At 69.6% G+C, this 96359-nt stretch carries 93 protein-coding genes and 2 riboswitches; of the genes, 49 read left to right on the top strand and 44 right to left on the bottom strand.

The genetic code is table 11. The features are described from left to right. From E4P42_RS18020 to E4P42_RS18010, 3 genes are all read left to right on the top strand, one after another. Positions 1–526: hypothetical protein (locus E4P42_RS18020; protein ID WP_135127438.1), on the top strand; the 526-nt coding region annotated here is incomplete at its 5' end. Between the two features lie 89 nt (positions 527–615). Further along, positions 616–1194 (top strand): sigma-70 family RNA polymerase sigma factor, encoded by a 579-nt coding sequence (locus tag E4P42_RS18015; protein ID WP_135127437.1) that lies wholly within the window; start codon positions 616–618, stop codon positions 1192–1194. Next, positions 1187–2425 carry an anti-sigma-D factor RsdA gene (locus E4P42_RS18010; RefSeq protein WP_135127436.1) on the top strand — a complete coding sequence of 413 codons (1239 nt, stop codon included), beginning with the start codon at positions 1187–1189 and terminating at the stop codon, positions 2423–2425. Before E4P42_RS18015 ends, E4P42_RS18010 begins: the two co-directional genes overlap by 8 nt. Positions 2426–2433: 8 nt before the next feature. Here E4P42_RS18010 and E4P42_RS18005 read toward each other — a convergent pair whose 3' ends face one another. Then, on the bottom strand, positions 2434–2838 hold the full coding sequence (locus tag E4P42_RS18005; RefSeq protein ID WP_011768106.1) for a DUF5319 domain-containing protein: 405 nt from the start codon (positions 2836–2838) through the stop codon (positions 2434–2436). Between the two features lie 148 nt (positions 2839–2986). Between E4P42_RS18005 and guaB the strand changes: the two genes are divergently transcribed. From guaB to E4P42_RS17990, 3 genes are all read left to right on the top strand, one after another. Beyond that, positions 2987–4558, top strand: coding sequence for an IMP dehydrogenase (gene guaB / locus E4P42_RS18000; RefSeq protein ID WP_135127435.1), 1572 nt, complete (start codon positions 2987–2989; stop codon positions 4556–4558). Between the two features lie 13 nt (positions 4559–4571). Further along, entirely contained in the window at positions 4572–5699 is a 1128-nt protein-coding gene (locus E4P42_RS17995; protein ID WP_209305809.1) for a GuaB3 family IMP dehydrogenase-related protein, read from the top strand. A gap of 210 nt (positions 5700–5909) precedes the next feature. Continuing rightward, entirely contained in the window at positions 5910–7676 is a 1767-nt protein-coding gene (locus E4P42_RS17990) for a GMC family oxidoreductase (RefSeq protein WP_135127433.1), read from the top strand. 6 nt (positions 7677–7682) lie between these two features. On the opposite strand, the gene E4P42_RS17985 is transcribed toward E4P42_RS17990, so the two are convergent. Both E4P42_RS17985 and E4P42_RS17980 read right to left on the bottom strand, forming a co-directional pair. Next, the gene (locus E4P42_RS17985) at positions 7683–10049 is read right to left on the bottom strand and encodes a glycoside hydrolase family 65 protein (RefSeq protein ID WP_135127432.1); all 2367 of its coding nucleotides are present in this window, start codon (positions 10047–10049) and stop codon (positions 7683–7685) included. A gap of 5 nt (positions 10050–10054) precedes the next feature. Beyond that, complete coding sequence (locus E4P42_RS17980) at positions 10055–10834, bottom strand: beta-phosphoglucomutase family hydrolase (RefSeq protein WP_209305807.1); 780 nt, start codon at positions 10832–10834, stop codon at positions 10055–10057. Positions 10835–10910: 76 nt separating this feature from the next. Here E4P42_RS17980 and guaA point away from each other — a divergent pair, with 76 nt between their 5' ends. Continuing rightward, positions 10911–12482: a glutamine-hydrolyzing GMP synthase gene (guaA, locus tag E4P42_RS17975; protein WP_209305806.1), complete on the top strand. Its 1572-nt coding sequence runs from the start codon at positions 10911–10913 to the stop codon at positions 12480–12482. Here the strand turns inward: guaA and E4P42_RS17970 are convergent, their stop codons facing one another. The 5 genes from E4P42_RS17970 to E4P42_RS17950 are packed head-to-tail and all read right to left on the bottom strand — an operon-like array spanning position 12483 to position 17618. Further along, positions 12483–13397 (bottom strand): MerR family transcriptional regulator, encoded by a 915-nt coding sequence (locus tag E4P42_RS17970; protein WP_135127430.1) that lies wholly within the window; start codon positions 13395–13397, stop codon positions 12483–12485. Next, on the bottom strand, positions 13394–14884 hold the full coding sequence (locus tag E4P42_RS17965; RefSeq protein ID WP_135127429.1) for an NAD(P)/FAD-dependent oxidoreductase: 1491 nt from the start codon (positions 14882–14884) through the stop codon (positions 13394–13396). Before E4P42_RS17965 ends, E4P42_RS17970 begins: the two co-directional genes overlap by 4 nt. Position 14885: 1 nt before the next feature. Then, positions 14886–15818, bottom strand: coding sequence for a ferritin-like domain-containing protein (locus E4P42_RS17960; protein ID WP_135127428.1), 933 nt, complete (start codon positions 15816–15818; stop codon positions 14886–14888). Next, on the bottom strand, positions 15818–16648 hold the full coding sequence (locus E4P42_RS17955; RefSeq protein WP_135127427.1) for an SDR family NAD(P)-dependent oxidoreductase: 831 nt from the start codon (positions 16646–16648) through the stop codon (positions 15818–15820). The genes E4P42_RS17960 and E4P42_RS17955 overlap by 1 nt, the downstream gene beginning before the upstream one ends. Before the next feature lies 1 nt (position 16649). Continuing rightward, positions 16650–17618 carry an alpha/beta hydrolase gene (locus E4P42_RS17950; RefSeq protein WP_135127450.1) on the bottom strand — a complete coding sequence of 323 codons (969 nt, stop codon included), beginning with the start codon at positions 17616–17618 and terminating at the stop codon, positions 16650–16652. Positions 17619–17829: 211 nt separating this feature from the next. On the opposite strand from E4P42_RS17950, the gene E4P42_RS17945 reads away from it, so the two are divergent. After that, positions 17830–18528: a hypothetical protein gene (locus tag E4P42_RS17945; protein WP_135127426.1), complete on the top strand. Its 699-nt coding sequence runs from the start codon at positions 17830–17832 to the stop codon at positions 18526–18528. 49 nt (positions 18529–18577) lie between these two features. Next, positions 18578–20116, top strand: a complete 1539-nt coding sequence (locus E4P42_RS17940; RefSeq protein ID WP_135127448.1) for a DNA polymerase Y family protein — start codon at positions 18578–18580, stop codon at positions 20114–20116. Between the two features lie 13 nt (positions 20117–20129). Here the strand turns inward: E4P42_RS17940 and E4P42_RS17935 are convergent, their stop codons facing one another. Both E4P42_RS17935 and E4P42_RS17930 read right to left on the bottom strand, forming a co-directional pair. Continuing rightward, on the bottom strand, positions 20130–21179 hold the full coding sequence (locus E4P42_RS17935) for a nucleoside hydrolase (RefSeq protein ID WP_167759531.1): 1050 nt from the start codon (positions 21177–21179) through the stop codon (positions 20130–20132). A gap of 34 nt (positions 21180–21213) precedes the next feature. After that, positions 21214–21645: a MarR family winged helix-turn-helix transcriptional regulator gene (locus E4P42_RS17930; protein WP_135127425.1), complete on the bottom strand. Its 432-nt coding sequence runs from the start codon at positions 21643–21645 to the stop codon at positions 21214–21216. A gap of 73 nt (positions 21646–21718) precedes the next feature. On the opposite strand from E4P42_RS17930, the gene E4P42_RS17925 reads away from it, so the two are divergent. The 3 genes from E4P42_RS17925 (at position 21719) to E4P42_RS17915 (ending at position 25106) form a co-directional block, all read left to right on the top strand. Beyond that, on the top strand, positions 21719–22588 hold the full coding sequence (locus E4P42_RS17925; protein WP_135127424.1) for a MaoC family dehydratase: 870 nt from the start codon (positions 21719–21721) through the stop codon (positions 22586–22588). Positions 22589–22677: 89 nt separating this feature from the next. After that, positions 22678–23565 (top strand): universal stress protein, encoded by an 888-nt coding sequence (locus E4P42_RS17920; RefSeq protein WP_135127423.1) that lies wholly within the window; start codon positions 22678–22680, stop codon positions 23563–23565. After that, positions 23562–25106: an APC family permease gene (locus tag E4P42_RS17915; protein ID WP_135127422.1), complete on the top strand. Its 1545-nt coding sequence runs from the start codon at positions 23562–23564 to the stop codon at positions 25104–25106. Before E4P42_RS17920 ends, E4P42_RS17915 begins: the two co-directional genes overlap by 4 nt. A 6-nt stretch (positions 25107–25112) precedes the next feature. On the opposite strand, the gene E4P42_RS17910 is transcribed toward E4P42_RS17915, so the two are convergent. Further along, a complete protein-coding gene (locus tag E4P42_RS17910) occupies positions 25113–26048 on the bottom strand; it encodes a hypothetical protein (RefSeq protein WP_135127421.1) in 936 nt (311 codons plus the stop codon). A gap of 178 nt (positions 26049–26226) precedes the next feature. Here E4P42_RS17910 and E4P42_RS17905 point away from each other — a divergent pair, with 178 nt between their 5' ends. Further along, the gene (locus tag E4P42_RS17905) at positions 26227–29517 is read left to right on the top strand and encodes an error-prone DNA polymerase (protein ID WP_135127420.1); all 3291 of its coding nucleotides are present in this window, start codon (positions 26227–26229) and stop codon (positions 29515–29517) included. A 10-nt stretch (positions 29518–29527) separates the two neighbouring features. On the opposite strand, the gene E4P42_RS17900 is transcribed toward E4P42_RS17905, so the two are convergent. Further along, positions 29528–29941, bottom strand: a complete 414-nt coding sequence (locus E4P42_RS17900) for a TIGR03667 family PPOX class F420-dependent oxidoreductase (protein WP_135127419.1) — start codon at positions 29939–29941, stop codon at positions 29528–29530. A 23-nt stretch (positions 29942–29964) separates the two neighbouring features. Between E4P42_RS17900 and E4P42_RS17895 the strand changes: the two genes are divergently transcribed. Beyond that, positions 29965–30606, top strand: coding sequence for a nitroreductase family protein (locus tag E4P42_RS17895; RefSeq protein ID WP_135127418.1), 642 nt, complete (start codon positions 29965–29967; stop codon positions 30604–30606). 29 nt (positions 30607–30635) lie between these two features. Here the strand turns inward: E4P42_RS17895 and E4P42_RS17890 are convergent, their stop codons facing one another. Then, entirely contained in the window at positions 30636–31100 is a 465-nt protein-coding gene (locus tag E4P42_RS17890) for a tRNA (cytidine(34)-2'-O)-methyltransferase (protein WP_135127417.1), read from the bottom strand. 60 nt (positions 31101–31160) lie between these two features. Between E4P42_RS17890 and E4P42_RS17885 the strand changes: the two genes are divergently transcribed. The 4 genes from E4P42_RS17885 (at position 31161) to E4P42_RS17870 (ending at position 35483) form a co-directional block, all read left to right on the top strand. Then, entirely contained in the window at positions 31161–31766 is a 606-nt protein-coding gene (locus E4P42_RS17885) for a bifunctional 2-polyprenyl-6-hydroxyphenol methylase/3-demethylubiquinol 3-O-methyltransferase UbiG (RefSeq protein ID WP_135127416.1), read from the top strand. Positions 31767–32003: 237 nt separating this feature from the next. Then, the gene (locus E4P42_RS17880) at positions 32004–34706 is read left to right on the top strand and encodes a sensor histidine kinase KdpD (RefSeq protein WP_135127415.1); all 2703 of its coding nucleotides are present in this window, start codon (positions 32004–32006) and stop codon (positions 34704–34706) included. Beyond that, positions 34703–35113: a roadblock/LC7 domain-containing protein gene (locus E4P42_RS17875; RefSeq protein WP_135127414.1), complete on the top strand. Its 411-nt coding sequence runs from the start codon at positions 34703–34705 to the stop codon at positions 35111–35113. The genes E4P42_RS17880 and E4P42_RS17875 overlap by 4 nt, the downstream gene beginning before the upstream one ends. Positions 35114–35120: 7 nt before the next feature. Continuing rightward, a complete protein-coding gene (locus E4P42_RS17870) occupies positions 35121–35483 on the top strand; it encodes a DUF742 domain-containing protein (RefSeq protein ID WP_135127413.1) in 363 nt (120 codons plus the stop codon). On the opposite strand, the gene E4P42_RS27205 is transcribed toward E4P42_RS17870, so the two are convergent. Beyond that, on the bottom strand, positions 35469–35630 hold the full coding sequence (locus E4P42_RS27205; protein WP_209305810.1) for a hypothetical protein: 162 nt from the start codon (positions 35628–35630) through the stop codon (positions 35469–35471). The two genes, E4P42_RS17870 and E4P42_RS27205, sit on opposite strands and share 15 nt — an antisense overlap. Here E4P42_RS27205 and E4P42_RS17865 point away from each other — a divergent pair. Genes E4P42_RS17865 through E4P42_RS17855 form a run of 3 tightly spaced genes read left to right on the top strand, consistent with a single transcriptional unit; the run spans position 35566 to position 37015 of the window. Then, positions 35566–36102, top strand: a complete 537-nt coding sequence (locus E4P42_RS17865; RefSeq protein WP_135127447.1) for an ATP/GTP-binding protein — start codon at positions 35566–35568, stop codon at positions 36100–36102. The two genes, E4P42_RS27205 and E4P42_RS17865, sit on opposite strands and share 65 nt — an antisense overlap. Positions 36103–36105: 3 nt before the next feature. Beyond that, positions 36106–36657: a pentapeptide repeat-containing protein gene (locus E4P42_RS17860; RefSeq protein WP_135127412.1), complete on the top strand. Its 552-nt coding sequence runs from the start codon at positions 36106–36108 to the stop codon at positions 36655–36657. Between the two features lie 10 nt (positions 36658–36667). Next, the gene (locus E4P42_RS17855) at positions 36668–37015 is read left to right on the top strand and encodes a nuclear transport factor 2 family protein (protein ID WP_135127411.1); all 348 of its coding nucleotides are present in this window, start codon (positions 36668–36670) and stop codon (positions 37013–37015) included. A gap of 36 nt (positions 37016–37051) precedes the next feature. Here E4P42_RS17855 and E4P42_RS17850 read toward each other — a convergent pair whose 3' ends face one another. Then, entirely contained in the window at positions 37052–37411 is a 360-nt protein-coding gene (locus E4P42_RS17850; RefSeq protein ID WP_135127410.1) for a hypothetical protein, read from the bottom strand. A gap of 224 nt (positions 37412–37635) precedes the next feature. Here E4P42_RS17850 and E4P42_RS17845 point away from each other — a divergent pair, with 224 nt between their 5' ends. The 4 genes from E4P42_RS17845 to E4P42_RS17830 are packed head-to-tail and all read left to right on the top strand — an operon-like array spanning position 37636 to position 40976. Continuing rightward, positions 37636–38196: a hypothetical protein gene (locus E4P42_RS17845; protein ID WP_209305805.1), complete on the top strand. Its 561-nt coding sequence runs from the start codon at positions 37636–37638 to the stop codon at positions 38194–38196. Beyond that, complete coding sequence (locus E4P42_RS17840) at positions 38193–38603, top strand: nuclear transport factor 2 family protein (RefSeq protein WP_135127409.1); 411 nt, start codon at positions 38193–38195, stop codon at positions 38601–38603. The genes E4P42_RS17845 and E4P42_RS17840 overlap by 4 nt, the downstream gene beginning before the upstream one ends. Continuing rightward, the gene (locus tag E4P42_RS17835) at positions 38582–39958 is read left to right on the top strand and encodes a peroxidase (RefSeq protein ID WP_209305808.1); all 1377 of its coding nucleotides are present in this window, start codon (positions 38582–38584) and stop codon (positions 39956–39958) included. The genes E4P42_RS17840 and E4P42_RS17835 overlap by 22 nt, the downstream gene beginning before the upstream one ends. A 10-nt stretch (positions 39959–39968) precedes the next feature. Beyond that, positions 39969–40976: a hypothetical protein gene (locus E4P42_RS17830; protein ID WP_135127408.1), complete on the top strand. Its 1008-nt coding sequence runs from the start codon at positions 39969–39971 to the stop codon at positions 40974–40976. Between the two features lie 12 nt (positions 40977–40988). Here E4P42_RS17830 and E4P42_RS17825 read toward each other — a convergent pair whose 3' ends face one another. The 3 genes from E4P42_RS17825 to E4P42_RS17815 form a co-directional block, all read right to left on the bottom strand. Continuing rightward, entirely contained in the window at positions 40989–41354 is a 366-nt protein-coding gene (locus E4P42_RS17825) for a heme-binding protein (protein WP_135127407.1), read from the bottom strand. A 55-nt stretch (positions 41355–41409) separates the two neighbouring features. Next, positions 41410–41652: a hypothetical protein gene (locus E4P42_RS17820; RefSeq protein WP_245234081.1), complete on the bottom strand. Its 243-nt coding sequence runs from the start codon at positions 41650–41652 to the stop codon at positions 41410–41412. 203 nt (positions 41653–41855) lie between these two features. After that, entirely contained in the window at positions 41856–42872 is a 1017-nt protein-coding gene (locus E4P42_RS17815; RefSeq protein WP_135127406.1) for a TIGR03617 family F420-dependent LLM class oxidoreductase, read from the bottom strand. 102 nt (positions 42873–42974) lie between these two features. Between E4P42_RS17815 and E4P42_RS17810 the strand changes: the two genes are divergently transcribed. The 3 genes from E4P42_RS17810 (at position 42975) to E4P42_RS17800 (ending at position 45848) form a co-directional block, all read left to right on the top strand. Continuing rightward, positions 42975–44435: an FAD-dependent oxidoreductase gene (locus tag E4P42_RS17810; RefSeq protein WP_135127405.1), complete on the top strand. Its 1461-nt coding sequence runs from the start codon at positions 42975–42977 to the stop codon at positions 44433–44435. A gap of 47 nt (positions 44436–44482) precedes the next feature. After that, positions 44483–44923, top strand: coding sequence for an ester cyclase (locus tag E4P42_RS17805; RefSeq protein ID WP_167759530.1), 441 nt, complete (start codon positions 44483–44485; stop codon positions 44921–44923). 121 nt (positions 44924–45044) lie between these two features. Continuing rightward, positions 45045–45848 (top strand): transglutaminase family protein, encoded by an 804-nt coding sequence (locus E4P42_RS17800; RefSeq protein ID WP_167759532.1) that lies wholly within the window; start codon positions 45045–45047, stop codon positions 45846–45848. Here E4P42_RS17800 and E4P42_RS17795 read toward each other — a convergent pair. The 5 genes from E4P42_RS17795 to E4P42_RS17775 are packed head-to-tail and all read right to left on the bottom strand — an operon-like array spanning position 45835 to position 52551. Then, positions 45835–47067 (bottom strand): triacylglycerol lipase, encoded by a 1233-nt coding sequence (locus E4P42_RS17795; protein ID WP_135127402.1) that lies wholly within the window; start codon positions 47065–47067, stop codon positions 45835–45837. The genes E4P42_RS17800 and E4P42_RS17795 overlap by 14 nt on opposite strands. Then, positions 47054–47695 (bottom strand): rhomboid-like protein, encoded by a 642-nt coding sequence (locus E4P42_RS17790; RefSeq protein WP_135127401.1) that lies wholly within the window; start codon positions 47693–47695, stop codon positions 47054–47056. Before E4P42_RS17790 ends, E4P42_RS17795 begins: the two co-directional genes overlap by 14 nt. A gap of 50 nt (positions 47696–47745) precedes the next feature. Then, entirely contained in the window at positions 47746–50367 is a 2622-nt protein-coding gene (locus E4P42_RS17785) for an FHA domain-containing protein (RefSeq protein ID WP_135127400.1), read from the bottom strand. Between the two features lie 54 nt (positions 50368–50421). After that, entirely contained in the window at positions 50422–51342 is a 921-nt protein-coding gene (locus E4P42_RS17780) for a diphosphate--fructose-6-phosphate 1-phosphotransferase (RefSeq protein ID WP_135127399.1), read from the bottom strand. 9 nt (positions 51343–51351) lie between these two features. Further along, positions 51352–52551: an NADH:flavin oxidoreductase gene (locus E4P42_RS17775; RefSeq protein WP_135127398.1), complete on the bottom strand. Its 1200-nt coding sequence runs from the start codon at positions 52549–52551 to the stop codon at positions 51352–51354. A gap of 41 nt (positions 52552–52592) precedes the next feature. On the opposite strand from E4P42_RS17775, the gene E4P42_RS17770 reads away from it, so the two are divergent. Both E4P42_RS17770 and E4P42_RS17765 read left to right on the top strand, forming a co-directional pair. Continuing rightward, positions 52593–53450, top strand: a complete 858-nt coding sequence (locus E4P42_RS17770) for a bifunctional methylenetetrahydrofolate dehydrogenase/methenyltetrahydrofolate cyclohydrolase (RefSeq protein ID WP_167759529.1) — start codon at positions 52593–52595, stop codon at positions 53448–53450. Continuing rightward, entirely contained in the window at positions 53447–53740 is a 294-nt protein-coding gene (locus tag E4P42_RS17765; protein ID WP_135127397.1) for a DUF3017 domain-containing protein, read from the top strand. Before E4P42_RS17770 ends, E4P42_RS17765 begins: the two co-directional genes overlap by 4 nt. Here E4P42_RS17765 and E4P42_RS17760 read toward each other — a convergent pair. From E4P42_RS17760 to E4P42_RS17745, 4 genes are read right to left on the bottom strand one after another with little or no spacing between them, the layout of a single operon-like run. Further along, on the bottom strand, positions 53737–54489 hold the full coding sequence (locus E4P42_RS17760; protein WP_135127396.1) for a ZIP family metal transporter: 753 nt from the start codon (positions 54487–54489) through the stop codon (positions 53737–53739). The two genes, E4P42_RS17765 and E4P42_RS17760, sit on opposite strands and share 4 nt — an antisense overlap. 28 nt (positions 54490–54517) lie before the next feature. After that, positions 54518–55249, bottom strand: coding sequence for a class I SAM-dependent methyltransferase (locus E4P42_RS17755; protein ID WP_135127395.1), 732 nt, complete (start codon positions 55247–55249; stop codon positions 54518–54520). Continuing rightward, positions 55246–56367 (bottom strand): homoserine O-acetyltransferase, encoded by a 1122-nt coding sequence (locus tag E4P42_RS17750; protein WP_135127394.1) that lies wholly within the window; start codon positions 56365–56367, stop codon positions 55246–55248. Before E4P42_RS17750 ends, E4P42_RS17755 begins: the two co-directional genes overlap by 4 nt. A gap of 25 nt (positions 56368–56392) precedes the next feature. Further along, positions 56393–57733, bottom strand: coding sequence for a bifunctional o-acetylhomoserine/o-acetylserine sulfhydrylase (locus tag E4P42_RS17745; RefSeq protein ID WP_135127393.1), 1341 nt, complete (start codon positions 57731–57733; stop codon positions 56393–56395). 39 nt (positions 57734–57772) lie between these two features. After that, positions 57773–57892, bottom strand: a riboswitch (SAM riboswitch). Positions 57893–58085: 193 nt separating this feature from the next. On the opposite strand from E4P42_RS17745, the gene E4P42_RS17740 reads away from it, so the two are divergent. Further along, positions 58086–60326, top strand: coding sequence for an NADP-dependent isocitrate dehydrogenase (locus E4P42_RS17740; RefSeq protein ID WP_135127392.1), 2241 nt, complete (start codon positions 58086–58088; stop codon positions 60324–60326). On the opposite strand, the gene E4P42_RS17735 is transcribed toward E4P42_RS17740, so the two are convergent. Next, the gene (locus tag E4P42_RS17735; RefSeq protein ID WP_135127391.1) at positions 60323–61165 is read right to left on the bottom strand and encodes an alpha/beta fold hydrolase; all 843 of its coding nucleotides are present in this window, start codon (positions 61163–61165) and stop codon (positions 60323–60325) included. The two genes, E4P42_RS17740 and E4P42_RS17735, sit on opposite strands and share 4 nt — an antisense overlap. Before the next feature lie 75 nt (positions 61166–61240). On the opposite strand from E4P42_RS17735, the gene E4P42_RS17730 reads away from it, so the two are divergent. From E4P42_RS17730 to yhjD, 3 genes are read left to right on the top strand one after another with little or no spacing between them, the layout of a single operon-like run. After that, a complete protein-coding gene (locus E4P42_RS17730; protein WP_135127390.1) occupies positions 61241–62062 on the top strand; it encodes an exodeoxyribonuclease III in 822 nt (273 codons plus the stop codon). Then, positions 62059–63093: a tryptophan--tRNA ligase gene (trpS, locus tag E4P42_RS17725; protein ID WP_135127389.1), complete on the top strand. Its 1035-nt coding sequence runs from the start codon at positions 62059–62061 to the stop codon at positions 63091–63093. The genes E4P42_RS17730 and trpS overlap by 4 nt, the downstream gene beginning before the upstream one ends. A gap of 15 nt (positions 63094–63108) precedes the next feature. Beyond that, positions 63109–64131, top strand: coding sequence for an inner membrane protein YhjD (yhjD, locus tag E4P42_RS17720; protein WP_135127388.1), 1023 nt, complete (start codon positions 63109–63111; stop codon positions 64129–64131). On the opposite strand, the gene E4P42_RS17715 is transcribed toward yhjD, so the two are convergent. From E4P42_RS17715 to E4P42_RS17705, 3 genes are all read right to left on the bottom strand, one after another. Further along, entirely contained in the window at positions 64125–64448 is a 324-nt protein-coding gene (locus tag E4P42_RS17715; protein WP_135127387.1) for a multidrug efflux SMR transporter, read from the bottom strand. The genes yhjD and E4P42_RS17715 overlap by 7 nt on opposite strands. A gap of 10 nt (positions 64449–64458) precedes the next feature. Then, a riboswitch (guanidine-III (ykkC-III) riboswitch) is annotated at positions 64459–64522 on the bottom strand. A 51-nt stretch (positions 64523–64573) separates the two neighbouring features. Further along, positions 64574–65215 carry a flavodoxin family protein gene (locus E4P42_RS17710; RefSeq protein WP_135127386.1) on the bottom strand — a complete coding sequence of 214 codons (642 nt, stop codon included), beginning with the start codon at positions 65213–65215 and terminating at the stop codon, positions 64574–64576. A 4-nt stretch (positions 65216–65219) separates the two neighbouring features. After that, the gene (locus E4P42_RS17705) at positions 65220–66323 is read right to left on the bottom strand and encodes a LacI family DNA-binding transcriptional regulator (protein WP_135127385.1); all 1104 of its coding nucleotides are present in this window, start codon (positions 66321–66323) and stop codon (positions 65220–65222) included. A 196-nt stretch (positions 66324–66519) separates the two neighbouring features. Here E4P42_RS17705 and E4P42_RS17700 point away from each other — a divergent pair, with 196 nt between their 5' ends. The 5 genes from E4P42_RS17700 (at position 66520) to E4P42_RS17680 (ending at position 72360) form a co-directional block, all read left to right on the top strand. After that, the gene (locus E4P42_RS17700; RefSeq protein ID WP_245234080.1) at positions 66520–67773 is read left to right on the top strand and encodes a DUF1116 domain-containing protein; all 1254 of its coding nucleotides are present in this window, start codon (positions 66520–66522) and stop codon (positions 67771–67773) included. Between the two features lie 64 nt (positions 67774–67837). Beyond that, positions 67838–69217 (top strand): glutamine synthetase family protein, encoded by a 1380-nt coding sequence (locus E4P42_RS17695; RefSeq protein WP_135127384.1) that lies wholly within the window; start codon positions 67838–67840, stop codon positions 69215–69217. Continuing rightward, entirely contained in the window at positions 69214–69891 is a 678-nt protein-coding gene (locus E4P42_RS17690; RefSeq protein ID WP_135127383.1) for a gamma-glutamyl-gamma-aminobutyrate hydrolase family protein, read from the top strand. The genes E4P42_RS17695 and E4P42_RS17690 overlap by 4 nt, the downstream gene beginning before the upstream one ends. Positions 69892–69899: 8 nt before the next feature. Continuing rightward, a complete protein-coding gene (locus E4P42_RS17685) occupies positions 69900–71429 on the top strand; it encodes a cytosine permease (protein ID WP_135127382.1) in 1530 nt (509 codons plus the stop codon). 61 nt (positions 71430–71490) lie between these two features. Then, complete coding sequence (locus tag E4P42_RS17680; RefSeq protein ID WP_135127381.1) at positions 71491–72360, top strand: nitronate monooxygenase family protein; 870 nt, start codon at positions 71491–71493, stop codon at positions 72358–72360. Between the two features lie 4 nt (positions 72361–72364). Here E4P42_RS17680 and E4P42_RS17675 read toward each other — a convergent pair whose 3' ends face one another. The 4 genes from E4P42_RS17675 to E4P42_RS17660 form a co-directional block, all read right to left on the bottom strand. Further along, positions 72365–73597: a D-alanyl-D-alanine carboxypeptidase family protein gene (locus tag E4P42_RS17675; protein WP_135127380.1), complete on the bottom strand. Its 1233-nt coding sequence runs from the start codon at positions 73595–73597 to the stop codon at positions 72365–72367. A gap of 165 nt (positions 73598–73762) precedes the next feature. Continuing rightward, complete coding sequence (locus E4P42_RS17670; RefSeq protein ID WP_135127441.1) at positions 73763–74773, bottom strand: SMP-30/gluconolactonase/LRE family protein; 1011 nt, start codon at positions 74771–74773, stop codon at positions 73763–73765. Between the two features lie 50 nt (positions 74774–74823). Continuing rightward, positions 74824–76212, bottom strand: coding sequence for an aspartate aminotransferase family protein (locus E4P42_RS17665; RefSeq protein WP_135127379.1), 1389 nt, complete (start codon positions 76210–76212; stop codon positions 74824–74826). After that, on the bottom strand, positions 76209–76730 hold the full coding sequence (locus E4P42_RS17660; protein WP_209305804.1) for an Lrp/AsnC family transcriptional regulator: 522 nt from the start codon (positions 76728–76730) through the stop codon (positions 76209–76211). Before E4P42_RS17660 ends, E4P42_RS17665 begins: the two co-directional genes overlap by 4 nt. Positions 76731–76852: 122 nt before the next feature. Between E4P42_RS17660 and E4P42_RS17655 the strand changes: the two genes are divergently transcribed. Next, positions 76853–78343, top strand: a complete 1491-nt coding sequence (locus E4P42_RS17655; protein ID WP_135127377.1) for a gamma-aminobutyraldehyde dehydrogenase — start codon at positions 76853–76855, stop codon at positions 78341–78343. Positions 78344–78413: 70 nt separating this feature from the next. On the opposite strand, the gene E4P42_RS17650 is transcribed toward E4P42_RS17655, so the two are convergent. Beyond that, positions 78414–78701 carry a DUF732 domain-containing protein gene (locus tag E4P42_RS17650; RefSeq protein ID WP_135127376.1) on the bottom strand — a complete coding sequence of 96 codons (288 nt, stop codon included), beginning with the start codon at positions 78699–78701 and terminating at the stop codon, positions 78414–78416. A 214-nt stretch (positions 78702–78915) separates the two neighbouring features. Here E4P42_RS17650 and E4P42_RS17645 point away from each other — a divergent pair, with 214 nt between their 5' ends. Together E4P42_RS17645 and E4P42_RS17640 are read left to right on the top strand one after the other, a co-directional pair. Continuing rightward, positions 78916–79560 (top strand): NADPH-dependent F420 reductase, encoded by a 645-nt coding sequence (locus E4P42_RS17645; protein ID WP_209305803.1) that lies wholly within the window; start codon positions 78916–78918, stop codon positions 79558–79560. A gap of 48 nt (positions 79561–79608) precedes the next feature. Next, complete coding sequence (locus E4P42_RS17640; RefSeq protein ID WP_135127374.1) at positions 79609–80556, top strand: sigma-70 family RNA polymerase sigma factor; 948 nt, start codon at positions 79609–79611, stop codon at positions 80554–80556. Here the strand turns inward: E4P42_RS17640 and E4P42_RS17635 are convergent. Beyond that, the gene (locus tag E4P42_RS17635; RefSeq protein ID WP_135127373.1) at positions 80495–81094 is read right to left on the bottom strand and encodes a carboxymuconolactone decarboxylase family protein; all 600 of its coding nucleotides are present in this window, start codon (positions 81092–81094) and stop codon (positions 80495–80497) included. The two genes, E4P42_RS17640 and E4P42_RS17635, sit on opposite strands and share 62 nt — an antisense overlap. 137 nt (positions 81095–81231) lie before the next feature. Here E4P42_RS17635 and E4P42_RS17630 point away from each other — a divergent pair, with 137 nt between their 5' ends. Both E4P42_RS17630 and E4P42_RS17625 read left to right on the top strand, forming a co-directional pair. Beyond that, a complete protein-coding gene (locus E4P42_RS17630) occupies positions 81232–81597 on the top strand; it encodes a hypothetical protein (protein WP_135127372.1) in 366 nt (121 codons plus the stop codon). 104 nt (positions 81598–81701) lie between these two features. Further along, positions 81702–82853, top strand: coding sequence for an AI-2E family transporter (locus tag E4P42_RS17625; protein ID WP_135127371.1), 1152 nt, complete (start codon positions 81702–81704; stop codon positions 82851–82853). Between the two features lie 61 nt (positions 82854–82914). Here the strand turns inward: E4P42_RS17625 and E4P42_RS17620 are convergent, their stop codons facing one another. From E4P42_RS17620 to sdhC, 4 genes are read right to left on the bottom strand one after another with little or no spacing between them, the layout of a single operon-like run. Continuing rightward, entirely contained in the window at positions 82915–83691 is a 777-nt protein-coding gene (locus tag E4P42_RS17620; RefSeq protein ID WP_135127370.1) for a succinate dehydrogenase iron-sulfur subunit, read from the bottom strand. Further along, positions 83691–85445: a succinate dehydrogenase flavoprotein subunit gene (gene sdhA, locus E4P42_RS17615; RefSeq protein WP_135127369.1), complete on the bottom strand. Its 1755-nt coding sequence runs from the start codon at positions 85443–85445 to the stop codon at positions 83691–83693. Before sdhA ends, E4P42_RS17620 begins: the two co-directional genes overlap by 1 nt. Before the next feature lie 42 nt (positions 85446–85487). Continuing rightward, positions 85488–85961, bottom strand: a complete 474-nt coding sequence (locus E4P42_RS17610; RefSeq protein WP_135127368.1) for a succinate dehydrogenase hydrophobic membrane anchor subunit — start codon at positions 85959–85961, stop codon at positions 85488–85490. Between the two features lie 2 nt (positions 85962–85963). Continuing rightward, positions 85964–86404 carry a succinate dehydrogenase, cytochrome b556 subunit gene (gene sdhC, locus E4P42_RS17605; protein ID WP_135127367.1) on the bottom strand — a complete coding sequence of 147 codons (441 nt, stop codon included), beginning with the start codon at positions 86402–86404 and terminating at the stop codon, positions 85964–85966. 232 nt (positions 86405–86636) lie between these two features. Here sdhC and E4P42_RS17600 point away from each other — a divergent pair, with 232 nt between their 5' ends. Genes E4P42_RS17600 through E4P42_RS17585 form a run of 4 tightly spaced genes read left to right on the top strand, consistent with a single transcriptional unit; the run spans position 86637 to position 89975 of the window. Beyond that, on the top strand, positions 86637–87062 hold the full coding sequence (locus E4P42_RS17600; protein WP_135127366.1) for a cytidine deaminase: 426 nt from the start codon (positions 86637–86639) through the stop codon (positions 87060–87062). 5 nt (positions 87063–87067) lie between these two features. Continuing rightward, entirely contained in the window at positions 87068–88381 is a 1314-nt protein-coding gene (locus E4P42_RS17595) for a thymidine phosphorylase (RefSeq protein ID WP_167759527.1), read from the top strand. Continuing rightward, the gene (locus E4P42_RS17590) at positions 88381–89466 is read left to right on the top strand and encodes an adenosine deaminase (RefSeq protein WP_209305802.1); all 1086 of its coding nucleotides are present in this window, start codon (positions 88381–88383) and stop codon (positions 89464–89466) included. The genes E4P42_RS17595 and E4P42_RS17590 overlap by 1 nt, the downstream gene beginning before the upstream one ends. After that, on the top strand, positions 89463–89975 hold the full coding sequence (locus E4P42_RS17585; RefSeq protein WP_245234079.1) for a MarR family winged helix-turn-helix transcriptional regulator: 513 nt from the start codon (positions 89463–89465) through the stop codon (positions 89973–89975). The genes E4P42_RS17590 and E4P42_RS17585 overlap by 4 nt, the downstream gene beginning before the upstream one ends. Position 89976: 1 nt before the next feature. Here the strand turns inward: E4P42_RS17585 and E4P42_RS17580 are convergent, their stop codons facing one another. Both E4P42_RS17580 and E4P42_RS17575 read right to left on the bottom strand, forming a co-directional pair. Further along, a complete protein-coding gene (locus E4P42_RS17580) occupies positions 89977–90723 on the bottom strand; it encodes an SDR family NAD(P)-dependent oxidoreductase (protein WP_135127364.1) in 747 nt (248 codons plus the stop codon). Between the two features lie 70 nt (positions 90724–90793). Next, on the bottom strand, positions 90794–92062 hold the full coding sequence (locus E4P42_RS17575) for a primosomal protein (protein WP_135127363.1): 1269 nt from the start codon (positions 92060–92062) through the stop codon (positions 90794–90796). A gap of 127 nt (positions 92063–92189) precedes the next feature. On the opposite strand from E4P42_RS17575, the gene E4P42_RS17570 reads away from it, so the two are divergent. Further along, positions 92190–95390 carry an adenylate/guanylate cyclase domain-containing protein gene (locus E4P42_RS17570; RefSeq protein WP_245234078.1) on the top strand — a complete coding sequence of 1067 codons (3201 nt, stop codon included), beginning with the start codon at positions 92190–92192 and terminating at the stop codon, positions 95388–95390. Position 95391: 1 nt separating this feature from the next. Here the strand turns inward: E4P42_RS17570 and E4P42_RS17565 are convergent. Further along, positions 95392–96359: NlpC/P60 family protein (locus E4P42_RS17565; RefSeq protein ID WP_135127361.1), on the bottom strand; the 968-nt coding region annotated here is incomplete at its 5' end.

Genomic DNA, 96359 nt, shown 5'->3' with positions numbered 1-96359 from the left:
GCGGGCGCTGGCCGCGGCGGGCCCGGACGCCGCCGCATCGGCCGACGCGTTGACCGGGCTGGACGCCGATGCGCTCGGCGTGGGCCGCTTCAACGCCTCGCAGCGGCTGCTGAACCGTGCGGCCGCCGCGACCGACGTCGCGGGAGGCCGACGGCTCGGCGTGCGGCTGGCCTGGGTGCGCGCCGAGCTCGCGATGATGCGGGGCGACGGGGCGGGCGCCGTCGAGCACGCCGAACGCGCGGTCGCGGCGGCCGCGGACCATCCGTCGGCACGGCATCGGGTGAAGTCCGACGTGGTGCTGGCCGCCGCGCTGTGCAGCCGCGGCGACCTCGCTCACAGTCGCGCGGTGGCCGACGCCGCGCTCGCCGCCGCCGACCCGCTCGGCCTCGTCCCGCTGAGGTGGGCGCTGGCCAGCCTGCTGGCCGGAATCGGAAGCGAGACGTACACGCCGACGCAGGTCACGGCGATTCGGGACGTGAGCGCAGATACTGTCCGTCACAGGGGCGGCGTGTGGTCTGATCACTAGTCCGGTGGCCCCCGTCGCGATCGTTATTGTTTAGCTGAGCCAAACCGCCGGGATACGCCCCGTTCGTAACGTTGGAGATATCGCCCACGATGACAATTTCGGGAGACCGTCTCGATGCTGTCGTCGCTGAGGCAGTGGCAGGCAACCGAGACGCCCTCCGGGAAGTGCTGGAGACCATCCGGCCGATCGTGGTGCGGTACTGCCGGGCCAGGATCGGCGCAACGGAACGAAGTGGTCTGTCAGCAGACGACGTTGCGCAGGAGGTGTGCTTGGCCGCCATCACGGCGCTGCCGCGCTACAAGGATCAGGGACGACCGTTCCTGGCCTTCGTGTATGGCATCGCTGCGCACAAGATCGCCGACGCCCACCGAGCGGCGTCGCGCAACAAGTCCGACCCCACCGACGTGGTGCCCGAGCGGTACTCGTCGGAGGCCGGGCCCGAGCAGATGGCCATCGACGCCGAATCGTCGGCGCGGATGCAGGAACTGCTCCGCGTACTGCCCGAGAAGCAGCGCGAGATCCTGATCCTGCGCGTCGTCGTCGGTATGAGCGCCGAGGAGACCGCCGAGGCGGTCGGCAGCACCGCCGGCGCCGTCCGGGTCGCTCAGCACCGGGCCCTGGCGCGACTCAAGGCCGAAATCATCTCGACGGGGCACGACCATGCCTGACTTCAATCGCAGACGCTTCAACGGGGGCGATCCGTCGCTTCCCGAGATCAACCGCACCGACCGGCTGATCGACGCCCTGGCGGGCGAGCAACCGGTCTACTCCCACGATCCCGGCGAGGCCGAACTGGCCTACCTGCTGGCCGGCTGGCGGGACGAGGTGCGTCACACCCCGCCGACCACGGTGCTCACACCGCACGACGCGGCCCTCGCGCTCGACCGTGCCACCTCCTCGGGCCGGCGTCGCCGGCTGTCGCTGGCCGTCGTCGGCTCGGTGGCCGCCGCGGTGCTGTGCCTGGGCGGCTTCGGCTCGGTGATCTACGGCGCCGGCCCCGGCGACGCCCTGTACGGGCTGCGCACGATGTTCTTCGGCGACCAGCAGGCCACCCGTGACGATCAGGTCGCGCTGGCCGCGCAGACCCAGATGCAGCAGGTGCAGCAGCTCATCGACCAAGGTGACTGGGCCGCCGCGCAGGACAAGTTGCAGACGCTGACCACCACGGTGGCCGCGGTCGACGACACTGCGCGTCAGCAGGAACTCGTCGACCAGTGGCAGCAGCTGTCGGTGAAGGTGGAGACGCGCGACCCGGCCGCGACGGTGCCGCCGAACGCGCCGCCCGTCGTCCTGCCCGAGGTGCCGTCTGACATCCCGTTGCCGGCGCTGCTCTCACCCGACGCCACGCCGCCGTCGACTTCGGCGCCGTCGGATCCGGCGACACCGTCCACCTCGCCGACATCACCGACGTCACCGACATCGCCGACCGCGCCCACGTCGCCGCTGCCGACTCCGTCGACCTCCGCACCACCGACGTCGCCGTCGCCACCGGGCACGCAGACCTCGACGACGGCGGCGCCCACCTCGGCGCCGTCGTCCGTGCCCCCGACGACCGACGAGGTGCCGGTCGAGGCGCCGCCGCCGTCGTCCGCTCCGGTGCCCACCACCGCCGTTCCCGGCGTCACCACCACCGTGGTGACGTCGGCGCCGATCGTCGAGGAGAGTCAGCAGGCCCCGGCGGTCGAGGCGCCGACGGTTCAGGCGCCTCCGGTCGAGGCGCCCGTGACGCGAGTGCCGAGCCCACGTATCGAGGTCCCCGACGTGAGTGTCCCGGTGACGACGACGCTGGCCGATCTACCGGTTCAGGTGCCGATCGAGATTCCCGGTAGTCCCGGCCGCGGCGGAAATGGCAACGGCAATGCAGGCGGTAACGGGAGCAGCGGCGGTAATCAGGAGTGAGATGTGACTCAGCGGTAGCCGTCTGAGTCCGACGTCGCCTCGTTGAGCGAGGCATCGGCGTAACCGCGGCAGTAATCCCACGTGACGTATGCGTCGGGTTCCGGATCGTAAGCCGGTTCGTGGGGACGGACCGTGCCGTCGACCAGCAACTGCAGCAGGTTCGCCCGCAGCATGTCCCAGTCGTGGTAGTGGTCCTGCTGGCATTCGTCGCAGCACACGACGAGTCCGCGAATTCCCTTGTGCGCGAGCAGTGCTTCGTACACCGCGAGGTCGGCGAGGTCGGCCTCGACGGCCGTCCGCTCCTGCGGGTCCAGCGGCTGGCCGGGTTCGAGCGCGTCGAGCGCCGCCGAGGGATCGCAGGGATCGTCGGCGAACGGATCAGGCGGCAAACCAGGCGGCAGGTGGTCTCGCACGTGTCCCACATTACGCAGCCCCACAGTCTTCGCGCCAGCGGTGACCGGCGTGGCGACCTGCCGGTGGAGGGCACCCGTGGAGAAATCAGGCAGTGGGCGGCAGCGGATAGGATTGGGTATCCGTTTGAGCCCCCTTGGAGGCCCGCCCATGTCGATCGCTGAAAGCAGCGTTCCCATCGCCGTACCGGTCCCGACCGGCGGCGACGACCCGACGAAGGTCGCCATGCTCGGGCTGACCTTCGACGACGTCCTGTTGTTGCCCGCCGCCTCCGACGTGGTGCCGGCGACCGCCGACACCTCGAGTCAGCTCACCCGCCGCATCCGGCTGCGGGTGCCGCTCGTCAGCTCCGCGATGGACACCGTGACCGAGGCGCGGATGGCCATCGCGATGGCCCGTGCCGGCGGCATGGGGGTGCTGCACCGCAACCTGCCGTTGACCGAACAGGCCGGTCAGGTGGAGACCGTCAAGCGCTCCGAGGCGGGGATGGTCACCGATCCGGTGACGTGCTCGCCGAACAACACGCTCGCCGAGGTGGACGCGATGTGCGCGCGGTTCCGCATCTCGGGTCTGCCGGTGGTCGACGACGCCGGCGCGTTGGTCGGCATCATCACCAACCGCGACATGCGCTTCGAGGTCGACCAGTCCAAGCCGGTGTCCGAGGTGATGACCAAGGCGCCGCTGATCACCGCGCAGGAGGGTGTCTCGGCGGAGGCGGCGCTGGGGCTGCTGCGGCGCCACAAGATCGAGAAACTGCCGATCGTCGACGGCCACGGCAAGCTCACCGGGCTGATCACGGTCAAGGACTTCGTCAAGACCGAACAGTTCCCGCTCGCCACCAAGGACTCCGACGGCAGGCTGCTGGTCGGCGCCGCCGTCGGCGTCGGCGACGACGCGTGGACCCGTGCGATGACGCTGGCCGACGCCGGTGCCGACGTGCTGATCGTCGACACCGCCCACGCCCACAACCGGTCGGTGCTGGAGATGGTGCACCGGGTGAAGACCGTGCTCGGCGACCGGGTCGAGGTCATCGGCGGCAACGTCGCCACCCGCGCGGGCGCGGCGGCCCTGGTGGAGGCCGGTGCCGACGCGGTCAAGGTGGGCGTCGGGCCCGGCTCGATCTGCACCACCCGCGTGGTGGCCGGTGTCGGCGCCCCGCAGATCACCGCGATCCTCGAGGCGGTCGCGGCATGCGCGCCGGCCGGGGTGCCGGTGATCGCCGACGGTGGGCTGCAGTACTCCGGGGACATCGCCAAGGCGCTGGCCGCCGGCGCGTCGACCGCAATGCTCGGGTCGCTGCTCGCCGGGACCGCCGAGTCGCCGGGTGAGCTGATCTTCGTCAACGGCAAGCAGTTCAAGAGCTACCGGGGAATGGGATCGCTCGGCGCCATGCAGGGTCGCGGCGCGGCGGGTTCGACGGGCGGCTCCTCCCGGGGCTCTTTTTCCAAGGACCGTTACTTCCAGGACGACGTGCTCAGCGAGGACAAGCTGGTGCCCGAGGGCATCGAGGGCCGGGTGCCGTTCCGCGGGCCGCTGTCGACGGTCATCCATCAGCTCACCGGCGGCCTGCGGGCGGCGATGGGCTACACCGGGTCGGCCACCATCGAACAGTTGCAGCAGGCGCAGTTCGTCCAGATCACCGCGGCCGGCCTCAAGGAGAGCCACCCGCACGACATCACGATGACGGTCGAAGCGCCGAACTACTACGCCCGCGGGGTTTGAACGCATGCGCGACATGGTCGAGATCGGCATGGGCAGAACCGCCCGCCGCACTTACGAACTCAGTGACATCAACATCGTGCCGTCGCGGCGCACCCGGTCGTCGAAGGACGTCTCGACCGCGTGGCAGCTGGACGCCTACCGGTTCGAGATCCCGGTGCTCTCCCATCCCACCGATGCCCTGGTGTCGCCGGAGTTCGCGATCCAGCTCGGCAAGCTCGGCGGGCTGGGGGTGCTCAACGGTGAGGGCCTGATCGGCAGGCACGCCGACGTGGAGGAGAAGATCCGCGAGGTCGTCGCGGCCGCCGAGAAGGAACCCGAGGGGTCGGCGGCGATCCGGCTGCTGCAGCAGCTGCACGCCGCGCCGTTGGATCCGGACCTGCTCGGCGCCGCGGTGGCGCGCATCCGCGATGCGGGTGTGACCACGGCGGTGCGGGTGAGCCCGCAGAACGCGCAGTCGCTGACCCCGGCGCTGGTGCAGGCCGGGATCGACCTGCTGGTCATCCAGGGCACGATCATCTCGGCCGAACGGGTCGCGTCGGACGGTGAGCCGCTCAACCTCAAGACCTTCATCTCCGAACTCGACGTGCCGGTCGTCGCCGGCGGCGTGCTCGACCACCGCACCGCGCTGCACCTGATGCGCACCGGTGCGGCCGGCGTGATCGTCGGCTACGGCTCGACGTCCGGGGTGACCACGTCGGACGAGGTGCTCGGTATCAGCGTGCCGATGGCGACCGCGATCGCCGACGCCGCCGCCGCCCGTCGCGAGTACCTCGACGAGACCGGCGGGCGCTACGTGCACGTGCTGGCCGACGGCGACATCCACACCTCCGGCGATCTGGCCAAGGCCATCGCCTGTGGCGCCGACGCGGTGGTGCTGGGCACGCCGCTGGCCTCGGCCGAGGAGGCGCTGGCCGGGGGCTGGTTCTGGCCCGCCGCCGCCGCGCATCCGTCGCTGCCTCGCGGTGCGCTGCTGCAGATCGCGCTGGGGGAGCGGCCGCCGCTCGAGCAGGTGCTCAACGGTCCGTCGGACGACCCGTTCGGGTCGCTGAACCTGGTCGGCGGGCTGCGCCGGTCGATGGCCAAGGCGGGCTACTGCGACCTCAAGGAATTCCAGAAGGTCGGTCTGACGGTCGGTGCCTGACGCGCTCGGGACGCGCCCTCACCTCTCTCTGGAGGGGCGCCTACTCGCCTCTCTGGCGCGGGGCGCGCTCACCTCTCGGGCGCGAGCAGTCGCAGAGTCGCGTGATCAAGCCCCATGGAACGCGAGTCCATGCCTGCTCGCGGGAAAAATGGTTTACACGTTAGGCCTACCTGTCTAGAAAGTTACCCGGCGGTAACCCATACTGGTGTCATGCAGCCTGACTACGACGTCCTCATCATCGGTTCGGGGTTCGGTGGCAGCGTCTCAGCGCTGCGCCTCACGGAGAAGGGGTACCGCGTCGGCGTCCTCGAAGCCGGCGCCCGCTTCGCCGACGAGGACTTCGCCAAGAACTCCTGGCGCCTGCGGAAGTTCCTGTGGGCGCCGAAGCTCGGGTGTTACGGCATCCAGCGCATCCACCTGCTGCGCAACGTGATGATCCTGGCGGGGGCCGGCGTCGGCGGCGGCTCGCTGAACTACGCCAACACCCTCTACGTGCCGCGCGAGCCGTTCTTCAACGACCCGCAGTGGAAGCACATCACCGACTGGAACGACGAGCTGCTGCCGCACTACTCGCAGGCGCAGCGCATGCTCGGCGTCGTCACCAACCCGACGTTCACCGACGCCGACCGCATCATGAAGGAGGTCGCCGACGACATGGGCGTCGGCGACACCTTCGTGCCGACGCCGGTCGGGGTGTTCTTCGGCCCCGACGGCGAGAAGGCGCCCGGCAAGACCTTCGCCGACCCGTACTTCGGCGGCGCCGGCCCGGCCCGGCGCGGCTGCATCGAGGTCGGCGAATGCATGACCGGATGCCGCCACAACGCCAAGAACACGCTGGTCAAGAACTACCTGTACCTCGCCGAGAAGGGTGGCGCCGAGGTGCATCCGATGACCACGGTGACCAGCTTCGCGCAGCGGCCCGATGGGGTGTGGGAGGTGCAGACCCGCCGCACCGACCGCTGGGTGCGCAAGGGCAAGCGCACCTTCACCGCCAACCAGGTGATCCTCGCCGCCGGTACCTACGGCACCCAGCGGCTGCTGTTCAAGATGCGCGACACCGGCCGGCTGCCCAAGCTCTCCGACCGGCTCGGGCTGCTGACCCGCACCAACTCCGAATCGATCGTCGGCGCCGGCCGGCTCGAGGCGCGCGACGACCTCAAGCTCACGCACGGCGTGGCGATCACCTCCTCGATCCACCCCACTGGCGACACGCACGTCGAACCCTGCCGCTACGGCAAGGGCTCCAACGCGATGGGCCTGCTGCAGACGTTGATGACCGACGGCGACGGCCCCGAGGGCACCGATGTGCCGCGCTGGAAGCAGTTGGTGCGCAACGCCCGCAACGATCCACGCGGCACCATGCGGCTGCTCAACCCGCGGCGCTGGAGTGAGCGGACGATGATCGCGCTGGTCATGCAGAACCTGGACAACTCGATCACCACGTTCACCCGCAAGACCAAGCTGGGGTTCCGGATGCTCGACAGCAAGCAGGGCCACGGCGAGCCCAACCCGAGCTGGATCCCGGTCGGCAACGAGGTGACGCGGCGCATCGCCGAGAAGATCGACGGCGTCGCCGGCGGCACCTGGGGCGAACTGTTCAACATCCCGCTGACCGCACACTTCCTCGGCGGCGCGGTGATCGGCGACAGCGCCGAGCACGGCGTCATCGACGCCTACCACCGCGTCTACAACTACCCGACGCTGTATGTGGTCGACGGTGCGGCCATCTCGGCGAACCTCGGGGTCAACCCGTCGCTGACCATCACCGCGCAGGCGGAGCGGGCGGCGTCGCTGTGGCCGAACAAGGGCGAGGAGGATCTGCGGCCGGCGCAGGGCGAGGGCTACCGCCGTCTCGACCCGATCGCCCCCGCGCACCCGGCGGTGCCCGAACACGCCCCGGCGGCGCTGAACTGGAACGCCGACCGCGACGCCGTCAACCGCCGCGACCCCACCACCGCTGAGGCCCGCGGCGCCTGAGCGGCCTCAGCGCTGCCCGTTCATCCTGCGCCGCATCGGTTCCCGGCCCGGCGGCTGCTGCGGTGGCGGCAGCAGCGGCCGGCACGGTTCGATTGCGACGGTCGTCGGTTCCCGGGTGTCGAGCGTGACTTCCCGGTCGGCGTGCCGGATGGTCAGCGTGCCGTCCGGACCGTCGCGCAGCGTATAGGTGACGTCGGAGTGGGTGACCTGCACGGTCAGCCGGAAGTCGCGCCAGCGGATGCGGAAGCGCAGGCACGTGATGCCGTCGGGCAGATGGGGATTGAGGGCGAGAACACCCTGGTCGTCCCGCAGGCCACCGAATCCGGCGACCAGTGCGGTCCACGCGCCGGCCAACGACGCCATGTGCAGGCCGTCGCGGGTGTTGCTGTGCAGATCCCGCAGATCGATCATCGCCGCTTCATACGCGTAGTCGTGCGCGAGATCGAGATGGCCGACCTCGGCGCACATCACCGCCTGGGTGCACGCCGACAGGGACGAGTCGCGGGTGGTACGCCGTTCGTAATAGTCGACGTTGCGGGCCTTCTGCTCCGCGGTGAAGGCGTGGCTCTGCCACTGCATGGCCAACACGAGGTCGGCCTGCTTTATCACCTGCGCGGGATAAAGCCGGACATAGGGTTCGTTGAGTAGGAGGGGATAGACGGTGTTGGCGGTGAAGTCCCACTCGCGCAGCGTCGTGAAGCCCTCGTTCTGCGGGTGGACACCGAGCTCTTCGTCGAACGGTATGTGCGCGGCGTCGGCGGCGTCACGCCAGGCCGCGGTCTCCTCGGTGGTGACATTCATCAGGTGCGCGAGGTCGGGGTGGCGCAGGCATGCCTCGGCGGCCGCGCGCAGATTCCCCGCCGCCATGAGGTTGGTGAAGACGTTGTCGCGCACCACCGCGGTGTACTCGTCGGGCCCGGTGACCCCGTCGAGGTGCCAGACGCCGTGGCGGTCGTGATGGCCCAGCGACATCCACAACCGCGCCGTCTCCACCAGCACGGTCAGTCCGCATTCGCGTTCCAGTGACTCGTCCCCGGTGACCTGGCGGTAACGCTCGAACGCCCTGGCGATGTCGGCGTTGACGTGCCAGCCGGCGGTTCCGGCCGGCCAGTACGCCGAGCACTCCTCACCGCGGATCGTTCGCCACGGGAACGCCGCGCCCTGCAGATCGAGTTGCGCCGCGCGTTCTTTGGCGAGGTCGAGGATGGACGCCCGCCAGCGGAGCGCGTCGGCGGCGGCCGACGGTTTGGTGTAGGTGAGCACCGGCAGCACGAAGCCCTCGGTGTCCCAGAAGGCGTGGCCGTCGTATCCGGTGCCGGTGAGCCCCTTACCCGGAATGGCGCGACGTTCGGCGCGCGCGCTGGCCTGCAGTACATGGAAGAGTCCGAAGCGGACGGCCTGCTGACAGTCGGGGTCCCCTTCCACCTCGACATCGGCGCAGTCCCAGTACTCGTCGAGGTACGCGCGCTGCGAATCGAGCAATCCCTGCCAGCCGCTGTAGCGGGCGCTGGTGATCGCCCCGGCGGCCTGGTCGCGCAGCGCCGGCCGCGAGCGCAGGCTCGACCACCCGTAGGCGAGGTATTTGACGATCCGCAGCCGCTGGCCGGGCCGTAGCCCGCAGATGACAGTGGTGCGGGCCAGGTCGTTGCTGGCGTCGGTGAGCACCTCGACCCGTCCGGGCACGTCGACCTCATGGTCCATGGCCGCAGCCATCATCAGCGCACTGCCGCGGGTGCGGTGCACCAGCAGCGCGCCGTGATCGGTGTGTTCGTGGTGCACCGCTTCGAGCGGTTTGTCCAGCACTGCGGAGACCCGCGGATCGCCCGAGGTCCTGGGCTGGTCCTCATTGGCGACGAGTTCGGATTGGACTGTGACGCGGACGAATTCGTCGAGCGCCTCCACGACGTACTCGATCGCTGCGACGCTGCGCTGCGCCAGCGACACCAGCCGGGTCGAGTGCACCTTGACCTTCTTGCCCGCCGGCGAACGCCACTGGGTGTGGCGGGTCAGGGTGCCGGCGCGCAGATCGAGGGTGCGCTCGTGGTCGATGACCTCGCCGTAGCGGACGTCGAACGGTTCGTCATCGACGAGCAGCCGCAGGATCTTGCCGTTGGTGACGTCCACGACGGTCTGGCCGGCCTCGGGGTAGCCGTAGCCCGCCTCGGCGTACGGCAGGGGACGGATCTCATAAAACGAGTTGAGGTAGGTGCCGGGCAGCCCGTGAGGTTCGCCCTCGTCGAGGTTGCCGCGTAATCCGATGTGACCGTTGGACAGTGCGAACAGCGATTCGGACTGGGCGAGCAGGTCGAGTTCCAGCCGGGTCTCGCGCACCTGCCACGGTTCGACGGGGAACACGTCGTGCGGAATGGTCATGTGTGCTACCGCAATTCCGCGAGGTCGGTGACGACGACGTCCGCGCCGTGGCGGCGCAGCTCCTCAGCCTGCCCGACGCGGTCGACGCCCACCACGTAGCCGAAGTCCCCGGCCCTGCCGGCCGCCACACCGGCCAGCGCATCCTCGAACACCGCGGCGCGATCGGGTGGCACGTCGAGCAGTTCGGCGGCGCGCAGGAACGAGTCGGGCGCCGGTTTGCCCGCGATGTGCTCCTCGCGCATGGTCACGCCGTCGACACGGTGCTGCACATAACGCGCCAGCCCGGTGATGTCGAGCACCTCGCGGGTGTTCGCGCTCGAGGAGACGACGGCGATGCCGAGGCCGGCCGCGCTGGCGGCCTCCAGGTAGTGACGCGAACCCTCGAAGACCTCCACGCCGTCCCGGCGCAGCGTCTCGTGGAACATCTCGTTCTTGCGGTTGCCCAGCCCGTGCACGGTCTCGGCGTCGGGCGGGTCGTCGGATCCGCCCTCGGGCAGTTCGATCCCGCGGCTGGCCAGAAACGACCGCACTCCGTCCTCGCGGCGCTTGCCGTCGACGTAGCGCTGGTAGTCCGCCCCCGCATCGAACTCCACGAAGGGCTCACCGGTGCGCTGCGACCGGGCCCGCAGATAGGCGTCGAACATCGCCTTCCACGCCCTGGTGTGCACGCTGGCGGTGTCGGTGAGGACCCCGTCGAGATCGAACAGGCAGGCGGTTATCTGCTCGGGCAGACCCAGCACACGGACCTCGCTTCCCACAGTCGTCGGTAGGACCGGGGTAACCAATGCGGCCGGAACGCAATCTTGCGCGCGGGTGACGTGACGGAGGAGACGCCGATCGGGCCCCGACTAGACTGAGGCAGTGAATTCCCCCGCCAACCCTGCGGCGCCGCGGCCGGTGCTCGTGATCGACTTCGGCGCCCAGTACGCGCAGCTGATCGCGCGCCGGGTCCGCGAGGCCCGGGTGTTCTCCGAGGTCGTGCCGCACACCGCCACCGTCGCCGAGATCAAGGCGAAGGATCCGCAGGCGATCGTGCTCTCCGGTGGCCCGGCCAGCGTCTACGCCGAGGATGCGCCGCAGCTCGATCCGGCGTTGTTCGAGCTCGACGTCCCCGTGTTCGGCATCTGCTACGGCTTCCAGGCGATGGCGCAGACCCTCGGCGGCACGGTGGCACACACCGGCACCAGCGAGTACGGGCGTACCGAGCTCAAAGTGTCTGGGGGAGAACTGCATTCGGATCTGCCGGCCACCCAGCCGGTGTGGATGAGCCACGGTGACGCGGTCACCGCGGCACCCGAGGGGTTCGAGGTGGTCGCCGCCAGCGCCGGCGCGCCGGTCGCCGCGTTCGAGAACCGGGCCCGCCGGCTGGCCGGGGTGCAGTACCACCCCGAGGTGCTGCATTCCCCGCATGGCCAGCAGGTGCTCAGCCGCTTCCTGCACGAGTTCGCCGGCATCGACGCGAAGTGGACGCCGGCCAACATCGCCGACGCGCTCGTCGAGCAGGTCCGCGCCCAGATCGGTGACGGCCGGGCGATCTGCGGGCTGTCGGGCGGGGTCGACTCGGCGGTGGCCGCGGCGTTGGTGCAGCGCGCCATCGGTGACCGGCTGACCTGTGTGTTCGTCGACCACGGCCTGTTGCGTTCGGGTGAGCGCGCGCAGGTGCAACGCGACTTCGTCGCGGCCACCGGTGCCAACCTGGTCACCGTCGACGCCGCCGACCGCTTCCTCGAGGCGCTGTCCGGTGTCCGCAACCCGGAGGGCAAGCGCAAGATCATCGGCCGGGAGTTCATCCGGGCCTTCGACGGCGCGGTGATCGACATCGCCGGACACAGCGGTGCGCCCGTCGAGTACCTGGTGCAGGGCACGCTCTACCCCGACGTGGTCGAATCCGGGGGTGGTTCGGGCACCGCGAACATCAAGAGCCACCACAACGTCGGCGGGCTTCCCGCCGACCTGAAGTTCCGGCTCGTCGAGCCGCTGCGGCTGCTGTTCAAGGACGAGGTCCGCGCCGTCGGCCGCGAGCTCGGCCTGCCCGAGGAGATCGTCGGGCGCCAGCCGTTCCCGGGCCCGGGCCTGGGGATCCGGATCGTCGGTGAGGTGACCCGCGACCGGCTGGAGACGCTGCGGCAGGCCGACGCCATCGCCCGCGAGGAACTCACGTCGGCGGGGCTGGACCACCAGATCTGGCAGTGCCCGGTGGTGCTGCTCGCCGACGTGCGCTCGGTGGGCGTGCAGGGCGACGGCCGGACCTATGGTCACCCGATCGTGCTGCGGCCGGTGTCCAGCGAGGACGCCATGACCGCGGACTGGACCCGGGTGCCCTACGAGGTGCTCGAACGGATCTCGACGCGCATCACCAACGAGGTGCCGGAGGTCAACCGGGTGGTGCTCGACGTGACGAGCAAGCCGCCCGGCACCATCGAGTGGGAGTGATCACCCCTCGTCGGCTTCGGCCGCCTTCTCGATGAAGTCGGCGAGGATCTGGCTCACCAGGCCTTCGATCGTGGACTCGATCGACGTCGCGAGCGTCGCGGCCACGGACGCGACGGCCTGGGTGCGGAACCGCACCAGCATCGTGATGAGTTCGGCGACCTCGGTGTCGTCGGGCAGCGACGCCCCGGGTTTGATGACGTCCTGAACCTGCTCGGCGCCCGCCTTGACCAGGATCTCGCTGATCTCGTTGACCAGAGGCAGCACCGCGACGTGGATGTCGATGAGTTTGTCTGCGGTGACGCCGAATTCGCGGATCTCCCGGAACGCCTCGAGCAGCTTGGGCCGCATGACGGTCACGGTGTCGCCGTCGACCCGCAGCAGGTCGAGGTCGGCCATGCGGTCGAACGCGGCCGGATCGGCGATCAGCTGCTGCGCGTCGGCCAGCGGCATCGACTCCGGCTTCTCGGCGGCCCAGGTGCCGGCGATCGCGTTCTCCAGCCCGAGCACGTCACCCAGGTCCTTGCCCTGCTCCCAGGCGGAGAGCATCTCGTGCACGTGCGCGATGTTGTAGCCGCGGTCCAGCATCGAGGTGATCAGCCGCAACCGGGTCAGATGGGTGTCGTTGAACAGTGCGATCCGGCCCACCCGCAACGGGGGGTGCAGCAGACCGCGGTCCCGGTACACCCGGATGTTGCGGGTGGTGGTGCCTGCCAGCCGGGCGAGATCGTCGATCCGGTACTCACCGGAGGAGGACTCGGAGTGCGGCTGCAGGACGGCGGCGTCGAACAGCTGGGAGACCGCGTTCTCGATCACGTCGCGCGATCCGCGGCGGACGCGGCGCGGGGCACGCCGCAGCCCACCGAGGATCGCCGAGATCGCGCCCGCCTGGTGGCGCTCGGCGGGCTCGTCCCTCACGCCCGGATGCGAACGCCGGTGCGTGTGCCCTGGGCGACCGCCACGTAGTCGCCGAACCGGAAGTCCCGCATCTGTCGAAGATACTGCGTGGCGAAGCCCGGGTACATCGAGGCGTTGAATCCGTCCGCCGTCAGATACCAGCTGCTGCAGCCCGACATCCACGTCGTCCTGGTCAGGCGCCGCTGCAGCCGCTCGTTGTAGCGGCGTTGGACCTCGGCCCGCACGTCGAGGTAGCGCAGATTCTGCCGCAGCACCGTGGTGATGCCGCGCACCGCGTAGTCGAGCTGACCCTCGACGTACACCAGCAGCGAGTTGTGGCCGGGGCCGGAATTGGGCCCGGTCATGATGAACAGGTTCGGATAACCGTGGGCGTTGATGCTCTTGTAGGCCTGCGCGCCGCCGGCCCACTCGTCGGCGAGGCGCCGCCCGCCGATGCCGGTGACCGGATACGGCGGCCCGGTCAGGTGGACGTCGAAGCCGGTGGCGAACACGATGCAGTCCAGGTGGTGTTCGACGCCGTCGCTGGTGCGGATTCCCGCGGGGCTCATTGTCGCGATCGGCCAGTCGATCAGCTTGCAGTTCTCGCGCTGCAGTGCCGGATAGTAGTCGCTGGACACCAGCATGCGTTTGCAGCCCGGCGTGAAATCCGGGGTCAGCTGGCGGCGCAGCCACGGGTCTTTGACCTGTGAGCGCAGATGCGCCTTGCCGAGGCGGGCGACGAGCCCGGTCAGCGGGGTGTCCCATACCAGCGCGGTGGCGCTGGCCTCGTGACCCCAGAACAGCGCTTGGCGCGCAAGGCTCTGTACCGCAGGAATCTTGGCGAACAGTTGCTGCGCCGCCGGCGGGACGCCGACGTCGAGCCGGGGCAGCACCCAGCCGGGCGTGCGCTGGAACACCTTGACGAAACCGGCCGTGCGCACGAGTTCGGGAACGATCTGCACGGCACTGGCGCCGGTGCCGATCACCGCGACCCGTTTACCGGTGAAGTCGTAGTCGTGATCCCAGCGGGCGCTGTGGATCTTGTGGCCGGTGTAGGTGTCCAGACCGCGGATCTCGGGCCAGCTGTGGTCGGGCAGCGGCCCGGAGGCCAGCACCACCGTGCGCGCCAGGAATTGTCTGCGCCGCGTCGTCTTCACCGTCCACACCCCGGTGGACTCGTCGAAGTGCAGGCCGTTGACCTCGACCCCGAACCGGATGCGGCGCCGGACGTCGAACTCGTCGACCAAGGCCTCGATGTGGTCGCAGATTTCGCCGGCGGGGGAGTACGCCCGCGACCAGGACGGGTTGCGGGCGAAGGAGAACGAGTACAGCAGCGACGGGATGTCGCACGCCGCACCGGGATAGGTGTTGTCCCGCCAGGTGCCGCCCACCCGGTCGGAGCGTTCGAGGATGACGACGTCGTCGACGCCGGCCTCGGCGAGTTTGATGGCCGCGCCCACTCCGGTGAACCCGGCTCCGACGATCAGTGTGTCGTGAATCTGGGGCATGTCAGGCCGCCGGCTCGTAGGTGAGTTCCTTGAACCAGCTGGGGATCGGCCGCAACAGCGCCCGCGGGTAGCGCTCGGACACCCACACCATCGAGTTGGCCAGCAGGTGGTAGGGGTGGCGGGGGTTGACCACCATCGCCGCGTGTCGGCGCAGCACCCGGTAGGCCGGGACCCGGCCGCTGGACTCGCCGCGCTCCCCGAGTTGGTTGAACCGCTTGACCGCGTTGTAGAGCCGGTCGGGTTCTAGCCCCATGCCGACGATCTCGTTGCGGATCCGGTTGAGCAGCGGGATGTACATCAGCGCACCGATGATCAGCGCCGGGGTGGCGACGGTGCCGACGAACTCGATCGCCAGCCGGCGGGCGGTGGCGTGGCCGATCATGTCGAGCACCTCGAAGTCGACGACGATGTGTCGGGATTCGTCGTTGTTGATCTTCTCGAACACCCGGTGGCACACCGGATCGTCGACCTCTTCGAGCAGGAATTTCAGCAGCGCCCCGTCGAGCGCCACCTCGAGCATCGGGATCACCGTGCCCAGCACCGAAAGCGGCATGTCATCGGCGTAGCGGTCCAGCCAGTCCATCGCCAGGCGGATGTTGACGTTCGGTTCGGGCATCTCGTCGTCGTCGAGCATGCCCCACCGCTTCATCAGTGCGAGTTCGGCGTTCGCGTGGCGCTGCTCCTCGGCGTGGAAGTAGCGGTAGATCTCGGCGATCGTCGGCGTGGGCGCCTTCTTGGCCAGCGCCGCGAAGCCGCGGGCGCCGATGTTCTCGATCCAGCACAGGTCGGCCATGAACGCCTTGAGCTTCGGCCGGAACTCGTCGGAGATGGTCTCGGCGCCCGGTGCGTCCCAGTCGATATCGGCCAGGGCCCACTGCCGGTCCTTGATCTTGTCGAGCATGGCGTCCATGTCGATTCCCGCTTTGGTGGCCATCAGATGATCCCTCCTTTGGTGAGTCCGACCGCGCGGGTGTAGAGCTCCGGCGCGAATCGCTTGGCGTGCCAGCCGAAGCGGGCATCGAGCTGCGGCATGCAGTACAGGCCGCCGCGGTCATGGGTGTCCAGGCACATCCGGGCGACGCGCTCGGCGGAGACGCCGGTCCAGCGCATCAACCGGCCGGCGAGGGCGGCCGCCTGGTCGCTGATGGCGTCCGAGTCCAGGATGTTGGTCTTGACGAAGGTCGGACACAGGGCGGTGACCGCGACACCGGAGCCGCTCAGTTCGGCGGCGAGTGTCTCCGACAGCGACAGCACGCCGGCCTTGCTGACGTTGTAGGCGGCCATGCCGGGGGCGGCGCCGAATGCGGCCGCCGACGCGACGTTGATGATGCCGCCGGCGCGGGCGTCGCGCAGGATCGGCGCGAACACGTGGCAGCCGTGGATCGGTCCCCACAGGTTGATGTCGAGCACCCGCTGCCAGTCGTCGAGGGTCACCTCGCCGATCGGGGTGCCGCCCGCGCCGATGCCCGCGTTGTTGATGACCAGTGTCGGTGGGCCGCCGAAGAAATCCTGTGCGGCCGCGGCGAGCGCGGTGACGTCGGCGACGCGCGAGACGTCGCAGTGCACGGCCGTCGCGTGACCGCCGGCGTCGGTGATCGCCGCGGCGGTGGCCTCGGCGGTGGCGGAGTCGATGTCGCTGCACACCACGCGGCCCCCGCGACGGGCCAGTTCGAGTGCGAACGCGGCGCCGATACCGCTTCCGGCGCCGGTGATCACGGCATCCGCGCGACGGCTGCGTCGCGGCGAACCCAGGAATCCGAACACGTCAGCCCACCGCCTTGCCGAGGTCGTTGTCACACAGTGCTTCCGAGACGAACCGGCGGATCTCGCGGACTGCGCTCGCCGCCTCCGGGGCCAGCCGGGGCAGGGCCTGGAAGACGTGCACCTGATCCGGCCACACCTGCAGCTCGCAATGCCCGCCCGCGGCACGGACGTCGTCGGCCAGGGTGATGGCATCGCCGGCGAGCATCTCGGCACCGCCGGCCTGGATCAGCGTCGGCGGCAGCGGCCGCCCGCCCGCGACGTCGAGCGTCAGCCGGGGATGGGTCGGTTCGACGGCGGCGCAATACAGTTCGATGAGCCGCAACGCGTCCCGCGATCGGATCGCCGGATCGGGCCGGAGCAGTTCGCGTTCCCTGGCGCGGGCGAACGTCAGGTCGATCAGCGGTGAGAGCAGGACCAGCCCGGCCGGGTGCGTGGTGTCGGGTTGCAACAGCAGGTCGACGGTGAGGTGTCCGCCCGCGGAGTCGGCGGCGATCACCATCCGCTCAGGCGCTGTCCCGCGGTCGTGGACCAGCCAGTCCCAGCCCGCGCGGACATCGTCTGCGGCGCTGGGGAAGCGGTGCCGTGGCGCGAGCCGGTAGTCGACGGTGAACACCGGAAGTCCGGTGGCGGCCGACAGCCAGCCGGTCAGCCGGCGGTGGGTGCGCGGTGAACACAGTGCGTACCCGCTGCCGTGGACGTAGTAGATCGCCCGGTCGGTGCGGGCGGGCACCGCGGGCCCGCGGACCCATTCACCGACGAGCCGCCGGCCGTCGGGCAGTCGGAGGTCGACGGGATCGGTCCGCACGCCGGACAGCGACGGGCCGAACGCGTCCATGATGCGGGCGATGATCTGGCGCGACGCCCACAGACCCCAGGCCTGGCCGGGCGGCAGCACCGCGCTGATCTGTCGCAGGGTCAGCCCGCTGACGGCCGCCGCGGTGCGGGAGCGCAGGGAGCCCTGCGCCGGCATCGTTGCCATGGCTGTGAGTACAGCAACGAATGGTGACATTTGTCAATGACAACATTGGCGATTGTCGATAGAGGTGAGGCGCTCCAGGGTCGGGAGGCGGGTGCCGAGTGGCCACCTGCGCGCTTGACGCTGTCGGTGGGGAAGTGTTTACTCGGCATATCGAACACACTTTCGAAAAAGTGCTGGGGCCGGTGATGCGGGAGGTGTAGCTGTGACAGCGGCGACGAACCTTGACCTCCGGCATCATACCCGGGCTGAGCAGGTCGAACACCTGCGTAAGCAGATGGCCGCCGTCGCAGGAAAGGTCGGTTCCGGACGCCGCGGGCCGACGCCGGCGACGGACCCGGCGCCGGCCCAGGATTCTTTGCTGCCACTGCCCGAATCGCTGGCCGGACAGCTACCCACCGCGTTGCCGCGGGGAACGGTGGCGGTGCTGTCGGGAGCCCGCTCCCTGCCGCTGGGCATGGTCGCGGCGGTGACGTCGGCCGGCGGCCACGCGGCGATCGTCGGTCAGCCGGGCCTCGGTCTGCTGGCCGCCGTCGAGATGGGCGCCGACCTCAGCCGGCTGGCGGTGATCCCGGACCCGGGCACCGATCCGGTCGAGGTGGCCGCGGTGCTGATGGACGGCATGGACCTGGTGCTGCTCGGCCTGGGCGGGCGGTCCGTGCCGGCGGGCCGGTCCCGCGCGGTGACGGCCAGGGCGCGGCAGAAGGGATGCACCCTGTTGGTCACCGACGGGGACTGGCAGGGCGCCTCGGCCCGGCTGGAGGCCCGGGTCTGCGGCTATGAGGTGGTGGGCGCCGGACCGGCGGACCGGCCGACCCCCGGGTGCGGGCGGATCGGCCGGGTGCGGCTGGCGATGCGCGGGCGCGGTCGTGGCTTCGGCCCCGCACGGGCGGTCGGTGAGTAGCGTGGCCGGGCCTTCTCGACCGGCGGCCCGGGTGCTGGCGGTCTGGTGCATGGACTGGCCGGCGGTCGCCGCGGGTGCGGCGGCGCGGCTGCCACCAACCGCACCGGTGGCGGTCACCCTGGCCAACCGGGTCATCGCGTGTTCGGCCTCGGCGCGGGCCGCCGGGGTGCGGCGCGGCCTGCGTCGCCGCGAATCCCAGGCCCGGTGCCCGCAGTTGCACGTCGCCGCCGCCGATCCCGCGCGCGACGCCCGGCACTTCGAGGGCGTCACCGCCGCGGTGGACGACCTGGTGCCGCGCGCCGAGGTGCTGCGGCCGGGCCTGCTCGTACTGGCGGTGCGCGGTGCGGCCCGCTACTTCGGTTCCGAACAGGCGGCCGCGGAACGGCTGGTCGACGCGGTGGCCGCGGCCGGGGTGGAATGTCAGGTCGGCATCGCCGATCAGTTGCCCACCGCGGTGTTCGCCGCCCGCGCCGGCCGCATCATCGAGCCCGGGGAGGACGCCCGGTTCCTGTCCGCACTGTCGATCCGGCAGCTGGCCACCGAGCCCAGCCTGGCCGCTCCCGGCCGCGAGGAACTAGCAGACCTGTTGTGGCGGATGGGAATTCGCCACATCGGTCAGTTCGCCGCGCTGTCGCGCACGGATGTCGCCTCGCGGTTCGGCGCCGATGCCGTCACCGCCCACCGGTTCGCCCGCGGTGAGCCGGCCCGCGGTCCGTCGGGCCGGGAACCGCCGGCCGAACTGGATGCGGTCATGAACTGCGACCCGCCGATCGACCGGGTGGACGCCGCCGCGTTCGCCGGCCGGTCGCTGGCCGGTGAACTGCACCGGGGTCTGGAATCGGCGGGGGTGGGCTGCACCCGGCTGGCGATCCACGCCGTCACCGCCGACGGCAAGGAACTCGAACGGGTCTGGCGGTGCGCCGAACCGCTGACCGAGGACGCCACCGCCGACCGGGTGCGCTGGCAACTCGACGGCTGGCTGAACCGGCGCAACCCCAACGACCGGCCCACCGCGCCGATCACCGTGCTGCGGCTGCGGCCGGTCGAGGTGATCTCGGCCGAAGCGCTGCAGCTGCCGCTGTGGGGCGGGGTCGGTGAGGAGGACAGGCTGCGCGCGCGCCGGGCGCTGGTCCGGGTGCAGGGCCTGCTCGGACCGGAAGCGGTGCAGGTTCCGGTGCTCAGCGGTGGGCGGGGGCCGGCCGAACGAATCACGCTCACCCCGTTCGGGGACGAACCGGTGCCCCAGGCCGATCCGCGGCAACCATGGCCGGGGCAGCTGCCCGAACCGTCACCGGCGGTGCTGCTCGACGATCCGGTCGAGGTGCTCGACGCCGACGGCAATCCGGTGCGGGTGACCCACCGGGGGCTGTTCTCCGGGTCCCCGGCGCGGCTCGACGGTGGCGGGTTCCGCGGCCGGCTGTCGTGGTGGGCCGGGCCCTGGCCGGTCGACGAGCGCTGGTGGGATCCCGACCGGGCCAGGGGGCGTACCGCGCGGGCCCAGGTGCTGCTCGACGGCACCTCGGGGCAGGCGGCGCTGCTGCTGTGTTACCGCCAGCGGCGCTGGTATGTGGAGGGAGCCTATGAGTAGACAGTGAGCGGGCTCAGCCCAGCCGGCGGGCGAACGGCCCGACGCGGGTGATGAACCGGTCGAAGAACGCGGCGGGGTCCACGCCGATGCCGACCAGCGCGTTCGGCGGACGGCCCCACCGGCCGTTCCAGTCGGCCACCGTCATCCCGCGGGTCAGCGTGCCGGTCAACTCGACGTCGACGGTCGCGGGCCGGTACTGCACCAGGTCGGGGTCCAGCGCGACGGCCGCAGCCAGCGGATCGTGCAGATGGGCGAGATAACCCTCGCCCTCGTCGAAGTGGAATTCGAAGTAGAACCGCATCGCATCCTCGAGCACCCGGATAAGTGGGTTGGCGGCCACCGACCGCGTGCCCCGGTCGTCGAGCACACTCATCGGCGCCGTCGGCGACTCGGCGGCGGCGGCCAGTCGGCCGAGCACCGACGGCGTCATCGCGATGCGTTCGGTGAGGTTGAGGCCCAACACGATCGGCGGGGTCAGTCCCGGCGCGCTCCAGGCCGTGAACACCTCGGCCGCGGCCTCCGGGTCGACGCTGATGTTCCACTCGGCGGTCGCGGTGGTGTTGCCGCGGTAGTCGAACGCGCCGCCCATGATCACCAGCCGGCGCAGCAGCGTCGGCAACCGCGGTTCGTCGCGCAGCGCCAGCGCCAGGTTGGTCAACGGGCCGACCGCCATGCCGACCACCTCGCCGGGGCGACTGCGGGCCGCCCGTACCCACGCCTGCGCGGCGTCATAGGACGTGAGCGCGGTGTCCGACGGCGGCAGCACGGCATAGCCGAGTCCCTGCGGGCCGTGGGTGTCCCCAGCGGTCCGCAATTCGCAGGCGACCGGACCGTCCGCGCCGCGCGAGACCGGAATGCTTGCCGCGCCGCACAATTGCAGCAGCTCCAGGTTGTTGCGGCACACCTGATCGACATCGACGTTGCCGGCGGTGGACGCGATCCCGACCAGTTCGGCGTCCGCACTGGCCAGCAGGTACACCAGTGCCATCGCATCGTCGACACCGGTGTCGACATCGGCGAAAACAGGCACCGGCGCGGCGGACTCGTGTGCGGGACTGGTCACGGCCGACGACGATACTTGGCTTCGTCGCCGGCGGTCAGCCGCGCGCGCCGCGGGCGCGGGTGACGACGTCGGACAGCGCTGCGAGCTGGTCGGCGGTCAGCCCGGCCAGCCCGAAGTCGGCGGCCGCCAGCGCGGTGGTCGCCTCATCGGCCATCTCGCGACCCGCATCGGTGATCGACACCAGCGTGGCCCGGCGGTCGGTGGGGTGCGCGTGGCGGGTGACCAGCTCCCGGTCGGCGAGCCGCTCCGTGGCGACGCTGACGGTGGTGGCGTGCACCACCAACCCGCGTGCCACCTCGCCGAGCAGACAGGTGCCGCCCTCGGCGAGTTGCAGTTGTTTGAGGATCTGATAGTCGATCAACCGCAAGCCGAACCCGTCCTTGAGCTCCTGGTCGACCACCGCGGTCATCGATCGGTAGAGCCACAGCACCGAGCGCATCGCCCGCCAGCCCGGTGATTCGGCCATGGCCTACCGGTATCCAGAAATGCGCGGGCTAACCGGAAAGATAGGGTCCGATTCACGCGAGGAAGGGAGTTCCATGCCGATCGACCCGCACGCCGTTGGCCAGAAATCAGAGCCGACGCTCTACGAATGGACCGACCGCGACACGCTGCTCTACGCGCTCGGGGTCGGCGCGGGCACCGCGGATCTCGCATTCACCACCGAGAACAGCCACGGCGTCGAGCAGCAGGTACTGCCCACCTACGCGGTCATCGGTTGCCCGGCCTGGGGTGCGGTGGGCGCGGTCGGATCATTCGACTTCAGCAAGCTGCTGCACGGGTCCCAGCAGATCCGGCTGCGGGCCCCGCTCAAACCCGCGGGCCGGCTCAGCGTGGTCTCCGAGGTGCTCGACATCCAGGACAAGGGCGAGGGCAAGAACGCGATCCTGGTGTTCAAGGGCACCGGCACCGACCCCGACACCGGTGAGGTGGTCGCCGAGACGGTGTCGACCGCGGTGATCCGTGGCGAAGGTGGCTTCGGCGGACAGCCGGGCACCCGTCCGCCGGCCCCGGACATCCCGGACCGGGAACCCGACGCACGCCTTGCGCTGCCGACCCGCGAGGATCAGGCGCTGATCTACCGGCTGTCCGGAGACCGCAACCCGCTGCACAGCGACCCCTGGTTCGCCCGCGAACTGGCCGGCTTCCCGCGGCCGATCCTGCACGGGCTGTGCACCTACGGCGTCGCCGGCCGGGCTCTGGTCGCCGCACTGGGCGACGGCGACGCCACCAGGGTGACCGCGGTCGGCGCACGGTTCACCTCCCCGGTCTTCCCGGGAGAGACGCTGACGACGTCGATCTGGCGCACCGGCCCGGGTGCGGCGGTGTTCCGCACGGAGGCCGCGGCGCCGGACGGCTCCGGTGCCCGCCTCGTCCTCGAGGACGGCACCGCCGAGTTCGACGGCTGATTTCGTCAAGCGCCGGTGGGAGCGGCGCGCGATTGACAGGATTGGACCTCCGCGGCCTTGGCCGCTGCGCGAGATGCGGAGGTTCGTCCATGAAACTGGTCGTCGGGTATCTCGCCACCCCCGGCGGTGGTGACGCGTTGGCCCTCGGAGTCCGGCTGGCCCGCACCCTCGGTGCCACGCTCGAGGTCTGTATGGTCATGCCCCCCGACCGGACGCTGCCCGCACTGGTGCCCACCGGTAACTACGAGAATCTGCTGACCGAACAGGCGCAGGTCTGGTTGGGCGACGCGCTGGCATCGGTACCCGCCGATGTCACCGCCGCCACCCACATCGCCTTCGATGAGTCCTACGCCGACGGCCTCATCCAGGCGGCGGTGCGCCAGGCGGCCGACCTGATCGTGGTCGGTGGGTCGGGCGGCGGTCTGGCCGGCAGTCACTCACTGGGGTCGGTGGTCAACGAGCTGCTGCACTCCTCGCCGGTGCCGGTCGCGGTGGCGCCGCGGGGAACTCGGGAATCGCCCGTCGACCGGGTGCGCGAGGTGACGTGCGCGATCGGCCGGCGACAGGGCGCCGATCTGCTTCTGGCCCATGCGGTCCGGTTCAGCGCCGCGGCCGGCACCCCGCTGCGGTTGGTCTCCCTGGTGGCGCTCGACCCGGCGCTCGGCGTGTTGCGCGGTGACTCCGACGCGCTGCTCGAGCGCGCCCGCGAACACGCCCGGCGCACGGTGGACACCGCGAGGAGCGAGCTTCCGGAAGACATCCCGGTGACATCGGCCGTCGTCGACGGACCGACGGTCGAACAGGCCGTCGGTCAATTGGATTGGCACGACGGTGATCTCATCATGGTCGGGTCGAGCCGCCTGAGCGCACCGCGGCGGCTGTTCCTCGGATCGACCGCGGCCAAGATGCTGCGGGTGCTCGAGGTGCCGATGGTGGTCGTCCCGCGGGATCAGCTGACCGACGGGGATCTGCCGTGACCGCCTCACGCGATGACCTGCGCGCCGCAGAGGAAGCGGCCGGCCTGCAGGCCAAGGGGCTGGCGGCGGGAAAGGTCGGGACGTTCTCCGGCGCCGTGCTCGGGATCTCCTCGGTGGCGCCCGGATACACGCTGACCGCCAGCATCGGGCTCATCGTCGCCGCGGTCGGGCTCAAGATGCCCGCCATCCTGATCGCCGGGTTCATCCCCATGTTCCTCACCGCCTACGCCTACCGTGAACTGAACTCCCGCGCACCGGACTGCGGCGCGTCTTTCACCTGGTCCACCAAGGCCTTCGGCCCGTACGTGGGCTGGATGTGCGGCTGGGGCATGGTGGTCGCGACCATCATCGTGCTGTCGAATCTCGCCGCGATCGCCGTCGAGTTCTTCTATCTGTTCATCGCCCGGATCGCGAACAGTCCGGAAATCGCCGATCTGGCCGGCAACAAAGCGGTCAACATCGTCACCACGCTGGCGTTCATCGCGATCGCCACGTACGTCGCCAGCCGCGGTATCACCACCAGCGAGCGCGTGCAGTACGTGCTCGTCGGCTTCCAGATGGTGGTGCTGGTGGCGTTCGCGGTGACCGCGCTGGTGCACGTCGGCAGTGGGGACGCGCCCGCGGGTCTGGCGTTCGACCTGGACTGGTTCAACCCGTTCAGCGGCTTGGCGTTGAGCGCGTTCATCATCGGGGTGACCGGATCGATCTTCGCGTTCTGGGGCTGGGACACCTGCCTGACGCTCGGCGAGGAATCCAAGGACCCCACCAAGGTGCCCGGCCGCGCCGGACTGCTGTGCGTGCTGTCGATCCTGCTGACCTATCTGCTGGTCGCGGTGGCGGTGATGATGTACGCCGGGGTGGGCGACGCCGACCTGGGACTGGGCAACCCGGACAACGCCGACAACGTCTTCGGCGCGCTCGCCGACCCGGTACTCGGCTCGTGGGCGGGCCCGCTGCTGTTCCTGGCGATCCTGGCCTCGTCGGTGGCCAGCCTGCAGACCACGTTCCTGCCCGCCGCGCGCGCCATGCTGGCGATGGGCGCCTATCGTGCGTTCCCGCAACGGTTCTCGTCGGTCAGCCCGCGGTTCCTGGTGCCGGTGTTCAGCACCGTCGTCGCCGGCGTGGTGACGGCGGTGTTCTACACCGTGGTCAGCCTGCTGTCGGAGAGCGTGCTGCTCGACACCATCGCCGCACTGGGCATCATGATCTGCTGGTACTACGGGATCACCGCATTCGCCTGCGTCTGGTTCTTCCGCCGCGAGCTGTTCCGCACCGTGCACAACGTGGTCTTCAAATTGCTGTTCCCGTTGCTCGGCGGCGTCATTCTCGCGGTGGTGTTCGTGATCTCGGTGGTGGAGAGCATGAACCCGGACAACGGAAGTGGCGCGTCGATCGGCGGGATCGGCCTGGTGTTCTTCATGGGCTTCGGGATCCTGGCCCTGGGTGCGGTGCTCATGGTGATCTGGCGGATGCGCAGCCCGGCGTTCTTCACCGGCCGGACGTTGCCGCGGGACACCCCGGCCGCCGTCGACCGGACGTGACGATGCTCAGTCGAGCAGCGTGCTCTCGCGCAGCCCGTGCTCGCCGCGCACGTGCAGCAGCGCCAGCGGGTCGAGGGTGTCCCAGACCGTGCTGTAGAACTCCTCTTTGAGTGCGCGGGCCTGGTACTCCATGTTGAGCAGATCGGCGACCTGGTCGTAGCCGTAGTAGAGCAGCGACACCGGCGCGGTGGTCTTGAGCAACTCGTTGACGATCACCTGTGCGCCTGCCCGGTCGCCCTGTGCCGCCTCGACCAGCGCGGGCAGGATCTTGTACGCCGGCACCATGACGTTGACCCACGGCACCATCTGGCTGCCGCGGTAAGCGGCCTCGATGCCTTCGCGGACGACGGGCTTGAATTCCGGTCCGATCGGCAGGCCGAGCACCGCATCGCGGAACGCCAGCACCACGTCCGGCATGTCGTCGGGTTCCGGATCGTCGGGCCGGAAGGGGTTGGGGCTCCACGGCACGGGTTCGGCGGCCGCGGCGAGCGACGGGGCGGCGGTGTCCGCATCCTCGGTCACCTCGGCGTCCCGCTCGACGATGTCGGCGGCCTCGTCGGTGTTGTCGTCGGCCATCCGGTCCCGGTCCGGGATGGGCCTCTCGACGGCGGCCTCGCGGGGGGTGAACAGACCGCGCAGTTTTTCGACCTGCTCGGCCTCGAACTGCGCCGCGGACTTCTTGAGCTCCCTGATCACCGACCGGGCGTCCGCGTCGTCGTCCGCGTCGTCGTCCGCGTCGTCGTTCGAGTCGGCGTCCTCGTCGGCGGCGGGCTTCTCCGGCCCGGCGTTGACCGACGTCTTCGTATCGGTGCGGCTCGGCTCGGCGCTGCTCGACGGCGCGTCGGTGTCGGCGCCGGCCGTGCCCGCGGTCGCGATCGCCGTGCCCACGCCGACGGCGACGGCCACGCCACCGAGGTAGCCGAGGTATCTGGTTGAGGCCATTGCCGTTCCGTCCTTCCGTGGGCCACCCGCATCGTAGAGTGCCGCTCGCGCGTCGGCAGCCCGAGCGCCCGCCGTGCGTCGAGTTCCACCTGAGGGTCGTGAACCGGCCGCTAGAACCGCCCTGGTGCAGAACTCGGCGACCACCGCACATCGAACGCCTGTTCGATACACTGATGCGGTGAGCTTCTCCAACGGGCCGACGTGGCCGGAGATCGAGCGGGTGCTCAACAGCAAGCCCCGCCGCGCCGGGGCGTCGCTGGCAGAACCGCACGGCGACGGCGGTGACAGCCCGGCCTGGTCGCGCAAACGCGGTGCCTACGAGGCGCCGGACCTGCCGCGTCCGGGCGGTTCGGTGCCCTACGCCGAACTGCACGCGCATTCGGCATACAGCTTCCTCGACGGCGCCAGCACACCCGAGGAACTCGTCGAGGAGGCCGCCCGCCTCGACCTGCGGGCGATCGCGCTGACCGACCACGACGGGCTCTACGGTGTCGTCCGGTTCGCCGAGGCGGCCAAGGAACTCGAGATCGACACGGTGTTCGGCGCGGAGCTGTCGCTGGGCAACGTCGCCCGCACCGAGGTTCCCGATCCGCCCGGTCCGCATCTGCTGGTGCTGGCCCGCGGTCCCGAGGGCTACCGGCGGCTGTCGCGGGAGATCGCCAAGGCGCATCTGGCCGGCGGGGAGAAGGGGAAACCGCGGTATGACTACGACGCGCTCACCGAGGCCGCGGGCGGGCACTGGCACATCCTCACCGGATGCCGTAAAGGTCATGTGCGCCAAGCACTTCAGGACGGCGGTCCGGAGGCCGCCGAGCGTGCGCTGGCCGACCTGGTCGACCGGTTCGGACGTGACCGGATCAGCGTCGAGCTGACCCACCACGGCCACCCCCTCGACGACGAACGCAATGCGGCCATGGCCGCGCTGGCGTCGCGATTCGAACTGGACGTGGTCGCCACCACCGCCGCGCATTTCGCCGAGCCGTCGCGGGGACGCCTGGCCATGGCGATGGGCGCGATCCGGGCCCGCCACTCGATCGACGAGGCGGCCGGGTACCTCGCCCCGCTCGGCGGTTCGCACCTGCGGTCGGGGGAGGAGATGGCCCGGCTGTTCGCCCACTGCCCGGAGGTGGTCACCGCCGCGGCCGAGCTCGGGGAGCAGTGCGCGTTCGGGCTGGCGCTGATCGCCCCGCAGCTGCCGCCGTTCGACGTGCCGGCCGGGCACACCGAGGACAGCTGGCTGCGCCACCTGGTGATGGTCGGCGCGCGGGACCGCTACGGGCCACCCGAACGCGCACCGCAGGCCTACGCCCAGATCGAACACGAGCTGCGGATCATCGAAAAGCTCACGTTCCCCGGCTATTTCCTCGTGGTCCACGACATCACCCGGTTCTGCAAGGAGAACGGCATCCTGGCCCAGGGCCGGGGATCGGCGGCCAACTCCGCGGTCTGTTACGCGCTGGGGGTCACCAACGTCGACCCGGTCGCCAACGAGTTGCTGTTCGAGCGGTTCCTGTCCCCGGCCCGCGACGGGCCGCCCGACATCGACATCGACATCGAATCCGATCTGCGCGAGCAGGCGATCCAGTACGTCTATGAACGCTACGGCCGCGACTACGCCGCCCAGGTGGCCAACGTCATCACCTACCGCGGCCGCAGCGCCATCCGCGACATGGCCCGCGCGCTCGGTTTCTCTCAGGGCCAGCAGGACGCCTGGAGTAAACAGCTCAGCAAGTGGAACGGCCTGGCCGACTCCCCGGATGTCGAGGGCATCCCCGAACCGGTGGTCGACCTGGCGCTGGAGATCTCCAACCTGCCGCGGCACATGGGCATCCACTCCGGCGGCATGGTGATCTGCGACCGGCCCATCGCCGACGTCTGCCCGGTGGAGTGGGCCCGCATGGAGAACCGCAGCGTGCTGCAGTGGGACAAAGACGACTGCGCGGCAATCGGTCTGGTGAAGTTCGACATGCTGGGCCTCGGCATGCTCTCGGCGCTGCACTACTGCATCGACCTGGTCGCCGAGCACAAGGGTCTCGACGTCGACCTGGCCAAGCTCGACCTGTCCGAGGCGGCGGTCTACGAGATGCTGCAGAAGGCCGATTCGGTCGGGGTGTTCCAGGTGGAGTCCCGCGCGCAGATGGCGACGCTGCCGCGCCTCAAACCACGGGTGTTCTACGACCTGGTGGTCGAGGTCGCGCTGATCCGGCCCGGACCCATCCAGGGCGGGTCGGTGCACCCGTACATCAAACGGCGCAACGGCGAGGAGGAGGTCACCTACGACCACCCGTCGATGGAGCCCGCGCTGCACAAGACCCTCGGGGTGCCGCTGTTCCAGGAGCAGTTGATGCAGCTGGCCGTCGACTGCGCGGGGTTCACCGCCGCCGAAGCCGACCAGCTGCGCCGGGCGATGGGCTCGAAACGCTCGACCGAGAAGATGCGCCGGCTGCGCGGCCGGTTCTACGACGGCATGCGCACCCGGCACGGCATCACCGGTGAGGTCGCCGACCGCATCTACGAGAAACTCGAGGCGTTCGCGAACTTCGGCTTCCCGGAGAGCCATTCGCTGAGCTTCGCCTCGCTGGTGTTCTACTCGTCGTGGTTCAAACTGCACCATCCGGCGGCGTTCTGTGCGGCGCTGCTGCGCGCCCAACCGATGGGGTTCTACTCACCGCAGTCGCTGGTCGCCGACGCCCGCCGCCACGGCGTCACCGTCCACGGTCCCGACGTCAACGCCAGCCTCGCGCACGCCACGCTGGAGAACGCCGGTATGGAGGTGCGACTGGGCCTCGGCGCGGTCCGCCACATCGGCGACGACCTCGCCGAACGCATCGTCGACGAGCGAAAAGCCCACGGCCCGTTCACCTCTCTGCTGGACCTGACCGGCCGGGTGCAGCTGTCGGTGCCGCAGACCGAGGCGCTGGCCACAGCGGGCGCGCTGGGGTGCTTCGGCGTCACCCGGCGCGAAGGGCTGTGGGCCGCGGGCGCGGCCGCCGCCGAACGCCCCGACCGGCTGCCCGGCGTGGGATCGGCCGGGCAGGTGCCGACACTGCCCGGGATGAGCGAGTTGGAACTGGCCGCCGCCGACGTGTGGGCCACCGGGGTGTCCCCGGACAGCTATCCCACCCAGTTCCTGCGCGAGGACCTCGACGCGATGGGCGTCGTCCCCGCCGGCCGCCTGCTCGACGTGCCCGACGGCACCCGAGTCCTGGTGGCGGGCGCCGTGACCCACCGGCAGCGGCCCGCGACCGCGCAGGGCGTGACATTTCTCAACCTCGAAGACGAGACCGGGATGGTCAACGTGGTGTGCTCGCCGCAGCTGTGGTCCCGGCAGCGCCGCCTCGCCCAGACCGCGCCGGCGATGGTGATCCGCGGCATCGTGCAGAACGCCACCGGGGCGGTCACCGTCGTCGCCGACAAGCTGGGCAAGCTCGAACTGCGGGTGGGGTCCAAGTCGCGGGACTTCAGATAGGTCTGAGCCGTCACCCTTCGGTGGGGGTCGTCCACACCCTGTCGATGCCCACCTTGATACGCGTGCTGTAGGCGCCCATCGCGTCGGTCAGCCCGAACTGCTCCGCGTCGGCGGCGTACTTCGCCCAGTACGGCCCGTCCTCGCGGCAGTCGACCCCCTCGGCGTCCACCCGCGCCGTGCCCCCGACGGCGATGATCCCGCCGCCGTGACCGTCGGAGTCCAGGTTCAGGCTGACCTGCGGATGGTTGCGCAGGTGGCGCACCTTGCCGGCGTCGGGGCGGCTGTAGATCACCAGATCCGCGCCGTCGTAGAGAAACCACACCAGCCGCGGCACGGGCTGCCCCGACTTCGCAACCGTCGTCAGCCACGCGTAGTGGTCGGACTCGAGTCGATTGGTGACTTCGCGCGTCAATCCGTCGGCCATAGGGCGAATGTAGTCTCGCGACAATGAACCTGAACCTGTCTGCGGATGAAGTTCTCACCACCACCCGTTCGGTGCGTAAACGGCTCGATCTGGAGAAGCCGGTGCCGCGCGAGGTCCTGATGGAGTGCCTCGACATCGCACTGCAGGCGCCCACCGGCTCCAATTCCCAGGGCTGGCAGTGGGTGTTCGTCGAGGACCCCGAGAAGAAGAAAGCGATCGCCGACATCTACCGGGTGGCGGCGACGCCGTACCTCGAGGCCCCCAAGCCCGAATTCGGTGACAGCCGCGACGAGCGGACGCCGAAGGTCGTCGACTCCGCCAAGTACCTCAACGATCACCTACACGAGGTGCCGGTCATGCTGATCCCGTGTCTGGAGGGCCGTCCCGACGGCGCGCCCGCCGGGATGAGCGCCGGGTTCTGGGGGTCGCTGATGCCGGCCGTGTGGAGCTTCATGCTGGCGCTGCGCAGCCGCGGCCTCGGCTCGGCGTGGACGTCGCTGCACCTGATGGGCGACGGCGAGAAGAAGACCGCCGAACTGCTCGGCATCCCGTTCGACAAGTACGCCCAGGGCGGCCTGTTCCCGATCGCCTACACCAAAGGCACCGACTTCAAAAAGGCCAAGCGGCTGCCCGCCGAGCAGCTCACCCACTGGGACACCTGGTGAGCTGAGCCGTTCACCGGTCGGCGTGAACCTCACACGGCGCCGGCGAACCCGTGTTGACGCCACGCCTCGTACACCGCCACGGCCGCGGCGTTCGACAGGTTCAACGACCGGCGCCCGGCCAGCATCGGGATCCGCACCTGCGCGGTGACGTGCGGGTCGGCCAGCGTCTGCGCGTCCAGCCCGGTGGGTTCCGGCCCGAACAGCAGGACGTCACCGGGCTGGTAGGCGATGTCGGTGAACGACGTGTGCGCGTGGGCGGTGAACGCGTACACCCGCGCCGGCATGACCGCCTCCCACGCGGCGGCCAGGTCGTCGTGCACGGTCACCGACGCCAGGTCGTGATAGTCCAGGCCCGCGCGGCGCAACTTCGGTTCGGACAGGTCGAACCCGAGCGGATGCACGAGGTGCAGTTCGCACCCGCTGCCCGCGACCATGCGTATCGCGTTGCCGGTGTTGGGCGCGATGCGCGGCGAGTGGAACATCACTCGGAACACGGCACCCATCCTTCCTGTCCGCGAGCCTCGCCCGTCGCGGCCGCCAGGGATAATCGAAGCATGGTCGACACGAGTCTCTGGATGCAGAAGGTCGCGGCCGACCCCGGACATTCGCAGTGGTACATCGAGCGGTTCCGGACGATGGCGCGGGCCGGCGACGATCTGGCCGGCGAGGCCCGGCTGGTGGACGCGATGGTGCCGCGCGGCGCCCACATCCTCGACGCCGGATGCGGCCCCGGCCGGGTGGGCGGCTATCTCGCCGCGGCCGGTCACCGGGTGGTCGGCGTCGACGTCGACCCGGCCCTCATCGAGGCGGCCGAGCAGGACCATCCCGGACCGCGCTGGCTCGTCGGCGACCTCGCCGAACTCGACCTGCCCGCGCGGGGGATGACCGAACCGTTCGACCTGATCGTCTCGGCCGGCAACGTCATGACGTTCCTGGCGCCGAGCACCCGCGGGCAGGTGCTGCGTCGGCTGCGGAACCACCTCGCCGCCGACGGACGGGCGGTGATCGGCTTCGGTGCCGGCCGCGACTACGAGTTCGCTCAGTTCCTCGACGACGCGGCCGCTGCCGGCTTCGCCCGCGACCTGCTGCTGTCGGCCTGGGACGTGCGGCCCTTCACCGACGACAGCGAGTTCCTCGTCGCGATCCTGCGGCCGGTCTGACGGCGCCGCCGTCGTGACACCGGCTTTGCTCGCTTCGCACACAGAAGCGCATCGGTCTGGTCACGAACTCAGCCTGTTCAGTGGGAACTGTGGAAACGCCTGCTCACGGCTGTCATACTCGCTGAATTGCCAGGCGTACCAGGCGTGATTCCGCGCCGCCCGCGTACAGGTGCGAACAGCAGGAAACTCCATGAATGAAGATCCAGTACTGATGTGCGGCGCCGCGGCCGGCGGCCGATGACCACCGCGTCCGTGCCCCCGAAGCGGCCGTCGCGCTGGTCGCCGGCGAACTGGCCGGTCCGCTGGAAAGTGCTGGCGATCGTCCTGGTGCCGTTGCTGCTGGCCGCTACCTTCGGCGGTCTGCGTGTCGCCAACAACGTCACCGAGTACCGCGAGCTGCGGTTGGCCGCCCAGCGCTCCGAGCTGATCCCCGACATCAACGGTTACATGGCGGCTCTGGAAGGGGCGGTCGTCACCGCCACCGAGGGCGGCGACACCCAGACCGCATTGGGCGAGTTCGACACCGCCAAGGCCGCGCTGCGCGAGCAACTCGACGCCACCGACGTCATCCCCGACGTGCGGCTGGCCGTCAACACCCTGCTCGACTACGGGCAGAATCTGGTCAACGGCGTGATGGCCAACTCCGTCGACCTGCGTCAGCGCGTGCTCACCTACGCCCCGCTGCTGCTGACCGCCGAGACCGCGATCACCGGTTCCACCCGCAGCGACGAACAGGACGTCCAACTGCGGGCGCAGGCGCTGTCCCGGGCGATCGGCGCCCGCGGCCAGATGGCGATGCAGCAGATGCTGGTCAACCGCGGCGGCGAGGTCGCCGAACCAGAGCTGCGCACCGCGATGATCACGCTGGCCGGCACCGAACCGTCCACGGTTTCCGGGATGGCCGAACTGCTCGGCGGGGCGTCGCAGGAGGCCGCGGCCCTGCGCACCGAGATGCTCAAGCGCATGTCGCTGATCTCGAACCCGGCGGTTCCGTTGGTGGGCAACCCCGAGCTGCTGCAGTCGCAGGCGGTCACCGCCGGCATCGCCGAGGACATGATCGCCGACACCACGGGAACCATCCCCGCCGCCGTTGCCAGCGAGGCGGCCGCCCAGCGCAGTGCCGCCATCCGCGACGCCGCTGTGATCACGGCCGTCATGATCGTGGCGCTGCTCCTGGTGCTGCTGGTCGCGCGTTCGCTCGTGGCGCCGCTGCGCCGGCTGCGGGACAGCGCCCTCAAGGTTGCCCATGAAGACCTCGCCCGTGAACTCGACCGGGTGCGCGCCGGCGGGGAGCCCGGCCCGGTGACCCCGATCCCGGTGTACACCACCGAAGAGGTCGGCCAGGTCGCGCACGCCGTCGACGAACTGCACGAGCAGGCCGTGCTGCTCGCCGGTGAGCAGGCCCAGCTGCAGGGTCAGGTCAGCGACATGTTCGAGACGTTGTCGCGGCGCAGCCGGTCGCTGGTCGACCAGCAGCTGACGCTCATCGACCGGCTCGAACGCAACGAGGACGACCCCGAGCGGCTGGAGAGTCTGTTCCGGCTCGATCACCTCGCCGCCCGGATGCGCCGCAACGGCGCCAACCTGCTGGTGCTGTCGGGCGCGCGGATCCCGCGCGACCAGGCCGAGCCGGTTCCGGTGGCGACGATCGTCAACGCCGCCGCCTCCGAGGTGGAGGACTACGCCCGGGTGGTCACCGCCACTGTCCCCGACAGCGCGGTCGTCGGTCACGCCGCGGGTGACCTGATCCACCTGCTCGCCGAACTGCTCGACAACGCGCTGCGGTATTCGCCGCCGATCTCCCAGGTGCGGGTGTCGGCCGTGCACACCGGAAGCGGGGGGCTGGTGATCGAGGTCAGTGACATCGGCCTCGGCATGGCGGAATCGGATCTGCGCGTCGCGAACGCCCGCCTGCAGTCCGGTGGTGAGGTGAACCCCTACACGGCCCGACATATGGGTCTGTTCGTCGTCGGCCGCCTCGCCGCCCAGCACGGATTCGTGGTGCGGCTGCGCGCCACCGTCGTCGACGAACCGAACTCGGGGACCACCGCGGGTGTGTACGTGCCCGCTGAACTGCTGGTGCGCGCGGGGGAACCGGCGCCCCGGTACCCCGAGCCGCAGCCCGCGCCGGCGTTCGCCGAACCGGAGCGTCACGACGTCTCCGCAGATGTCCCCCCGATCCCCGAGCAGCAGCTCAACGGTCACGGCGACCTTCCCGCCGGGCTGTTGCCGCAACGCCGCCCGGGCGCCAGCGGGATCGCCGAGATCCCGTCGCCGATGGGCGCTGCGGCACCGCAACCGGCGGCCGAGGCGCCCGCGGAATGGCCGGAAGACACCATGCCGGCCCAGAGCGATCCGCGCCGCCCGATGCCCACGCCGACCAACACCTCGGCGTTCTTCAACTCGCGCGCGCAGGCCGCGGGCAACGGCGTGCACCCGCCCGTCGCCCCACCGGAACCCGAATCCGAACCCGCAACCAAACCCGAACCCGTCGTCGCCGCCGGCCCGCCGGTCGCGACCCCTTCTCCGACGGCCGGCGCCGACGACGCGATCTACCAGTCGATGCTGTCGGAATGGCTGGTCGACCCCACCGAGATCGCCAACAGCAGCGATCTGGACTGGAAGTCGGTGTGGGACCACGGGTGGTCGGCCGCGGCCGCCGCGGACGAGGCACCGGTGCGGGAACTGACCGACGAGGGTCTGCCGGTCCGCGATCCCGGCGCCCGGCTGGTACCGGGCAGCGGAGTGCCCAACGGCGAAGCGCACCGCGGCGGCGCCGAACGCGACGAGGTAGCATCGGCCGCGGAATTCGACACCGGTGGGCAAACAGCGCCGCGACGGGATCCGGAGGCGGTGCGGGCCAGTATGAGCAGCCACTTCGGTGGGGTGCACGCCGGCCGCGCCCACGCACGAGAAAACAGAGGAACCGACTTCGAATGACCGCACGTTCGACACAGCGCGAATCGCTCGACTGGTTGGTCTCCAGGTTCGCTCGTGATGTGTCGGGAGTGACGCATGCGGTTCTGGTGTCCGCCGACGGCCTGCTGATGGCGGCCAGTGAGCACATGCCCACCGAACGCGCCGACCAACTCGCCGCCGTCGCAAGTGGATTGGCGAGCCTGTCGACCGGAGCGGCGCAACTGTTCGACGGCGGATACGTGCTGCAGTCCGTGGTCGAGATGGAGAACGGCTACCTGCTGCTGATGCGGGTCGGCGACGGCTCCAACCTCGCCACGCTGGCCGGCCGGTCCTGCGACATCGGGCAGATCGGCTACGAGATGGCCATCCTGGTCGAGCGGGTCGGCACCGTGATCCAGTCGGCGCGGCGAACACCTCAGCACTCGTGAGCTGCCCGTGGACGATTCGCAATCCGTCGAACCCAGCCTGGTACGGCCCTACACGCTGACCGCGGGCCGCACGGATTCGCGCGTCCACCTGCCGCTCGAAGCGCCCATCGAGACGCTCGAGACGTCGCGCCCGCCGCGCTGGCCGGTCGGGGACATTCGCGGCGACATCCTGCTGCTGTGCGTGCAGAGCCCGTCGGTGGCGGAAATCGCAGCACGATTGTCGGTGCCGCTCGGCGTGGCGCGCGTGCTTGTAGGGGACCTCGTGACGCAGGGTTATCTCCGGGTGCACACCACCCTCGACGAATCGGCGAGCTTCGACGAACGTCGCGATCTCATAGGAAGGACGTTGCGTGGCCTACGAGCACTCTGACAGGCGGGCCGCCTCGTCATGGTCTTCGCGCGAGCGCTCATCCGGCTCAGGGTCTTCGCGCGAGCGCTCATCCGCGACGAAGATTGTCGTCTCCGGCGGCTTCGGCGCCGGCAAGACGACGTTCGTGGGCTCGGTGTCGGAGATCATGCCGCTGCGCACCGAAGCGCTCGTGACCAACGCGTCGGCCGGAGTCGACGGACTCGAGGGAACACCCGACAAGCGCACCACCACCGTGGCCATGGACTTCGGCCGCATCACGCTGGCCGACGACCTGGTGCTGTACCTGTTCGGCACACCGGGTCAGCGCCGGTTCTGGTTCATGTGGGACGACCTGGTCCGCGGGGCGATCGGGGCGATCATCCTGGTCGACGTCCGGCGGCTGCAGGACAGCTTCGCCGCCGTGGATTTCTTCGAAGCCCGCAACCTGCCGTTCCTGGTGGCGATCAACGAATTCGACGGCGCTCCCCGGCACCCTGCGCAGGCGGTGCGCAAGGCGCTCGCGCTGGCCGAACACATCCCGGTCATCACGGTCGACGCCCGCGACCGCCAGTCCGCGAAGGCCGCGCTGATCGCGATCACCGAGTACTCACTCAACAGCCTGTCCGCGCTGCCGGGCTGAGCGGTGGCCGAGTGGGTCGAGCGGGAGTTCACCGGGCACGACTTCCGTGACGACGATCTGAGCCGCCTGCGCACCGAATGCGCCGTCTTCGACGAATGCGACTTCAGCGGGGTCGACCTGTCGGAGTCCGAACACGTCGGATCAGCCTTCCGCAACTGCACGTTCCGGCGGGCGTCGCTGTGGCACAGCACATTCCGGCAGTGCAGCATGCTGGGGTCGGTGTTCACCGAATGCCGCCTGCGGCCGGTGACCCTCGTCGAGGTGGATCTGACCCTCGCGGTGCTCGGCGGCTGCGACCTGCGCGCGGTGGACCTCTCGGATTGCCGCCTACGGGAGGTGAGCCTGGTCGGCGCCGACCTGCGCAAGGCCGTCCTGCGGCGCGCCGACCTGCAGGGCGCCCGGGCGCAGAATGCGCGGTTGGAGGAGGCGGACCTGCGCGGCGCGCGGGTCGATCCGACGTTCTGGACCACGGCCGCAGTGCGCGGCGCCCGCATCGACATCGATCAGGCGCTGGCCTACGCCGCGGCGCACGGACTCGACGTGCACGGCGAGTGAGGGAGGCGCAATGACCACGCGAGCGACCATCGAACGCTGGGTGGCGCTGTTCAACGCCGGTGACGCGCAGGGGATCGCCGCGCTGTATGCGCCCGACGCCGTCAACCACCAGATCGCGCTGACACCCGTACAGGGCCGCGCCGCGATCGAGGACTTCCACCGCGGCGTCTTCGCCGACGCACCGGTGTGCACGCCGATCAACCTGCTCGTCGACGAAGAGTGGGCAGCGCTCGAATGGGTCGACCCGCAGGGTTTCCGCGGCTGCGGGTTCTTCCAGGTGCGCGACGGGCTCATCGTGATGCAGCGCGGCTACTGGGACAGTGCCCAGTTGCGCGACGCGCACCCCGATATGCACTGACGCGCGGGTTGGGCGAGTACCGTCGAGCGCCGGTTCTCACCGGCGTCCCCCGCGGCGACCGCCTCCACCGCGGTTGCCGCCCGGCAGGCTGTTGTCCGGCCCGGCGCCCGGCCGGCCGGGCCGGCCCAGGTCACCGTCGGGTCCGTCGACGTCGAGAATCAGGTCGACACCCCAGTCGTCGCAGTAGTAGTCGTACTCACACGGGTACGGGTAGTAGGGACCCGCGGAACCGCCGCCGGTGCCGCCGTCCGATCCGCGGACGTCGCCCTGCGCGCACACGGTCACGCCGCCGGCGTTGGTGCAGTCCGCGCGCGCGGGCCCGGCGGAGGCGAACATCCCCATTGGCAGGAGTACGGCCACGGCGCCCACCGCCAGCGGGCGATCAATCTGATGCATGGCAGCCTCCCGTCCCACGGCCCCTCGTCCGAGCGTAGGTCCGGACTGGGTTTCGTTCAATGGATAGGTCAGATCGTCCGATGGCTCTTGCTCGGTGTGTGAAATCGTTCGTGATGGCCCGAATTCGGCCCGCCGACATTTCCCGGTCGCCGGTTGTCCGATCCGCAAAACGAATGCGCTCACGGTGCTAATGTCCGGCCATCGGGTCAAGCAGAGGGGCCGAGATGTCTGGACCGGATCTGAAATGGGACAAACCCGCCGCCATGGCGATTCCCCGGGAGGGGTACTTCGAACTCGAGCGTGGCAGGTACGGGCCAGTGTTCCCCCGCACCCCGGCGTGCCATGGGTTCTCGATCATCGCCAAGGTCAAAGAGGGCCGCGAAGAGGCCGTCCGCGCGTACGGGAAGCAGATCGAGGAGGCGGTCGCCGGGAGCCCTGAGGTGCTCGCGCCGCTGCGGCTGCACTACCTGCGGTGGGTGCTCTTCGACGTGGGATCCGGGTTGCACTTCCAATATCAGGGCATCTTCGACACCGACTTCGACAAGTACACCGAAGACGCCGTGCAACTGTTCAGCCAGACCGGGATCACGACGGTGTTCACCAACCTCGAGGGGTTCCCCGAGGACTGGAAGGAGAACCCGGACGCATTCATCGAATTCGTCCGAGCCCACCAGGTACCGAGCTTCCTCGAGTACGGCGAGTACCCGTATGTCACCGCCGATGAGATCAAGAAGGCGCTGCGTCTCAAGGCGGCCTTCGCCACCATGCTCGACCAGATGCAATGACCACCTCGTCCGCGGTGGACGCCGTTGCCGTCGTCCACCGCTATGTCAAAGCCTTCAACGCCGGCGACGTCGACGCCATGTCCGCCTGTTTCACCGACGACGGCTGCATTCTCGACGGCATGGCACCGCACCTGTGGCGGGGTGCCACCGCGCCTCAGGACTGGTACGAGGGCGTGCTCGCCGAAGGCAGGCATCAGGAGGCCGGCGGATGGCGCGTCACGTTGAGTGACGCCGTGCACCATGACGTCTCCGGGGATGCCGCGTATGTCGTGATGCCGGCGACCATGACGTTCGACCACCGCGGCCGGAACGTCACCCAGACCGGTTCCTTCTTCACCGCCGCTCTCGCACACTCGGACGGCGTGTGGCGCATCCGCGCATGGTCATGGACGAAGGGCCGATCGTGACCACCCGTCTGGATCCCGCAGATGACACACGGGTGGCGCTCGAACTCGACGACATCCAGCACATCCTGCTGACCCGCACACCCGCGTTGACCGGCCGTTACGAATTCCTCACGTTCGACGAGCCGGCGGCAGGCCGGCGATGGCTGACCGAGATGCTGGCCACCGTGCAGTCGGCGGCCGAGGTGCGGGACACCGTGGACCGTTCGAAGCGGTGGGTCACCTTGGCGTTCACCTGGACCGGTCTGCGCGCGCTCGGCGTCCCCGATGACTCGCTTGCGACGTTTCCCGACGCGTTCCGGGAGGGGATGGCCGCGCGTGCCGACATCCTCGGCGACACCGGCGACAGTGCGCCACAGCTCTGGACGGATGGGTTGGCGAGTGAGGACGTGCACGCCATCGCAATCCTGTTCGCCCGCGACGACACCGAATACGCGCGCTGTATCGGTGAGCACGACAGGCTGCTCGCCCGCAGCCCCGGCGTGCGGTCACTGTCGCATCTGGACCTCAACGCCACCCCGCCCTTCAATTACGCCCACGACCATTTCGGGTTCCGCGACCGCCTGTCCCAGCCGGTGATGAAGGGCTCCGGCGAATCGCCCACCCCAGGCTCGGGAGCGCCGCTCGAACCCGGCGAGTTCATCCTCGGGTACCCGGACGAGAACGGTCCCGTCAATGACTTGCCTCAGCCGGAAACCCTGTCGCGCAACGGGAGTTACATGGCCTACCGCCGGCTTCGCGAGCACGTCGGCGCCTTCCGTGACTATCTGCGCGAACACGCCGACTCGGCTGAAGAGCAGGAACTGCTGGCTGCGAAATTCATGGGCCGCTGGCGCAGCGGGGCGCCGCTCGTGCTCGCTCCCGAACACGACGACCCGGAACTAGGCGCTGATCCACTGCGCAACAACGACTTCAACTACAAGGAGATGGATCCGTTCGGCTATGCCTGCCCCCTCGGCGCGCATGCCCGTCGGCTCAATCCCCGGGACACCGCCCACTACATGAACCGGCGACGGATGATCCGCCGAGGCGCCACCTACGGGCCCGCGCTCCCCGAGGGAGCCCCGGATGACGGCGCCGACCGGGGGATCGCCGCCTTCATCATCTGCGCCGACCTGCAGCGGCAGTTCGAATTCGCACAGAACGTGTGGATCAACGACAAGGCGTTCCACGAACTCGGCAATGAGCACGATCCCATCTGCGGCACCCAGGACGGCACCCTGGACTTCACCGTGCCCAAGCGACCGATCCGTAAGGTGCACAAAGGCCTGCCCGCGTTCACCACGCTGACAGGTGGTGGCTATTTCTTCATGCCCGGCATCGCCGGGCTGCGTTTCCTCGCCTCCATCGGCTCCTGAGAGACCCGCCATGAGACCGCCGGCCCGCACCTATAACCAGAGCCACATCGCCCGCCCCCACGACGGCCGCCGCCGGGTCAGCATCTACTGGACGTGGAGTTACCCATGGGAGGCGCAACGTGATCCGGCGGCCATGGAGAACCGCTTCTCGACGATGACCGAAGTGCGCAACGTGACCTGGCCGGCCTACGAAACGCCGGAATACGACGCCGCAACGTTCCTGCAGGGGATTGCGGGCACGCTGGAACTCTTCCACCGATCCACGCTGGCGTTCCAGGAGGTCGCTCAGGCGGCCACCGGTCACCCGGTGGCGGTGTTCCAGCGCATCGATCAGGCCGGTTACTCCCTGCCCATCGACGAACGGGTACTCGCCGACACCGACACCCTGATGGTGTTCGGCCTCGACCACGTGCTGTCCGAGCAGCATGCAGGTGACGAGGAGATCGCCGCGCTCACGGAGTGGCTCCAGCGCGAAGGGACGTGCCTGCTGCTCGCACCGCATCACGACGTCGGCTTCACCGCCGACCTCGGACAGCGCCAGGTGGAGTACGAGCACCACGGCGACCGCCTGGTACCGCGTCAGCAACGCTTCGGCCAGTACACCCGATCACTGATGGAGGCCTTGGACGTGCCGGTCCGCAACGTCTGGGGGCTACGCCCGGCGGTCGTGCCGAACACCCGGGAGATCGCGCCACTCAACGGCTTCCGCGACCTCGACGGCCCCCGGCTGCTGGACGATGTCACCACGCTCAACTTCCACCCGCACCTGCCGCACTACGAGCTGACCGCACCGGAAGATGATCATCTCCGTGTGCTCGGACGTCAGAGAGTCGATCCCGACCGCCCGCACCCGTTCACGGCCGCGGGGAACACGGAATTCAACGCGCTGATCTGGATGCCGCCGAACGGTGCTCGGGCCGGCGACATCGTGCTCAACGACTCGACGAACTTCACCACACTGTTCGGCGGCACCGACAGTCTTCGCCACCTCTGGCACAACCTCGTCACCATGAAGTAGCGGGCGGACACGCTATCCGGGGAGTGACGTGGGCCCCGGGGCGCCGCAGCGATTGCGGAAATCGACCATCGGCTGCCGGATGCCCTGGAGGTCGGCACGCACCTGTGGATTGGCATCCGCGTACTCGCCGACCCGCACCCGTACCTCCTCCCGGGGCAGGCCCTTCAGGCTCGTGAAGAACGCGTTGACGTCCGGATGGGTGAACAGGTACGCCGACGTCGCGGCGGTGACACCCGCCGCGACACCTGACAGATCCGCCGCCGTGCAGTTCGGCGGTGGCGGCTGCGCCGAAACCGTTGCGGTTGTGCCCAGCAACGCTGCGCCGGCCATCGTGCCTGCGGCCACCGCGATGCCCAATGCGCCAAGTCGTATCGCCATGTCACTCCCCTCGAGGTGGTGGATGTTCTCGCCGCCGGTGTCTGTCGGCGGGCGGTCAGCGGCCCCCGATACCGCCGCCACCGCCGGGCCGGTCCGGGCGATCCGGCCGGTCACCGGGGCGGCCGGGCAGACCGATGTCCGGGCGGTCACCGGGATTGTCCGGCGGATCGATGTCGGAGTCGTAATCGAACACCGACACCCCGTCATCGCAGAGGTAGTCGTATTCGCACGGGTACGGGTACCAGATGTCCTGATCGGCGGGACCGGTCTCGGCACGCCGGACCTCGTTCTGACACATTGTGATTCCGCCGGTCTCGGTACACTCCGCCGATGCGTTGGGTGCCGTGACGATGAGACAGGCCGGAACAATGCCGACGAGTGCAACGCCGCTGACCGAAAAGACTCGCAGAGCTCGCATGGCCGTTCCTCCCCGATGAAGACGTCCTGAGCGGAGGGTAAACCCGCGATACTTCGCTTTGTGGATATTCGCAGAACTTCCCGTCAAAAAGTGGACAGGCGGCGGGCCACCTCGCCGTAGCGCTCGAAACGCTCCGGATCGGCGGTCGCGTTGTACAGCACGAGCCGCGTCGCGGTCCCGCCGTACTTGGCGATCAGCGCGTCGGCGAGGCCGTCCCACGTCGACTCGGTGGCGAATACGGCCAGGTGCTCGTCGGTGACCTGAGCGGCCATCCCGGCCAGGTCGCCGGCCTTCTGCTTCTCCCGTAGCCGCGCCGTCGTCCCCTCGAATCCCGCCTCGTCCCAGATGAAGGCGTAGTTGGGGGTGCTGCCGTAGAAGCTCAGGCTCATCCGCACCAGCTCCCGCTCCCGCGCCCGTTCGTGGTCGCTGTCGCCGACGATCGTCATCGCAGGCACGATCAGCGCGACGTCGGACGGGGAGCGCCCGGCCCGCTGGGCGCCGTCGGTCACCGTCGGTACGACATGGCGCGCGAGGTATCCCGGCTCGCCGAGCGGGTGGACATGGACACCGTCGGCCACCTCGCCGGCCATCCGCAGCATCCACGGATTCACCGCCGCCACATCGACCTTCGGGTCCGGCGCGTCGATGGGTCCCGCGCTCCACTGCGGAGTGATGAAGTCGAGTTCGTAGAACTCGCCGTGGTGGTCGAGCGTGCCGGACCGGAACGCTGCAAAGCAGGCCTTGACCGCCAGCACGTAGTCACGCAGCCGCGGCCCGGGATGCTCGAACGGCACCCCGTAGCGCCGGACGACATGGGTGCGCACCTGCGTACCGAGGCCCAGCCGGAACGTTCCGCCGGTCGCCTCCTGCAGCTCCCACGCCGCGGCCGCGGTGACGAACGGGCTGCGCGGGAACGCCACCGCCACACCGGTGGACAGCTCGAGGCCGGGCGCCGCCTGCGACGCCACCGCGGCGTTCAGGTAGGCGGTGCGACCGGTCTCGGTGAACAGCATCCCGGAGAACCCCGAAGCCTGGGTGCGCCGCGCCAATCGCCCGGTCTCACGCAGCGGCTGTGGAGTGACCATCACGTCGACCTGCACGAGGGGAGGGTACCGCCGCACGCCCGGACACATTGAACGTTCAAGCGTCTCTGGCCTTCTCGGCGCGGATGGGCGAATACTGGGGCCGTCACGGAGGTGCCCATGACCGAGAGCTGCGATGTCTGCATCGTGGGAGCCGGCCTGGCCGGGCTCAACGCGCTGTTCGCCGCGAGCCGGCATCTCGAGCCGGATCAGCGGATCATCCTGGTCGACCGCCGGGCACGGGCCGGGGGGATGTGGGTGGACACCTACCCGTACGTGCGCCTGCACCAGCCGCACGGCATGTTCACCGCCGGCGACATCGCGTGGACGCTGGGCCGCGACCGCTCGTACCTCGCGACAAGGGACGAGGTGCTCGACCATCTGCAGTACTGCCTCGACGAGATCCGCAAGCGGGTCCGGGTCGACGAGTTCTACGGCTGGGACATGGTCTCCGACGACCCCGTCGACGGCCGGGTGCACGTGTCGTGCCGGAACGCGGCGGGGGAGTCGCTGCGCATCGACGCCGAGAAACTGGTCAAGGCCTATGGCTTCCGCATCACTCCCAACAAACCGCTCCCGGTGTCGAGTGCCCGGGTGCGCTCGGTGTCACCGGACTTCTGCGACGTCCGCGACGGTGAGATCGGCGCCGGTGACGCGCCCGTATGGATCATCGGGGGCGGTAAGACCGCGATGGACACCGCACACGCGCTGATCACGCACCGCCCCGGCCGGGAGGTGAACCTGGTGGCGGGCGGAGGCACGTTCTTCCAGTGCCGCGACACGTTCTTCCCCACCGGCATGCGCCGCTGGTTCGCCGGATCCATGGTCAGCACTCTGGGCGTCGAAACCGCGCGGCGGTTCGACGGAACCAACGAGGACGAGGTGTGGCGCTGGCACCGGGCGCGGTACGGCACCGCGGTCACCGCCGACGCCGCGAATTTCCTGCTCGGTGTGCTGTCCTTGGACGAATGCCGCACCATCACCAACGGCCTGCACTCGGTGACGATGGACTACTTCGTCGACGCCGTCGATCGCGACGACGCGGTCGAGGTGAGGTTGCGCAGCGGCGCGACCACCACGATCCCGCCGGGTAGCTGGATCGTCAACTGCACCGGATACGTCACCCACCGCAATGTGCCGTACGAGCCGTACGTGTCCGCGGGCGGCTCGGTGCTGTCGATCCAGAACCGTTCGGCTACCCTGCATCTGAGCTCGTACATGGGCTACTTCATGACCCATCTGCTCATGCTCGACCGGCTGAAGGACACCCCGCTCTACGAACTGGACGGCCAGGACCTGCTGGACAAGTCGCGGACGGCCTTCCCGTACGTCCTGCTGACCCTGGCCCAGTACAACATCAGCCTGATGGCCGATCAGCTGCCCGCCAAGGTCTTCGCGCAGTGCGGACTCGACTTCGACCGCTGGTACCCGTGGCCGCGGCGGTTGGCGGGTACCGCGCGGTTCATGCTGACCCACCGCCGGGAACGCGAACACCAGCGCCGCACCCTGGACACCGTCCGGGAGCGACTGGATCTGCGCTGCGGGCCGCTGAGCCGGCCACCGAGAGTTCTTGGCGGGTGATCTCCCGGATGCATGAATGCCGTCAGGTTGATCAGAGGAGGACCGACATGGTGATGGTTGATGAGACAACCACGCTGCGCGAGCATCGTGAGCAGGTCGTGAGGCACCACATCGCGGTCGAGAACGACCATGATGTCGAGGCAGTGATCGCGACCTTCCATAGCCCGCGGTACGAGGTGAACGGCGAGCCCAGCGATGGCGCCGACGCCGTGCGGGACCTGCTGCAGAGCTTGATGCACGGCTTCCCCGATCTGCACGCCGAAACGACACGGCTGCGGCACCTGGACGACGGCGTAGTCGCCGAAGGGACCATCGGAGGAACCCATCACGGTGAATGGGCGGGGATTCCGCCGACGGGTCACCGCTTCGATGTTCCGGTGGTCGGGATCTTCGAATTCGATGGCGACCGGCTGATGTGCGAGAGAGCCTTCCTGGACATGGGTGCCGTGCTGGCTCAGCTTGGCGTGCTCTCCATACCCACGCGCTGATCACACCGCACGTGTCGAACGCATTTTCGACAAGATGCTGCCACGGGTGACACGTGTGTGATTCCCGGGCGGTCGTGCTGCACGGCGTGCCGATCAAGACGACACTGTGCGAATGCCCGTCATGAGACGCATCGTCGGCTCGGACCTCGAATTCGAGGTCACCGCCGCCACCACGCTCGAGTTCCAGATCGCGCTCGCCCCGCAGCCAGGCGCCGAGGTGGTGGAGTCGCTCGTGTTCCGGCACGACGGCGAACGGGTCGAGGCCCGGGAGATCACCGGGGAGCACGGCAACCGCATCCACATCTTCGATGCCTCACCGGGCACGGTCACCGCCTCCTACCAGGCCACCGTGACCGGCGTGGCCGACCCGCCGCCGGTGCGCGACATCGACCGGTCGACGTACCTGCGGCCCAGCCGCTACGCCGAGGCCGACAAGTTCTTCGGATTCGCCGCCACCGAGTTCGGGAACGACGCCGACTCGGTGGCGCTGCTGGAGAAGGTGTCGTCGTGGGTGGGGGCACGACTGAACTACGTGCCCGGCTCCAGCGATCCGATCGACGGCGCCGCCGACACCCTCCTGGCGGGCAGGGGCGTGTGCCGTGACTACGCCCACCTGGTCATCGCCATGCTGCGGGCGGTGAACGTCCCGGCGCGGCTGGTGTCGGTGTACGCGCCGGGTTGCAGCCCCATGGACTTCCATGCCGTCGCCGAGGCCTTCGTCGACGGCGCGTGGCGGCTCGCCGACGCCACCTGCCTGGCGCCGCGGCAGTCGATGCTGCGCATCGCCACCGGACGCGACGCCGCCGACACCGCCTTCCTCGACAACCACGGCGGAGCCATCACACTGACGACCATGGCGGTGACCGCGGTCGTCGACGGCGAACTGCCGAGAGACGCGGTGAGCGACGTCGTCACGTTGCGGTGACGCCCAGCCATCTCACCAGCCGGTCGTAGATCTCCGGGTGGTTGAGCAGGTCGAAGTGGTGCAGACCGGTGAGCACCAGGCCGTTGTCCGATTCGAATGGCAGCCGCCGGTGCCTGCCCTGCCCCGATGCGCTGGACGGCTTCACCAGATGGTCGCCCAGCACCCGCCCGACGGCCTGCGGCGCCGCGGACGTCGCCACGAAGTGATACGACGCATTCGGCAGGAACGGAACTTCGCCGCAGCGGTCGCGGAGCAACTCGTCGGGGTCGGCGTCGTGCCAGTCGTCGTCCAGGCAGGCGCCGAAGCGCAGATCCTTGATGCCGTCGCTGCGCAGGTTGAGGAAGTCGGCGATCGCCTGGGTCTCTCGGACCCGCGACAGCGCCCACGAGGCCGCGTTGACGCCCTTCTCGAGGTCCGCGCCGAGGTGCGGGGATCCCAGGCAGATCACCTGTCGGACCAGGCCGGTCCAGCGGTGCGCGCGCTCCCGACCGTAGTGGCAGGCGCTGCGGACCACCAGTCCACCCATCGAATGCCCGACCAGCGCGATGTCGGACACCGGCACTGGCCATGCCGAGACCAGGTCGGCGAGCAGTTCGTCGAGGTCGTGGCCGTTGGTGGAGATGTGGCGCCCGGTGTTGTACCGCACGTCGACGGGCGTGAAGCCCAGGTCGTCGCGCAACCGGTCACCGTAGGACCGGGGATCGGGGGCGTCGACGTCCGGTCGGGGCGGCCGCTGCCAGGAGGACTCGGTCTGGCACAGACCGTGCACGAACACCGCCAGCCGGCCGGTCGCGTCGGGGAAGGCGGCCGCCAGCCCGCCCGGGGTGGGCTCGACGCGGCGCCGGGCCACCCGCACCGCCATCTCGGTGGCCAGCGCGTTCCCGCGGTCGGCGAGCTCGTCGCCGTAGATGCCGTTGAGGGCGGCGATCATCTCGGCCGCGGCCGGCGACTCGTCGACGGGCGCGTCGGCGTCGAAGCCGACGCCGGTGGCCGCGAGCGCGCCGACCAGGTCGGGGATCCGCTGCCCGGCCGTCCCGACCGCGGTGTACACCGTCTGCGCGATCAGGTCGTGCACCACCTCGACGGGGCGGGCGGCCGGACCGATCGAGCTGAACACCCGGCTGGCGATACCGGTGTGCAGGCCGCGGACGACGTTGTTGAGCACAGTGGCACCCTCGGCGGCGACCTCGCCGAGCGCTCGGATCTCAGTGGCGCGCATACCCCTGTGTACCCGGATAGGGGTACCGCTCGCGGCCGTTCGCCAAGGCGCTCAGCGACAGACCCGTGAGGAAGGCGCTGAGATGGCCGACCTCGGTGAAGGTTGGCCGGATCGCGGTGTTGATGGCCAGCACGGCCAGCGCCGCCGCGCGGACCCGGCGCCGGTGCGCGTCGGGCAGGTAGGCCGACAGCGTTCCGGCGACGCCGAGCAGGAAGTAGCTCACCCCGACGTCGCGGGCCTCGGCCAGCCGCGGCGGGGCGTTGCGGGCGCGAATCGACCACCGCAGATAGCCCTGCCCCGCGTACGTTCCCGCCACATGGGCGGCGACCCCGGTCGCCAGCCACCGCACCGATCCGAGCCGGTGCTCGGCGGGGGCCAGCACGGCCACAAAGGGAGGCACGTACGGCCACCATCGCCGGCCGTCGAGCCAGAACAGGCTGGCGGCCAGCACTCTGGTCGGTTCCTCGGACAGATGCTGCAGATTGGTGGACTGGCTGCGCAGCAGTTGGGCGCGCTCCCGGCCGGCCGACCGCTGCACCCGGGTGGTCACGGCCAGGACGAACAGCCAGCCGAACGTCGCCGGCGCATCGGCCACGTAGCGTTCGATCCGACCGAGCGTGCGCCTCACCCTGCGAATCTACCGGTCAGCCCCCGGCCCGCAGGTGTGGCGCGGGCTTGTCAGCCGCTCTTGAGCCGGATCTTCCACCGGACGAACGTCACGTAGGAGACGCTGAGCACGCCGAGCATCGCCATGTCGAACAGCCATGCGCCGCTGGTGTGCTCCCAGTGCCGGTCCTTCGGCGTGAGCGGGCCGGGCACCAGCGTGATCAGGTCCGCGGTGGACGCCGAGGCGGCGAAGCCCCACCGCGCCGGGGTGAGCCACGACAGCTGGTCGAGCCCGATGCGGTCGGTCACGGGGATCATGCCGCCGGAGAAGACCAACTGGCTCATGATCGCGACCACCAGCAGCGGCATGATCTGCTCGCTGGTGCGGGCCAGCGCGGACAGCGCCAGGCCGACCATCGCCGCGGTGACCGTGGTGGCCGCCATCCCGACGAACAGCTCCAGCGACGGGTTGCCCAGCACCACGGCGCCCTGGGTGGGAGCGCCCTTGCCGAGGATCGTGATGCCGGTGACGATCGCCGACTGCACGATCGCGAACACCGAGTACACGCACACCTTGGCCAGCAGGTATGCGGTGGTGGACAGGCCGACCGCCTGTTCGCGCAGGAAGATGGCGCGTTCGCCGATCAGGTCGCGGATGGTCAGCGCGGTGCCCATGAAGATGGCGCCGACATTGAGCAGCACCAGGATCTGCCCCGGTTCGTTGGGGGCGTCGCCCATCGGGTTGGGCACCCCGAAGCCGACGGTGCCGGGCACCGACAGTGACAGTGTGCCCATGATGAACGGCAGCAGCGCGAGGAAGATGAAGTAGCCGCGGTCGGACACGATCAGCCGTATCTGCCGGCGCGCGATCGTCGAGAACTGCCGCCGCAGGCTGGTTTTCGACGGCTCGCCGAGATCGGTGGCCTCCGCGGTGGGGGGCTGCGCGGGCGGCGGGCCGTTGAGCGCGAGGAAGCGCTGATTGGCGCCGTCGGGGTCGCTGGCGACGGTGCTGAAGATGTCGGCCCAGTTGGTCGTGCCCATCGACGGGCCGATCTCGCTGGGCGGCCCGCAGAACGCGGTCTTACCACCCGGGGCGAGCAGCAGCACCTGATCGCAGACGTCGAGGTAGGTCAGTGAGTGGGTGACCACCAGCACCACGCGGCCCGCGTCAGCGAGCTGGCGCAGCATGGTCATGACCTGCCGGTCCAGCGCAGGGTCCAGGCCGGAGGTCGGCTCGTCGAGGATCAGCAGCGACGGGCCGGTCAGCAGCTCGAGCGCCACCGACGCGCGTTTGCGCTGACCGCCCGACAGCTTGTCCACCCGGGTGTCGAGGTGCTTGGTCATCTCCAGCTCCTCGAGCACCTGCATGACGACCTGTTCGCGGTCGGCCTTGGTGGTGTCGGGCGGTAGCCGCAGTTCGGCGGCGAACATCAGAGCCTGCCGCACCGTCAGCTGACCGTGCACCACGTCGTCCTGGGGCACCATCCCGATCCGGGACCGCAGCGAGGCGTACTCGGCGTGGACGTTGTGGCCCTCGAACGACACCGAACCGTTGGTCGGGTGGGTGTAGCCGGCGACCAGTCGCGCGAATGTCGACTTACCCGCACCGGACGGGCCGATCACCGCGGTCAGCGTGCCCGGCCGCGCGGCCAGCGAGATGTTGTCCAGCAGCGTCTTGTTGTTCTCGATCGTCCAGGTGACGCCGTGCACGTCGAGGCCGCCGGTGGCGGTCGCCGCGGCGGTCTCGGTCCGCCGGACCAGCGTGCCGCCGGTGAAGACCAGGTCGATGTTGCCGATCGTGACGACATCACCGTCGTTCAGCAGCGCCGACTCCACGCGGGCGCCGTTGACGAACGTGCCGTTGATGCTGCGGGCGTCGACGATCTCGGTGCCGCCCGCGGCGGGCACCAGGGAGGCGTGGTGGCGCGAGGCCAGCACGTCGGGGATGACGATGTCGTTGTCGCTCGCCCGGCCGATCTTCACCGCGCCCGGGGGCGGTTCCGGCGCCCGGCCCGGGCGCAGGATCTTGAGCATGCTGGTGGCCAGGTTGCCGCCGGCCTCGGACGAGCGCGGCGCGGCGGTCGGGCCCATTCGGGTGACGGGTTCCAGCCCGGCTTGCTCGGACAGCGGCGGGGCCAGCGACGCGGCGGGGGCCGGGCGGGCCGGCGGAGCGCTCGGATAGCGCTGAGGGCCCGACGGATAGGCCGGTGACGGCGTGCCGGTCGGGTAGGCCGGCGGTTGGCCACCGGTCCCGTAGGACTGCGGCCCGGTGGGGTAGCGCGGGTGCGGCCGCGAGACCGGTGGCGCGGCAGGCGGGTAGCCGCCGGTGGCCGCGCGGGCAACGGGGACGGCGGTGGTCTGCGGCGGGCGTCCGGCCGAGCCCTGGTGGCGGCCCACCTCGAAGGTGAGCTGCGGCCCGTCGGGGTTGCCGATGTTGAGGGTCTGTCCGTCGCGGATGTCGACTGCCGGCACGCGGCGGCCGCCGGCGAACATGCCGTTGAGGCTGCCGTTGTCGATCGCGACCCAACGGCCCTGATCGAACCGCAGCACCAGGTGGGCGCGGGAGATCAGCGGGTGGGCGATTCGCACGTCGGCGCGCAGATCGCGGCCGATGACCACGTCAGTGCCCGGGGCGAATGTGCGGGTCGAACCCTCGTACCGAACGGTCAGCGCAGGTGGGACTGGTCGGCTCATCGGGACTCACTGTATAGGTAGCCGTCCCGTCCGGGCGTCTCCGCCGGTCGGTGTTCAGGCGGTGTCGGCGGGTCCTGACCGCGCTTCGGCCAGACCGGGCACGGCGGAGGCGGGGTAGCGGTCGGTGGGCTCCCACACATCCCATGTCTGCACCGCCCAGAAGACAGCGAACTCGAGGATGAGCAGCACCTCGACAATGAAGACCCCGAACTCGACGTCTGCGAGCAGGAAGATCACGGCCACCACCACGGTGGCGAGCATCAGGGTGGCGAGCGCCGCGTAGAACCGGGCGAGCCGGTGCCGGGCGGCGGCGCGGGCGTAGCAGGCGTGATAGACCGCGACCAGCACGATGGCCAGGAACATCGCGACCGCCGCGATGACGTGCGCCCGGTCCAGGAACCAATCCCACAGCGAGAGCACCGCACCGCCGATGACGATCCCGAGCAACGCTGAGGGCAGCCATCTCTCGATGCGCAGCAGCACCGCGGCCACCCGCTTCCACACCGTTGCCGCGGCCGCGCAGGTCTCGGCCTCCGCGGTCGGCAGCGGCTGCGGGTGGCGCCACCGCTGCAGCGCCAGGTACATCGCGGTTCCGGCGGCGGCCGCGACCAGCAGCGCGGCGGCGTTGTTGCCGACGCCGCCGAACGGATCGTCGACCGTCGGCAGCCACGGCTGGCAGAGGCCCACCGAGTCGGTCGGGATCAGCGCGACGATGAAGGCCAGGTATCCGGAGAAGTTCAGCAGCGCGTCCTCACCGACGCGGCTGCCGCGGTAGGCGATCAGGCAGATGCCGATCGCGCACAGTGCGGCGACGAGCACCGCGTGGGTGCGGGTGTAGAAGAATGCGCTGATCGAACTCTGCAGGCAGGTCTGCACCCAGGTCAGCGCGACCGACACCAGCAGGAACACCACCAGCGCGACCAGCCCCACCCGTACGTAGCGGTAGGTGACCATGGCGTCGTCGGCCGCGGCCATGGCGCCGGCTCAGACCGGGATCGAGTCGGGGGCCCCGGTGACCACACAGTGGGTGTGGCGGTAGATCGTCGGCATGCACCGGTTGCAGTGCGTGCACGCCGAGCGGGTGGCGCTGTCGGCCTGGATGCGCGTGAGCAGGTCGGGCTCGGCCAGCAGCGCGCGGCCCATCGCGACGAAGTCGAATCCCTCGGCCATCGCGCGGTCCATGGTGTCGCGGTTGGTGATGCCGCCCAGCAGGATCAGCGGCAGTTTCAGCTCGGCGCGGAACTGGCGCGCCTCGCGTAGCAAGTAGGCCTCGCGGTAGGGGTACTCGCGCAGGAACTTGTGGCCGGTCATCCGGATGCCCCACCGCAGCGGGGGTTTGAACGCGCCGGCGAACTCCTTGACCGGGGCGTCGCCGCGGAACAGGTACATCGGGTTGACCAGCGAGCTGCCCGCGGTCAGCTCGATCGCGTCGAGCCCGCCGTCCTCCTCGAGCCATTTGGCCGTCTGCAGCGCCTCCTCGACCGAGATGCCGCCGCGGACACCGTCGGACATGTTGAGTTTCGCGGTGACCGCTATCGGCGTGCCGGCCTGCTCCACCGCCCGGCGCACCGCGAGCACGGTGCCGCGCGCCACCTTGGCGCGGTTGGCCAGCGATCCGCCGAATTCGTCGGTGCGGCGGTTGAGCAGCGGGCTGAGGAACGAGCTGGCCAGATAGTTGTGGCCGAGATGGATCTCCACGGCGTCGAAGCCGGCCTCGATGGCCAACCGGGCGGCGTTGGCGTGCGCGTCCATCACTTCGCGGATGTCGTCGCGGGTCGCCTTCTTCGCGAACCGCATCGACATCGGGTTGAAGAACCGCACCGGCGCGAGCGCCCTGGCCTTGTTCGTGCGGGCGTTGGCGACCGGGCCGGCGTGCCCGATCTGCGCGCTGATCGCCGCGCCCTCGGCGTGCACCGCGTCGGTGAGGCGGCGCAGCCCGGGCAGCGCCTCGGGCCGCATCCACAGCTGCCACCCGTCGGTGCGCCCGCCCGGCGACACCGCGCAGTACGCGACCGTCGTCATGCCGACGCCGCCGGCCGCAGGGAGCCGGTGGTAGTGGATGAGATCGTCGGTGACCAGTGCGTTCGGGGTCGACGCCTCGAACGTGGCCGCCTTGATGATGCGGTTGCGCAACGTCACCGGGCCGAGCTTGGCCGGGGTGAACACATCTGGCGCGGTGTTCATAGGTGCTGAGCCTGCCACACGCCCATGACAGACTGGCCGATGTGGGTGCGAAAACGCTTGACGGGAAAGCCACGCGTGACGAGATCTTCGTCGACCTGACCCAGCGGGTCGCCGCGCTCACCGAACAGGGGCGCACACCGGGCCTGGGCACGGTGCTGGTGGGCGACGATCCGGGGTCGCAGGCATACGTGCGCGGCAAGCACGCCGACTGCGCGAAGGTCGGCATCACCTCGATCCGCCGCGACCTGCCCGCCGACATCAGTCAGGCCAAGCTCGACGAGACCATCGACGAGCTCAACGCCAACCCCGAGTGCACCGGGTACATCGTGCAGCTGCCGCTGCCCAAGCACCTGGACGAGAACGCCGCGCTCGAGCGCATCGACCCCGGCAAGGACGCCGATGGGCTGCACCCGACGAACCTGGGCCGGCTGGTACTCAACGAGCCCGCGCCGCTGCCGTGCACCCCGCGCGGCATCGTGCACCTGCTGCGCCGCTTCGAGGTGGAGATCGCCGGCGCGCACGTCGTGGTGATCGGCCGCGGCGTCACGGTCGGCCGCCCGCTGGGCCTGCTGCTGACCCGCCGGTCGGAGAACGCCACGGTCACGCTGTGCCACACCGCGACCCGGCACCTGCCGCAACTCACCCGGGACGCCGACATCATCGTCGCCGCCGCCGGGGTGCCGCACATGGTGACCGCCGAGATGGTCCGTCCGGGCGCCGCGGTCGTCGATGTCGGGGTCAGCCGAGACGACGCGGGCAAGCTCGTCGGCGACGTCGCCCCCGATGTCTGGGAGGTGGCCGGGCACGTCTCGCCCAACCCCGGCGGGGTGGGGCCGCTGACCCGGGCCTTCCTGCTGACCAACGTCGTCGAACGCGCCGAGGCCCTCGCCCGCGCGTGACGCCCCGGGAGTTCGCCCGCAAGGTGTTCGCGGGTCAGTGGCCGATACTGGTGGTCGGTTCGGTGTTCGTCGCCGCGTTCGTGCTGGTGGTCGCCGGCTATTGGCGGCGTGGGGCGCTCGTGATGGCGGTCGGTGTCGGGACCGCGGCGGCGCTGCGGCTGGCCCTGACCGACGATCGCGCCGGCCTGCTCGCCGTCCGCAGCAAGGGCATCGACTTCGTCACCACCGCGACGGTCAGCGCGACGATGTTCTACGTCGCGTGGACCATCGACCCACTGGGCACCAGCTAGCTCATCCGCTCGATCGCGAATGCGGTGAGGAACCCGAACGTGGTGATCAACCCGGTGAACACATGGGTCTCGGAGAACGCCTCGGGCACCATCGTGTCGGCGATCATCGCCAGGATCGCGCCGGCGGCGACGGCGGTGATGACCGCGATCAGCGCCGGTGACGCGCCGTCGAGCAGCAGGTAACCCAGCATCGCCGCGATCCCGCTGATCACGGCGATCCCGCCCCACACGCCGAATACGTACCTGGCGCCGCGGCCGGCCTGCTTCATCCCGGCCGCGCTGGACAACCCCTCGGGCAGGTTGGAGATGAACACCGCGGCCAGCACCGGCAGGCCGACGCCCTGACCGCCGATCAGCGAGATGCCGAGCACCACCGATTCGGGCACACCGTCGAGCAGGGCCCCGATCGCGATGGCCGCACCGCTGCCGCCGGCCTGCGCCTCCGACGGTTGCCTGCCGTGGGACCGCTTGCGGTGCCGGGCGCCGTAGCGGTCCAGCACGATGTTCGCGCCGACATAGGCGACGGCGCCGCCGACGAAGCCGATCGCGGTGGCGGCGAGGCCACCGGTGCGCTCGGCCTCGTCCATCAGGTCGAAGGCGAGCGCGGAGATCAGCACCCCGGCGCCGAACGCCATCACCGCGGCGACCACCCGTGTGGGGACGCGCACGGCCCAACCGACCAGTGCACCGATCACCAGCGCCGCGCCGGCGAGCAATCCCCAGCCGCCGGCCGCCAGCCACCCCGGCATGCTCAGGTCGCCCCGCGTCCGGCGGCCGTCAGCTCAGCCTCGCCCGGATGCAGACTGTCACGTACGGCAACGCCAACCCCGTCGCGTTGGCCAGCGCAGGATGGGTGGCCAGCAGCTCGCGCACCTGATCCAACGTGCGGGTGCGGACCTCGGCGGGGGAGGTGATGCAGTAGCTGCGCGAGGCCACCAGGTCGATGAGCGCCTGCGGTGTCAGATAGTTCGTCCATTCGACGTGGTGGCGCGCCACATCGGTGAACGGCGCGGGCAGCGACACCGCATCGGTGAAGGGGTCGTTCTCGTGGCCGATGATGTCGCCCAGTTCCTTGACCCACCCCAGCCGTTCGTCGCGGGTGTTCCACACCAGCCCGAGCCGTCCGCCGGGCCGCAGGACGCGTGCGATCTCCGCGACCGCCCGGTCGGTGTCGAACCAGTGCCAGGCCTGGGCCACCAGCACCGCGTCGACGCTGTCGTCGGCCAGCGGGATCTCCTCGGCGGTGCCGAGCAGCGCCGGGGTGTCGGGCAGTGACCGGGTGAGCACCTCGAGCATCTCGGGGATCGGGTCGACCGCGACCACGTCGAGGCCGCGTTCCACCAGCCGGGTGGTCAGCTTGCCGGTGCCGGCGCCCAGGTCCAGCACGGTGCCCGCACCCGCGGGCAGCAGCCAGTCGATCGCCTCGGGTGGATAGGACGGCCGGCCCCGCTCATAGGCGGCGGCCTGCGCGCCGAACGACAGCGACGGGTGCGCCGGGGACGGCCTCACCGCGCCGCCAGCTCCAGCGTGCGGCGCAGGAGTTTGCCGATCGCCTCGGTCTCCACCAGGAAGCCGTCGTGGCCGTAGAGCGAGTCCACGACCTCGAGGCCGGCGCAGCCGCCGAGCAGCTCGGCCAACTCTTCCTGCAGCCGCAGCGGGTAGAGCCGATCGGAAGTGATGCCGCCGACGATCGTCGGGACCCGGCAGCTCGCCAGCGCGGCCCGGATGCCGCCACGACCGCGGCCGACATCATGGCTGGACAGGGCGTCGGTGAGCACCACGTAGGTGCCCGGATCGAACCGCTCGACCAATTTGGCGCCCTGGTATTCGAGGTAGCTCTGCACCGCGAAGCGCCCGCCGTCGGCCGGGTCCTCGGCGCCCTGGGCGTCGTTGCCGAAGCGGTCGTCGAGTTCGAGTTCGCCGCGGTAGGTCAGGTGGGCGAAGCGGCGGGCGATCTCCATCCCGGTGTAGGGGGCACGCCCGGTGTCGTAGTAGTCGCCGCCGCACCAGTCCGGGTCGGCCTTGATCGCGGCGACCTGGGTGCTCTGGGTGCCGATCTGGTCGGCGGTGGCGCGGGCGCCGACGGCCAGCACCAGCGCTGCGCGCACGGTGTCCGGGTGGCCGACGATCCACTCGAGGGCGCGGGCGCCGCCCATCGAGCCGCCGACCACCGCGGCCACCTCGGTGATACCGAGTGCGGCGAGTGCGGCGAGGTCGGCGTTGACCTGATCGCGGATGGTGATCGCGGGGAACCGCGACCCCCACGGCCTGCCGTCGGGGGCGATGGAGGCGGGACCGGTGGAGCCGCGGCACCCGCCGAGCACATTGGTCGACACCACGCACCACCGGTCGGTGTCGATCGGTGCGCCGGGTCCGGCGACGCCGTCCCACCACCCGGGCGTCGGATGGTCGGGTCCGGCGGGGCCGGTGATGTGGGAGTCGCCGGTCAGTGCGTGCAGCACCATGACCACGTTGTCGCGGGTGGGGGACAGGTCCCCCCACCGCTGCACGGCGATCGACACGTCGTCGAGGACGACGCCGCTTTCCAGGGTCAGGGGGCCGATGTCGACCACCCCGGTCTCGCCCTCGGCGGGCAACGCTGTGATGGACACGTCGGAGATCGTCACGTCTTCTTCCTCGAAACTGTGCTGCCTAGAACGACGCCACCGCGTGGGGGTCGGTCGTCGAGGCGCGGACCCGGGCAGCGGCGGCGAAGCCCTGCTCGAGGTCGGCCAGGATGTCGTCGATGCCCTCGATGCCGACCGCAAGCCGGACCAGGCCGGGAGTCACGCCGGTGGCGAGTTGCTCCTCGGGGCTGAGCTGGGCATGCGTGGTCGAGGCGGGATGGATCACCAGCGAGCGCACGTCGCCGATGTTGGCGACATGGCTGTGCAGCGTCAGCGCGTTGACGAAGGCCTTGCCGGCCTCGACGCCGCCGGACAGTTCGAAGGCCAGCACGGCACCGGTTCCTCTGGGCGCCAACTGTTTTCCGCGTTCGAACCACGGTGAGGTGGGCAGCCCGGCGTAGTTCACCGATTCGACGTCGGCGTGCCCGGCGAGGTACTCCGCGACGCGCTGCGCGTTGGCGACGTGGCGCTCCATCCGCAGGCTCAGGGTCTCGAGGCCCTGGGCGATGAGGAACGCGTTAAACGGCGACGCCGCCGAACCGAGGTCACGCAGCAACTGGACGCGGGCCTTCAGCGCGTACGCCGGCGCGCCGAGGTCGGCGAACACCACGCCGTGATAGCTCGGGTCCGGGGTGGTGAAACCGGGGAAGTGGCCGTTGGTCCAGTCGAAGGTGCCGCCGTCGACGATGACACCGGCGATCGCGTTGCCGTGCCCGCCGAGATACTTGGTGGCCGAGTGCACGACGATGTCGGCGCCGTGGGCCAGCGGCTGGATCAGGTACGGCGTGGCGATGGTGTTGTCGACGATCAGCGGCACGCCCGCATCGTGGGCGACGGCCGAAACGCCGGGGATGTCGAGCACGTCGATCTGCGGGTTGGAGATCGACTCGGCGAAGAACGCCTTGGTGTTCGGGCGCACCGCGGACCGCCACGACTCGAGGTCGTCGGCGTCCTCGACGAAGCTCACCTCGATGCCCATCTTCGGTAGCGAGTAGTGGAAGAGGTTGTAGGTGCCGCCGTAGAGCCGGGGGGACGACACGACATGATCTCCGACGCCGGCGATGTTCAGGATCGAGAACGTCTCCGCCGCCTGCCCGGACGCCAGGAACAGCGCGGCGACGCCGCCCTCCAGCGCGGCGATGCGCTGCTCGACGACGTCGGTCGTCGGGTTCATGATCCGGGTGTAGATGTTGCCCGGCTCGGCCAGGCCGAACAGCGCCGCGGCGTGGTCGGTGTCGCGGAACGTGTAGCTGGTGGTCTGGTAGATCGGCAGAGCCCTAGCGTTGGTGGCCGCATCGGGCGACTGGCCGGCGTGCACCTGCTTGGTCTCGAACGCCCAGTGGGACACGACGTCGGGATCAGTCATCGACACTCCTCCGTGAAACAGGGGGCCCGTTTCACGGCGGACCCGCGCTTGCCTTATAGCCGTGTGCGGCTACTCAACCTGGTCATCACCCGGGGCACCCCACCGCGGTTGGAGGGTTGCCGGCCAGCAAGCCGGGGCTTGTCGCTGGCGCTCATGACCGGAACAGAGCTTAACGCACCGCCGACGGGAGGTGCCACCAGGAGAAGCTACTGGTCAGTAGCCAACGCTGGCCGTCCACCCGTCTCGGCAGGCTTGTAATCTGGCCGCGAGGCATCCACATGAGCGCACTGGGCCGCCGACAACGCGGAGCTGCTTCGATTTCTGACCGATACCGACTCCGGGAGAACACGACATGAGCGCCGAGCAGCCGACCATCTTCTACACCCTGACCGACGAGGCGCCTCTGCTGGCGACCTACGCGTTCCTCCCGGTCGTGCGGGCCTTCGCCGGCGCCGCGGGCATCGACGTCAAGACCGCCGACATCTCGGTGGCCGCGCGCATCCTCGCCGAGTTCAGCGACCGGCTCACCGAGGACCAGCGCGTGCCGGATGCGCTGGGCGAGCTCGGCGAGCTGACGCAGTTCCCGGAGACCAACATCATCAAGCTGCCCAACATCAGCGCCTCGGTGCCGCAGTTGCTGGCCGCGATCAAGGAGCTCAGGGAAAAGGGCTACGACCTGCCGGACTACCCGGGGGATCCGAAGACCGACGACGAGAAGGCGATCAAGGAGCGCTACGCCAAGGTGCTCGGCAGCGCGGTGAATCCCGTGCTGCGCGAAGGTAACTCGGATCGCCGCGCCCCCAAGGCCGTCAAGGAGTACGCGCGTAAGCACCCGCACAGCATGGGCGAGTGGTCGCAGGCCTCGCGCACCCATGTCGCGACGATGAAGCACGGCGACTTCTACCACGGCGAGAAGTCGATGACCATCGACAACGACCGCACGGTCAAGATGGTGCTGACCACCAAGAGCGGCGAGGAGATCGTGCTCAAGCCCGAGGTGAAGTTGGACGCCGGCGACATCATCGACTCGATGTTCATGAGCCGCAAGGCGCTCTGCGAGTTCTTCGAAGAGCAGATCGAGGACGCCTACAAGACCGGTGTGATGTTCTCGCTGCACGTCAAGGCGACGATGATGAAGGTCAGCCACCCCATCGTGTTCGGGCATGCGGTGAAGGTCTTCTACAAGGAGGCGTTCGCCAAGCATCAGCAGGTGCTCGACGAACTCGGGGTCAACGTCAACAACGGCATGTCGGACCTCTACTCCAAGATCGAGTCGTTGCCGGCGTCGCAGCGCGAAGAGATCATCCGCGACATCCACGCCGTCCACGAACACCGTCCCGAGCTGGCGATGGTCGACTCGGCGCGCGGTATCACGAACTTCCATTCGCCGTCCGACGTCATCGTCGACGCCTCGATGCCCGCGATGATCCGCGCCGGCGGCAAGATGTACGGCGCCGACGGCAAGCTCAAGGACACCAAGGCGGTCAACCCGGAGTCGACGTTCTCCCGCATCTACCAGGAGATGGTCAACTTCTGTAAGACCCACGGCCAGTTCGACCCGACCACGATGGGCACCGTGCCCAACGTCGGCCTGATGGCCCAGCGCGCCGAGGAGTACGGCAGCCACGACAAGACGTTCGAGATTCCCGAGGACGGGGTCGCCAACATCGTCGACATCGACACCGGTGAGGTGCTGTTGACCCAGAACGTCGAAACCGGCGACATCTGGCGTATGCCGATCGTCAAGGACGCCGCGATCCGCGACTGGGTCAAGCTGGCCGTCAACCGGGCGCGGGCCTCGGGCATGACCGCGGTGTTCTGGCTGGACACCGAGCGGCCGCACGAGGCCGAACTGCGTAAGAAGGTCAAGGCCTACCTCAAAGACCACGACACCGAGGGTCTGGAGATTCAGATTATGCCGCAGGTGTGGGCGATGCGGTACACGCTGGAGCGGGTGATCCGCGGGCAGGACACCATCGCCGTGACCGGCAACATCCTGCGCGACTACCTCACCGATCTGTTCCCGATCCTGGAGCTGGGCACCAGCGCCAAGATGCTGTCGATCGTGCCGCTGATGGCCGGTGGCGGCATGTACGAGACCGGCGCCGGCGGGTCGGCCCCCAAACACGTCCACCAGCTGGTCGAGGAGAACCACCTGCGCTGGGACTCCCTCGGTGAGTTCCTGGCGCTGGGCGCGAGCTTCGAGGACATGGGCGCCAAGGCCGGCAACAAGCGCGCCGAGGTGCTCGGCAAGACGATGGACGCGGCGATCGGCAAGCTGCTCGACAACAACAAGAGCCCGTCACGCAAAGCCGGTGAACTCGACAACCGCGGTAGCCAGTTCTACCTGACCATGTACTGGGCCCAGGCGCTCGCCGAACAGACCGAGGACCCAGACCTGGCCGAGCACTTCAAGCCGTTGGCCAAGAAGCTGGCCGAGAACGAGGACACGATCGTCGCCGAACTCAACGAGGTGCAGGGGGAGGCCGTCGACATCGGCGGTTACTACTACCCGGACCGCGAGAAGACGACCGCAGTGATGCGGCCCAGCAAGACGCTCAACGAGGCGCTGGAGTCGGCGCAGAAGGCCTAACCCGCGGGCGGTACGGCCCGGCCCGCGGCGGGGCCGGCGTGCTCGTCGACGAAGTCGACGACGAGGTTCGCGATGAGCTCAGGCGCCTCGAACATCGGGATGTGCCCGACGCCGTCGAGGTGGGTCACCTTGGTGTCGTCGGGCAGGGAGTCGGTGAAGTGCCGGGTGAACCGCGGATGCGGCAGCACCCGGTCCTTCTCGCAGATCACCAGGTGGGTGGGGGAACGGCCCTCGGCCAGTTCCAGCAGCCCGGGCAGGGTCAGCGACTTCACCAGCAGCTGGTAGTACGCCGGGCAGTGCGACACGTCGTCGATGATGTCGGCGACGTCCTCGTCGGACAGCCCGTCCACGGTGGCGCTGACCGCCGGGTAGGTCAGGTACCGGGTGATCGGCAGTTTGAGCACCCGCTCCTTGAGCAGAAGGGCCACCAGCCAGATCGGCAGGCCGGCGAGGAACTTGGCGACGATCTCGAACTTGGCCGGCGTGAAGTGCCGCCAGCCGCCGGCGGGCGCGATGCCGGTCAGGGTGCGAGCGCGGCCGCGGCGCTCGAGTTCGAACGCCACCCAGCCGCCCAGCGAGTTGCCGACGATGTGCGCGGTGTCCCAGCCCAGGTCTTCCATCCGGCGCTCGACGTCGTCGGCCAGCGAGCCGCTGTCCAGGAAGAACGGGCCCTTACGGCCGCCGTTGTGCCCGAGCATGGTCGGCGCGTACACCTCGTAGCGGCCGGTGTCGGCGATCACCGGCGCGACCTTCTTCCACACGTTCTGCGACATCATGAACGGGTGCAGCAGCAGCATCGGCTCGCCGGATCCGGCGTGGATCGGTGCGCGTTCGGTCATGCTGCCCGACATTAAGGTGATACCGGCGGTACCGCAAGGTCGGCCGGTCGAGGGGGCGGGTTAGGGTCTGGCGCCGTGATAGTCAGCACCGTCAACGTCAACGGCATCCGCGCCGCGGTCAAGCAGCGCTCGACGGAGAATCTCGGGCTGTTGGCCTGGCTGAAGGAGTCGACCGCCGACGTGGTGTGCCTGCAGGAGACCCGCGCCGACGACGAGCAGCTGGCCGATGCGCTGGCCCCTGCCCTGGCCGACGGCTGGCACCTTGCCTCGGCCAGCCCGCATCTCAGGGGCCGCAACGGGGTGGCGGTGCTGTCGCGGCACCCGATCGACGCGACCCGACGGATGGTCTCCGACGAATTCGGTGAGCACGGCCGCTACCTGGAGGTGGACACCGGCGGGGTGACCGTGGCCAGCGTCTACGTCCAGACCGGCGAGGCCGAGACCGACCGTCAGCTCGAGAAGGAGCGCTTCATGGCCGCGCTGGCGGGCCGCATGGCCGAGTTGCGGGACACCGATGCGGTGGTGTGCGGCGACTGGAACATCGCCCACACCGAGCACGACATCAAGAACTGGAAGGGCAACCTCAAGAAGTCCGGATTCCTGCCCGGCGAACGGCAGTGGCTGACCGACCTGCTCGCGACCGGGTGGGTCGACGTGGTGCGGGTGCTGCATCCCGGCGTCGCGGGGCCCTACAGCTGGTGGTCGTGGCGCGGCCGGGCGTTCGACAACGACGCGGGCTGGCGGATCGACTACCACCTGGCCACCCCGTCGCTGGCGGCCCGCGCGTGCGCGGCGCGCGTCGAACGCGCCGACGCCTACGCCCTGCGCTGGAGCGACCATGCCCCGGTCACCGTCGAGTACGCACCGCACCCGCATGGAAAGATCGGGTCATCATGAACTCCCCAGTCGAGAGCCCGCCCCCCGTGCCACGTGTCGTATTCTCCGGTGTGCAGCCCACCTCCGATTCGCTGCACCTGGGCAACGCGCTGGGGGCCGTGACGCACTGGACGGCGCTGCAGGACGACTACGACGCGTTCTTCTGCGTGGTGGACCTGCACGCGATCACGGTCGCGCAGGACCCCGAGACGCTGCGACGCCGCACGCTGGTCACCGCCGCGCAGTACCTGGCGCTGGGCATCGACCCGTCCCGCAGCACCGTGTTCGTGCAGAGCCATGTGCCCGCCCACGCCGAATTGGCTTGGGCACTGGGCTGTTTCACCGGGTTTGGGCAGGCGTCACGGATGACGCAGTTCAAGGACAAGTCCCAGAAGCAGGGCGCGGATTCCACCACCGTGGGCCTGTTCACCTACCCCGTGCTGATGGCCGCCGACGTGTTGCTCTACGACACCGACCTGGTACCGGTCGGCGAGGACCAGCGTCAGCATCTGGAGTTGACCCGCGACGTCGCGCAGCGGTTCAACGCCCAGTTCCCCGACACATTCGTCGTACCCGACGTGCTGATCCCGAAGGCCACCGCCAAGATCTACGACCTGCAGGACCCGACGGCCAAGATGAGCAAGTCGGCGGCCACGGAGGCCGGGCTGGTCAGCCTGCTCGACGACCCGGCGAAGACGGCCAAGAAGATCCGCTCGGCCGTCACCGACAGCGAACGCGAGATCCGCTTCGACCGGGAGGCGAAGGCGGGAGTGTCGAACCTGCTGACCATCCAGGCCGCGGTTACCGGCGCCGACGTCGACACGCTGGTCGAGGGCTACGCCGGCCGCGGATACGGCGACCTGAAGAAGGACACCGCCGACGCGGTGGTGGAGTTCGTCACCCCGATCAAGACCCGGGTCGACGAACTGCTGGCCGACCCCGCCGAACTCGAAGGGGTGCTGGCCGTCGGTGCCGAGCGCGCCCGCGAGGTGTCTGCCCGCACGCTCAAACGGGTATACGACCGGCTGGGTTTCCTGCCCGCGCGCTCGTAGAGACTGGAGGCTGGTGTGGACGAACCGGCCAAGCCCGGTGTGCTCGACCGCTTCCGCGCCCGCTACGACTGGTTCGACCACGTCATGCGTGCCCAGGAGCGCTATCAGCAGTCCAAGGGCAACTTCTTCGCCGCCGGCATCACCTACTTCACGGTGTTCGCACTGTTCCCGCTGCTCATGCTCGGCTTCTCGATCACCGGATTCGTGCTCGCCAGCCAGCCCGACCTGCTGGGCAGTCTGCAGGGTCGGATCCAGCAGACGGTCTCCGGCGACTTCGGTCAGCAACTCGTCGAGCTGATGAACACCGCGATCGAGTCGCGGACCTCGCTGGGCATCGTCGGGCTGGCCACCGCGGCGTGGGCCGGGCTGGGCTGGATGAACAACCTGCGCGAGGCGCTGAGCGCGATGTGGGAGCAGCACAGCGATTCGAGCACCTTCATCACCACCAAGGTGTCGGATCTGCTGGCGCTGCTGTCGGCGTTCGTGGCGATCGTCGTCACGGTCGGCCTGACCGCGCTGGGGGACCAGAAGCTGATCGCGCGGATCCTGGCCTGGGCGGGCATCGAGGACGTCCCCGGGCTGACGTGGGGCCTGAAGGCGCTGTCGATGCTGGTGGCCGTCGGCGTGTCCTGGCTGTTGTTCACCTGGATGATCGCCCGGCTACCCCGCGAATCGGTGAGTTTCCGCAGCAGCGTGCGGGCGGGTCTGCTGGCCGCCGTCGGCTTCGAGATCTTCAAGCAGGTGGCGTCGATCTATCTGAGCTCGGTGCTGACCGGGCCCGCCGGTGCGACGTTCGGGCCCGTGCTGGGGCTGATGGTGTTCGCCTACGTGACCGCCCGGCTGATCCTGTTCGCGACCGCGTGGGCGGCCACCTCGCACGACAACATGCTCGCCGCGCCGGTCGACCCGCCCGACCCCGCGCAGATCACCACCCGGGTGGAGGTGCGCGAGGGGGTCGGCGTCGGTGGCGCGGTCGTCGCGGCGGCGGTCGGTGCGGCCGGCGCGCTTGGCCTTTCGCGGCTGCGCCGCCGTCAGTGAGCTTGACTGACCAGCTGCAGACCGACGACGCACACGACGATGCCCAGCAGCAGCGCGACCTTGATCAGCGATGCGCTCTCTGCGCCGGTGACGAGCGCGTACAGGACCGTGAGCGCCGCGCCGACGCCGACCCACACCGCATAGCCCGTGCCGACCGGCAGGTCACGCAGGGCAATGCCCAAGCCGCCCATGGAGATCAACGCCGCAACGAGGAAGACCACCACGGGGACGGGACGTGTGAACCCCTCCGACTTGCTCAGCGCGATCGCCCATACCGCTTCGAAGGCCCCCGACACCAGCAGGATGACCCAGGCCATAACACACCTCCAGGCACCGTCTTGTCGCTCGCCGGGTACGGTGCCCCTCGTCCGGTGTCACGGCGTGACGGTCCCCACGGTAGCAAGCACGCGAATGGTCGACTGGCCACGGCACGCGCGTCCCGTCAAACGCCGAGGTGCTCCCACACGCGATTCGATCGGACCGAGGTGAGTCGGTAGTCGGTCACCCGGATGTCGAACAGCCGGGCGCCGAGATCGCGCGCCGCGGACACCGGATCGCACGGATCGTGCACGATCTCACCTCGGCTGTTCCCGTTCCCGATCACCACGCCGGCGAGCGATTGATCCAGATACCGTGTCAGCTCCTGGTATTGGGCGATGACGCCCGACGTCGCGCCGACGTAACTCTCTTCACATGAGATCAACACTCCGACAGTCTTTCCGGTGATTCCCGCCACCACCTGCGCCTGCTGCGGAGCGCTGTTCGCGGTGTAGCAGAACAACCTGTCGAAGACCGACTTGAGGCGGGCCGGCATGCCGTAGAAGTACAGCGGCATCGCGTAGATGATGCCGTCGGCGGGCAGTATCTTGTCGAGGAGCAACGACTCGTAGCCGTCGTTGATGGAGCAGCGCCCGTCCGTCAGCCGGCACCGGCGACAGTTGTCCAGCATTCGTTCGACGTAGTCGTTGAGGAAGACGTGTTCGACCTCATGGCCGGCCGATCTGGCACCGGAGATCGCGGCCTCCGCCAGCACGTGAGAGTTACCGTCCTCACGCGGGCTCGCGCTGATGACCAGAACCTTCATCGATTCACTTCCCATCGTCATCGTGGTGATCTGTTGTCGTCGATTCCCGGATGAAGAGCCGGGTGGGGATGAGACGTCGCGACGTGTCCAACTCCGGTGCGTCGCTGCCGGATTCTCCGCCGGCGATCAGTTGGGTCAGGCATTCGACCGCCCGCGCGCCGATGTCCCGTGGATGTAGGTACACCGCCGTGACCGGCGGGTTGGTCACGCGAAGGATCGAGCTGTCGACCGCACTGGCCAACGCGAGATCGCCGGGAACCGACACTCCCGCGGTGCGCGCAGCATTGAGCAATGCGACCGCGCATCCGTCCGAGCTCGTGAAGATGGCATCGGCCGGTTCCGGACCGGTCCGCAGTGATGCCAGCGCGGCGCCCATGTCGGCGGGGGTGGCATCCGGTACGGCGACAACGGCGGGACTCAGCCCGTGGTCTGAGCACCAGTCGCCATAAGCCTCGACGATGTCACGAATGTAGGACCGCGAGGTGGTGTCGACGATCAGCGCGGGCCGTGACCGGCCCTGCGCCGCGAAGTGGTCGAGTATCTCTCGGGCGGCGGCCCGGTGATCGTTGTCCACAACGAAGCCCGGCGCACCCGCGGCGATCACCGGCTCACCGGTCGTCACGACGGGATACTTTGCCGCAAAGGACGTTTGAAGCACGGGCTCGGAGCCCTTCGGGTCGACGATGATCATTCCGTCGACGCCGAAGCTGCGCATGGACGACACATCCACCCCGGCCGACACGACGATCAAGGCGTACTTCGCGTCGGCTGCGGCCGCTGCGGCGCCGTTGACCAATTCGAGGAAGTACTCCGATTCCGACGTCGGCACCAGCGCGACGTCATGTCCAGCCGGGCCGTCCAGGTCGGGCATCTGGATGACCAGGATATGGCTACGGCGGGTGACCAGCTGCTGGGCATGAGCGTTGGCGGTGTAGCCGAGTTGCTCGGCGGCCGCCAGCACACGGGCGCGGGTCTTGGCGGAGACCCGGCCGCGACCGTTGAGCACGTGCGACACCGTCGTCACCGACACGTCGGCGTGCCGTGCCACATCCTTGATATTCGCCACGTCGTCCTCGACCTCGGGAGGCAGCTGCGTGTCCGCGATCACATTTGACTCTTGACCGGCCGCAGATCACTGCGTTACGGTTTTAGCAGAACATAGCCAAAACGTTTTGTCAAGCGCAGTGGTCGTTCGATTGCCGCCTCACCTCCAGGAGTACTTCTATGCCTTCGTCGCACATCCGCGAATGCCAAAACCTTTTGTCACTGAGCGTGGTGGCCCTGCCGGGCCATGAGACGGCCGCATGATGGCCGCGCCCACCGAACTCGGCGTTCACGCCGACGCGAACGCCGACGCCCTCGGTCGCATGTTCGCCTGTGCGCCGCGATTGGTCGCGATCTCTCGCGCGGTCGACACCGTTCCCGGCATGCGCCGCAATCTGATCCTCACCTCGGGGCCGACGATGCCGTTCGAGAAGTACACCGGAGGGCAGCGCGAGGCCCTGCTCGGCGCGGCCATCTACGAGGGCTTCGCCGAGGACCGCGTCGCGGCCGAAAGAGCCTTCCTGGCGGGTGAAGTCACCGTATCCGGCTGTCAGGAACTCGGCGTCGTCGGATCGCTGGCCGGCGTCACCACGGCCTCCATGCCGGTCGTCGTGGTCGAGGATTCCCAGACCGCCGACCGCGCCTACTGCACGCTCTACGAGGGCGACGCGGTGGACCGGCTGAACTACGGGGTCTACACCGAAGCCACCCGGCGCAACCTCGATCATCTGCGTGACCACGTGGGCCCGGCGCTGGATCGTGTGGTGCGGCAGCACGGCGGCGTCGACCTCAAACCGATCATCGCGCGGGCGTTGACGATGGGTGACGAACTGCACAGCCGGAACACCGCTGCGACAACGCTCTTCGCGCGCACGCTCTTGCGCTCGATCGCCGAGGCGCAAGCGGAGGACGCGCGCACCGTGGCCGAGTACCTGTCGGAGGGCGACTACTTCTTCCTGCGTCTGGCGATGGCCGCCGCCAAGGTCATGGCCAACCGGATGCGCGGGGTGGCCGGATCGAGCGTGGTCACCGCAATGGCATTCTCCTGCCGGGAATTCGGAATCCAGGTTTCCGGCACGGGAGACAGATGGTTCACCGGTCCCCTTCCCACGTTCGAGGCCATGAAGCTGTATCCCGGCCATTCCGAGGACGACATGGAGTTCATGGGCGGGGAGAGCGTGATCACCGAGACCGTCGGCCTGGGCGGTGTCGCTCAGGCGGCCGCGCTACCACTGCAGCGGTCGAGCGGCGGTAAGGCCGCAGCGATGCTCGAACGCACCGAACAGATGTACCGGATCTGCGCAACCACCCATCCGGACTTCCGGATACCCGCGCTCGACTACCGCGGTACGCCAGTCGGATTCGACGTCCGCGCGATCGCCGAAACGGGGATCACCCCCGTCCTCGACATCGGGATCGCCGGTATCGGAGGCGGGCAGATCGGCGGCGGGGTCGCGCGTGCGCCTCTCGAGCCGTTCACGCTCGCCGCCGAGGCACTCGCCAACCAGCCGTAACCACCACGGGGCGCTCATCGCTCGCCATCCGGCGCGGCCGCCCGACCATGAGAAGGAGAATCCCATGACAGACACCATCTTCGAACGCAACGACACGCTGTACGCCTTGGATCCCGAGCATTCGCGGGTGGCCAAGGAACTCTCGGCCAACGGCGTGAAGTACGCGATGGCGAACTGGATCGATGTGCTCGGCCGGCCGAAGTCGAAGATCGTGCCGATGACCCACTTCGCGGACCTGGTCGCGGGCGCTGAACGCTACACGCCACGCGGGTTCGGCGGGATCGGCAACATGAATCCCACCGAAGACGAGGTCGTCGGCGTGCCGGATCTGAGCACGCTGAAGATCCTGCCGTGGGACCGGCGCTACGCCTGGATGGTGGCCGACATGAGCTTCGGCGGCCGCGAGCCGTTCGCGCTGTGCCCCCGCAATGCCCTGCGCTCCCAGGTCAAGGCGGCGGCGGAGTTGGGCTACTCGGTGCATCTCGGTGTCGAACCGGAGTTCTACGTCTTCCGGCCGGAATCGCTTGAGGGCGAACATGATCGCCTGATGCCGATCGCACGTAGCGGATCGCTCAAGCCGTCACCGGCCTATGACGTCGAGGCGACGCTGGACGCCTCGGAGTTCTTCGACAAGCTCGTCGGCTACCTGGCGGAGATGGACTTCGGGGTCTACGCCTTCGGCCATGAGGGCGGTGACGGGCAGTACGAGCTCAGCATCGGACACGCGCCGGTGCTGGAGATGGCCGACCGGATGACGCTGTTCCGGTTCGCCGTCAAGCAGATCGCGAAGGAATGTGGCCTGCTCGCCACGTTCATGCCCAAGCCGTACGCCAACATGTGGGGCTCCGGCGCGCACCTCAACATGAGCCTGGTGGACCTGGCGACCGGACGTAATGCGTTCCGGGGTGACTCGGCGGGCGAGTGGACCCAGACCACCTACCAGTTCATCGCGGGCGTCCTCAAGCACGCTCCGGCGTTCACCGCGCTGGGCAATCCGACGACGAACTCCTACCGGCGCCTCACCCCGCGCCTCGCCGACGGCCAGATCTCCTGGGCGCCGACCCGGGTCAGCTACGGCTCGAACAACCGGTCGTGCACCGTGCGCCTCCCGCAGAACCGGCCGTGCATCGAGTACCGCGCCGCCGACAGCGCCGCAAACTACTACTTCGCGTCGGCGCTGATGATCGCCGCCGGGTTGGAGGGCATCCGCGAGGGACTCGATCCGGGCAAGCCGCTGGAAGAGGCGTCGCACAACTCCAAGGCCCCGGTGCTGCCGCGCACGCTGCTCGAGGCGATCGAGGCCTTCCAGGAGGACCCGCTCGTGCACAAGACCTTCGCGCCGGCCTTCGTGCAGGAGTACACCGAGATGAAGCTCAAGGAGTGGGAGTCCGACCACCTGCTCGTGTCCGACGCTGAGCGCCGGAAGTACCTGCTGGACCTATGACGGTCGTCGGCGTCGTCATCGCTCTCGGGACCGATGGCTTCTTGAGCAGCCATCGGAACTACATCGACGCGGTGGTCAGGGCGGGCGGCATGCCCGTCCTGATCCCCGCGACGCTCGATCCCGAGCAGGCGGTCAGGCTGACCGCCCGAATCGATTCGCTGCTGCTGCTCAGCGGCGGGGACATCCATCCCAGCCGGTACGGCGACCGGGCCCGCGCCACCCTCTACGGAGTCGACGAACGACGTGACGAGGTCGAGCTCGCCGTCCTCGACGTGGCGAGGCGCCGCGGGATCAAGACCTTCGGGGTGTGCCGCGGAGCCCAACTGCTCGCTGTGGCGCACGGCGGGCGCCTGCATCAGGACCTGGTGGCCTACGGGGTGCGCAAGCACATGGAGGACACCGTCGACGGAGGTTACGCCTCGATCCGTCACTCCATCGAGATCAAGGAGGGAACAGTCGCCCATTCGCTCTTCCCCGAGTTGAGGAAGGTCAACTCACAACACCATCAGGCCATCTCGGACAGCGGGTCGCTCCTGGCAACCGCGTGGAGCCCGGATGGAGTCGTCGAGGCGGTGGAAGGCGAGAACTGCTTCGGGGTCCAGTGGCACCCCGAACTGATGTACAACGACAATCCAGACCATCTCCGGCCATTCGAGTGGCTCATCCGAAAGTGACAAACCGCATGGAAGACAAAGGTGTCGAAACTGCGATCAAGGACCGCTTCTTTCAGGTAGAGCGGCACGGTATCGAGTACATCCCCGAGGACGAACGCCGTTCCCGGCCGAGCAATCTCTACGTGTTGCTGCTCGGCGGCAGCATGACCTTCGGCCTGTTCATCATCGGCTGGTATCCCATCGCCTTCGGCCTGGGCTGGTGGTCGGCGGCGACCTCGATCCTGTTCGGGTCGGCGGTGGGCGCGGTGTTCCTCGGGCTGTCCGGCCTGATGGGTCCGCACTCGGGAACCAACAACCCCGTGTCCAGCGGTGCCTACCTCGGGGTGGCCGGCCGGTTGATCGGCTCGTTGCTCGAGGGCACGGCCAGCCTGGCGTTCGCGGCCATCTCCATCTGGACGGGCGGTGACGCGCTGGCGGCCGCGCTGATCCGCGTGCTCGACATCGGCGACAACGAGGCGGTGCGGCTCACCGCCTACGGCATCCTCAGCATCATCGTCACGGTCATCTCCGTGTACGGCCACCACATCATGATGAGCTCGCTGAAGTTCATCCTGCCCACCGCGGGACTGTGCATGGTGATCGGTCTGTTCGTCTACAGCGGCGACTTCGACGCGCGCTATCAGGGCACCGGGGAGTACGCGTTCGGCTCGCACACCACGACCTGGCTGATCTCCGCTCTGCTCTGCGCGGCGACGGTCTCGTCCTACGCCGCCTACTCCGGCGACTGGACACGCCACATCTCACCGCGGAAGTTCTCTGATCGCCGGATCGTGCTCACCCTGTTCATGGGGGGCATCTTCGGGATGGGTGTGTGCTTCCTGTGGGGTGCCTACACCTCGGCGGCGGCGTTCAACGCGATGGCCGCTGACGCCGACACGCCGTTCGTGTTCGGCATCGTCGAGGTGGTGCCGATGTGGTTCATCCCGTTCCTGCTGTACCTGGGCCTGGCCTCGGGCACCACCCAGGCCGTGATCAACACCTACGGCACCGGCCTGGACACCAGCGCGATCATCCCTCGCTTCAACCGGATCCAGGCCACGCTGCTGGCGTGCGCCCTGGCGACGGCGCTGGTCTACGTGGGGCACTTCTACGACAAGATCGAAAGCGGGATGGCGGTCTATCTGCAACTGCTGGTCTGCTTCTCGATCCCGTGGGTGGTGATCACGGTCTACGGCCACCTCAAGCGCGGCGGGTACTACAACGTCGACGACCTGCAGGTCTTCAACCGTGGTGAGCGCGGCGGCGTCTACTGGTACACCCACGGGCTGAACACCCGGACGGTGGGGCTGTGGGTGCTCTCCGCGTGCGTCGGCATGCTGTTCTCGGTGAACGACGCCTACACCGGGGCGCTGGTGCCCCTCATGGGCGGCATCGACGGCGGGCTGATCGCCTCAGGTCTGATCGCCCTGGTCGGCTGTGTGGTGATCAACCGGCTCTGGCCCGACCCGCCCGAAGTCTGCGGGCCGATTCCCGCTCCGGCCGTAGTGCCCGAAGTCAGCGTCAAGCGGGTCCCCGCCGCGGTGACCGATCCGAGCTGACCGACGCAGACGAAATACCACGCAGTGAGGTCGCCGGCCCGCTGCGTGGTATTTCTCGTTCGTGCCCCTTCGAACTCCCTGGTGCGAGACGCTCGGCATCGACGTGCCGATCGTCAACGCGCCGATGGGCGGTGCGGCGGGCGCACGGTTGGCTCAGGTGGTGTCGGGTGCCGGCGGCCTCGGCATGGTCGGGATGGGCAGCGCCGCCACGCCCGAGCTGTTGACCGGCGAGCTGCGGGCACTCTCCGGCATCGAGCGGCCGGTGGGGATCGGCCTGGTGCACTGGGTGACGCAGCGCCACCCACGCCTGCTCGACGCGGCGCTGGCCGCCGGGCCGGCGCTGTTGAGTGTGAGCTTCGGTGAGGACTGGTCGTGGGTGCGCCGCGCGCATGATGCCGGGATCCGCACCGCAGGTCAGGTCGGCACCGTCGCCGCGGCGCACCGCGCGGTCGACGCCGGGGTCGACGTGCTGGTGGCCCGCGGCGCGGAGGGCGGCGGCCACGGGGAACCGCGGGTCGCCACACTTCCGTTGCTGGCCGAGCTGCTGGACCGGTTCGACGTGCCGGTGCTGGCCGCAGGCGGGATCTCCACGGCGCGCGGACTGGCCGCGGTGCTGGCGGCGGGGGCGTCGGCGGGCTGGCTGGGCACCGTCTTCGCGGCATGTGTGGAGGCTTCGACGCCGGACACGGCGCGCGGTGCGCTGCTGGCCGCCGACAGCGCCGACACGACGCTCACCCGCGAATTCGATCTGCAGCAGGACTACGACTGGCCCGCCCACATCCCAGAGCGCGTGCTGACCGACGAAGCGGGGGCGCCGACTCCGGTCAACGCCGGTCAGGGCGTGGGGGCGGTCAGCGCGAGCGAGCCCGCCGCCGAGGTGGTCGCCCGGCTGAGCCGCGACGCCGAGGCGTTGCTGCGGCGATGGTGCTGACCGGTCAGTGCTGCGGGCGCCGGTTGAGCGACCGCGCCGCCATGATGAGCGCCAGCACGATGATCGTGCCGATCACTGCCACACCCACCCGGACCGGCAGCGCGTCGGCCGTCGGCAGCACGGCGGCGGCCTGCGCGGCCGCATCGGTCTCGACCGCCTCCGGCTGCGGGTCCAGCGACGGGTCGGGCTCGATCAAGGTGCCGACGCCGGTGCCCGCAGGCAGGCTGAACCCGTAGTCCAGCAGGCGGGCCGCCTGCTCCCACGGCGCGATCGGCACGCGGGTGCCGCGCAGCAGCACCGCGACCAGGCGCCGCCCGTCGCGTTCCGCGCCGCCGACGAAGGTCTGCCCGGCGTCGTCGGTGAACCCGGTCTTACCGCCGAGCGCACCCGGATAGTTGTAGAGCAGCTTCACGTCGTTCTCGATCGGGTACGGCGGATTGCCGTCGCGGCCCGGGAAGTCATAGGTGCGGGTGGCGACGATTTCGGCGAACGTCGGATTGCGCCAGGCGTACCGGTAGAACAGCGCGATGTCGTAGGCCGACGTGCTCATGCCGGGGCCGTCGAGCCCCGACGGGGTGGCTACCCGGGTGTCGCGGCCGCCGAGCTTGCCGGCGAGCTGGTTGAGCTTGAGCAGCGCGGTGTCCATTCCGCCGAGTTGGCGGGCCAGCGCGTGGGCCGCGTCGTTGCCCGAGTACATGAGCAGGCCGTGCAGCAGATCGTTGACCGTGTAGAGGCCGCCGACGTCGACGCCGACGCTGGTGCCCTCGGCGGCGGCGTCCTCGGCGGTGCCCGGCACGGCCTTGGCCAGGTTGAGTTCCTTGAGCGACGCGAGCGCGGTGAGCACCTTGATCACGCTGGCGGGCCGGTGACGGCCGTGCGGATCGCGGGCGGCGATCACGTCGCCGGTGTCCATGTCGGCAACCAGCCACGCCTCGGCGGAGACGTCCCCGGGCGGCGGCGGGGCGCCGGGGGCGGTGATGATGCCGCACCCGCCGAGCGCGTCGCCGCCCAGCGGGGTGGCCGGCACCGGCAGCGCGACGGGGGGATCCTGGCCGGGCTTGGGCACCTCGGAGGCGTCGATGGCCGGCGGCGTCGTCGTCTTGTAGGGGCATGCCGCGGGCCCTGCCGCGGGCTGGGCGCCGGCGACCGGCGCCGCCACGAGTGCGGGAGCGACCAGCACCGCGGCCGCCATCACCAGCGCGGCCGCGCGCGTCGAGAGGGTCCGTGTGCTCGCCATCACCGCGCACATTAAGTGATCTTCGCTGTGGCCCGGGGGAGGCACGCTGTGACTGAAGTGAAACATGTGACTGAGCGCGCCGTACGCGGCGTTGACTCTGCATCCAGATCGCGGATCTGGCCGCAATCTCGATCCGGACGCAGAGTCAACCGGGTCGGTCTGGACCTACAGCACGACGTCGTCGAGGCTGACCGACGCCAGCGCCGACGATCCGATGCAGGCCAACCACAACCGTCCGCCCGATTCCACCAACCCGGTGACCATGCCGAAGTCCGGGTGGGTGGTGCGCAGCCCCGCGACGACCTCGCCGCTGTCCGGAGCGAATGCGACCGCCCACACCTCCGGCGCGATCTGCGGGGCGAAGCGGTCGGGGAGCGCCCACACCAGGTGACGCAGCACCGGCGCCCGCGGGGCGAGCCACTCGGCTGTCGCATTCGGCGGTGACACCATCGCCACCCAGATGCGTCCGTCGGCGCCGGTGGACATGTTGTCGGGGTGGCCGGGCAGGTGCTGCACGAACGGGGTGATCGTGCCGGCCTGCGGGCCGGTCAGCCAGTACTTGGACAGGCTGCGGCCCAGCGTTTCGGCGAACGCCAGCGCCGAGCCGTCGGCGGTGACGGTCACGCCGTTGGTGAAGTACAGCCCCTCGGCCAGCGTGGTCACGGTGCCGTCGCGATCGCGGCGGAACAGGCTGCCCCGGCCCCGCGACTCCAGCACCGCACCCTTGAAGTGCTCATAGGTGAACGCGCTGGTCGACTCGCTGAAATAGATTGTGCCGTCCCCGGTTTCGATGACGTTCGAGCAGAACTGCAGATGCCGGCCCTGCACCGTCTCGACGAGCGGTTCCAGCGCGCCGGTTTCCGGGTCGAGCGCCAGCAGCCCGCGCGGGCTGTCGCAGATCAGCAGCCTCCCGTCGCCGGCCACCGCCAGCCCCAGCGGCCGTCCGCCGGTGTTCGTGACCACGGTGGCGTTGCGGCCGTCGGGGTCCAGCCGCAGGATGCGCCCGTCATCGACGCCGGTCCACAGCCGCCCGCCCGCGTCGACGACGACGTCTTCGGGGGCGTGGCCGGGCACGGGTACGACGGTCACGTCCGGTGCGGGCAGCGCCGCCAGCTGTTCGACGGGCGGCGGCTGCCAGCGGACCGGGTGGATCGGCGGTTTGCGGCGTGGCGTCAGCGGCGGCACACCGCTGACGCTACGCCGGACCCGCTACGAAACCGCCGGAATCACATCCGCCGGCTGGCTTCGCCCAGCACGCTGTGCAGGATGTCGTAGATCGCGTCGAACTCCTGCTGGCCGCTGATCAGCGGCGGGGCCAGCTGCACGACTGGGTCGCCACGGTCGTCGGCGCGGCAGTACAGCCCGGCGTCCCACAGGGCGGGGGTGAGGAACCCGCGCAGCAGGCGTTCGGACTCGTCGTCGTCGAACGTCTCCTTGGTGGTCTTGTCCTTGACGAGTTCGATGCCGTAGAAGTAGCCCTCACCGCGGACGTCGCCGACGATCGGCAGGTCGTAGAGCTGCTCGAGCGTCGCGCGGAACGCCGGGGCGTTCTCCTTGACCCGGTCGTTGAGGCCCTCGCGCTCGAAGATGTCGAGGTTGGCCAGCGCCACAGCCGCCGATACCGGATGGCCGCCGAAGGTGTAGCCGTGGCCGAAGGTGGTCTTCCCGTCGTTGAACGGTTCGAACAGCCGGTCGCTGGCGATCATCGCGCCGATCGGGGAGTACCCGGAGGTGAGGCCCTTGGCGCAGGTGATGATGTCGGGCGTGTAACCGAAGTCGTTGCACGCGAACATCGATCCGATGCGACCGTAGGCGCAGATCACCTCGTCGGAGACCAGCAGCACGTCGTACTCGTCGCAGATCTCGCGGACCCGGTCGAAGTATCCCGGCGGGGGCGGGAAGCAGCCGCCGGCGTTCTGCACCGGTTCGAGGAACACCGCGGCGACGGTGTCGGGGCCCTCGAACTCGATGGCCTCGGCGATCCGGTCGGCGCAGTACTCGCCGAACGCCTTGATGTCGTTGTCGTACGGCTTGGGCGCGCGGTAGAAGTTGGTGTTGGGTGCGCGGAAGCCGCCGGGCGTCAGCGGTTCGAACGGCGCCTTGAACGCCGGGATGCCGGTGATGGCCAGCGCGCCCTGAGGGGTGCCGTGGTAGGCGATCGAGCGCGACACCACCTTGTGCTTCCCGGGTTTGCCGGTCAGCTTGAAGTACTGCTTGGCCAGCTTCCAGGCGCTCTCGACGGCCTCGCCGCCGCCGGTGGTGAAGAAGACCCGGTTGAGGTCGCCGGGGGTGTAGCCCGCGAGGCGTTCGGCCAGTTCGATGGCCGGCGGCGTCGCGTACGACCACAGCGGGAAGAACGACAGCGTTTCGGCCTGTTTGGCCGCCGCCTCGGCGAGTTCCTTGCGGCCGTGGCCGGCCTGCACGACGAACAGCCCGGACAGGCCGTCGATGTAGCGCTTGCCCTTGTCGTCGAAGATGTGCACGCCCTCGCCGCGCGTGATGATCGGCGGTGTGATGCCCTCGCCGTGGCGGGCGAAGTGACCCCACAGGTGGCGGTTCGCCTTGGCGGCGAGATCGGTGGTTACGGGTTGATCGGTTTCGGAGATGATTGTCATCGGGTGCCCCAATTGTATTGCTGTTTAACGAGTTTGAGGTATACGAGGGTCTCGGTGGATATCACTCCCGGCAGTGCGCGGATCTTGGTGTTGAGCAGGTCGAGGAGGTCGTCGTCGTCCTCGCACACCACCTCGGCGATGGCGTCGAAGGATCCGGCGGTGAGCACGACGTAGTCCACCGACGGCATCGCGGCCAGCTTGTCGGCGATCTTGGTGGTGTCGCCGGTGCAGCGGATGCCGATCATGGCCTGGCGGGCGAAGCCCAGTTGCATCGGATCGGTGACCGCGACGATCTGCATGACGCCGGCGTCGACCATGCGCTGCACCCGCTGGCGCACCGCGGCCTCCGACAGACCGACGGCCTTGCCGATGCCCGCGTACGACCGCCGCCCGTCCTGCTGCAGCTTCTCGATGATCGCCTTCGACAACTCGTCGAGCTGAAAGAATGCGCCTGCGCGCGGCTGGCCCACGCGCAGCGACACGGGCTGGATGTCGCGCTGACCCTCTGGGTTGGCCATGCCTGGCATTGTGCACGGAATCCGCAGAATCAAGCAACCATATCTATGAATTCAATCGTTTCGACCGGGTGACAGCGAGGGAATACGTAGCAGCGGTGTGGTCGGTCCGATAGCGTTGGGCCATGACCGCGACCGTGAACTCAGTGGCCAGCAGTTGGATCGACGGCGCCCCGGTGCAGACCGGTGGCGGCGTCTTCGGGATCGTCAACCCGGCGACCGGTGCGGTCGTCACCGAATACGCGCGGGCGGTGAACGCCGACGTCGACGTGGCGGTGGCCGCGGCGCGGGCCGCGCTGCCCGGATGGGCGACCGCGACGCCCGCCGAACGCTCGGCCGTGCTGGCGAAGCTGGCCAAGCTGGCCGATGAGCACACCGAGGCGCTGGTCGCCGAGGAGGTCAGTCAGACCGGGAAGCCGGTGCGCCTGGCCCGCGAGTTCGACGTGCCCGGCAGCGTGGACAACATCGACTTCTTCGCCGGCGCGGCCCGCCACCTCGAGGGCAAGGCCACCGGTGAGTACTCCGGTGACCACACCTCGAGCATCCGGCGGGAGGCGATCGGCGTCGTCGCCACGATCACGCCGTGGAACTACCCGCTGCAGATGGCGGTGTGGAAGGTGCTGCCCGCGTTGGCGGCCGGGTGCACCGTCGTCATCAAGCCCTGCGAACTGACCCCGCTCACCACGCTGACGCTGGCGCGCCTCGCCGGTGAGGCCGGTCTGCCGCCGGGGGTGCTCAACGTCATCACCGGATTCGGCGCGGACGTGGGCACCGCGCTGGCCGGGCACCCCGGGGTGGACCTGGTGACGTTCACCGGGTCGACGGTGGTGGGCCGCAAGGTCATGTCGGCGGCTGCGGTGCACGGCCACCGCACCCAGCTCGAGCTGGGCGGCAAGGCCCCGTTCGTGGTGTTCGACGACGCCGACCTCGACGCCGCGATCCAGGGCGCGGTCGCCGGTTCGCTGATCAACTCCGGCCAGGACTGCACGGCTGCCACCCGCGCCATCGTCGCCCGTGATCTGTACGACGACTTCGTGGCCGGCGTGGCCGAGGTGATGGGCAAGGTGGTGGTCGGCGACCCCGAGGATCCGGACACCGACCTCGGCCCGCTGATCTCCATGGCCCACCGGGAGAAGGTGGCCGACATGGTGGCCCGTGCGCCGGGTGAAGGCGGCCGGATCGTCACCGGCGGATCGGCCCCCGACCTGCCCGGATCGTTCTACCGGCCCACGCTGATCGCCGACGTCGACGAGCGCTCCGAGGCCTACCGCGACGAGATCTTCGGGCCCGTGCTGACCGTGCGTTCCTTCACCGACGACGACGACGCGATCCGTCAGGCCAACGACACCGAATACGGGCTGGCCGCCTCGGCGTGGACCCGCGACGTGTATCGCGCGCAGCGGGCGTCACGCGAGATCAACGCCGGGTGCGTGTGGATCAACGACCACATCCCGATCATCAGCGAGATGCCGCACGGCGGGGTCGGCGCGTCGGGCTTCGGCAAGGACATGAGCGACTACTCGTTCGAGGAGTACCTGACCATCAAGCACGTGATGAGCGACATCACCGGGGTGGCCGATAAGGAGTGGCACCGGACCATCTTCAAGAAGCGCTAGCGGATTGACGCATCAACTCCGGCAAGAAGCGCTAGCGGATTGACGCATCAACTCCGGCAAGAAGCGGTGTTCAGCAGCCGAGGATGTTGATGCCGCCGGCGACGATGTCGTTCGCCGCCTCCACCGACGCGCCTGACCACTCGAGCCGATCCTGCACCATCGTCACGATGGTCGACGAGCCCAGCCCGCTCTTGGCGGCCTGACAGGCCCAGCGACCCTCGCGGAGCAGCTGATCGGCGGTCAGGAACGTCAGCCGATCCTGAAGCTTCAGGTACTCGGCTTCGTCGGCGGCGGCCGGGGGCGCCAGCCCCAGGGTCGCGGCCATGACGGCGATCGAGGCGAGGAACGTACGGACCATGGGCCACCTCCGGGCGTCGCGACGCTGCGATGGATGGGGGATTCTCCGGATCGGATGCGCTGAAACATCGGATTCGCCCCGAAGGCGGAGGCAGCGCTCGGCTCACGATCCCCGCGCCGGTAGCCGTGACGGCCCCGGGAAGCGCCGTGCTCGTACCGGCGTTACAGCGTCCGGTCGGCAACGTCGCGCCGCCCCGAACAGAAGGGATCGTCACGTGAAGTACGCAATCATCGGGTCGGGCAACATCGGGTCGGCCGTGGCGCGCGCCTTCGCGCGGGCCGGTCTGTCGGTCGGCGTGGCCAACTCCCGCGGTGTCGATGCCGTCGCCGCGCTGGCCGCGGACATCGGTCCTGAAGTCGTCGCGACCGAGGTGTCCGATGCTCTGCGCGCCGACGTCGTCGTGCTGGCGGTGCCCTTCGAGGCGGTCGAGTCCCTGGTCGCCGGCGTGCCGGACTGGGGCGGGCGCATCATCATCGACGCCACCAACGCGATCGACTACACCGACTTCTCCCCGGCCGACCTCGGTGGCCGTGCCTCGTCGGACCTGGTGGCCGAATGGGCCGTCAACGCCCGGGTGGTCAAGTCGTTCGGCCACACGTGGGCCAAGGTCCTGGCCCGCGACCCCGGCGACGGGCGTGGGGGACGGCGGGTGGTCTTCGTCTCCGGCAACGACCCTGACGCCAACACCGCGGTGGCGGAACTGGTCTCGCAACTGGGGTTCGCGCCGATCGATCTCGGGCGTAACGATCAGGGTGGGCTGCTGCAGCAGTTCGGCGGCCCATTGACCACGCACAGCTTCATCTCCCAGCCGATCGCGGGTGCCTCGCCGGCGGAGATGGACGTGGTCGACCCCCGCTGAGGCCGGCACGCGCGTGGTGGACCCGCCCACCGCCTAAACTCGACCGACATGACCGCCAGTACGCGGGTCGACGAGTTCGAGGCGTTGCGACCGCATCTGCTGACCGTGGCGTACCGGCTCACCGGCACCCTGACCGACGCCGAGGACGTGGTGCAGGACGCCTGGCTGCGGTGGCAGGGCAGTGATGGCCGCGCCGAGATCAACGATCTCCGAGCGTGGTTGACCACCGTGGTGAGCCGGTTGAGCCTGGACCGGCTGCGCTCGGCCGCGCACCGGCGCGAGACGTACACCGGCGAGTGGTTGCCCGAACCGGTGGTGACCGACCTGGGTGGCGACTTCGCCGATCCGCTGGCCGCGGTGGTCGCCGCCGACGACGCCCGGTTCGCCGCGATGGTGGTGCTCGAGAAGCTCGGCCCCGATCAGCGGGTGGCGTTCGTCCTGCACGACGGGTTCGGGGTGCCGTTCGGGGAGGTCGCCGATGTGCTCGGGGTCAGCGCCGCCGCGGCCCGGCAGTTGGCCTCCCGGGCCAGGCGGGCCGTCGCCGCGGCGCCCCCGCCGGTGGCCGACGACGTCCACGCCGAGGTGGTGGCCGCGCTGATGGCCGCGCTGGCCGCCGGTGACATGGGAGCCGTTGTGCGCCTGCTCCATCCGGACGTCACGTTCACCGGCGACAGCAACCGGCGGGCGCCCACGGCCGCGCGCGTCATCCACGGGCCCGAGAAGGTGGCCCGGTTCCTGTTCGGGCTGGCCCGCCGGTACGGACCGGGCTGGCTGGAAGCCGGGCAGCCGGCGTTGGTCAACGGCCAGCTCGGCAGTTGGACGCCGGGCCGCCCGGCCGGCGAACGCTATCCGGCGATGATGCCGCGGGTCACCGCATTGACCGTGCGCGACGGCAAGGTGTGCGCGGTGTGGGACATCGCCAACCCGGACAAGTTCACCGGGTCGCCGCTGCGTCCGGATCGGCCCACGGCACCCGGCACGCGTCACCGGAGTTGAACCCCTGCTCGGTGATGCCGAGCGCCGAGTACATCCGGGCCCGCATGTTCTCCACGCCGATCTGGTAGGTCAATTCGACCACGCCTGCGTCGCCGAAGCGCCGCACGAGGTCGGCGACCTGCTCGTCGGTGATGGTGTGCGGGTCGGTGGTCATCGCGTCGGCGTAGGCGATCGCGGCGCGTTCGTCGTCGGTGTAGCGCGGCGAGCTCGCGTACTCGTCGATCTCCTTGAGGCGGTCGACGTCGAGGCCGTCGAGGCGCTGCAGCATGGACCCGAAGTCCACGCACCACGAGCAACCGACGGTGCGGGCGGCCCAGAACACGGCCAGCTCGCGGACGCCGGCAGGCAAGACCTTGGAACCGGACTGCAGCAGGCCTTCGTGGACCACGTTGGCGACCATCAGGCGCGGATGGTGCGCGGCCACGGCGAACGGTTCGGGTACCTCGCCGAAGCGGCGTTTGGCGACCCGGAAGAACAACTTCGTCACCATCGAGGCGCGCTGTGGCGGAAGGGGTTCGATACGCGATGTGTGTGTCATACCGGTCAGACGAGACAGCGTGCCGAACTGTGACAGCGCTTGTGACGGGTGCGGTCGGGGGTCGATAATCTGAACAGGGGTCAATATCGAGTCGGGGCGATCCGGGTCAGTTCCATGTAGACAAGGAGTCGCACACAATGACCATGAAGAAACTCGTCGCGGGAGGCGTCGTCGCCGGCGTCCTGACCGCGGCCGCGGCGGGGGTCGGGATTGCACCGGCCGGCGCGGATCCGGACTGGCGGCCCGATAAGGACCGGGAGTGGGTGGACCACGACTGGCGTGACCGCGGCGGCGACTGGGACAAATGGTGGCGTGCCAACAAGTGGCGTAACGACGACCGCCCGCCGTGGGGCTGGGGACCGCCGCCGCCGCTGCACTGGCGCGGCCATCCGCCGGCAGTGATCGACTACTGGGGCTACCCGGTGCGGCCGATCTGGGATCCCGGGTTCCGGGGCTGGGGTTTCTGGCTGTTCGGAGTGTTCATCCCGGTGGTCGTGATCTAGCGTCGGCTGGCGCCACCAGACGCAGAATCGCCCTTTTCCCGCGGGAAAAGGGCGATTCTGCGCCTGCTCGCGGCAAGACCGCGCTCGGCGGGTATGGATGAGGGGTGCAGAAGACGACGAGCGCGTTCCCGAACCGCGGCGCGGTCTACGGTGCCCACCTCCGATCGAGCGCGGTGGTGGCGGTGCAAGTCCTCGCGGTCGCCGCCGCGCTGTGGGTGCTGGCATGGGTGGTGGGCAAGACCTGGGTCATCCTGCTTCCGGTGGCGCTGGCCCTGATCGTGTGCACGGTGCTGTGGCCACCGGTGCGGTGGCTGCGGGCCAAGGGGGTGCCTCCGGCGGCCGCGGTCCTGCTGACGCTGCTGCTCGCGGTCGGGATCCTGAGCGGGCTGGTGGCCGCGGTCGCGCCGGCCATCGTCGAGCAGTCCACCGAATTGGCCCAACAGGCCACGGCGGGCGTCGTCAAGGTGCGTGACTGGCTCGGTGGGCCACCGCTGAACATCAGTGAGAACCAGTTGAATTCGGCGGTCGCGGCGATCACCGACCGGTTGAACTCGAGTAGCGCACAGATCGCGTCCGGCGTGTTCACCGGGGTGGGTGCCGCGACGTCGGCACTGGTCACCGCGTTCACCGCCGTCGTCGTCACGTTCTTCCTGCTCAAGGACGGCCCGCGCTTCATCCCGTGGTTGCGCCACACCGTGGGCAACCCGGCGGCACCGCACGTCGCCGAGATTCTGCAGCGCGTCTGGGCGACGCTGGGCGGCTTCATCCGCACGCAGGCGCTGGTCAGCTTCGTCGACGCGGTGCTCATCGGCATCGGTCTGGTGGTCCTCGGTATCCCGTTGGCGTACGCGCTGGCGCTCATCACGTTCATCGCGGGGTTCGTGCCGATCGTCGGTGCGTTCGTCGCCGGTGGCCTGGCCGTCCTGATCGCGCTGGTGTCGAACGGTCCGGTGGACGCGCTGATCGTGCTGGCGATCATCCTCGCGGTCCAGCAGCTCGAAGGCAACGTGCTGCAGCCGTGGCTGCAGTCGAAGTCGATGAAGCTGCACGCCGTGATCGTCCTGCTGGCCGTCACGCTAGGCGCCTCGACGTTCGGTGTCATCGGCGCGTTCCTGGCCGTCCCGGTCGTGGCGGCCGCAGCGGTGATCGTCCGCTACTACGACGAGCAGGTGGCGGCGCGGGCGGGGGAGAACCCACCCCACCAGGAGCCCGACGAAGAGGCCGACGAAGAGGCCGAGGAACAGGCCGCGAAGTGAGTTCGGCGTGTTCGGTAGCGCTGAGCGCGACCGAACACGCCGAAATCCCCGTGGGAGCGGGTCAGCGGGCGAACATCAGCGCCCGCTTGACCTCCTGGATCGCCTGGGTGACCTGGATGCCGCGTGGGCAGGACTCCGTGCAGTTGAACGTCGTGCGGCAGCGCCACACGCCGTCGGCCTCGTTGAGGATGTCGAGCCGCTCGGCGGCACCTTCGTCACGCGAATCGAAGATGAACCGGTGCGCGTTGACGATCGCGGCCGGGCCGAAGTACGAGCCCTCGGTCCAGTACACCGGGCAGCTGGTGGTGCAGCAGGCGCACAGGATGCACTTGGTCGTGTCGTCGTAGCGGGCGCGGTCGACCTGGCTCTGGATGCGCTCCTTGGTCGGCTGGTTGCCCGACGTCATCAGGTACGGCTTGACCGCGCGGTAGGCGTCGAAGAACGGCTCCATGTCGACCACGAGGTCCTTCTCCACGGGCAGGCCGCGGATCGGCTCGATGGTGATGGTCAGCTGCTTGCTCGCCTTCTTGGGCAGCATGTCGCGCATCAGCACCTTGCACGCCAGCCGGTTGACGCCGTTGATCCGCATGGCGTCCGACCCGCACACGCCGTGCGCGCACGACCGGCGAAAGGTCAGCGTGCCGTCGAGGTACCACTTCACGTAGTGCAGCAGGTTGAGCAGCCGGTCGGTCGGCAGGCACGGCACCCGGAAGCTCTGGAAGCCGGCCGAGTCGGGATCCTCCGGGTTGAACCGGGCGATCTTCAGCGTCACCATCACCGCACCCTCGGGCACTGGCGGGGTGGTGGCCTCGTTCTTCTCGATTGCGGGCGCGCTCATCAGTACTTCCGTTCCATCGGCTCGTAGCGGGTCTGCACGACGGGCTTGTAGTCCAGGCGGACGTCGGAGAGCAGGTCGCTACCCTCCTTGTAGGCCATGGTGTGCCGCATGTAGTTGGTGTCGTCGCGGTTCGGGTAGTCCTCGCGGGCGTGGCCGCCGCGGGACTCCTTGCGGTTGAGCGCACCGACGACCGTCACCTCGGCGAGCTCCAGCAGGAAGCCGAGCTCGATGGCCTCCAGCAGATCGCTGTTGTACCGCTTGCCCTTGTCCTGCACCGAGATTCGCGCATAGCGCTCCTTGAGCGCGTGGATGTCGGTGAGCGCCTGCTTGAGGGTCTCCTCGGTGCGGAACACCGCGGCGTTGTTGTCCATCGACTGCTGCAGGGCGCCGCGGATGTCGGCGACGCGCTCGTTGCCGTGCTCGGAGAGGATGTCGCCCACCCAGCCGACGACCATGTCGGCCGGCTTCTCCGGCAGGTCGACGAAGTCGTGGCCCATCGCGTAGTTCGCGGCGGCGATGCCGGCGCGGCGACCGAACACGTTGATGTCGAGCAGCGAGTTGGTGCCCAGCCGGTTGGCGCCGTGCACGGACACGCATGCGCACTCGCCGGCCGCGTAGAGGCCCGGCACGATCGTGGTGTTGTCGCGCAGCACCTGACCCTGCACGGTGGTCGGGATGCCGCCCATCACGTAGTGGCAGGTGGGGTAGACCGGCACCAGTTCCTTGACCGGGTCGACGCCCAGGTAGGTGCGGGCGAACTCGGTGATGTCGGGCAGCTTGGCCTCGAGGACGTCCTCGCCGAGGTGGCGCACGTCGATGTAGACGTAGTCCTTGTTCGGCCCGGCGCCGCGGCCCTCGAGCACCTCGAGCACCATCGAGCGGGCGACGATGTCGCGGGGCGCGAGGTCGACGATCGTGGGCGCGTAGCGCTCCATGAACCGTTCGCCCTCGCCGTTGAGCAGGCGGCCGCCCTCGCCGCGCACGGCCTCGGAGATCAGGATGCCCAGGCCGGCCAGACCCGTCGGGTGGAACTGATGGAACTCCATGTCCTCCAGCGGAAGACCCTTGCGGAACACGATGCCCAGGCCGTCTCCGGTGAGCGTGTGCGCGTTGGAGGTGGTCTTGTACATCCGGCCCGACCCACCGGTGGCGAACACGATCGCCTTGGCGTGGAAGACGTGGATGTCACCGGTCGCCAGCTCGTAGGCGATGACGCCGGTCGCGACCGGGCCGGCGGGCGTCTCGGTGAGTGCGATGTCGAGGGCGTAGAACTCGTTGAAGAACTCGACGTCGTGCTTGACGCAGTTCTGGTACAGCGTCTGCAGGATCATGTGGCCGGTGCGGTCCGCGGCATAGCAGGCGCGGCGGACCGGCGCCTTACCGTGGTCGCGGGTGTGGCCGCCGAACCGGCGCTGGTCGATGCGGCCCTCGGGGGTGCGGTTGAACGGCATCCCCATCTTCTCGAGGTCGAGGACCGCGTCGATGGCTTCCTTGCACATGATCTCGACGGCGTCCTGGTCGGCGAGGTAGTCGCCGCCCTTGACGGTGTCGAAGGTGTGCCACTCCCAGTTGTCCTCTTCGACGTTGGCCAGCGCGGCGCACATGCCGCCCTGGGCCGCGCCGGTGTGGGAGCGGGTGGGGTAGAGCTTGGTCAGCACGGCGGTGCGCACCCGCGGCCCGGCCTCGACCGCGGCGCGCATACCGGCGCCGCCGGCCCCGACGATGACGACGTCGTAGCGGTGTTCAACAAGCATGGAACTCTCCGACTCTAGGTTTTTCCGTCGCTTCGCTCGCCATCAGGCGATGTTCGCGTCGAACGTCACCAGCACATAGGTGCCGAGCACGAGGATGAAGATCATGGACAGCGCCAGCAGCGAATTCAGCCAGAACCGCGTCGAATCCTTGCGGGCGTAGTCGGCGATGATCGTGCGCAGGCCGTTGCCGCCGTGCAGCTGGGCCAGCCACAGCAGCAGCAGGTCCCAGGTCTGCCAGAACGGCGACGACCACCGCTCGGCGACGTAGTTGAAGTCGATGCGGTACACGCCGTCCTGCCACATCAGCATGATGAACAGGTGGCCGAGGGCGAGGAACACCAGCACCAGGCCGGAGAACCGCATGAACAGCCACGCGTACTTCTCGAAGTTGGGCATGCCGCCCGCCCGCTTGGGGGCGCGCGGGTTGTCCAGGCTCGGCGGCCGGTCGTGGCTGCGCTGCAGCACCGGCGCGGGGCCGCCGCGGTCGCTGATGTGGTCGTAGGGATTCTCGGCCATTGTCAGAAGAACCTCTCCACCATGTGCATACCGATCACGCCGACCGACGCGATCATCACCGTGAGGAAGACGCCGGCCACGATCCACAGCATGGTGCGCTGATGGCGCGGGCCGTCCTTCCAGAAGTCGATGAGGATGATCCGGATGCCGTTGAGCGCGTGGTACAGGACCGCGCCCACCAGACCGATCTCCATCAGGCCGATGATCGGGGTCTTGTAGGTCTCGATGACGGCGTTGTAGGCCTCCGGGCTGACCCGCACCAGCGCCGTGTCCACCACGTGGACGAACAGGAAGAAGAAGATCGCCGCACCGGAGATGCGGTGCAGCACCCACGACCACATACCGGGATCGCCACGGTAGAGGGTGCGCCGACGCGTGGGCTTGGCGCGCGGAGCGGGGACATCCCCGTCCGGAGATGTCAGACTGGGTGCCTGAGTTGTCATTGGGCCTCCAACGCCGTTGGTGGACGATCGGGGCTGGGTCGAGGATCTCTGCTCGGTCCTCACCACTGCCCCGAACCTCGGGGCGACTCTAATCCCCTTTGTACTGTTGAACGAACTAGCGTGCCGCCGTATGCCCCGCTCAGAGGGCAGAAGTTAGGGTCACCTATCTGGCTTTCCGGGGGCCGGGACGCGGGCTTCGGAATGCATTCAGAGCGACTGCGAAGGAGCTGAGATGTCTCCCGAGATCGACTGGAATCTATTGCGCCGCAAAGCGATAGACGTTACGAGGCAGGCGTACGCGCCGTATTCGCGGTTCCCGGTCGGCGCGGCGGCGCTGGTCGACGATCACCGGTTGGTGGCCGGATGCAATGTGGAGAATGTCTCATATGGCCTGGGTCTCTGCGCCGAGTGCGCTGTGGTCTGCGCCCTGCATTCCAGCGGGGGCGGACGGCTGGTCGCGCTGTCCTGTGTGGGCCCCGACGCCGAGCTGCTGATGCCGTGCGGGCGCTGCCGTCAGCTGCTCTACGAACACGGCGGCCCGGGCCTGCTGATCGACCACCCGCTCGGCCCGCGCCCGCTGGCCGACCTGCTGCCCGACGCGTTCGGGCCCGCGGACCTGGACCGCCGCGACCGGGTGCCGGTGGAGGAAACACCGTGACGGACTTGCGCTTCGGGTCCGGGTTCGACGCCCCGACGGTGATCCGCACCAAGCGCGACGGCGGTGCGCTCTCCGACGCGGCGATCGACTGGGTGATCGACGGCTACACCCACGGCCGGGTGGCCGACGAGCAGATGTCGGCGCTGCTGATGGCGATCTTCCTGCGCGGGATGACCGGCGCGGAGATCGCCCGGTGGACCGCGGCGATGGTCGGCTCCGGTGAGCGGTTCGACTTCTCGGAGCTGAGCCGGGGCGGCCGCCCGCTGCCGCTGGTGGACAAACACTCCACCGGCGGGGTCGGGGACAAGATCACGATCCCGCTGGTGCCGGTGGTGATGGCGTGCGGCGGGGCGGTCCCGCAGGCCGCCGGCCGCGGCCTCGGTCACACCGGCGGCACGCTCGACAAGCTCGAGGCCATCCCCGGCTTCACCGCGGAGTTGTCGAAAGACCGCATTCGCCAACAGCTTTGCGATATCGGCGCGGCCGTGTTCGCGGCCGGTGAGCTGGCCCCGGCCGACCGCAAGATCTACGCGCTGCGCGACGTCACCGCCACCACCGAGTCGCTGCCGTTGATCGCCAGCTCGGTGATGAGCAAGAAGATCGCCGAGGGCGCCCGCGCGCTCGTCCTCGACACCAAGGTCGGCGCCGGCGCCTTCCTGCCCGACGAGGCCGAGGCCCGTGAGCTGGCGCGCACGATGGTCGAGCTGGGGGCGGCCCACGGGCTGGTCACCCGGGCGCTGCTGACCGATATGAACGTCCCGCTCGGCCGGGCGGTCGGCAACGCCGTCGAGGTCGCCGAATCGCTCGAGGTGCTCGCCGGCGGGGGACCGGCCGACGTCGTGGAGCTGACGCTGGCGCTGGCCGCGGAGATGCTCGACGCGGCCGGGCTCGACGCCACCGACCCCGCCCAGACGCTGCGCGACGGCACCGCGATGGATTGTTTCCGCGCGCTGGTCGCCGCGCAGGGCGGTGACGTGGACGCCCTGTCACCGGACGGTCTGCCGACCGGTGTGCACAGTGACACCGTCAGCGCACCGCGCGGTGGCACGATGGGGGACATCGACGCGATGGCGGTGGGTCTGGCGGTGTGGCGGCTCGGTGCGGGCCGCTCGGTGCCGGGCGAGCGGGTCCAGTCCGGCGCAGGCATCCGCATCCACCGCCGTCCCGGGGAGCCGGTCGCCGCCGGCGAACCGCTGTTCACCCTCTACACCGACACCGCAGAACGGCTCGGGCCCGCGCGGGCCGAGCTCGACGGCGGCTGGAGTGTCGGCGAGACCGCCCCGCACGACCGCCCGTTGATCATCGATCGGATCTGCTGATGACACCGTTCACTCTCGACTCGATCCGTCAGGCGCCCAAGGCGCTGCTGCACGATCACCTCGACGGTGGCCTGCGGCCCTCGACCGTGCTGGACCTGGCCGGCCAGGTCGGGTACGACGAGCTGCCCGCCGAGGACGTCGAGGGCCTGGCCACGTTCTTCCGCACCGCGGCCCACAGCGGATCCCTGGTGCGCTACCTGGAACCGTTCGCCCACACCGTGGGCGTCATGCAGACCCCCGACGCCCTGCACCGGGTGGCGTTCGAAGCCGTCGAGGACCTGGCCGAGGACAACGTCGTCTACGCCGAGGTCCGATTCGCCCCGGAACTGCACATCGACCGCGGGCTGTCGCTCGACGACGTCGTCGACGCCGTGCTGGCCGGCTTCGCCGACGGGGAGAAGGCCGCCGCAGGCGCCGGCCGCACGATCACGGTGCGCTGCCTGGTCACCGCCATGCGGCACGCCGCCCGCAGCCGGGAGATCGCCGAACTGGCCATCCGGTTCCGCGACCGCGGAGTCGTCGGATTCGACATCGCCGGCGCCGAGGCCGGCTACCCGCCCACCCGCCACCTCGACGCGTTCGAGTACATGCGGGGCAACAACGCCCGGTTCACCATCCACGCCGGCGAGGCGTTCGGGCTGCCGTCGATCCACGAGGCCATCGCGTTCTGCGGCGCCGACCGGCTGGGGCACGGGGTGCGCATCGTCGACGACATCACCGTCGAAGACGACGGCCGCGTCCGGTTGGGCCGGCTGGCGGCGATCCTGCGCGACAAGCGCATCCCGCTCGAGCTGTGCCCGAGCAGCAACGTGCAGACCGGCGCGGTGGCCAGCATCGCCGAGCACCCGTTCGATCTGCTCGCCCGGTCCCGGTTCCGGGTCACCGTCAACACCGACAACCGGCTGATGAGCGACACCACGATGAGCCAGGAGATGCTGCGGCTGGTCGAGGCGTTCGGCTACGGCTGGAGCGACCTCGAACGGTTCACGATCAACGCGATGAAGTCGTCGTTCATCCCGTTCGACGAGCGGTTGGCCCTGATCGACGACGTCATCAAACCGCGGTACGCGGTGCTGGTGGGGTGAGCGCGGACGAACGTCGGCTCGACCCGCCGCAGCGCCGCGCGTGGCTGGCGTACATGCGCGTCTACCACCGGCTCGAGTACGAGATGAACCGGCAGCTGCAGAGCGACTGCGGGATGTCGCTGGCCGACTACACCGTGCTCAACGCGCTGACCAATGCGCCGCGGGAGCGCGCGCAGGTCAACGCGCTGGCCACGACGATCGGGTGGGAACGCAGCCGGCTGTCGCACCACCTGCAGCGGATGAGCCGCCGCGGCCTGGTCGAGCGCCTGGAATCCGAGGGGGACCGGCGGGCCACCGACGTGGTGCTCACCGGCCGCGGCCGCCGGGAGTTCGAGGCCGCCGCGCCGCTGCACGCCGCCTGGGTCAAAGCGCTGTTCTTCACCGATCTCACCGCCGCTCAGGACGAGGCGCTCGCCGAGATCCTCGGCACGGCCTACGAGTCGATCCTGCGGCACGGGACCCTGCCGCGGCCGGACATCGACGAGGACCGGCCGCGGCAGCGGTCGTGACTCAGATCTGCTGCTGCCCGCCGTCGACGAAGAACTCGGTGCCGGTGACGAACGCGCTCTGGTCCGAGCCGAGGAACACCACGGCCGCGGCGACGTCCTCGGGACGGCCGAGGCGGCCGAGCGGGACGTCGGCTTTCATCTGGTCGAGCAGCTCCCGCTCCTGCCCGTTCGGGGCGAGCTCACGCAGGCCGCGGGTCTCGATCGGGCCCGGCGCCACCGTGTTGACCCGGATGCCGCGCTCGGCCAGTTCGGCCGCCCAGGTGCGCCCGAACTGCCGGATGGCGGCCTTGGATGCGGCGTAGGCGCTGAACGCGGGGGTGCCGTTGTGGGCGGCGGTCGACCCGGTCAGCACGATCGAGGCGCCGTCGTTGAGCAGCGGCAGCACCGCCTGCACCGTGTACACGGTCCCGAAGACGTTGGTGCCGAACGTGGTCTGCAGGTGCTCGGGGGTGATGTCGGGCAGGGCGGCGAACTCGCCGCCGCCGGCGTTGGCGAAGACCACGTCGAGGCCGCGGCCGCGCGCCTCGATGGCGGCGACCACCGCGGCGAGGTCACCGGGCCGCGACACGTCACCCCGGATGCCGGTGGCGGTGGATCCGATCGAGGCCACGGCCGCGTCGAGCGATTCCTGGTTGCGCCCGGTCAGGAAGACGTGGGCGCCTTCGGCCGCCAGGCGCTGCGCGGTGGCCAGCCCGATGCCCGAGGTGGCGCCGGTGACCAGTGCGGTCTTGTTCTCCAGCTGGTTCATGACATGCCTTTCGATCGTTGAGGTGCGTACCTCCGCCCCAACGATTGGTGACATGTCACCTATTCCCGGGTCACTCCTGGCGCAGGCGGGATTCGACGAACGCCTCGAGCGCCTCCCACTGCTCCACGGCCTCCGCGTGCGGCGGTTCGGGCTGCTCGGCGCCGGGATCGGTGACCGCGGTGACGAAGGTCCCCAGTGCGGTGCCCTCGGCCAGCGTGCGCTCGACGGTGTTGTCCTCGGCGTACTGGCCGACGTCGCGCAGCAGTTCCACCGCCAGCGCGAGCTGATCGCGGTCCACCGCGTCGGGTCCGTCGGCGATGTCGTCGGCCAGACCGCTGAGCACGTAGACGTTCTCGTCGGTGACCTCCACCCGGAGCGAGCCGTCGGTGGCCGCGGTGCGGATGTCGTCGTAGGTGGCCAGGTCGGACAGATCGTGATCGTGCTCGTCGGCCAAATACCGGGCCAGTGCGCGCTCCGAACCGAACACGCTGATGCGGCCGTTGCGGCCGAGGAAGACGGGCTCGTCGTCGAGGTAGCACCGCAGCGTGTAGAAGGTGCCCGACCGGGTGAGCATCCGCACCGGGTCGATGCCGACCTTCATCCAGAAGTCCTCATCGCCGCCGAGCACGGCCGTCGAGGCCGGCGCCTCCAGGGCGTCCTCCTGCGCCTCGTCGCCTTCCGGCTCGTCGTCCTGCTCGACGCTGGCCGCGGTGTCGGCCTCGTCGTCCTCGGGTTCGGGAGCCGGCTCCTCCAGCTCGGCCGCCGCCTTCTGCGACACCGCCGCATCGACGTCGGGAGTGGTGACGATCTCGTCGATGGCATCGAGCACGCCGTCCCAGCCGCGGCCGATGACGGCTTCGATCTCACCCCAGCGCTTGCGGCCGCTGCGGCCCTTGAACGCCTCGGCGCCGCCACCGAGCGAGCTGAGCACCGGGTTGCCGTTGAAGAACTTGGTCACCACCGGCAGGTCGCACACCGAGCCGATGGCCGACACGATCGCCAGCGTGCGCTGCAGCGTCTGCACGGTGTCCTCGGACGGCTTCTCGGCCGCCGTCTCCGGCACGCCGACGATGTCGTGGCGACGGTCCTCGGCCGGGTCCATCCGGTGCGCCGACGCCTCGGTCAACTTCTCCCACGCGGGATGGTCGGTGAGGTCGTTGTCGGAGTCGGTGCGCACGAACGCCACCAGATCGGCGACCGATTCGAAGGCGTAGAGGTCCTCGTCCTTACCGAGGAACGCTTCCCATTCGTCGCCGGCGTCGCGCCAGCGCGGAGCCCACAGTGTGTACAGGTCGCCCTTGGTCAGCCCGAGCCGGACCGGCACGATGTCAGCAGCCATGCGGCACAGCCTAACCACCCAGTTCTGCGGTCAGGACGTCGAGCACCGTGCGCGCCGCGGGCCACTCGACCGCTCCGCCGGTGTTCATATCGCGGACACGCCTGAACAGCGGTGCCACGATATTGACGTGGGTGACGTGGGGGACGGTGCGCTCCCGGCCGCCGGCCTGACCTGTTCGGGGTGCGGCACGAGGTCGGGTGTGGCGGCGAAGTACTGCAGCCAGTGCGGCACGCCGCTTCGGCCGTCACCGGCGTTGGCCGAGTACAAGCAGGTGACTGTGCTGTTCGCCGACATGGTGCGCTCGATGGACCTCGCGGCCCAGGTCGGTCCCGAGCGTCTGCGCGAGATCATGGCGGACCTGGCCGACCGCTGCGCGGCCGTGGTGCAGCGGTACGCGGGCACCGTGGACAAGTTCACCGGCGACGGCATCATGGCGGTCTTCGGGGCGCCGGTCGCGCTCGAGGACCACGCGATGCGTGCCTGTCTGGCGGCGCTCGGCGTCCAGGACGCGGCCAAGCGTCTCTCCTTGGCCGTGCGGGATCGCGATGGTGTCGAATTATGGCTGCGGATCGGTCTGAACTCCGGGCAGGTGATCGCCGGTGAACTCGGCTCGGGACCGTTCGGTTACACCGCCGTCGGCGAGCAGGTCGGGATGGCGCAGCGCATGGAAGCGGTGGCCCCGCCGGGCGGAGTGATGCTCAGCGAGTCCACCGCCCGGCTCGTCGAGGACGCCGTCGTGCTGGGTGAACCCGAGATGCTGGACATCAAGAATGCGACCGCTCCCGTGGCCGCACGCCGACTCATCGCAACGACCGGGCGTCACCGCCACGGCAGACGCAACGATCCCACGCTCGTCGGGCGTACGTGGGAGCTCAACACCGTCGCCGCGATCCTCGACGAGGCGTTCGGCGGTGCCGGCTGCGTGGTGAGTGTGCAGGGACCGCCGGGTATCGGTAAGAGCCGCATCGTGCGCGAAGCGGCCGCGCTGGCCGCCGATCGCGGGGTGGAGGTGTTCACCGCCTACTGCGAATCGCACACCAACGACATCCCGTTTCACGCCGTGACGGCACTGCTGCACGCGGCCCTCGGGACCGACGGTCTCGACGGCGACGCCGCCCGGACGCAGGTGCACGCCCGCTTCCCCTACGCCGACCCCGAAGACCTGCTGTTGATGGATGATCTGCTCGGTATCGCCGAGCCGGGCGCCGCGTTGCCGAACGTCGGACCAGACGCGCGACGGCGCCGTCTGACCGCACTCGTGATCGCCACCTGGGTGGCCCGCGGCGAACCCGCGCTGTATGTCATCGAGGACGCCCACTGGATCGACGAGACCAGCGAGTCCATGCTCGCCGAGTTCTTCGCCGTTGTCTCGCAGACCCATTCGCTGGTGCTCATCACCTACCGTCCCCACTACCGGGGTGCGCTCGCCACGATCCACGGAGCGCAGACGATCGCGCTGCGTCCCCTGAGCACCGGGCAGACCGCCACGCTGACGGGGGAACTGCTCGGCCCGCACACCTCGGTGCGCGACCTGGCTCAGCGCGTCGCCGCACACGCCGGCGGCAATCCGTTCTTCGCCGAGGAGATCGTGCGGGATCTGGCCGAGCGTGGGGCGATCCGCGGTACGCCGGGGTCCTACGTCTTGCACGGCGACGCCGCGGACATCGCTGTGCCTGCCACTCTTCAGGCCGCGATCGCGGCACGCGTCGACCGCCTCAGCCGCTCCGCGAAACGGACGCTGTCCGCCGCCGCGGTGATCGGCTCGCGGTTCACCCCCGAGCCGCTGTCCGCGCTGATGGGAACCGAGCCGGTCCTCGACGAGCTGGTGGCGACCGACCTGATCGACCAGGTCGGGTTTTCGCCGCGGGTCGAGTACGCCTTCCGGCACCCGCTGATCCGCTCGGTGGCCTACGAGTCGCAGCTCAAGGCCGACCGGGCAGAACTGCACCGACAACTGGCGGCCGCGATCCAGCGGCGCGACCCCGATGCGGCCGACGCCAACGCGGGCATGGTCGCCGAACACCTCGAATCCGCCGGCGACCTGCGGGCGGCGTTCGACTGGCACATGCGCGCCGGGGCCTGGCTCACCCACCGCGACCTCACCGCGGCGCGGGGCAGTTGGCAACGGGCGCGAGAGGTAGCCGACCGATTACCCGATGACGCCTCATCCGCGCGGGCGGCGCTACGCATCGCGCCGAGGACGCTGCTGTGTGCCAGCGCGTGGCTGGCGGGCGGCAGCATGGCCGACACCGGTTTCGAGGAACTTCGCGAACTCGCGGACGGTGCCGGCGACAAGACATCGCTGGCGATGGGGATGAGTGGATGGGTCGCCACTCTGATCACCCACGCTCGCTTCCAGGACGCATCACGCTGGTCTTCCGAACTGACGACTCTGCTGGAGTCCATCGGCGACCCCACACTGCTGCTGGGGCTGGCCTATCCCGCGCTCGCCGCCAAACTCCAGACCGGAGAGATCGCTGCGCTCCTGCAGCTGGCGCAGCGGATGATCGACTTGGCCGACGGCGACCCCACTCGAGGCAACCTGGTCATCGGATCGCCGCTGATCGCGGCGCTCATGTTGCGCGGATGTGGACGGTGCTGCGTCGCGGACGCGCGGTGGCGTGACGACGTCGAACGAGCCTCCACGATGGCCCGACCCTTCGAAGTGACGACGCGCGCCTTGATGCTCCTCTTCAAATCGACCCTCGCCTCCCGGAACGGGGCGCTCCTCCTGGACGAGGCCTTCCTCGAGGAGTCGGCCGAAGTGCTCGAGGCGGCGGAGCGATCCGGCCACGATCTCACGTTGGCGACTGCCGAATTCGTCCGCGGGCTGGCGCTCGTGACCGGCGATGATCCCCGGCGCGACGAGGGCTGCACGCTGCTGGCCGCCGCCCGCGAAGCCGCGCTGCAGGAACGCTTCACGATGGTGGCGGCAGCCGGCGCCGACGCGGTCTTCGCCATGGAGAAGGCCCGCGCCGGCGATCTCGACGGTGCCGTGGACCTTGCCCGGGGCGCCGTCGAATGGGGATACTCCTGCGGCGCACTGGCCGACGCGGGGCGGGCCACCGACGTGCTGGTGGAAGCCCTGCTGCGGCGTGGGGCGGACGCTGATCTTCGCGAGGCTGAAGTGGCGATCGACCGGTTGGCGGCAGTGCCGACCGAGCCGGCCTTCGTCGTGAACGAGCTCTGGCTGCTGCGGATGCGCGCGCTGCAGGCTCAGGCGCATGGTGACACCCCGGCCTACCGGACCCTGCGGGACCGCTACCGCCACAGGGCCGCCGAAATCGGCTTCGCGGGCCACCTGCAGTTCGCCGACGAGATGCCCTGAGTCAGGCCGTCGGCCGCCAGAACCCCTGAAAACCCTGCCCCGCGTTCGTCGTTCGGACCGGCGACAGTTTCACCGGATCGCCGGCCTCGATCATCACGCCGTCCCCGACCACCATCGCGACGTGGCCGTCCCACACCGCGAGATCGCCCGGACGCAGCGCGCCCCCGTCGACCGCCGCGCCGACGTCCTGTTCCTGCGCCAGCCGCGGCAGGTTCAGCCCCGCTTGGCCGTATGCCCACTGCGTCAGGCCGCTGCAGTCCAACCCCACGCCGGGGGTGGTGCCTCCCCACTGGTACGGCACGCCCAGCTGGGTCAGCGCGTGCCGGACCGCGTCGGCGGCAACGCCGTTGGGTGCCATCGCCGTGCTGCCGTCGGGCAGTCGCACCGCCACCCCGTCGCCGAACACCGCCGCATCAGGGCGCGGGAGTGCACCCTCGGCCGGCGCCGCCCGCGAGGCCAGCGCGACCGACTCACCGGCGCCGCCCGGTGTGGTGCCGAGAGGAGCGCCGCCCGGCTGTGGCGGGGTGAAGCCGGCGCCGAAGCCGGCCGGACCGCCCGCTGCCACGGCCGGCGAGGGTGGCGCCGCGGCCAGGTCGGTCAGCGTGGCGGTCTGGCCGTCGAGTTCGGCTCGCAGATCCTCCACCACGGCGAGCGCCTCCTGCAGCGCGTGGCGCGCCTCGGCGCGGAGTGCATCGGCGACCTGCGCGTCGTCCAGTTGCGGTTCCAGCGCGGCCGCCCGCGACTCGAACCGGTCCACGATCTCCTGCAGGCGGGCGCGGGCGCGGGCCACGGCGTCACCGGCCGCACGGGTGGTCGCGCGCAGCCGATCGGTGCGCTCGGCAAGGGTGTCGACCGCGGCCACCGTCGCCGCCGCGAATGCCGCGGCCTGCTCAGCTCCCGTCCCCGACCATTCGGTGCGCTGCCAGGCTGAGTGTGCGGCCGCCGCGACGCCGCTCAGCCGGTCGCGCG

It is taken from the genome of Mycobacterium sp. PS03-16, assembly GCF_004570325.1.
Lineage (GTDB): Bacteria > Actinomycetota > Actinomycetes > Mycobacteriales > Mycobacteriaceae > Mycobacterium.
This window is presented reverse-complemented; position numbering and strand designations above follow the sequence as displayed.

Excerpts from the sequence above, each read along its gene's own strand:
- E4P42_RS18015 (WP_135127437.1), top strand. The coding sequence starts at position 616 with ATGACAATTTCGGGAGACCGTCTCGATGCTGTCGTCGCTGAGGCAGTG.
- E4P42_RS18010 (WP_135127436.1), top strand. The coding sequence starts at position 1,187 with ATGCCTGACTTCAATCGCAGACGCTTCAACGGGGGCGATCCGTCGCTT.
- guaB (WP_135127435.1), top strand. The coding sequence starts at position 2,987 with ATGTCGATCGCTGAAAGCAGCGTTCCCATCGCCGTACCGGTCCCGACC.
- E4P42_RS17995 (WP_209305809.1), top strand. The coding sequence starts at position 4,572 with ATGGTCGAGATCGGCATGGGCAGAACCGCCCGCCGCACTTACGAACTC.
- E4P42_RS17990 (WP_135127433.1), top strand. The coding sequence starts at position 5,910 with ATGCAGCCTGACTACGACGTCCTCATCATCGGTTCGGGGTTCGGTGGC.
- E4P42_RS17985 (WP_135127432.1), bottom strand. The coding sequence starts at position 10,049 with ATGACCATTCCGCACGACGTGTTCCCCGTCGAACCGTGGCAGGTGCGC.
- E4P42_RS17965 (WP_135127429.1), bottom strand. The coding sequence starts at position 14,884 with ATGCCCCAGATTCACGACACACTGATCGTCGGAGCCGGGTTCACCGGA.
- E4P42_RS17960 (WP_135127428.1), bottom strand. The coding sequence starts at position 15,818 with ATGGCCACCAAAGCGGGAATCGACATGGACGCCATGCTCGACAAGATC.
- E4P42_RS17950 (WP_135127450.1), bottom strand. The coding sequence starts at position 17,618 with ATGCCGGCGCAGGGCTCCCTGCGCTCCCGCACCGCGGCGGCCGTCAGC.
- E4P42_RS17940 (WP_135127448.1), top strand. The coding sequence starts at position 18,578 with ATGGACTGGCCGGCGGTCGCCGCGGGTGCGGCGGCGCGGCTGCCACCA.
- E4P42_RS17930 (WP_135127425.1), bottom strand. The coding sequence starts at position 21,645 with ATGGCCGAATCACCGGGCTGGCGGGCGATGCGCTCGGTGCTGTGGCTC.
- E4P42_RS17925 (WP_135127424.1), top strand. The coding sequence starts at position 21,719 with ATGCCGATCGACCCGCACGCCGTTGGCCAGAAATCAGAGCCGACGCTC.
- E4P42_RS17920 (WP_135127423.1), top strand. The coding sequence starts at position 22,678 with ATGAAACTGGTCGTCGGGTATCTCGCCACCCCCGGCGGTGGTGACGCG.
- E4P42_RS17910 (WP_135127421.1), bottom strand. The coding sequence starts at position 26,048 with ATGGCCTCAACCAGATACCTCGGCTACCTCGGTGGCGTGGCCGTCGCC.
- E4P42_RS17900 (WP_135127419.1), bottom strand. The coding sequence starts at position 29,941 with ATGGCCGACGGATTGACGCGCGAAGTCACCAATCGACTCGAGTCCGAC.
- E4P42_RS17895 (WP_135127418.1), top strand. The coding sequence starts at position 29,965 with ATGAACCTGAACCTGTCTGCGGATGAAGTTCTCACCACCACCCGTTCG.
- E4P42_RS17885 (WP_135127416.1), top strand. The coding sequence starts at position 31,161 with ATGGTCGACACGAGTCTCTGGATGCAGAAGGTCGCGGCCGACCCCGGA.
- E4P42_RS17880 (WP_135127415.1), top strand. The coding sequence starts at position 32,004 with ATGACCACCGCGTCCGTGCCCCCGAAGCGGCCGTCGCGCTGGTCGCCG.
- E4P42_RS17875 (WP_135127414.1), top strand. The coding sequence starts at position 34,703 with ATGACCGCACGTTCGACACAGCGCGAATCGCTCGACTGGTTGGTCTCC.
- E4P42_RS27205 (WP_209305810.1), bottom strand. The coding sequence starts at position 35,630 with ATGATCTCCGACACCGAGCCCACGAACGTCGTCTTGCCGGCGCCGAAG.
- E4P42_RS17855 (WP_135127411.1), top strand. The coding sequence starts at position 36,668 with ATGACCACGCGAGCGACCATCGAACGCTGGGTGGCGCTGTTCAACGCC.
- E4P42_RS17850 (WP_135127410.1), bottom strand. The coding sequence starts at position 37,411 with ATGCATCAGATTGATCGCCCGCTGGCGGTGGGCGCCGTGGCCGTACTC.
- E4P42_RS17845 (WP_209305805.1), top strand. The coding sequence starts at position 37,636 with ATGTCTGGACCGGATCTGAAATGGGACAAACCCGCCGCCATGGCGATT.
- E4P42_RS17840 (WP_135127409.1), top strand. The coding sequence starts at position 38,193 with ATGACCACCTCGTCCGCGGTGGACGCCGTTGCCGTCGTCCACCGCTAT.
- E4P42_RS17835 (WP_209305808.1), top strand. The coding sequence starts at position 38,582 with ATGGACGAAGGGCCGATCGTGACCACCCGTCTGGATCCCGCAGATGAC.
- E4P42_RS17830 (WP_135127408.1), top strand. The coding sequence starts at position 39,969 with ATGAGACCGCCGGCCCGCACCTATAACCAGAGCCACATCGCCCGCCCC.
- E4P42_RS17825 (WP_135127407.1), bottom strand. The coding sequence starts at position 41,354 with ATGGCGATACGACTTGGCGCATTGGGCATCGCGGTGGCCGCAGGCACG.
- E4P42_RS17820 (WP_245234081.1), bottom strand. The coding sequence starts at position 41,652 with ATGTGTCAGAACGAGGTCCGGCGTGCCGAGACCGGTCCCGCCGATCAG.
- E4P42_RS17810 (WP_135127405.1), top strand. The coding sequence starts at position 42,975 with ATGACCGAGAGCTGCGATGTCTGCATCGTGGGAGCCGGCCTGGCCGGG.
- E4P42_RS17805 (WP_167759530.1), top strand. The coding sequence starts at position 44,483 with ATGGTGATGGTTGATGAGACAACCACGCTGCGCGAGCATCGTGAGCAG.
- E4P42_RS17800 (WP_167759532.1), top strand. The coding sequence starts at position 45,045 with ATGAGACGCATCGTCGGCTCGGACCTCGAATTCGAGGTCACCGCCGCC.
- E4P42_RS17795 (WP_135127402.1), bottom strand. The coding sequence starts at position 47,067 with ATGCGCGCCACTGAGATCCGAGCGCTCGGCGAGGTCGCCGCCGAGGGT.
- E4P42_RS17785 (WP_135127400.1), bottom strand. The coding sequence starts at position 50,367 with ATGAGCCGACCAGTCCCACCTGCGCTGACCGTTCGGTACGAGGGTTCG.
- E4P42_RS17780 (WP_135127399.1), bottom strand. The coding sequence starts at position 51,342 with ATGGCCGCGGCCGACGACGCCATGGTCACCTACCGCTACGTACGGGTG.
- E4P42_RS17775 (WP_135127398.1), bottom strand. The coding sequence starts at position 52,551 with ATGAACACCGCGCCAGATGTGTTCACCCCGGCCAAGCTCGGCCCGGTG.
- E4P42_RS17760 (WP_135127396.1), bottom strand. The coding sequence starts at position 54,489 with ATGCCGGGGTGGCTGGCGGCCGGCGGCTGGGGATTGCTCGCCGGCGCG.
- E4P42_RS17745 (WP_135127393.1), bottom strand. The coding sequence starts at position 57,733 with ATGACTGATCCCGACGTCGTGTCCCACTGGGCGTTCGAGACCAAGCAG.
- E4P42_RS17740 (WP_135127392.1), top strand. The coding sequence starts at position 58,086 with ATGAGCGCCGAGCAGCCGACCATCTTCTACACCCTGACCGACGAGGCG.
- E4P42_RS17735 (WP_135127391.1), bottom strand. The coding sequence starts at position 61,165 with ATGACCGAACGCGCACCGATCCACGCCGGATCCGGCGAGCCGATGCTG.
- trpS (WP_135127389.1), top strand. The coding sequence starts at position 62,059 with ATGAACTCCCCAGTCGAGAGCCCGCCCCCCGTGCCACGTGTCGTATTC.
- E4P42_RS17715 (WP_135127387.1), bottom strand. The coding sequence starts at position 64,448 with ATGGCCTGGGTCATCCTGCTGGTGTCGGGGGCCTTCGAAGCGGTATGG.
- E4P42_RS17710 (WP_135127386.1), bottom strand. The coding sequence starts at position 65,215 with ATGAAGGTTCTGGTCATCAGCGCGAGCCCGCGTGAGGACGGTAACTCT.
- E4P42_RS17700 (WP_245234080.1), top strand. The coding sequence starts at position 66,520 with ATGATGGCCGCGCCCACCGAACTCGGCGTTCACGCCGACGCGAACGCC.
- E4P42_RS17695 (WP_135127384.1), top strand. The coding sequence starts at position 67,838 with ATGACAGACACCATCTTCGAACGCAACGACACGCTGTACGCCTTGGAT.
- E4P42_RS17690 (WP_135127383.1), top strand. The coding sequence starts at position 69,214 with ATGACGGTCGTCGGCGTCGTCATCGCTCTCGGGACCGATGGCTTCTTG.
- E4P42_RS17685 (WP_135127382.1), top strand. The coding sequence starts at position 69,900 with ATGGAAGACAAAGGTGTCGAAACTGCGATCAAGGACCGCTTCTTTCAG.
- E4P42_RS17675 (WP_135127380.1), bottom strand. The coding sequence starts at position 73,597 with ATGGCGAGCACACGGACCCTCTCGACGCGCGCGGCCGCGCTGGTGATG.
- E4P42_RS17665 (WP_135127379.1), bottom strand. The coding sequence starts at position 76,212 with ATGACAATCATCTCCGAAACCGATCAACCCGTAACCACCGATCTCGCC.
- E4P42_RS17660 (WP_209305804.1), bottom strand. The coding sequence starts at position 76,730 with ATGGCCAACCCAGAGGGTCAGCGCGACATCCAGCCCGTGTCGCTGCGC.
- E4P42_RS17655 (WP_135127377.1), top strand. The coding sequence starts at position 76,853 with ATGACCGCGACCGTGAACTCAGTGGCCAGCAGTTGGATCGACGGCGCC.
- E4P42_RS17650 (WP_135127376.1), bottom strand. The coding sequence starts at position 78,701 with ATGGTCCGTACGTTCCTCGCCTCGATCGCCGTCATGGCCGCGACCCTG.
- E4P42_RS17640 (WP_135127374.1), top strand. The coding sequence starts at position 79,609 with ATGACCGCCAGTACGCGGGTCGACGAGTTCGAGGCGTTGCGACCGCAT.
- E4P42_RS17635 (WP_135127373.1), bottom strand. The coding sequence starts at position 81,094 with ATGACACACACATCGCGTATCGAACCCCTTCCGCCACAGCGCGCCTCG.
- E4P42_RS17630 (WP_135127372.1), top strand. The coding sequence starts at position 81,232 with ATGACCATGAAGAAACTCGTCGCGGGAGGCGTCGTCGCCGGCGTCCTG.
- E4P42_RS17620 (WP_135127370.1), bottom strand. The coding sequence starts at position 83,691 with ATGAGCGCGCCCGCAATCGAGAAGAACGAGGCCACCACCCCGCCAGTG.
- sdhA (WP_135127369.1), bottom strand. The coding sequence starts at position 85,445 with ATGCTTGTTGAACACCGCTACGACGTCGTCATCGTCGGGGCCGGCGGC.
- E4P42_RS17610 (WP_135127368.1), bottom strand. The coding sequence starts at position 85,961 with ATGGCCGAGAATCCCTACGACCACATCAGCGACCGCGGCGGCCCCGCG.
- sdhC (WP_135127367.1), bottom strand. The coding sequence starts at position 86,404 with ATGACAACTCAGGCACCCAGTCTGACATCTCCGGACGGGGATGTCCCC.
- E4P42_RS17600 (WP_135127366.1), top strand. The coding sequence starts at position 86,637 with ATGTCTCCCGAGATCGACTGGAATCTATTGCGCCGCAAAGCGATAGAC.
- E4P42_RS17590 (WP_209305802.1), top strand. The coding sequence starts at position 88,381 with ATGACACCGTTCACTCTCGACTCGATCCGTCAGGCGCCCAAGGCGCTG.
- E4P42_RS17580 (WP_135127364.1), bottom strand. The coding sequence starts at position 90,723 with ATGAACCAGCTGGAGAACAAGACCGCACTGGTCACCGGCGCCACCTCG.
- E4P42_RS17575 (WP_135127363.1), bottom strand. The coding sequence starts at position 92,062 with ATGGCTGCTGACATCGTGCCGGTCCGGCTCGGGCTGACCAAGGGCGAC.